The organism is Hymenobacter psychrophilus (genome assembly GCF_900107135.1).
In the GTDB taxonomy this organism is placed as follows: domain Bacteria; phylum Bacteroidota; class Bacteroidia; order Cytophagales; family Hymenobacteraceae; genus Hymenobacter; species Hymenobacter psychrophilus.
In genome coordinates this window covers 1-114,514 of sequence record NZ_FNOV01000012.1, presented here as the reverse complement: position 1 = coordinate 114,514, position 114,514 = coordinate 1, and the positions used below count along the sequence as shown (strand labels likewise).

Sequence of the window (114,514 nt, the reverse complement as noted above, 5' to 3'; positions counted from 1 at the left end):
GCTTATCTGCAAGCGTACTGAAGAACAGCGCGTTAAAGATTTCTTGGCCGATGTAAAATCGAAGAAAGGCACCGGTTATAATTGATTTTAGAACATAGTTGATAGGGCATAGAAAAGCCTGTTATCCAAGCAACGGATAACAGGCTTTTCTATGCCTTATCAACTGGTAACTATGCGCTATTTGGCCAGTTTTGCTTTCAAATTCTCGTCCAAAGCGGCCAGGAACTCTTCGGTGTAGAGGTAGTCGCGGCCGTGCTCCACTTTGTTGCCGTGGATGCAGACGGCCAGATCCTTGGTCATTTTGCCGCTTTCTACGGTTTCAATGCACACAGCTTCCAGGGTGTGGCAGAAATCAATCAGTTCCTGGTTGTTATCGAGCTTGCCGCGGAACTCCAGGCCGCGTGTCCAAGCGAAGATGCTGGCGATGGGGTTGGTGCTCGTGGGCTTGCCTTTTTGATGGTCGCGGTAATGGCGCGTTACGGTGCCGTGGGCGGCTTCGGCTTCCATCGTGTCGCCGTCGGGCGTTACCAGCACCGACGTCATCAAACCCAGCGAGCCGAAGCCCTGGGCCACCGTGTCGGACTGCACGTCGCCGTCGTAGTTTTTGCAGGCCCACACGAAGTTGCCGTGCCATTTCAGGGCCGAGGCCACCATGTCATCAATCAGCCGGTGCTCGTAGGTGATGCCGGCTTCCTGAAACTTGGCGGTATAATCCTGCTCGTAAATCTCCTGAAAGATGTCCTTGAAGCGGCCGTCGTACTTCTTGAGGATGGTATTTTTGGTGCTCAGGTACAGCGGCCAGCCTTTGCTCAGGGCCTGGTTGAAGCAGGCGTGGGCGAAGCCGCGGATGCTCTCGTCGGTGTTGTACATGGCCAACGCCACGCCGTCGCCCTTAAAGTTGTAGACCTCAAACGACTGCTCCTCGCCGCCGTCTTCGGGCGTGAAGGTCACGGTGAGCTTACCCTTGCCCTTGGTCACGAAATCGGTGGCCTTGTACTGGTCGCCGAACGCGTGGCGGCCGATGCAGATCGGGGCCGTCCAGTTGGGTACGAGTCGGGGCACGTTGCTCATTACAATCGGTTCGCGGAACACGGTGCCATCCAGAATATTGCGGATCGTGCCGTTCGGCGACTTCCACATCTGCTTGAGGCCGAACTCCACTACCCGCTCCTCGTCGGGCGTGATGGTAGCGCACTTGATGCCCACGCCATACTGCTTGATGGCGTTAGCGGCGTCGATGGTTACCTGGTCGTTGGTTTCGTCGCGGTACTCAATGCCCAAGTCGTAATACTTGATATCGAGCTCGAGGTACGGCGTAATCAACTTGTCCTTGATGAACTTCCAGATGATGCGCGTCATCTCGTCGCCGTCGAGCTCAACTACCGGATTGGCTACCTTAATTTTAGTCATGGGTTGGGGAAAGTGAAAGTGTACTGATGCGGCCTGCGCCGGCGGCAAGATAGTAAGCCCGCGCATGGCTGCCGCATCATAACCGGCTAAAGGCGGTGCAAGGTTTTGGCCGAGCTGCCTTCGGTTGCCAATTTGCCGGCTTTAAGCGTACTTTCAGTCCCCGCTGGGCTTGCCTGGCCTGCCCGCCGCTTCTCCTGATCCGCCCCGCATGCTTCCGCCCGATTCCACCCCGCCGCTACGCAAGCGCGACCACCTCGCCGACTCGGCCCTGGCCACTGCCCACCGCCTGCGGCCGCTGCTGGAACTGGTGGAGCACATCCGTCCGCACGTCGGCCACAACTCCGTGTTCAGCTCGCGCCGCGAGAAAATCCGCGAGCAGCTGGCCTTGGTGCAGGAGCAGTTGCGGGCCGAGCAGCCCCGGCATCAGGCGCTACGCGAGGCTTTCCGGCAGCTAAGCGAGTTCGTGCGCGAGGAAGCCCACGAAGTAAGCCGCGACGAGGTAAAGGAATCCGGCAAGCGCTTCGTGGCCGCCACGCTCAAAAACGCCCCCCAGCTACTGGCCGCTGCCAAACAAGCGGGGCTGCTGTCGTGAAGGGGATTAAAAAAGGCAGTCATCCTGAGCGCAGCGAAGGACCTATAGAGAATAGCTTTTCTATAGGTCCTTCGCTGCGCTCAGGATGACTGCCTTTTTTAATCTTCTTTACTCCTTAACTGCCCCCAGCCGCTGGCGGAGCACCTCGTACAGCATAATGCCGCTGGCCACCGACACGTTCAGGGAGCTAATCTGGCCGGCCATCGGGATGCGGAGCTTGTGGTCGGCGAGGCGCAGGTACTCGGGGCTGATGCCGTCTTCCTCGGAGCCCATCAGAATGGCTAGCGGGCCGGTCAAATCCACCGTTTCTGCTTCCAGGCTGGCGTCCGACTTCTCGGTACAGGCCACCACCTGCACGCCCGATTCGCGCAGGAACGTGAGGGTTTGCTTGAGGTTGTGCTCGCGGCAGACCGGAATCAGGTTGAGGGCGCCGGCCGAAGTTTTGAGCGCGTCGCCGTTGATCTGGGCCGCGCCGTGGCTGGGCACCACAATGGCGTGCACGCCCAAGCACTCGGCGTTCCGGGCAATCGAGCCAAAGTTACGCACGTCGGTAATCCGGTCGAGTACCAGCAGCAAGGGCGTTTTACCCTCCTCATACAGCCCGGCCAGAATGTTGTCCAGCGGCATGTAGTCGATGGGCGATACGAAAGCTACCGCGCCCTGGTGGTTCTTGCGGGTGATGTTGTCGAGCTTCTCCACCGGCACCATCGACACGGGCACGTTGGCCTCGCGGGCCAGGGCGTTGATGTCCTGGGTCATGGAGTTCTTGGTGGCGCGCAGCAGGAATATCTTGTCCAGCGTGCGGCCCGCACTCAGTGCCTCCAGAATCGGGCGTAACCCGAAAATCATGTCAATGCTGCGGTCCTGGGCCGGGCGGTGGGGGTAGCGGGGCTTGTCGGAGGAAGTGGAGGAAGACGGCCGGCGGCCCTCTTCGCGGTTGCTACCCTCCCGGTAGCTGCCTTCGTCGCGGCGACCTTCAGGACGCTCCTCGTCGCGGCGGCGCGGCTCACCGAACTGCTCGTCGGTGCGGCCGTCATCGGCGCGGCTGCGCTCGAAGCGGGGGGCTTCGTCGCGCCCCTGGTCCTCGCGCGGGTTGCGGCGGTTAGGCACGGGGCGGTTCTGCGAGTCGAAATATTGGCGGCGTTCAGTTAGCGGCCGGGCTGGGCGGTTCGTCCTTTTCTCCATTGCTCCACGGCGGCATACCAGAGATATTCATGCTCAGGACGGCGCACCAGTTCATAGTTGTCAGCCGCAAAGGTACTGGGTTTGGCGCGGAAGATAAACGTGCCCACCTGCGACTGGCCGCCACGGTACACCCACCGCTCCTCGTTGCCGTTGCGATATACGGTTTCGGGAGGCCCCAGCACCACGTACAGCATGCCGCGGTCGGTAAGCCAACCGGCTTTGTGAGCCGTAAAAAATTGGTTGGCCGTTATCACCCGGCCATAAAACATGCGAATCAGCTGGCGCGCCTGGTCCTGGTCGTCGTTGGCTACGCCGAGCCAGAAATAGTCAACCGCCTTTTTGGGGTCGGGGGCATCAAACAGCTTCTGCCGCTCCTGCGAAGTCGAAACGTAAATCAGCGGGGCAATCAGTTCGTCGGCCGAGGTGAGCTTGGGAAACTGATTTTCTTCTACCAGCAGCCCCAGTTGCGGCCCCCGGTTGCCCAGGCGCAGCAGGTACAGGCCCACGGGCAACCGCAACAGCTGGTCGGCGTTGAAGCGGGCCGAATCCTGAAGCCCCAGCGTGCGCGGCTGCTGGCCCAGAATGTTGGTAGACGCCATAGGTGGCGCCGCGGCCAGCGAGCTTAGCGGGTAGCGGTACACATTCAGGGTTTGGCCGGGGGCGTAGGCTGCCACGCCAAACACCTCCCGGGCCCGCACGTAGCGGCGCATCAGCGGCTGGCTCATTGAGTCGAGCAACACAAAGCTGCGGTTGAGGTTCTCCGGCGTCAGGCGCAGCCAGGCCGCGTCGCCGCTCAGTGCATCCTCGGCCGGCCCGATGGCCATGCTCAGGGCCTGCGTCCCTGCTAAGCGGCTCAGTGGCAGCGCAAAGTTGAGCAGGGCCGCGTCGCCGCTGGGTAGCTGCTGGCGGGTTGTCCGGCGCACAGTATCCTGCCAGCTGGGTTTGCGGGCATTGAAATCGGCCCAACCCATCACGTGCAGCGGAAACCCACGCCGCAGCGCATTCCGGTTTGGAAACCGCAGGTACACGCGCAGGCTGTCGCCCTCGCGGCGGGTATCCACTTCAATAGTAAGCCCTGGCCGGTACTGGCTGGCAAAGTCGCGGCGCGGGGCGGCCTGCAACGGCCCCGCAATAAGCAAAGTCAACAGCAGCAGTAGAAGGGAGGTCAGGTTTTTCATAAGCAGGATAAAATGGTAGCAGTTGACAATTTGCTTCTCTTTATATGAACGCAGCTGCAAGCTAATAGCTGTCAGCTAACAGCTAAAAAAAAGCCGGCCCCGTTCCCGGAGCCGGCTTCACCGCTCAAAAACCGTGCACTACTGGCGCGGAGTATAGTATTGCTGCAAGAGTCGAATGGCCCGCTCGGCCCGTTTTTGGTCGCCAATTTCCTCGGCGGCGCGCCCGATGCTGTTGAGCGTCATCAGGTAGGTGTTGAATTCCTGATCGAACAGGGCCTGGTTGTGGGTGCTGTAGTAAGCCAGGCCCCGCTCGGCGCGGTTGGTCATGGTATCCATAATTTCGTTGGCCCGCTGCTGCTCGCCCACCGCTATCAGCGCCGGAATGAACTGGGGTACATAATAATCGTAGGGAATGGCTTTATCGGGCATTACCTCGAACATTTTATTGAGCACCTGCCTGGCCCGCACTTTATCGCCCTGAATCAGCAGCGCGTCGGCTAAGCGCGAGAATTTGTCGCGGTAGTTGGCCGGGAAGCGCAGGTTGTTTTCGTCGTAGAAAATGCCGGGGTTGTCGAGGCCACGGTAAGCGAAGGTCTTCATCAGCTTCTCGTACATCAGGCCCGTTTCCACATAGCCCTCGTTGGCAGAGCCGTTTTTGGGGTCGTAGTTGGGGTCGCGGGCCGGCAGAATGCGGTAGGCCATGCCCTCCAGCTGGAAGTAGGGCTGCAGGCCCATAAAGTCGCGCGAGTCGACGGTACTCGAGAAGTATACCGGCCGCTTCCAGTTGTTGGTAGCCAGAATGTCCAGAATAACGAGACTTTTCTTCTCGATGGCACTCTTGCCCACGTTCCATTCCATCTGCGGTACCAGCTGCTTGCGCCGGTCGGCCGGCAAGAGGCCCGATTTGGCCACGGCCGCCGTATCGATGGGCAGGTAGAAGTTGCGTGAGGGAAAGGAAAGCAGGTTTTTGCCGTCGCCGTAGCTCACCTGCAGCAGGGGGCTATTAGCTGCCACGAGCTGCATAAACTGGCGGACATCCACGGCCGGCACGGCCGGGTTTTCGGCGTAGGGCAGGTAGTCGTTGGTGCCCTGCTTGTAGTCCTTGTTTTCCATCGAAATCGGCAGCGGCTCCGATTTATAGGAGCGGCGCTTCATCTGGTCGATGTACCAGTCGGTGTTCAGGTAGCTGAGTACGGCCACGCGCACATCGGTGCGGATGCCCTCCACCTCCTGGGCGTACCAAAGCGGGAAGGTGTCGTTGTCGCCGTTGGTGAACAGAATGGCGTTCGGGGCGCAGGAGTTCAGCAGGTTCTTGGCCGAATCGACCGACAGGTAACGGTCAGAGCGGTCGTGGTCGTCCCAGCCCTGGGTCACCATAATGCCCGGTACTACCAGGCCGGCCAGCGTCACCACGCCGGCGCGGGTGGTATCGGCCTTAAGCACGGATTGGAGCAGCTCGGCCAGGGCCAGCACACCCAGGCCAATCCAGATGGCGAAAGCAAAGGTGGCTCCCGCAAAGGTGTAGTCCCGCTCGCGGGGCTCGATGGGGGGCTGATTAAGGTAGAGCACGATGGCCAGGCCCGTGAACAGGAACAGCAGGCCCACGATAAAGGCGTTGCGGCCGTCGCGGCGGATGTGGAAAAACAGGCCCAACAGGCCCAGAATCAGCGGCAGGGCGAAGAAAGCGTTGCGGGCCGGGCTGTCGGCTACCCGGGCCGGCAGGCCATTGCCATCGGCGCTGCCCCACAGAATGCCCGACTGCTGCAGGTCGCCCTCGCGGCCCACGTAGTTCCACATAAAGTAGCGCCAGAACATGTGGCCCATCTGGTAGCGGAACAGGAAGGCCAGGTTCTGACCCATCGTCGGCTTCACGTCCTTCTGAATGCCGTCTACCCACTTCTGGTAGTTGTATACGTGCAGCGGATCGGGGCTGTAAATGCGCGGGAGCAGCATTTTATCCTCGGCGCGGTATTCCAGCACCGGGCGGTATTCGGCCACCACGTACTTGTCGCCCTGGCGCACGTAGCGCGGGGCGCCCTCGGTTTGGGCCGTCGGCTGGGCGTTGAGTTGGGGGCCGTAGAGCAGCGGCCGGTCGCCGTACTGCTCGCGCTTGAGGTAGCTCACAAACGAGAGCACGTCCTCGGGGTTGTTTTCGTTGATGGTGGGGTGGTAGGAGCTGCGGATGGGCACAATCAGGTAGCTCGAATAGCCGATCAGAATGAACACGAAGCCCAACATTACGGTGTTCAGCAGCCGGTTGCGGCGCTGGAACGACTGCCGGAATCCGAACCAGATCAGGCCCACGAACAGCAGTAGGAAAATTACAATGCCCCAGTTGAAGGGCAGGCCCACGGTGTTTACGAAGAACACCTCGAAGGCGCCCGCCAGCGTGGGCAGGCCCGGAATAATGCCGGCCAGAATCAAACCCACAATCACGCTGCTGATGGCCAGTGTGGCCACCCCGCCCCACATAGTAGGGTTCTGGGTGCGGCGGTAGTAATAAATGAAGCCCAGCGCCGGAATGGCCAGCAGGTTCAGCAAGTGAACCCCGATGCTCAAGCCGATAACGTAGGCAATGAGCACCAGCCAGCGGTCCGAATCAGACTCGTCGGCGCGGTTTTCCCACTTCAGCATCAGCCACACCACCGCCGCCGTACACAGCGACGACATGGCGTACACCTCGGCCTCTTCGGCATTGAACCAGAACGAGTCGGAGAAGGCGTAGGCCAGTGCACCTACGGCACCCGCCCCCATGATCAGCAACGTCTGCCCAAGCGTGGGCTCGAGTGCCCGGTCGTCGTGCGTGCCGGGGCGATGCATAACGAGCTTCTTGGCCAGCATGGTGATGATCCAGAATAGAAACAGCACCGTGAAGGAGGAACTAAGCGCCGACAGCGCGTTCACCAGTATCGACACCTTAGTTACGTCGCCGAAGCTGAGCATGGAAAACAGCCGGCCCAGCAGCAGGAAGGTGGGCGCGCCGGGTGGGTGGGGCACCAGCAGCTTGTAGGAGCAGGCAATGAACTCGCCGCAGTCCCAGAACGAAGCCGTGGGCTCCAGGGTCATCAGGAAAACGACGGTGGCCAGGGCAAATACCAGCCAGCCCACGAGGTTATTCAGGCTTTTGTAACTCCGCATATAGGTAGTGAGAGAGGGCCGCCGCTTGCACAAGGGCGGGGAAATCGGGAAAGCAGGTCAGCGAAAGTTCAAAAGTAGCCAATAAGTACCGAGCCGCATTCCCAAATCAACCAACGCCCGCACCAACTTCAACCAACTCCCGAAATCACCCCTTCGCAACCCCCAAACTCAACCCGCCCAAAAGCACAAAGCCCCCGCCGGTAGGGGCGAGGGCTCGGGTTAATTACGGATAGCCGTTGGCTTTTCGTTTGAGCATAAGCGGACAGCCTTGAAAATTAGTTCTGGAGTACCAGCCGCTTGGTCGAAACCACCTTTTCGTTCTGCAGCAGGCTGTAGAAGTACATGCCGGAGGGCAGGTCAGCCAGATTCAGGGCCATGCCACGGTCGGCGGCTTCGGGGCGTAGGGCCACGGTACGCACCTCGCGGCCGATAATGTTACTCAGGCGCAGCCGGTATTCGGTGCCAACCGCGAACTGACTCATTGAGAGCGTAACGAGGCCGTGAGCCGGATTAGGAGCCAGCGAAAAGGTTGGGGTCAGCATGCGGGCTGCCAGCGTAGGCACCCCGGCGGCCGGGTTCTGGCTTTTGGCCAGAGCGGGCGGCGCATAACTAGCAGCGGCCAGCAACGGCAATTGCCACAGAATCAGCAGCAGGAAAGTGAAAAACCGAGGAGTAAATTTCATGACATTCAGCGGAGCGTAGGGATGGAGCCGGACAATAAGACCCGGATAAAAGCTGTTTCAAGCAGCCAGAGCGGCAATTTGCAACTACCGTGCCCACCCGGTTGGCGGCTGGTAGTCAGGGTGCAGATACAGCTTGGAAGCCATTGGTTGCCCGTGGTTTAACGCCCCGGGCTTCAAGGTACGTAAATAGTTGGTTTATAGACTGCTGTCTGCGTAAAAAAAATAATTACTTTGGAACCTGCGCCAGAGCCGCAGGTAGTAGTAGTGTTTCATGCTAAACTACAGATACCGGATTTGCTTTAAGTCAAAATGGCGCATCTGCCCGCCGGTTTCCAGTGCCAGCCGGCCAGCTGCATCCACGCCTACGATGCGTCCGCGCAGCCGTTGGCCATCGGCTTCGTAGTCGTGTTCCTCCTCAAAACGGTACAGCACTGCCAAATAGTCGGTGCGTAGCTCGCGTATCCGGCCGGCGCGCAGCTGCAGGTACCGACGCTCTAAACTTTCGAGCAGGCGCTCGGCCAGCGTCAGCAGCGAGTACGTTCTACCCGTGAGCCGGCTCAGGGAGGTAGCAGTAGTTACCCCAAAATGCTGCTGATTAACGTTGAGGCCAATTCCGACGATGCTGTGCTGAATTTTTGGGCCGCTAAGCGTATTCTCAATGAGAATTCCGCCCAGCTTCTGTGAGCCATAATACAGGTCGTTGGGCCACTTTACCCGGAGCGCGGGCGTGGGGCCCAGCAGGGCACCTAGCCAGTCGTGCACGGCCAGGGCCACGGCCTGGCTGAGCAGGAACTGGTCGGCGGCGGGCAGAAAGGTTGGTTTCCAGACCACCGATAGCGTCAGGTTTTCACCGGGTGCGGCCTCCCACTGGTTGCCCCGCTGGCCCCGGCCGGCGGTCTGTTTGTCGGTAATCACGCAGCAGCCATCCGTGGCCCGGTTTTGGCCTGCTAGTAGTTGCGCTTCCGAGTTTGTGGAGCCGCATTCGGGCAGCCAGACAAGCTGTTGGCCCGTGAAGAGCGTTTGGGGGGAAGGTGCCGCCATCTGTTTTTCGTACTTTGTGCTAGTCAAACCTACCAAGACCCTATGAAAAGTACCTCAGTTCGACAGGATTCGGACAAGTTGGCAGAAGTTGTCGTTAGCGGCATGCAGGAGAAAAAGGCGTCCGATATCGTGGTGCTCAACCTCAAAGAACTTAAGAATGCCGTAGCCGATTACTTTGTTATCTGCTCGGCCTCTTCTGATACGCAGATCGAGGCCATTGCCCGCTCGGTGGAAGAAGAAGTGGAAAAGCTCACCGGCCAGAACCCCTGGCAGACGGAAGGCCGCACCAACCGCGAGTGGGTATTGCTCGACTACGTCGATGTAGTGGTGCACGTATTCCTGCGCGACCGGCGCAAGTTCTACGCGCTCGAGGAGCTGTGGGGCGACGCCGACATTACCCATGTGGAGGAAGAAGCCTCCGCCACGGCAAACTAAATGGCGGGTTGCAGTGTCATTAGGCTGGTAACGAATACGCGGTACTAAATAGGGAGATGACGTTCTATTGGTCTGCTTCTGCAGGCAGAACATCATCTCCCTACTTACAACCAGCTATTTGCTGCCGACCCCCAACCTGTACTCCATATTTACTTAGCAATTCATGTCTGATACGACGCCCAAAAAGAAAAAATCTCCCCTGCCCAACCCGGCCCCCAAGCCCGGTATGCAGTTGTGGGTCCTCTCAGGGTTGGTGGCGCTCATCCTCGGGATGGTCTATTTTTCCGGCGGCAGCCGGCTGGTAGAAATTAAGCAGCGCGATTTTGAGCAGATGCTTACGGCCGGCGACGTGTCGGAGGTATCGCTCGTCAACGACCGGGAAGTGCAGGTAAGCCTCAAGAAGGAGGCCCTGCAGAAGCCTGAGTATAGCAGACGCCTGAACACCCAGCGTAGCCCTCTGGCGCTGCCAGGGGCGGGCGTATCGGCCAACGGCCCGCAGTTTGCGTTCCGCGTGGTCGAAGGCAAAGTGTTTAAGGAAGACCTCGACAAGCTACAGGCGACGCTGCCCACCGACCGGCAGGTTGGCCTGAAGGTATCGGAGGAGCGGGGCTTTGGCGATTTCCTCGGCACCTGGGGGTTCATGATCCTGCTTTTCGTGGGCTTCTGGTTCCTGATGCGCCGCATGAGCGGAGCCGGCGGACCCGGTGGTCAGATTTTCAACATCGGCAAGAGCCGTGCTGCCCTGTTTGAGGGTGGCGACAAGGTGAAAATCACGTTCAAGGACGTGGCTGGTCTCGAAGAAGCCAAGGAGGAAGTAGAAGAGATTGTAGAGTTCCTCAAAAACCCTTCGAAGTTCACCGTGTTAGGCGGCAAAATTCCGAAAGGGGCGTTGCTGATTGGCCCTCCCGGTACCGGCAAAACATTGCTGGCCAAAGCCGTAGCCGGCGAAGCCGATGTGCCGTTCTTCTCGCTGTCGGGCTCCGATTTCGTAGAAATGTTCGTGGGCGTGGGTGCAGCCCGGGTGCGCGACCTGTTCAAACAGGCCAAGCTTAAGGCGCCCTGCATCATCTTCATTGATGAGATTGATGCTATTGGCCGCAGCCGCAGCCGCGGCAACACGCCCGGTGGCAACGATGAGCGCGAAAACACGCTCAACTCGCTGCTGGTAGAAATGGATGGCTTCGGTACCGATTCCGGCGTCATCATTCTGGCCGCTACCAACCGTCCCGACACGCTCGACGCGGCCCTGCTGCGTCCCGGCCGCTTCGACCGTCAGATCAGCATCGACAAGCCCGACATTAACGGGCGCACCCAGATTTTCAATGTTCACCTCAAGCCCCTAACGCTGGGCCCCGATGTGGACGACCGGAAGCTGGCGGCCATGACGCCTGGTTTTGCCGGCGCCGAAATTGCCAACGTCTGCAACGAAGCCGCCCTCATTGCCGCCCGCCGCGACAAGAAGATGGTGACCATGCAGGACTTCACCGATGCAGTTGACCGTGTGATTGGAGGCTTGGAGAAGAAAAATAAGATTATCAGCCCCGGTGAGAAGCGCATTGTGGCCTACCACGAGGCCGGCCACGCCGTAGCCGGCTGGTTTTTGGAGCACGCCGACCCGTTGGTAAAGGTGAGCATTGTGCCCCGCGGCGTGGCCGCACTAGGCTACGCGCAGTACCTGCCCCGCGAGCAGTTCCTTTATAACACTGAGCAGCTCATGGACGAAATGTGCATGACGCTGGGTGGCCGGGCTGCCGAGGAACTGGTATTCGGTAAGATTTCGACCGGTGCGTTGAGTGATCTGGAGCGCATTACGAAAGTGGCCTACAGCATCGTAACCATGTATGGCATGAACGAAAAGCTGGGCAACGTTTCGTTCTACGACTCGAAGAGCCAGAGTGATTACGGTTTCACCAAGCCCTACTCGGAGGCTACTTCGCAGATGATTGACGAGGAGGTTCGCACCATCATTGCCCAGGCTTATGTCCGGACCAAAGAGTTGCTGACCGAACGCCGCCACGAGTTGGAGGTAATTGCCAAGGAATTGCTGGAAAAGGAAGTGCTACTCCAGGACGACCTGCAACGCCTGGTGGGCCCGCGCCCCTACGACACCCAGACCAGCTACCAGGCCCACATGGCCGGTACCGACCGCTCGGAAACCCTAAGCGAGCGGAAGCAGGAACACCCACTGCCCTTGGATAACGACTTGCCCGATCTGAATCTGCCTGGCATAGACCAAGGCAACGAGGGGACCGGTAGTTCGCCCATGGAGCCCAGCGGCCCGGTTGTTACACCGATGTAGCGCTTGGCGCAATGCACTAACAGTTAATGAGCACAAAAAAAGAGCCCACCGTACGGTGGGCTCTTTTTTTGTGCTCATTAACTGTTAGTGCATCAGCTTTAGCTGGATCCTTTAACCCAAGGCAATAGTTGCTATTGAGCGAGGTTAAGGAATAGTTATTTCGCGGAAAACAATGGTATCGGTAGAGGCCGCGTTTAGGGATATTGCCCCAGCAGTTGGCCAGCTCACCGAAACAGATTGGTCGCCCGTAGGCTTGACCGGTAAGGATAGGTAAACCCAGCGTGTGGTCCCGCTTTTCTGGTTAGGCAATACTACCTCTTTGGCTATTTTCCCTCCTTGTGTATCGGTCCATCGGACTATGTCCCGCAACTCGGTGCCGTTACCTTCCCGCGCATCACTGGCAGATTTGGCTACTCCAAATCGGGCGATAATTTGTGGCGAATTCATGTAGCCTTTCATCCCTAATTGGAAAGGAACATTCTGGGGAACATAGACAGTTGACAGGTCCGGCTCTGGAGCGTTATCGGTGCAACTCGTCAATGTCAGGCCTGTTGTAGTGGCTAATAGGGCCCACGATAGCAAATGGGAGATTTTCATTGGTAAGAGTTTGATGAAGAACAGTAAAGATAACCAGGCAACTCCTGACGAATGAAAAAAGGCAGCAGTGTTTTATAAAGTACGGCAAAATACGTTGCCGGCAGTTTGCAAGCTTATCTATCGCTGCCATTAGCGCGTTCCTGCAAAAACTGCTGGAATGCGCTTAGTTTAGATGTTTTCTCGAAACCCTGACGGGCCAGGGCGGCCCGCACGCTGGGCAGCAGGTCCTGGAGCCAGTCATGGAAGTCGGCTTCGGTGGCCGGAAGATGATGGGGGGCCGGCGCAGTCGGTTGATGGTGGCTGACGGCGGGCACGTATTGCATGGCAGGGGTAAAGGTGGCTATGTGGGTGAATGCTGATGTTGGAAATACCAAAAGGGTGCCACTATGCCGTTGGGTCCGCTACTGTTCAGCTAAGTGCCCAGGCCTCATCTGCACTAATAGGTCCTGCTATTGCTACAGGCGGTAAGTGGGTAATTAAGCCGCGCCCGAATTTTATAAGATTCTATCTGTTTCGACAAGTGGAAAAAGTACTTATTCCCATAACGGGATGGTGGGAGAGCCTTACTCCCGCGGCGGGAAAAACCGGTTTTTCCCGCCAACCGAAACCCGCTTACCTTTGCTGCATGGCCGAAAGCTCCCGTGACTTTGTTCTAAGCCGTATTCGTGAGGCCCTGCGCGTGCCCGGCCCGGCCGCTGCGCCCCGGCCCGATTTTTCGGCCTCGTTGCACCCGCGCCCCGCTGCCGATGGCGACGACTTGGCAGTGGCCTTCGCCCAAAGTTTCGTGCGGGTGGGTGGCACGTTTTACTACTGCGAGTCGGTAGGGCACTTTTACGACCAGCTTTTCCTGTATAAGAAAGAGCAGCAATTGGAGCACCTATATGTGTGGGAGCCCGAACTGAAAAAGCTACTGCACGCCGGCGACTTGGTTTTTCAGGGTGATGAGGACGGTTTCCGAGAGCACGCCGACGCGAGCCTGACGAGTTGTGAGGCGCTGGTGGCCCGCACCGGCAGCATTCTGGTGTCGGGCGCTACCACCAGCGGGCGGCGACTGAGCATCTACCCCGACCAGCACCTGGTGCTGGCGCGCACCTCGCAGGTGGTGGCCGATATTGGCGACGCGCTGCAACTGATGCAGCAGAAATATGGCCCCGGCAAGCTGCCATCGATGATTTCCTTAACGTCAGGGCCAAGCCGTACGGCCGATATCGAAAAAACACTGGTGCTCGGGGCGCATGGCCCGCGCCGCCTCGCACTGTTTCTCCTGGATGACGCGCCCGCCCCAACTGCCTGATCTGGCCCTACCGCCCGGCCGCCGGGTGTACTTTGCCTCCGATTTCCACCTCGGCGCCCCCGACGCGGCTAGCTCGCGCGAGCGGGAGCGGCGCATCGTGCGCTGGCTCGACGAGGTGGCCCAGGATGCGGCCGCCATCTACCTGCTAGGCGACATTTTCGACTTCTGGTTTGAGTACCGCCACGCCATTCCCCGGGGCTTTACGCGCCTACAGGGCAAGCTGGCCGAACTGACCGACGCGGGCCTGCCGGTTACCTTCTTTACCGGCAACCACGATATGTGGATGTTCGACTACTTTACCAAGGAGCTGAATATCCTGGTGCTGCGCCACCCCGTCAGCCAGCGCATCGGCGGGCACCAGTTCCACATCGGCCACGGCGACGGGCTGGGGCCGGGCGACCACACCTACAAGCTGCTGAAACGGGTGTTTGCCTCGCCGGTGGCCCAGTGGCTGTTTGCGCGGCTGCATCCCAATTTCGGCATCGGGCTGGCCAACCGCTGGAGCCGCCACAGCCGCCTGCAAAACGGCCCGTCCGACGACCATTTCCTGGGCGACGACGAGTGGCTGCTGACGTACTGCCGCGAGGTGCAGCAGCAGTTTCCGCACGAGTACTATGTTTTCGGCCACCGCCACCTGCCCCTCGATGTGGAAGTGGCCCCCGGCAGCCGCTACGTCAACCTTGGCGAATGGGTCAATTATTGCACCTATGGCGTGTATGATGGCGAGCAACTGGCCTTATTGAGCTATGAGAAGTGAGAAGGTAGAGCTGAAAGGTGAGAAGTTGCTTTGTCATCTTGAGCGCAGCGAAGGACCTGTGCAGAAGCTAATCAGCCTTGTAAGCTGCCTGGTGCCCAAGGTCTTCGCTTCGTTCAGGATGACAGATGGGTTCTCCCGCTTCTTTCTTGTCTCGCTGCTCACTTCTCAGCTCTCACTTCTCGCCAGCGCCCAAACCACCGCGCCGCCGGCCGGCTCGGTGGCACCTGCGGCCCAGGCTGCCCCCGTGGTGCAGGTGCCGCCCGATACGGCTGGCCCAGCCCGCGGCTGGCAGCTGGTGCGTACGCTGATACTGCCCCAGCCGGGGGCAGCCTCGCTCGACCGGCGCGGTAATTTTTATGTAACCGACCGCCAGAACAACCTGCGCCAGTTTGGGCCCGACGGGCAGCCGCTGAACGTGTACGCCCCGCCACTGCCCGGCCATGTAATGCAGGTAGAAGCCTGGAATACGGCCAAAATTTTGGTTTTCTATGATGACCGCCAACAGGTGCTGCTGCTCGACCGGTTCCTGTCGCCCATCAGCGAGCTGCCGCTGCCCCAGCTGCTCGATGGGCAGGCCCGCGTGGTCACGCTGGCTCCCGACGACCGCTACTGGCTGTTCAACGAATCAGACCTGACGCTACGGCAGTTCGATGCTACGCAGAAGCGGTTTACCATCACCACGCCGCTTGATATTCTGATCGGCCGCTCCCGGCCCGACTTCCGGTTTCTGCGCGAGTATCAGAACAACCTGTACCTGGTAGATAGGGTGGGGGGCGTGTACGTATTCGACAACCTGGGCAATTTTCGCAAAAAACTGCCGCTGCCGGGCCTGAGCTACGTGGGCTTCCGGGGCGACGAGCTGTACTACCTGGGCCGGGCCGGTGAGTTGCGCTTTTTTCACTTGTACAACCTTACCGAGCGCGCCCTGCCGCTGCCGCTGGCCGACGTGCAGCAGGTGCTGCTGAGCGACCAGTACGCCTACCTGCTGACGGCGGCCGGCGTGCGGGTGTACAAAATACCGGGTAAATAGCTGCCCAGTGGGGAAGTGACTTGTGCAAGGTGGGTGGTTGTGGTCTGAAAGTAACTGCTTTGCACGAGTTTAAGCGGCTGGTGTTACCATAGGGTGGCTGATAGCTGAGGGGCAGAAACCGACGGTATTTCTGGTTATATTTGAAAGCTGCCCCTGCTCTGCCCTACCACAACCACTTCGCCTGTATGCCTACTGCTCCGCTCTACCGCGCCGGACGCTTTTTGCTGTTTGCGCTGTTGAGCGCGCCTTTTACCGGCCGGTTATGGGCCCAGGCGCCAGCCCGGCCTGCACCGCCGGCCACTCGGCTGGCCCCCAACCTGCGGCAAGCCGGCCCTAGCCCAAGCCTGTTGCGGGTAAGCGTAACCGACGAGGCCGCGTTCCGGCAATGGCTGGGCAACACCCGTCCTGACGCAGTGACCGAAGCGGAGCCGCGCCAACCCGGCCTGCTGCGGGTGCGTGGCCTCGACGCAGCTGCCCTGACCGAGTGCCCGCTGGTGAAATTCGTACAGGCTGCCGACCGACGGGCCCGGCCCGAACGGGAGCTGGGTGGGCTTGATTTCGGGGTGAACAAGATAACGACCGTGCACGCCCGCTACCCCACGCTCACGGGCCAGGGCCTTACGGTTTCGGTAAAAGAAAGCCCGCTGGACATAGCCGACCTCGACTTTAAGGGCCGGCTTCTGGAGCCCGACCCCCTGGCTTCGCTGCTCAACTCGCATTCTACCATCATGGCCACCATCATTGCGGGGGGGGGCAATACCTCGCCCGATGGCCGCGGCGTGGCCTGGCGCGCGCGCATCGCGCAATCGAGCTATGACAACCTGCTGCCCGACGACGGCGCGCTGCTCGCGGCCCGGGGCGTATCGGTACAAAACCACTCCTACGGGGTGGATGTGGAGAATTTCTACGGCCTCGAAGCCCGTGCCTACGACCAGCAGGCCCGTCAGTACCCCACGCTGCTGCACGTATTTTCGAGCGGCAACTCGGGGCAGCTGCCGGCACCGGCCGGTCCGTATGCCGGGCTCGACAGCTTGGCTAATCTCACCGGCGAGTTTAAAAATGCCAAAAATAGCTTTAGCGTGGGCGTTACCGATGCCTTTGGGCTGGTGAATCCGCGCAGTTCCCGCGGCCCGGCCGTCGATGGCCGCGTCAAGCCCGAACTGGTGGCGTACGGGGCCGGCGGCTCTTCCGATGCGGCGGCCTTGGTGTCGGGCATCAGCTTGCTGGTACAGCAGGCCCATCAGCAGCGGCGCGGCACTCTGCCCACCGCCGCGCTGGTGCGGGCTGCGCTACTCAACTCGGCCGATGATGTGGGCCGGCCTCAGGTAGATTTCGTGGCCGGCTACGGCCAGGCCGATGCGCTGGGGGCCGTGCAGACCGTGTTAGACAACCGGTTCGTGGAAGGCACGGCTACCACGGGCCAGGAGCGCGTGTTTCCGGTTACGGTGCCCGCCGGCGTACACCGCCTCAAAATCACGCTGACCTGGACCGACCCTGAAGCTGCCGCCGGCACTGCCGCGGCCCTTGTCAACGACCTCGACCTGACGCTGCGTCGGACTACTACCAACCAGCAGTGGCTGCCCTGGACGCTGAGCGCCTACCCGCACCGCGACTCGCTGAGGCTGCCCGCCCGCCGCCGCCCCAACCACCGCGACAATGCCGAGCAGATTACCGTCGATGTGCCCGCCGCCGGTACCTACGAGTTGCGGGTACGCGGCTTCGCCGTACCCCAGGGCCCCCAGGCATTCAGCGTGGCCTACGAGTTCGAAACGGGGCTTAGCTGGGTGGCGCCCACTAAAGCGCGGGGCCTGGATGCCGCCTCGGCCAGCCAGCTGCTGCGCTGGCAGTGGGCCGGGCCGGCAACATCGGCCCGGCTCGAATACAAGCCGGTGGGCCAGCCGGCCTGGACAGTGCTGAGCGCCAGCGTGAATCTGGCCGATAAGCTGTTTCGCTGGACAACGCCCGATGCCATCCGGCCCGGCCAACTACGGCTGGTAGCCGGAGCTACTACGGCCTTATCCGACACGTTTTTTGTGGCCCGGCCGTTGGCGCTGAACGTAGCCTATAGCTGCCCCGAAGAGGCGCTGCTGACCTGGCGACCGGTGCCGGGTGCCACGCAATACCAGGTCTACGCCCTCGGGGCTACCCATCTGGAGCCCCTGCACCGCCTCACCGATACTACGCTGCTGCTGACCACAGCCGAAATAAAAGCCCGCTACTTCGCCGTGGCGCCGGTGCTAAGCGGCCGCGTGGGGCCCCGCGGAGCTACCGAAGACGTGCTGCAGGAAGACCACGGCTGCTACGTGCGCTCTTTCACCCCACGCTTACTGGTCACCGATTCAGTCCGCTTTGATCTGACGCTGGGTTCGTTGTACCGGCTGCAGGCCGTAGCACTGGAGCGGCGGCAGCCCGACGGTAGCTTCCTCGAAATACTAAGCCTGAACCCCGTGCCCGGTCTGGCGCTGCAACTGGCCGACCCGACCGCTCCCGCCGGTTACTCGCAATACCGCGCCCGGCTCATGCTCAGCAGTGGGGCCGCCGTATTCAGCCAGCCCGAGCGGGTTTTCCGCGTCAGCGAAGCGCCGGCGGTGCTGGTGTACCCCGTACCGCTGGTAGCAGGCGAGCCGCTCCGGATTGTGCTGCCCCCCAACGAGGCGGCCGATGTGCGCCTATTCGATCTGACGGGCCGGTTGCTACGGGCCGAAGTAGCCGAAATAGGCGTTATCAAGCGCATTGCGACCAACACGCTGCGCCCCGGCACTTACCTGCTGCGCATCCGCCTGCACTCCGGCCCCGAAATTACCCGCCGCTTCACGGTGCTGTAGCATTTTTGGGGCTAGAAGCAGCTAACTGTTTCGAAGCACGCCGTAGGGGTGGGGCTTGTCCCCGCCCGCCGTTAGCGCCGCTTCAACGATTTCGTCCAACGGCGCGGATGGCGAGCGGGGGCAAGCCCCGCCCTACGGCGTTTCTGCGTCCCCGTTCTTCACCGCTTGGATCATCCCAAACAAAAACCGCCCCGGCTCAAACGAGTCGGGGCGGTGTAAAGTAGTCAGCTAATAGCTAACAGCTAACAGCTAACAGCTTAGTACACGTAGTTGAGAGCCGTTTGGTCGTTGGCATTGAAGGGGCGGTCGGCCGTAGAGCCGATGCAGGCCAGCATCCACGAGTTTGGGTCGGCGCCGGAGGGCGTGCCGGGAATGAGGATAGCCCCGATGGAGCTGGCGCCTTCGTTGGAGGCCGCCCCGCCGCAGCTATAGGCGCGGTTGAAGTAGTCGGTGTGGCGGAAACCGATACAGTGGCCCATCTCGTGGGCCATGATGGTAGCCACGTTGTTGATAGAGCGGGCCCCGATTACGCTCGGTGCCAGCTGGAAGCCGGGAGCGGGGTTACCATTGGAAGGGAAACCACCCGAGCGGCCGAGTACGCCCGGGCCCAGATCGGCCGAATACGTAATGGGCAGGTCGGCTGAGCCCGAGGTGATCCGGCGCATCGTAATGCGCAGACCCATTGCGTTGTAGCGGCGGATGGCTTCGTCGGCCGCCTGCACGTAGCCGTTCGGAAACTGGCTCGACACGCTCACCGTCAGCACCCGCGGCAGGCGGCTTACCAGGTTGGTGGTCCGGTACTGCTCGTCTTGGCCCACGCGCAGCAAATTCTGCTCGGGCTTGCTGGCCAGCATTTCGTTGGTGAGCAGAATGTCACCTTCCACTACTACCCCGCCATCTACCTTCTGGGCTCCGGTAGCTGTAAAACCAAGTGCTTTTACTTGGTTGATAGTCGTCTCCGATACCTCGTTCTTGACAGTTACATTGTCTTTTTCCTGGCACGACGAGAGGCTGAGCCCGGTGGCGGCCAACAGCGCCAGGGAAGCGAGTAAGTTGTTTTTCTTCATGGTGTTTGGTTGTAAGGGGTAGGATGGTAGAACAATGCGACAAACGTAGGCTTTTATTGATGATATTTCAATATACCATCGGTTTGATTGTCAAAATTATATACATTGGACTATGCCGATACATATTGTACAAAACGCCATAATCACCCTGGCAAATAGAATTAAAGGGGTTTATGTAGATTGGGTGAAGCGAAAAAAAAGTTCGATACTTTCCTTCCCAATGGCTGCTGCACTATCAATAGCAACTCCTGCGGGAGCCATAAGGGGTGCGCAAGGCCGAGTTAAGCTGCCCCGGCTATTTGGCTATCTTTGTCGATAACCCATTTCGTGCCGTTGGCTTAAATCTGCCTCGGACTGTACTATATATAAACCCCAAGCCGTGGCTTGTTCCTCTTGTTCTTCCGGCGGCGGCGGTTGCTCTACTAATTCTACTACTTCGGGCTGCGGCTCGAAGGGTAGCTGTAGCAGCGGCTGCACCCGCCTCAATGTATTCGACTGGCTCCAGGATCTGGACATGCCCAGCGACTTTAAAGAGTTCGATATTGTGGAAGTCCGCTTTAAAGGCGGCCGCAAAGACTTTTTCCGCAACCAGAGCCGCCTGCCCCTCATCACCGGCGACGCCGTGGTGGTGGAGGCCGCCGGCAGTGGCTGGCATCTGGGCCACGTGTCGCTGAAAGGTGAACTGGTGCGCCTGCAGATGAAAAAGAAAAAGGTGCCCCTCGACTCCAAGGACATCCGCCCCATTCTGCGGGTGGCCACCGACGACGATGCCGAGCGCTGGCAGGCCGTGCGCGACCTCGAAACGGGCACCATGTTCCGTGCCCGCGCCGTGGTCGAGGAGCTGCGCCTGCGCATGAAGCTCTCCGACGTGGAGTACCAGGCCGACCGCACCCGCGCCACGTTCTTCTATTCGGCCGATGACCGGGTGGACTTCCGCGACCTGATCCGGCGGCTGGCCGACGAGTTTCGGGTGCGGGTGGAGATGCGCCAGATTTCGCTGCGCCACGAGGCCGGCCGCCTCGGCGGCATCGGCAGCTGCGGCCGCGAGCTGTGCTGCTCCACCTGGCTTTCCGATTTCAAGAGCGTGAGCACCACCGCCGCCCGCTACCAGAACCTGAGCCTGAATCCGGCCAAGCTTTCGGGGCAGTGCGGCCGCCTCAAGTGCTGCCTCAACTACGAGCTCGATACCTACCTCGACGCCCTCAAGGACATTCCGCAGGTGCAGCGCCCGCTGCTCACGGCCAAAGGCGAGTACACGCTGCAGAAAACCGACATCTTCCGCCGCAAAATGTGGTTTGCCGTGCGCGGCGACAATAATTGGGTGGTGCTGCCGGTGGAGCGCGTGCGCGAGGTGCTGGAAATGAACAAGCGCGGCGAACAGCCCGATACCCTGCTCGTGCCGATGCGCGAAGAGGAGCGCGCCCCCGAGGTAACAGCCATTGTGGAAGGCTCGCTAGAACGCCTGGACGATAAAATATCGTCTTCGGCTTCCAAGCGGCCCAAACGCGGCAAAAAGCGGCCCTCCGACGAAGCGCCGGCCGCCACGGCCGCCCGCCCGCCGCGAGCCGCCCGCCCCGCCGAGCGCCCATCCCGTCCCGCCGCATCCGACGACTTGACCCCGGACGCTGCTCCGGCCAGCGGCCCCGGCCCGGCCGAAGGTGCCGCCGCGGCCGAGGAGCGCGCCCGGCCCCGCGGGGCCGCCGCTAAACCCCTGAACCGCCGCTCCGGCCGTGGCCGTGGCAACGAGGGCCGCAGTGGCGAAGGCCGCGGCGAAAACCGCCGCGGTGCGGGCCGCCCGGCCCCCGAAGGCGGCATTCCCGATGCCTCCCGGCCCGCCCGTGAAGGCGGGCGCCCACCCCGCAATGCTGGCTCTGAGGGTACCTCTGAGGGCGGCCGGCCCGAGGGTGGCGAAGGCCGCTCGGCCGAACGCCGGGGCCGCTCAGGCAGCCGCCGCACCGGCCGTTCGGCGGGCCGCGGGGGCAGCACCGACGGCGGTACTCCACCCTCTGCTGATTCCTGATGTTTAGCTTTTCTGACCCTATGCACTCTTTCCTGCGCGGATTTGTGGTTTTGGCCAGCGGGCTGCTGCTGACTGCCTGCGACCCGGCCGAGGTCTATGAAAAAAACCTCGACCTGACTTCACCGGCCGGCGACCCCTACGTGTGGGCCGTGCAGAACAAGCCCACGTTCGAGTTCGAAATCACCGACCCGGCCCCGCTCTACGACGTGTTTCTCAACGTCCGCAACACGGCCGACTACAGCTATTACAACCTCTACGCCCGCATGACGCTAACGGGCCCCGATGGCCGGGTTATCTCGCGCAAGCTGCACGATATGAACCTGATGGACCCTAAAACCGGCGAGCCCCTGGGCAACGGTAGCGGCGACATTTTCGACCACCGTATTCTGGCCCTGCCCAGCCAGGAGTTCAGCCAAACCGGCACTTACCGCATTCAGCTGGAACAGTACATGCGCCAGGACCAACTGCCCGGCATTATGGCCGTGGGCGTGCGCGTAGCCCGCCATGAAGCCGGGAAGTGATTAGTTGATTGCTAGCTACTCGTTGGTGGATAGCCTGCCAGCCGCGTACGCAGAGGCCCTTATTTCGCTCACATGCACAGCCGCAACAGCGGTGTATGTCAGCGAAATAAGGGCCTCTGCGTTGCGTACGCCGGATGATGAATTGCGTTTTTTAGCTAACAGCTCATATCCGCTCTACTTTCACGGCGTTTTGCCCTTTGCGGCCGTCAACGACCTCAAAGCTGACACGGTCGTTTTCGCGGATTTCGTGGACGAGGCCGGTCTGGTGAACGAAAATCTCCTGGTTATTCTCATCCTGCACGATGAAGCCGAAGCCCTTGGCTTCATTGAAAAATTTTACTGTTCCGGTTTTCATAAAGGTGGTAATTGGTTGAAGAGAAAGAAAGGCAAGAGGCTGTAGGGCAAAAGCAACGGGCAAGCGCGGTAAATCTACACGGTTTTTCAACGCAATAAAAAAACCTGGCCGCGGAACGTGGCCGCCGGGGCTACGTATGAAGCAGCAGTGCCACCTAAGCTCTCCCTGCTCATGTCCGACGACGCCCAGAAGCCCGATACCACGCCCGCAAACCCCGCCAACGCGCTGCCGCCCGAACTGCGCACGCCGGCCAATACGCCCGCCGAGCAGCCCGTTGCCAACGACGAGTTCAACCACGACCAAAATGAGGTGTCCGGCGCCAGCCGCGGCGAATTTGGCCGCCAGTCGGACCACGGCGCAACCCAGGGTGGCTACGGTAACGAGGCCAGCCGCGGCGCCGATACATATGCCGGCCCGCCGGTGCAGGCTCCGGCCACCTCGGGCTACGAGGGCGAGCGGGCCCAGACGGAAGAGGGTTTCCCCTCGACTGAAAACGGCAGCTTCGGTACTGTGGCCGTGGGCGCCGGGCACGATGCGCCCGGGTCGGCGGTGGGTCCGCAGTTTGGTAACGACAACGACGCACCCAACGGTAGCGGATCGGCCTACGCTCCGAACTATGGCACTTCCTCGCTCGGGGGCCCGCCAAACCCCGCGCCCGAACCCGACGAAAAGCACCGCAATCAGCACGAAGACTACACCCCCGGCCATCCCGAGGGCGGCCCCGCGGGCCAGCGCACCGGTCAGGCGCCCAGCAACACCAGCTACGGCCGCGACGAAGCAGACGCTACTGCCCCCACCCACGCCGACCGCAGCGGTTACGAGGCTGCCGGCTCGCCCGATTCGGAGGGTAGTGAGTCGCAGGGCTTTGGCACAAAGGGCGGTTCCTACAACGATGAGTACGATGATTCGGAGCCGGATACCGTTGCCGGCTCGCCGGCCAAGGGTGATTTCGACCGGCAGCAGGCAGCCCGCAACTACGGTCAGGCATCCGATGAGCGCACCAACGCTTCCGACTCGCCCGATTACGGCGCGACTCCTGGCCCCCCTAAGCAGTAACCAGCTAGTTGAAACGTCGGCCCGCCCTGGCTGCCCTAAGCAGGGGCACACGGCGGGCCGATTTTTTGTTGGCCCGCTCGCTGGTAACTGGCCGCCGAATCGGTTATCTTCCGGGGCTCCAATGCGCTATTTATGAAGAATTCCGGTTTGCGTTCTGCCTGGCTACTGCTGTTACTGGGCCTGGCTCAGCCCGGAACCGCCCAGCCCTCTGCCAGCCCCCCCGATTCGGTAGTTGGCGCCCCGGTTGTGCGCCCGTGGCTGACCCGGCCCGCTGTGCTGCGCGTGGCCGTGCCTGTGGTGCTGGTGGCAGCAGGCTACGCGAGCCGCAACGAGAATTTTCTGGACGAGATGAAGGAAGAGGTGCGGGAGGAAACCCGCGAGAACTTCCCGCATTTCCGCACCTCCCTCGACGACTATACCCGGCGCGTTCCGCTGGCGGCGGCTTATGGCCTGTTTGCCGTGGGCTTGAAGGGCGAGCGGGGCGTGGTGCCGTTTTCGGCGTGCTTCGGGCTTTCGCATGCCTTGAGCACGGGACTGGTTAGCAACCTCAAGCGCATCAGCCACACCCAGCGCCCCGATGTGGCCGCCGATTTCAGCTCCTTTCCTTCGGCCCATACGGCCGATGCCTTCCTGACGGCCACGCTGCTGCACGAGCAATTCGGGCGGGGCCGCCCCTGGCTGTCGGTGGCCGGCTACACCGTGGCCACGGCCACTGGGGCCATGCGCATGCTCAACGACCGGCACTGGCTGACCGATGTAGTGGCCGGCGCCAGCATCGGCTTTTTGTCGGCCGAAACTGTGTGGCGGCTCTACCCCGCCGTGGCCCGCCTGCTGCCCGGCCACCTGGGGCAGAAGCTGCTGCTGCTACCCACGTACGCCCCCGGCGGAACCGTTGGCGCAGTATTGGTGGTGCGGTGAACCGGGACGGTTGGCGTTCCGGCTATCTGTTTCTCCACAAATGGGTAAGGCAAATCCTGCCATCAGTGACCAAAGCACCCTCGCATCCCAGAATAGGTTCGCGAAGCCTGGATATGCTCCATTGTTCAAGGAAGGTGGGTGTAAGACTAATGCCATAAGTGTCTCGCTAAGCGCTTTGGTGGAAGTAAATAAATAGGATTTCAGAGCGGTGGGAGATTTGCAAAGTCATTACCCTATCTTGGGATAGCCTTTTATCATAATACAAGTTATACCCACCGTCCCGGGAAAGTGGTGGTTTTTGATGGCTGGTTAGGTAGCAGTGAGAAGTAGTACTTTACCGTTTCTTCCTTTCTCTATGAAGTGTATGATTACATGTTATATCAGTGTCCGAAACATGCTATGCTTAGTTGTATTCCTAGCTGGTTGCCGGGCAGAACGAGTAGCATTTCAGTTTCAGCCGGTAGGGTCCACGATACAACAGGATTCTGCGGTGCAACCCCAATCGGGTAATTCAGTTGTAACATACAAAGCGGAGAAGCCGGTTATTAATCCTTTGCTACGAAGGGCTGCCCAACGATACCGGCCAACGAGCCATATGAACGGACAGGGTGACTTAGTTAAAAGTATGGTTGTTCGCCTTCCTATTGTCAAGCTCAAACATCATCGAGATGTAGCCCAAAACAAAAAGTATTGGCAACCTACCGATGGACATGAACTTGACGCGCTCTTTCGTCTATTAGCCTTAATTGGTATCGTACTCCTGCTACTTTTTGTTCTAGGGCTAGCCATTGGTTCTGCTGGGCTAGCCATAACTGCGGGCATTCTAACAGGACTTATGTTGACTTTCTTTATTGTCACTGATACATTTAGCCCTTTGCTGAAGGGTGAATTTTTCTAAAAACCGTCCTGCCTAGTGGAAATCGGGGTATAAATGCGGTACAAGCCCTTTCACGTGCTGCAAACGACTGTGCATAGCCCATAAACTGGTTCGTAACATTTTCCAAACGGTCGTTTAGAAAACGTTATAAGCGCTATTTACAGCTGAGTCTTATCCCGCCGCGGCGGTGCTGCCTTATGTTTCGGGCTCAATTAGCCAAACCAAGAACGTCCTGGACTCGCTTTCTTAAGCGCGAGAACATTTATGGAGAGTGCGATTAGCGTATAAAAGGTACTTCCAAAGGCAGCGCAAGTAATTTCCGCCCCGCCAGAAACAGGCCAGCAGGTAAAGCCGGTCCATCACGCCATAGTCCTGCCTAATGTTAGCCGCTTGGTCTGATAGCACTGGATTTATGCCCACGCTAATCCTGTCTGGAAAAGAAGCAGGAAAGGCACGCTTGAAGAGGGGTAGGGAGTCGGGAGGCTATTTTACTAATATATAGGGCAATAGTTTGTCGAAGGTGGCTTCGTCGAGGATGCGGATTTTCCGCAGGTCGTCGGCTTGCTGGAACGGGCCGTGCTGCTGGCGGTAGGCTACCAGCACGCGGGCCAGGCGCTTGCCCAGGTACGGGTGGGCCTGTAGCACTTCGAAGGAAGCGGCATTCACATCGAGGCGGGCCGGGACGAAGCCGGGGGCCACGAAGGTGTATTTGCGTAGGCTGTCGATGAGGTCGGGGGCGTCGCGCAGGGCAAAAATTTCGGTTAACTGGTCTTCCTGCCGGAAGCCGCCCAGCCGCTGGCCGTACTCGACCACCCGCCGCGCGTAGCCCCGGCCGATGCCCCGGATCTGCATCAGTTGGGTGGTGTCGGCCGCGTTCAAATCGAAGGCCGCCAGGTTGCGGGGCTTGGCCACGAAGCCCGGCCGGGCCTCGAAGGGCTTGCGCTCGGGAAAGCGGCCGTCCTTGGCGAACGTGCGCGGCGCGCGGGCCGGCAGCAGCTCGGGCAGCCGGATATAGGGCGCGAGTCGGGCGTAGGTGGTGTCGGAGAGGCCATAAGCTTTGCGCAGCTGCTCCTTAGCCCGAAAGCCGCCCACCACCGTGCGGTACTTCACCAGCCGCTCGGCCAGCCAGGCCGGCAGCCCCCGCGCCTGCCAGTCGCGGGCCGAAAACGTGTTGGGGTCGAAGGGAGCCAGCGGCACCTGGGGCACCCGCTCGCGGGCCACGTAGGCGCGGCGGGGGTAGCGGCTGGAATAGCGGTTTTCGAAAGCGGGCCGGGCCGTACGGCGGGCGGCCAGCTCGGCGGCCCAGGCATCGAGGCGGCGCTGGTCGGGGGCCGGGTTGTAGATGGGCAATGCGGGGCGCAGCAGCGGCGGCAGGGCCAGCAGCAGCCCCAGCAGCGCCAGCAGCACCACCAGCCCCGAGGTTTCGCGCCGCGAAAAGCCGAAGTAGCGCCGCACTGCCCGGCGCAGCCCCGCCAGCGGCCCGGCCGAATGCTGGCGACTACGACGGGCAGGCGGCTGGGGCCTTGGGGCGGCGGAAGGCATAACGGATACGGCTTAGCACTGGATAAGTCGCTCAGTTTAAGTTGAATTCCGCACAAAGTCAACTGCCGCGTCAACTGTCGCCGCGCCGTGCCGCGAAACCGACTTTCGCGGTACACTTTTGCTGTCAGGCACTTGCTGGTCACTCCCGCATCTTCACCTCCACCTCGTAGCGGTAGCGGGGCGGGCCGCCCAGCGGAATGGCAAAGAAGGGTAGGGCCACATCGTACTGGTCGGTGACGTAGAAAACCAGGTCGTTGGGGGCTTTGGAGAGGGTAGTGAGCTGGAAATCGAGCGAGAGGCCGTGCTCCTTGGCCACTACGGGGTGGGTGCTGGCCGCCCAAACGTTATTGCCGCTCACGATGGCCGGGTGGCCGTTTTTGGCCACGCTGAAAATCTTGAGCTGCACGCCGCCGTCCACGTCGAAATTGCTCTGCCGGATGCTCACCACCCGGTCGTTGACGAAGGGGTAAAGGTGAGTTTTGGCCCCCACCACGGGCGTAAGCCGGAACGAGTATTCGTAGGTAAAGGCGTTGCCGCCTTCCACGGCAATATTCTCGGTAGGCGAAGAGCTCAGAAAGTAGCGGTACAGGTTGCCATCGTCGCCGCGCAGGCCCTGGGCAATCAGCTTGAACACGTAGCCGTCGAACTCGGGCGTCAGCTCGCCCGCCAGGGGATTGAGGGGACCGAAAGTATACCAGCGGTTGTCGTAGGTGGGCTCGGCCCCGAAATTTTTCTGGGCCAGCAGTGTACCGGCGCGGTACTGGCCTTTGGGGCTGGTGGCGCGGGCATCGGGGGCCGAGTGGGCGTTGGGGCCGCCGTAGAGGCTGAAGTTGGTGGTGGTGTTCCAGCCGCCTTTCGGTTCGTCGTGTTGGCCACCGCAGTCGGGGTCGAATACGCGAATATAGACCGGCTGGCGCCTTTCCTTGGGCACCAGAAAAAAGAAGGTCTGGGTGAAGTCGTCGTCGCCCCAGCTGGGGTCGGCCTGGGCCCCAAACGTCATCAGGAAGGGTACATTCTCGCCCGGATTGGGCGCCGCCTGGGCGCGGGCCCGGCCCGCCGGCAGCAGCAGGGCCGCCAGCAGCGGCAGAATAAGCAGAACGGAGCGCGGAAAGAGCAAAAGCATACGCCGAAAGTAGCGGCTGGCCGGCAATTTCCCGGTGGCTGGTACCCAAATTGGCCGCCGGACTTTGTCGAACCGGCCGGCTTCGCGTATCATTACGGTACAAATGTGCCCACCGCTGCTTGCTGCTATGTCCGCTTATCCGCTTACGACTACCGAATTTCTGGATGCCCTGACCGCCGAGGTAGAGCGGATACGCGAGGTGGCCAGCCGCCGTTTTCGGCCGCTGAGCAGCGAGCAGCTCAACCGGGGGCCGGGGCCGGGGCGCTGGAGCGTGGGCCAGTGCCTGGAGCACCTCAACCTGATTGGCGGCCTGTATCTGCCGGTCATCAGCCGCAAAATTCAGGCGGCCCAGCAGCGCGGCACCCGCCCCGCCGGCACCGTGAAGCACGGGTATTTCGGCCAGAAACTAACGGCGGCCATGCGCGTGCCGGCCACCGAAACCCCACTCAAATCGCCCCAGCAGTACGCGCCCAGCGGTTCGCGGCTGCCCGGCACGGTAGTGGAGGTGTTCACCCGCCAGCTCGACGAGCTGAGCAACCTGCTCAGCCAGGCCCGGCGCATCAACATGAACGCCATCCGCATTCCCAACCCGGTTGTTCTGCTGCTACGCCCGCCGCTGCCCGATGCCTTTGAGCTGCTGGTTGAGCACCTCAAGCGCCACCTGCTGCAGGCCGAGCGCGTACTCGACGGGCTGATAGGCGGGGAGTAGCCGCCACTCTACAAAGCAACGCCCTGCCAGAGGTTTCCGGCAGGGCGTTGCTTTGTAGAGTGGTTCGATTAATTAGACCCGAAAAAGTAGCTCAGGGAAAACTGGATTACACGGTTGTGCGACTTGCTATCTGGCTTGGCCCCGTCAGAATCCTTGGGTACCATGTTGTTCAGGCCCAGCGAGTAGCCGGCCTGCACCTGGAACGGACCCGTTTTGTAGCCCACGCCTCCGTTCACGCCAAAATCGGGCTGGTTGAAGTACTCCGCATCCGAGTTGGATTTGCTCTTGCTGGCAAACTTAACTTTGTAGCTCTCCGACTCGCTGATTGTGGTGCCGGACTGGCTGACCGTATACTTCTGCTTGATTTTACCGCCCAGGCCGAAGCCTATGTAAGGGCCGGCAAATACCTGAAAGCCTTCCGTGCCGCCGGTGGTGTACACCAGGTTTACGGGTAGCTCCAGGTAGTTGAGCCGGGCCGTAGTTTCGGTGACGTTGCTGAAGCCTGGCGAGCTTTCATCGACGGTAACCTTAGTGCCCTTCTGCGAAAACAGCAGCGACGGTTGCAGAGCCAGATTGCCGAAGGCGGCGTTTAACGTAATGCCCGCCTGCGGCGCAACCAGCAGTTTAGTATCCAGGTCCGCGTCGTCTATATCTTCAAATTTGAAGGAAATGTCGGCCAGATTGAGGCCGATGCGTGGGCCGATGGTTACCTGGGCCTGGGCTAAGGTGGTGCCACCCAGGGCCAGAACGGCGGCAAGGGCGATGATACGGGTTGAAGTGAGCATAGCGGTAAGGAGCTGAGAGGGTGAAATTCTGCTGGAGATTTCCGGCAGGGCGTTGCTTTGTAGAGTGGTTCGATTGATTAAGACCCGAAAAAGTAGCTTAGGGAAAACTGGATTACCCGGTTGCGAAGCTTACCATCCGGCTTGTCGCCGTTAGAATCCTTGGGTATCATGTTGCCTAAGCCCAGCGAGTAGCCGGCCTGCGCCTGGAACGGCCCAACCTTATAGCCAACGCCGCCATTTACCCCGAAATCAGGCTGGTTTAAGTAAAGGTCATCTGAGTTGTTTTTCTCCTTGCTGGCAAATTTGACGTTAACCGTTTCCGACCCGCTTTCCGTTACGCCTGCCTGGGTAACCGTATATTTAGCCTTGACCTTACCACCTACGCCAATCCCCACGTAGGGCCCGGCAAAAACCTGGAACCCTTCTGTACCACCGGTCGTGTACACCAGGTTCACGGGCAATTCCAGGTAACCAAGGCGGTAAGTAGCTTCCGTCTTAAAGCTATCTGCTCCATCGCGCTCCTCTTCAGTTACTTTAAATCCTTTCTGCGAAAACAGCAGCGAGGGCTGAATGGCCAGATTGCCAAACGCCGCGTTCAGCGTAATACCGGCCTGGGGCGCGGCAATTAGTTTAGGATCCAGCTCCAAGCCGGAGTTGTCTTCGTTCTTAATAGAAACATTGGCCAGGTTGAGGCCGATGCGCGGCCCTACGGTTACCTGGGCCTGCGCCCAAGTGGTGCCACCCAGGGCCAGAACGGCAGCAATAGCAATGATACGGGGTGCAGTGTGCATAACAGAAAAATTTAAGGAGGTGAAATTCTGCTTTAGCAATTTATCGGCCACATCTTCTCTTCTTTATCAAGACAGAAGCAAATAGTTCACTTATCTTCTAAATAATTTAAAAAACGCTGATAAACAGGCATATAAAAAATATATTCTTGCGCTTGATGTGAAATTTAGTCTCTTTCATCATCCTGGTTTTAGTAAGCTACCTTCCTGCTACGTTTCCGTCCTTCTATGCGCTCCTTCCTGCTTAGCCTGTTTGCCCTGCTGATGCTGCTGACCCCCGGTTCTTCGCAAACGACTCCGCCCGACCGGCCCGGCGGCGGGCCCAACGCCGCCACGTGGCTGAAAATCGACCAGCTATTAGCCAAGGGCCAGACGGCCTCGGCCGCCAAACTGCTGGAGCCGCTCTATCAGCAGGCCCGCCGCCGGCCCGAGGCCGCGCCCGAATACGTGCGGACCTTGCTTTATAAGCTGCGCCTGCTCGAAAACAAAGAGGAGGAAGCCGATTACAAAGGAATTAAACTGCTGGAAGCCGACCTGAAAACGGCGACTTTCCCGGCCCGGCCAGTGCTACACAGCCTGCTGGCCCAACTCTACGCCCGCTACTACCAGCAGCACCGCTACCAGCTGTACCGCCGCACCGCCGTGGCCGGCCCCGATACGGCCGACGCCAGCCGCGCCGACCTGCGCACCTGGGACGTTAGCCGCCTCGGGGCCGCGGTGGTCGACCATTACCGCGCCTCCACTACCGATGAGCCCCGGCGCCAGCAGCAGCTGGCCCTGGCCAGCCTGGGCTACCTCAGCCGCGGGGCCGATGCCAAGGGCCGCGCCCGCCGCCCCACGCTGTTCGATTTGCTGGCCGTCCGAGCCGTGGAGGGCCTCAGCAACGACGAGTTCTACATCACCCGGCCCGCCCAGCAGTTCCAGCTCACCGACCCGGCCCTGTTCGGCCCCGCCGCCGGGTTCGTGCGCCTGAATCTGAAGGCCCCGGCCGCCGACTCGCTCAACGGGCAGTTCCACGCGTTGCGGGTGTTGCAGCAGCAGCTGGCGTTTCGGTTGCGCGAGGCCGGCAACCGGGTGGCGCTGGTCGCGGCCGAGCTGCAGCGCCTAGATTTTCTGGCCCAGCACGCACCCACGCTGGCCGGCAACGTGCAGGTGGCAGCCCTGCAGCGGCTGGCCACCGAGTACGCTGACTTGCCGGTGGGAACTGAGTTTCTGGCCCGCCTAGCCGAGCTGTATAAGCCCAACGACCCGGTGCAGGCCATAGCTGCGGCCCGCACCGCCGAAAAGCGGTTTCCAAAATCGTACGGGGCACAACGGGCGCGGCGGGTGCGCGAGGAGCTGGAGCAGCCTCAGGTAGGTTTTGGGGCTGATGCAGTGGTGCTGCCCAACCAGCCCTGGCGGCTGAGCGGCGGGGCCACCAACGTGCGGGCGCTGCACGCCTGGGCCTACCGCCTCACGCTGGCCGAGTGGGAGCAGTACAACGACTACCAGCGGCGGCGCGAGGTGCCCTTTGCCAGGCGCTACGCCCGTGCCCTGGCCCAGGCCCCCGCCGCCACCTGGACTATAGCGGTGCCGCCAGCCAAAGAGCCCTATCGAAGCCAAGAAATAACCGCCGCCGGCCCCGCTTTGCCGCTGGGCCGCTATCTGCTCGTCGTCAGCAACCAAGCCACCGACCCCACCCGCAGCCGGGCCGGCGGGGCCACGAGCTACGCGGTGCTGGCCGTGAGCGAGCTGAGCGCCCTGACCGACTACGACGAGCAGGCCCGCCAAACCAACGTGCTGCTGCTGCACCGCCAAACCGGCGCCCTGCTGCCCGATGTGCGGGCGCTGCCCACCTACGCGCGCTACAATCAGCAAACCCGCCAGCTCACTTACCGCAAGGGCGCGGCGCTAACCCCGGATGCCGGGGCCGAGCTACACCTGCCGGCCGCCGGCAACGAGGCCCGGCAGCAAGGCGGCGAGTACCTCGATCAGGTGCTGCTGACCCGCGGCGCCGACACGCTCAAACTCGGGGGCCTCGGCGGCTACCACCCCGACTACCACGACGAAGGCCCTGGCCGGGCAACAAACCAAACGTTTCTGTACACCGACCGCGCTATCTACCGGCCCGGCCAGACCGTCTACTTCAAAGCCATTCTCACCCGCAGCAAAGAAGGCCAAACCCAATTGCGAACCAACGAGCGGGCCACCGTCCAGCTGCTCGATGTAAACGGCCAGCAGGTGCAGCAGCTGGAAACCATGGCTTCGGAGTTCGGCTCGCTGCATGGTTCCTTCGTGCTGCCGGTGGGGCTGCTCAATGGCCAGATGCGGCTCCAGACGGAACATGGCAGCGTGAGTTTTTCAGTGGAAGACTACAAGCGGCCCACGTTTACAGTCAGCTTCGAGCCCGTGGCCGGGCAGCCGGCGCTGGGCCAGTCCATCACGCTGCACGGCACGGCCGTGGCCTACGCCGGCCAGCCCGTTGATGGGGCCACGGTGCAGTACCGGGTAGTGCGGCGGGTGCTGCTGCCCTTTTTCGGCTATGATGGCGGCTACGGCGGGGGCTATATAGGCCGCGGGGCTCCTGAAACGGAAGTAGCGCAGGGCACCACCCAAACCGATGCAGAAGGCAAATTCAGCGTCCCATTCACGGCCCAGGCCGGCGAACCGGCCGCCGGGAGCCGCTGGCAGCCGGGCAGCGTGTTTGAGGTAACGGCCGATGTAACCGACGCGGCGGGCGAAACCCGCACCGGCCAGCAGTCGGTGCTGCTGGGGCCGCAGCCCCTGAGTTTGCGGCTGCAGGTGCCGGCGCTGCTCGACCGCCAAAAGCTGCCGCCGCTGCGCCTACTGGGGCTAAGCGGGGCCGGCCAGCCGCTGGCCGTGCGCGGTATCCTGCGCCTGTACACGCTGGCCCCCAAGCCCAGTCCGGCCGGGGTGCCGGAAAACATTCCCGACGCCGAGAACCAACAGGAGTTGGTGCCGACGCTGCTGCGGCAGCTTCCCTTTGATACCGAACAGCTTGCGCTAACCGACCTGGCGGCGGCTCTGGCGGCTTTGCCCACCGGCCGCTACGAGCTACTGGCGCAGGCCAGCACCGCCGATTCGGCGCAGACCCGGAGCCGCTTCACGCTCTACGACTCGCAAGCCAAGGTCATTCCGTACAGCACGCCCGATTGGTTTGTGAATTTGCAGGACAGCGTGCGGCCGGGCCAGGCGGCGGCCGTGCTACTGGGCAGCCGCCACGCCGAAACCAGGGTGCTGCTGGAGGTGGAAGCCCGCGGCCAGCTGCTGCGTAAGGAGTGGCTGACGCTGGCCGCCAACGAGCAGCGCCGCCTCCGTATCCCTGCCGAGGCAAGTGCCGGTAATTACCAGCTATACATCCACACCACCCAGGTGCGCGACAACCGCCTGTACCGCCACACGGCCACAGTGCAGGTGGCCGAGCCGCCCACGCCGCTGGTGCTCAGCGTGGCCACGTTCCGCGACAAGCTGCAGCCCGGCCAGCGCGAAACCTGGCGCATCACCATCAAACAAGCAAATGGCAACCCGGCCGATGCCGAGCTGCTGGCCACGCTCTACGACCAGTCGCTCGATGCCTTCCGGCCCCACGCCTTCACGCCGCTCACGCTGCCCGGCCGCTACTTCGCGGCCCGGTTCGGTTGGCAGGGCCAGTTTGAAAGGACGAATTCGCGGGTGCTATTTCTGGGTAACCTGAGCCCCAACCCGCCAGAAATTAACTACCCCGAGCTGAACACCTGGGGCCTGTTTGGAAACCGCTACGCCTACGCCGTAACCGTGCAGGGCAACACTGATAACCCGGCGGATTTGAAGGGCCTGGCATCAGCAGAAATGGCGGATGCCACGGCCGCGCCGCGAATTATGCTCCGGGGTGTCTCATCGGCCAAGCTTGGCGAAGCGGAAGCCGTGGGCGGCGGCGCTTCTGGTGCCGCTGCCCAACCCGACCTCTCGGCCGTGCAGGCCCGCACCGACTTCCGCGAAACGGCCTTCTGGCTGCCCGCGCTGCGCACCAATGCCCAGGGCGAAACCGTGCTCGAATTCCAGATGCCCGAGGCCGTAACGCGCTGGCAGCTGCTGGCCCTAGCCCACGACCGACAGCTGAATTCGGGTCTGTTGCGCCGCGAATTGGTAACGCAGAAGAAGCTGCAAATAACGGCCAACGCCCCGCGCTTCTTCCGCGAAGGCGACCAGCTCATCTTTCAGGCCAAGCTCAGCAACCTCACCGATGCGGCTCTGGCCGGTACCGCCCAGCTGTTTCTGCTTGATGCCCGCACCCAGCAGCCGCTGGAGGCCCGCTTGCTGCAAAGCCCCGCCCAGCTGCCGTTCAGCCTGGCCGCCAACCAAAGCCGGGCCCTCAGCTGGAGCCTTACCATTCCGGAAACCGCCGAGGGCCAGCTGCCTTTGGAGGCCGTAACCTATAAGGTGGTAGCGAAGGCAGGGTTGTCAGTTGTCAGTGAGCAGTTGTCAGGCAAGCAAAAACGCCAGCGTCGCAAAAACGGCCTGACAACTACCAACCAACAACCAATAACTATAGAAGATGGCGAGCAGAACACGCTGCCGATGCTGCCCAACCGGCTGCTGGTCACCGAAAGTCTGCCGCTGCCGATTGTGGGGCCGGCTACCCGGGAATTTGAGTTGCAGAAGCTCACCAGCACCACCTCAGCCACCCGGCGCAACTACTCGCTCACGCTGGAAATGACGCCCAACCCGGCCTGGTACGCCGTGCAGGCGCTGCCCTACCTCATGGAGTACCCCTACGAGTGCTCCGAGCAGGTGTTCAGCCGCCTCTACGCCAACTTGCTGGCAGCAAAGATTCTGACCAGTAATCCGGCGCTGAAAACCACGCTGGCCGAGTGGCAGCGCGCCGCCCGGGCCGGCGACAAAGTAGCCCTGAGCAGTAAGCTGGAGCAGAACCAGGAGCTGAAAAACCTGCTGCTCCAGGAAACGCCCTGGGTGCGCGACGCCCAGAATGAAACCGAGCGCATGCGCCGTCTGGCCGAGCTGTTCGACGAGCCCCGCCTAAAGGCCGAAACCGCCCGTGCCCTGGCCAAGCTCCGCCAGCAGCAGCTGCCCGACGGCGCGTTTCCGTGGTTTGAAAAGATGCCCGCCGACCGCTACATTACCCAGCTCATCGTGGCCGGCTTTGGCAAGCTGCAGCGCCTGGGCGCTTTCGATGCCATGAAAGACGAGCAGGCCCGGCCGCTGCTACAAAGCGCGCTGGCGTATCTGGATGGTGAACTGCAGCAGGATTACGCCCGTCTGCGCAAGCAGCCCAAGGTCGATTTGAAGGCCGATAACCTGAACGATGTGCAGATCCAGGGCCTGTACGCCCGCAGTTTCTGGCCGGCGCCGGCCGTGCCCAAGGTGGCTCAGGCGGCCCATAGTTACTATCAGCAGCAGGCCGCCACCTACTGGCCCGGCCGCACCCGCTACCTGCAGGCCCAGACTGCCCTGGCCCTGCACCGCGCTAAAAGCCAGTCGGCGGCCGCCAGTCTTATCATGACCGCGCTCAGCGAAAACGCCCTGCACAGCTCTGAGCTGGGTATATACTGGAAAGACGTGCGCGGCGGCTACTACTGGCGCGAGGCTCCCACCGAAACCCAGGCCACCCTCATCGAAGCCTTCGACGAAGTAGCCAACGACCAGCGGGCCGTGGACGAAATGAAGCTCTGGCTGCTCAAGCAGAAGCAGGTGCAGAACTGGCCCAGCACCCGCGCCACCGCCGACGCCTGTTACGCCCTGCTGCTGCGCGGCTCCGACTGGCTGAAACTCGCTGCCGAGCCGCTCACGGTAACGGTGGGCGGCCAGCCCGCCCAGCCCACGAGCCAGCAGGCCGGCACCGGCTACTACAAAATCACCTGGCCCGCCGCCGAAATAAAGCCTGCTCAGGGCCGCGTAACGGTGCGCAAGCCCGATGCCGGCGTGGCCTGGGGCGCGCTCTACTGGCAGTACTTCGAGCAGCTCGACAAAATTACGCCTGCCGCCACCGGCCTGAGCCTGGAGCGCCAGCTTTACCGCGAGCAGCGCACCGCCGCCGGCCCGGTGCTGGAGCCGCTCACGCCCGCCACCCCGCTACGGGTGGGCGACGTGCTGGTGGTGCGCCTGGTGCTGCGCGCCGACCGCGACCTGGAGTACGTGCACCTCAAGGACCAGCGCGCCGCTGGCCTGGAGCTCATTGGCCAGACCAGCGGTTACCGCTACCAGGGCGGCCTGGGCTACTACGAGAGCCCCCGCGACGCGGCCACCAACTTTTTCATCAGCTACTTTCCCAAGGGTACCCATACGTTCGAGTACCGGCTGCGGGCGGCGCAGGCAGGCAATTTCAGCGGCGGCCTCTCGCAGCTGCAATGCCTCTACGCCCCCGAGTTCACCACTCATTCGGCCGGTACCCGGGTGAGTATAGCGGAGCAGCGATAGGGCCGGTGGCGGACCGGGCTTTTCGCCGCATACGGCCTTATAAGCCTGATTATGACCTGAATTCGACGATTGGGGTTGAGTTTGGCTGCCCGAAGCCGTACCTTTGCCCTTCGTTTACTGAAGGAAAGAAAGGAAAAGTTGATGCGTAAATTACTTGTGCTACTCTCCGCGCTGCTGCTTTGCAACGCCCCCGCCTGGGCCCAGGACGATGCCAAAGCGGCCGCCACTATTACCCCCACCAGCCTGCCCGGCGAAGAAGAACTGTCGGCCCAGGAGCGCGCCGAGCGCGACTTTCTGATGCCCGTGCGCCGCAAGCGCGCCGCCGCCCTCGAGGCAGTAGAAGAGAAGGCCCGCGCCGCTGAAGCTGCCATCGAAGCCGCTAAGGCCGCTCAGGTTGTGGCCGCAAAAGCAGCTGCGCCCGAACCGATAGTTGCGCCGGTCGAAGAGCGCAAAGTTGTTGTCAAGCGTAAATCTGGCCGTAGCCGCCGCTAAATCCGGCCGATTTCCACCAAAATTAACGCGCCGCCCGACAATAGTTGAGCGGCGCGTTGCGCTTAAAGGGAAGCTGGCCGACTGCCTGGCCTATTCGGTGGGCGGCTCCGAGAAGGTGGGCGGCTCCTCTTCAACCAACTCTTCGGGCGGACCGGCAGTGCGGCCGTAGCGGGGCGTATGGGGCGTAGCTCGTTCTCCGGCATGTCCTAAAAACCAGCTATAGCCCAGTTGCAGAGCCACATGCGAACCCCGGTCGCGGAGCACAAAACCGCCCTCCTGCGGCGTGCCGTTGGCTGCCAGGTAGGTCAGCCGCTGGGTGCGCGACTCCACCAAGGACTGCATCCCCTGCGCGTAATCCAGACTGAGCAGCAGGTTGCGGTTGGGAGTGAGTGCGTAGCGCAAGCGCACGTTGCCGCTGAGCCGCCAAATGCTGCGGTGCTGTTGATGGCTGGTGTACACCACCACCGGCCGGCCCGGTGCGGGCTGGCGCTGGCCCGGGTTGAACTCGTTCAGCCGGTCGGTAGGGTAGGGGCGGGCCAGCCACGCCACTCCGGCTCCCAGTGCTGCATCCAGGCTGAAGCGGGAGCCGAAAGTCAGTAAATCGGATCGGCGTAGGGCCAAACCAGTGTGCAGCAGCGGCCCCGGTCCTATTCCCGAAGACCGACTGCCGTTATCTACCTTGTACTTAATGCCTGGCTGCAGTTCGGTAAGTCCCAGCATAGTTTCGAGCGCCCATTGCGGAGCGAGTGGCCAGGCCAGCCGCAATTCGCCCGTGAGCCCGAACGTGTTGTCGGCCCGAAATGCGCGGGGCGTACGGGCGGAACGCGCTATGGTCGTCAGCGAGAAAGCCGGCCCGGTGCTCAAACTCAGCTGGGGTCGTGCCTGGGCCCAGGCACCTGCCAACGGGAGTAGTCCAACCAGCAGGCCGCCGGCTATTCGGTACGGATAAAAAGCCATTGGCTGCGGTAATAAGAGCGGCAAGAAAACAGGCCCGGCATCGGGCACCTGCTCCTAACGACGCCCTTATTCTCCCAGTGTAATGCCCCAACAAAAAAGCCGGCCCTTGGGCTGGCTTTTCCACTGCCAGATCAACTGTTCAGGCTTCCTGGGGCATCAGGCGCACTACCAGCCCATCAATCCGTGGGTTGAGGCGGATCTGGCACGAGAGGCGGCTTCCCTGGGTCATAACGGGCAAGCTTTCGAGCATGGCCAACTCGTCGTCGGAGGGCTCGGGCAACTCAGGGCCGGCCAGCACCTCCACGTGGCAGGTGCCACAGAGGGCCATTCCGCCGCAGGTGGCCTGAATGTCGTAGCCATCTGCCTTCATGAGTTCCATCAAACTCAGCCCCATGTCGGTGGGGCCTACAATTTCGTGGCGGTGGCCGGGAGACTCCTCCACGTACACCCGTACTTCGTCGGTCATGCTATTGGGAGCTGTTAGCTGAAAGCTGTTAGCTGTTAGCTTTCCGTCGAACGAAAAAAGCTAACAGCTAACAGCTTTCAACTAATAGCTAATTAAAGAGTGGGTACCCCGTTCACCGTAGTGTACTTGAGGGTGTATTTTTTATCGGGGTAGATGTACTTGAAGGCACCCTGGCACATAAGGGCGGCCTCGTGAAAACCGCACAAAATCAGCTTCAGCTTGCCGGGGTAGGTGTTGATGTCGCCGATAGCATAGATGCCGGGCACGGAAGTCGAGTAGTCGACGGTGTTTACTTCCACCGCGTTATCGTCGATACCCAAGCCCCACTCGCCAATCGGGCCGAGCTTGGGCGTGAGGCCGAAAAGCGGAATAAACGAATCGACCTCGACCTGCTGGGCCTCGCCGCCGTTGGCCGTGATGGTCACGGAATTCAGGCGGCCGTTGCCGTGTACGTGCGTTACGTTGCTGCTGAGTACCAGATTCACCTTGCCGGCTTCGTGCAACTTCTGCACCTTCTCGGCCGAGTCGGCGGCCCCGCGGAACGTGGTGCCGCGGTGTACCAGGGTTACCTCCTTGGCCACATTGGCCAGAAAAATCGTCCAGTCGAGGGCCGAGTCGCCGCCGCCGGCAATTACGAGGCGTTGGTCGCGAAACGTTTCGGGGTCGCGCACCATATAATGCACGCCCTTGCCATTTTCAAAGTTGGTCAGGTCCTCGATGGCAGGCTTGCGGGGCTCAAACGAACCCAGGCCGCCGGCAATGGCCACGGCTTTGCAGGCAATCCGGGTGCCGTCGGTGGTCACGAGCTCAAACGAGCCATCATCGAGCTTACGGAACTCCTCTACCCGCTCGCCGAGCGTGAAGGTAGGGTGGAAGGGCTCGATCTGGCGCATCAGATTCTGCACTAGGTCGCCAGCCAAAATCTCGGGGAAGCCCGGAATATCGTAAATCGGCTTCTTTGGATAGATTTCCGACAGCTGCCCGCCCACCTGGGGCAGGGCATCAACTACGTGGCAGCGCAGCTTCAGCAGCCCGGCCTCAAACACGGCAAACAGCCCCACCGGGCCGGCCCCGATAATGCAGATATCGGTGGAAATGGAATTGGTCATGTATAAGCAACGAAAAACGGAACATCTGGCCCGTGGGGGCCGTCTGCTTAACAACCAAACTGGCCAAATCGTTGGCTAAAAAGCCAAAGCATAGTCGGCGCCGGGCGTTACGCGGGCGCAAAGATACGCAGCCCACCCGCCTAAAGTCTAGCCTGCTAGTAAGTATTGGCCCGTCGTCTGACCACGGTCCCGATTAGTTGCCCGTCATTAGGAGGGCCCCGGCCCTGCGGAAGCTGATTGTGGTCGATAATGACCAATAAAAAAGCCCCACAGCGTAATGCTGAGGGGCTCTCTAGTGGTCACGTAAGGAGTCGAACCTTAAACCTTCTGATTCGTAGTCAGATGCTCTATCCAGTTGAGCTACGCAACCCTTTTTACCGTTATGCGGATGCGTTTATCCGTTTTGGTTGTGCAAAGATAGCAGCTAAAATCCGGGAGGCGCAAACCGGGAGGCAAAAAAAGTGTATTGCCAGCCTGCAAACAGCTGAATGACAGCCGGATTTTTTTTATTCGGATGCGCTGCCCCGCTCCAAACTCCGTTTCAGAGCCCGGGTAAACACAAAATACAGCCCGAAAGCTGATACGGCCAGTAGTACCGCTACCAAGGCTTTGCCTGCTGTACCTGTATCGGGATTTTGGATGAGCAGCAGCACATCCTGGGCTTTGGTGCCGAGCCAGTAGAAGAACAGCGTGCGGGGCAGCATACCGATAACCGAAGCCGTCAGGAACTGCCGCTTCGGCACGCCCATCACCGTCAGGATAAACGTGATGAGGGCGAAGGGCAGCACCGGCGAGAGGCGCGTAAGCAGCACCAGCCGCCAGCTGTCGGCCCGCATTTCGCCCATTACGGCATGGGCCTTCGGAAACTGCTCCAGCAGCCGGATGAGCTTGCCCTTGTCGAGATTATGGGCGATGAGGTAGCCTCCGTAGGCGGCCAGCATATAGGTTAGCAGCATGCCCGGGAAGCCCGGCCAGCCAAAGAAAAAGGCCGTAACCAGCACCACCACTGTGGTGTGGGTAAGCGAGAGCGTCATGGTAATGGCTACCACCACAAAATAGAGCAGCATGAGGCCTGGGCTGGGGTCGCGCAGCCAGTGCTGGTTTTCGTGCAAAGTCCAGGTCAGCACACTGTCGCCGACGATGGGCATGACCGTGAGCAGAACCAGGGCGGTGAGCGTGGATTTGTTCTGGTGGAACAGGGTTTTCAGAAACGACATAAAGGGTAGACCAGGGGAGAAGGCGCCGAATTGGGGGAGCCGCCGGGCTTTGCTGAACGTAATAACTGCACTAAAGGCTGTCCGGCTTTGGCCTGGGGCCCGTAAAGGCCCCAAAAAGAGCCTGACGAAAGCCGCGTACCTTTGTTGTTCCATTTATACTTGCCACCCGTTACTAGCCTACTGATGAAATTCGCAACCAAAGCCATTCATGCCGGTGTGCATCCTGACCCCGCTACCGGGGCCATCATGACGCCGATTTACCAGACCTCGACCTACGTGCAGACCTCGCCCGGCCAGAACAAAGGCTACGAGTACTCGCGCACCCACAACCCCACCCGCACCCAGCTCCAGGACGCGCTGGCGGCCTTCGACAACGGCAAGCACGGCCTAGCTTTCGCCTCGGGCATGGCCGCCATCGACTGCGCCATTAAGCTGCTGCAGCCCGGCGACGAAGTTATTTGCACCGACGATTTGTACGGCGGCTCCTACCGCCTCTTCACAAAGGTGTACGCGCCCTACGGCATCAATTTCCACTTCGTGCCCATGCACGACATGACGGCCGTGGAAGCCGCCGTGACCGAGCGCACCAAAATGATTTGGGTGGAAACGCCCAGCAACCCGCTGCTCAACGTGATTGATATTGCCGCCGCCGCCGCCGTGGCCAAGAAAGCCGGGGCCCTACTGGTGGTCGATAATACCTTCTCGACGCCCTACCTGCAAAACCCGCTCGATTTGGGCGCCGATATCATCATCTACTCGCTCACCAAGTACATGGGCGGCCACTCCGACACGGTGATGGGCGCGCTGGTGCTAAAAGATGACGAGCTGAACGAGCGGCTGGCGTTCTACCAGAACTCCTGCGGCGGCACACCCGGCCCCCAGGACTGCTTCCTGGTGCTGCGCGGCCTCAAAACCCTGCACGTGCGCATGCAGCGCCACTGCGAAAACGGCCGCAAAGTAGCTGAGTACCTCAACGCCCACCCTAAGGTGGACAAGGTATTCTGGCCCGGCCTCGAAAGCCACCGCAACCACGCCGTAGCTGCCAAGCAAATGCGCGACTTCGGCGGTATGCTCTCGTTCGTGCTCAAGGGCGATAAGCAGGCCGACGCCATTGCGGTGCTCGAAAAGTTTGAACTCTTCACGTTGGCCGAAAGTTTGGGCGGCGTCGAGAGCCTTTCGGGTCATCCCGCCAGCATGACCCACGCCAGCATTCCGGCCGAGCAGCGCCGCAAATCGGGCCTGAGCGACTCGTTGATTCGCCTGAGCGTGGGTATCGAGGATGCCGAGGATTTGATTGCCGACCTCAAGCAGGCTATTGGCTAATGGGGCGGTCCGGGGTAAGCTTCTTACTAGCACTGCTGCTGACTGCGTTTACGGCGCCGGCGCAACAGCCGGAAGCTGCCCTAGTGCCTTTCGCGCGGGCCAATGTGGTGCTGGTACAGACCACAGCCCCATCGGATTCCGTGTTGCAAATCCTGCAGCACTACCTGACGGAGCGGGGCTTCCTGCTCGATACCGTAGATGCCGGGCAGGGGCTGCTGACCACCACTGTGGCCGTACCTGCGCGCACGTTGGCCCAGCAGATGAAAATCCGGGCCTGCCAAACGCCCGCTGGGTGGCGGCTGACCGCACTGTACACCATAGAGGGTCCTTTAAGCAGCGCCACCGGCTTTCCGGCGCAACACCTGGGGTTGGAAAGTGCTCCGAATAAAACGGCGTTCCGGGCGCTGGAAGACGTTGCCCGGGCCCTGCCGCGCAGCACGCTCCGTTACAGCCGGGCCAAAGTCCGGTTCGGTGCACTGACCAAGCTGGAAGACGCCTTGAAAATGCCCTGGTAAAAAATGCGACATTTAAGCGCAAAAAAAGCCGTCTGCTCAATCAGGAGCAGACGGCTTTTTTAGTGTCCAGTTACTGAGACGAAGGCCAATATTAGGCTTGGTTCTTCGCAGCCAGAACTTTTTCTAAAGGCGGCAAGCGCATATTTTACTTGCTGCCCGTTGCCGAGTTCGAGTCGAGGATTTTGAAAAGCTCGTTGAGCTTGGGCGTGAGGATGATTTCGGTGCGGCGGTTGAGGGCCTTGCTTTCGGCCGTGGTGTTGGGGGCCACGGGCACGTACTGCGAGCGGCCCGAAGCCGTCACGCGCTCCGGGGCCACGCCGCCGGTGGTAAGCAAGCGGGCAATTTCGGTGGCTCGCAGCACGCTCAGGTCCCAGTTATCGGTCATCGAGCCCACGGCCCGGCTGAAGGGTACGTTGTCAGTGTGGCCTTCCACTACCACGTTCACGTCGGGCTGCTGCTGGAGCACGGTGGCCAGCTGGCGCAGCGCATCCTGGCCCTTGGGGTCTACTTTGGTTGAGCCGGTTTTAAACAGCAGCTGCTCGGAAAGCGATACGTACACCTTGCCGTTGCGCATTTCTACCTGCAGTTCGGTGCCTTTGAAGCCGCGTAGGGCGTTGCTCACACTGGCTTTGAGGGCATCCACGGCGCGGTCCTTTTCGGCCAGCGCCTTCTGCAGCTCGCCCAGCTTGGCCTCGCGGGCCGTCAGGTCCTGGTTGAGGCGGTCGATGTCGGCGCGGCTTTTCTTGAGGCTCTGGTCCAGCTCACCCAACTCGGCCTCGCGGCGGGCCAGATCCTGGGCTACCTTGTTGTAGTCGGTGGTTTTATTGGCCAGCGTCCGGTCCGAGTTCTTCAGCAGCCGGTCGTAGCTGTCGGTGAGTTGCTCGTAGAGTTGGCGGGTGCGGGCCAGGTTGCGGCCGGTTTCGGTCGAGTCGTCGGTAAGGCGGCGGTTCTGCAGCCGCAGCCGGTTCAGTTCTTCAGAGGCCTTTTTTAGTTCGGCTACGCCCTGGCGGTTCTGGCGCTCGGCTTCGGTCTTGGCCTGCTCGGTGGCCGCCTGGCGGGCGCGCAGGTCGTCGTACTTTTTCGAAGCCACGCAGCCGGGCAGCGCCATCGAAGCCAGGAAAGCGCCCAGAACTAGGGCGGAAGGGGAGAAGTTCTTCACCGCAAAAAGGAGTAGATAGCTAAAAGAAAAAAATAACCAGCCCGCAGCCGGCTTCCGGCAAGATACAGCCCGCCGGCCGCATCCGCCCTGTACCGGCGCCGGGGCGTGGTTTGCCCCGGCGTTTCGCGCTTCTGGATTCCGCCGTAACTTGCACGCCCCAACCCGCGCCGGCCCGGCCGGCATGGGCCCGTACTTCCTGTTGAATCCACGCCTTTCTGTTTCGTATGTCGTCCTGGTTTAATCGCAAAGAAAAAGGCATTGTAACGCCCACCGACCAGAAAAAGGAAACCCCCGACGGCCTCTGGTACAAGTGCCCCGAGTGCAAAACGGTGGCCACCATGGTCGAGCATAAGCGTCTGCTCTCCACCTGCGGCAACTGCAGCTACCACGACCGGATTGAGGCCGCCGAGTACTTCAGCTTCCTCTTCGATGATGGCCAGTTTGAGGAGCTGGACGCCGACATGCACTCGGCCGACCCGCTGAACTTCGTCGATACCAAAGCCTACCCGCAGCGCTTGGTAGCCACCGAAAAAAGCACCGGCCTGCGCGACGCCGTGCGCACGGCCCACGGCCAGCTCGATGGTCTGGGCCTGGTGGTGGCAGCCATGGACTTTAAGTTTATTGGCGGCTCCATGGGCTCGGTGGTGGGCGAGAAGATTGCCCGCGCTATCGACTACGCCCGGGAACACCGCCTGCCCTTCCTCATGATTTCGCGCTCGGGCGGCGCCCGCATGATGGAGGCGGGCTTCTCGCTGATGCAGATGGCCAAAACCTCGGCCCGGCTGGCGCTGCTTTCCGAAGCCGGCCTGCCCTACATCTCGCTGCTCACCGACCCCACCACGGGCGGTGTAACGGCCTCGTTCGCCATGCTCGGCGACTTCAATATTGCCGAGCCCGGCGCGTTAATCGGCTTTGCCGGCCCGCGCGTTATTAAAGAAACCATCGGCAAAGACCTGCCAAAAGGCTTCCAGAGCGCCGAATTTGTGCTGGAGCACGGCTTCCTGGATTTTATTGTCGACCGTAAGGAGCTTAAGGCCCGGCTGCACATGCTGCTCTCGATGCTGCAGACCGATAAAGGTGCTGGCACTGAGACTGCCTGAGCAAGCTAGCCTGCGTTTAGCATCTCCGGCTTGATTTTCGGCAAGCTTTTTGGAAAGAAGCCCGCCAGATGCGCTGTAGGCGCTTCGGACGGGCTTCCGGCCTGTATGGCTACTCGGAACCCGTGCCTGGGTATAGATAAGCATCTATATTTGCCGAACTTTTTTTCTCAAACCTAGTAAGTACCTCTGACCAGGTAAACTGACTCTTTCTCTCACCATTCTGTTGAATTTTATGACTTCTCGCAATTCGCTTTACACCCTGCTGATGGCGCTGGTGATGTTCATGGCATCCTGTGCTACGTCCCAGCCCCGCAACCCCAATATTCCGGAAGCTGATACCAACGGCACGGGTCCCCGTAGCACGGGCATGAGCAAAACGGCCAAAGGTGGCCTGCTCGGCGCGGGTGGCGGCGCAATAGTAGGCGGTGTGCTGGGCCGTGTAATCGGTGGCAAAGGCGGCACGGCCGCTGGTGCTATCATTGGTGCTGCTGTGGGCGGCACGGGTGGTGCCCTCATCGGCCGCAAAATGGATAAGCAAGCCGAAGAACTGCAAAAGGATATGCAGAACGCCAAGGTTGAGCGCGTAGGCGAAGGCATCAAAATTACCTTCGACTCGGGCATCCTCTTCGACACTAACAAGAGCGACCTGCGCGCTGCTTCGATGACCGAAATCCAGAAGATGACCGAGACGTTGAAGAAGTACCCCGACACCAACATTCTGGTGGAAGGCCACACCGATGCTTCGGGTTCCGATGCTATTAACAATCCGCTTTCGCAGCGCCGGGCCCAGGCCGTGGCCAACTACACGATTGGCCAGGGCGTTGATGCCAGCCGCGTGAGCACCCAGGGCTACGGTTCGACCCAGCCCATTGCTGATAACACGACCGAAGCCGGAAAGCAGGCTAACCGTCGGGTTGAAATTGCCATCTTCGCCAACGAGAAGATGAAGAAGGCCGCCGAAAACGGTACGCTGTAACTAAAAGCCGGGCTTTCATTGCCTGCTTTGACAAAAAAGCCCCCTCGTTGAGGGGGCTTTTTTTGTTCCTGCCTTACAACCCCGATGCCACGGCCGGAAACTACTGTTGCAGCGCTGCTGTGCCCACCGAAAATTATGTCTTCAAATTCTGCTATCCATGGCGGTGTTGGCATGGTTCATTGCATTAAGAAAATCTGTCAGGCATCCGGAAAGCGGCCGGAACTCACCTTGAAGACAGTCAGGTACTACCAAGGCAGGGGTGCCCAAAAGTGCAATAGCTGCGGCCCGGCCTAACGGAAACTGCCAACCCAAGCATGACCGGGAACGTTAAAATATCTGTCATCAGTTTGGCGGCCTCTGGGCTGCGTGCCCCTTGTACAGGGCGAGCCGCAGTCCAGAGGCCGCCAAACCGAGCGTTTATCCCGTTCACTAAAAATTACCGACCATGAAAATGATCAGATGGACCTTTACGCTGCTGATTGCAGCTTTGATGATGAGTTGCTCGACTTACCGCAACGCCAACGATACGGGCAAAGGAGCCATTATCGGGGGTGGTAGCGGCGCGGCGGCCGGTGCAGTTATTGGTGGCGGCACAGGTGCCATTATTGGGGGTGCCGTAGGTGCTGGTGCTGGTGCGGTTATCGGCAACGAAAAGCAGAAGCGCAAGGACGAGCGTCGGCGCGTCAAGGAAGCCAACAACCAGAACCTGTAAGGGCGCCGCAACACGCGGCTTACAGGAGGCTGCTTTCAAAAACAGATTGTGCTTATTCCCAGGCCCATTCGCTACCAGCGAGTGGGCCCGGGCTATTTCTGGCAGGATGGTTGTTAAGCGGCCTCCGACCCGTCGCCAGTTGGCTGGCCCGGTTTTTCTTCACTTCTCTCTCTCTCTTTCCAATGACCAATCTTCGCTCCTTATTCGTGCTGCTGCTGGCCGTACTGCTGCTAGGTGGCAATTTCGCCGAGGCACAAACCACTAAAGAGAAAAAGCCTTGGAGCAAAACCGCTAAAGGCGGTATAATTGGCGGCTTGGGCGGAGCCGCCGGTGGGGCTATTCTGGGCCGCGTGATTGGCGGTAAGTCGGGCACAGCCAAGGGTGCTATCATCGGGGCCGCCGTGGGCGGGGCCGGGGGCGCGCTCATCGGACGCCGGATGGACAAACAGGCCGCCGAACTGCAGCGCGAAATGGCCGGTGCCACTGTCGAGCGGGTAGGCGAGGGCATCAAAATTACCTTCGACTCGGGATTACTGTTTGCCAAGAACTCGTCGAGTCTGACGGCTGCAGCCCAGAACAACATCCAGGAACTGGCCAAAACGCTCGTGAAGTACGGCGACACCAACGTGATTGTGGAAGGCCACACCGACACGAGCGGCTCCGACGCTGTAAACAACCCGCTTTCGCAGCGCCGGGCCCAAGCCGTGGCCAACTACACCCAACAGCAGGGCGTGGATGCTTCGCGCTTCACGGTAACGGGCTACGGCTCGAAACAGCCGGTAGCCGACAACTCGACCGAAAGCGGCCGGGTAGCTAACCGCCGGGTGGAAGTGGCTATTTTTGCCAACGAAAAGCTGAAGAAGGCCGCCGAGAAAGGCACTATTTAGGCACCGACTATCGTCTTTTGAAAAGCGGGAGCTTCCTTTCGGGGAGGCCCCCGCTTTTTTGTGGTCCGGCGGGTGCAACCTGCCACCCGGCCAGCCGGTACAACCGCGTATGCCCACAGCCTACACAGCTTCCGCCGCCGAGAAAACCCTGCAGAACTACGCGCAACTGCAACAGTTCTACCCGCCCCTGACGCTCGATAAGCCCCGCCGCTCGCCCATGCGCGAGCTGATTTCGACAGTTCTGTCGCACCGCACCACCCACGCCGATGAGGAACTGGCCTACGACCGGATGCTGGAAACCTTCGGCGACTGGGCCGGGGTGGAAGCGGCCCCGACCCAGGAGCTGGCCCACGCCATCCGCACCACCCGCTGGCCCGATACGCAGGCCCCACGCATTCAGGAAATTCTACGCCGCATAAAAGCCGAGCGGGGCGAGTTTGCGCTGGACTTCCTGGCCGAGTGGCCCACCGACAAGGCCATGAGTTGGCTGCACGACATGCCCGGTATCGGGCTGAAAACGGCTTCGCTGGTGCTGCTCTTCAACTTTCATAAGCCCGTGCTGCCCGTTGATACCCACGTGCACCGCATTGCCCAGCGCGTCGGGATGATTCCGCCCAAAGCCTCGGCCGACAAGGCCCACCAGCTGCTGCTGGCCCAGCTGCCGGCCGATGCGCTGGTGCTGCTCAACTTCCACAAGCACAACTACTGGCACGGCCAGAAAGTGTGCTTCTATGCCAAGCCCGACTGCGCCCGCTGCCCGCTCAAGGGTTTCTGCAACTACTACCTGGAACACCACGGCCCCGCCACACCCGAGGCCTTGGCTGCTACTCCCAATCAATGGAACCTGGCCTGGAGCGAATTAGCGCATTAAAGCTAAGGCAGGCGCTTCAGCCGGACGCTCAGTGAATCTACGAAAGGGCGTAAATAAGCCGGAATGCTCTTTTTATCGGTATCAATCAACCAATGACGCCGGACTCCACCCCGGGTTACCTCCACGTAATACCCACCCTGATCTGCCGCATCAGGGGCACCGATAACATTGGTTTGTTCCGTCAGCAGTTCCGAAGGGAATAAAGCCGGCAAATCTTTCACCTGCTCGTACTGAGCAGCACTGAGCTCTGTAAAGGAGCCGTTGACAGGGGCGCTGCTTCTCGGGTAGGCATCCGTCGTGTTTTCTGCCAGCCGCTTCATTTGGGAGTCTACCAGATAGACTTCCACGCATTTTTCGCCTTCACACTCGCCGAAAAAGCTGCCAAAGACGAGGGTTTGGTTTTCGTCACCTATGACCATGTTTTCATCCTTCTTACAAGCAGAGAGGGCGCAGATTGCCAGACAGATGGTTGCCAGGATGGGCTTGTGCATTTTGGAAGAGCTAAGATTGAAATGAGCGTCAAATTCAATAGCAAGATCCCCGCACGCAAAGGAAGGTTGCATGCACCACAGCAAAAGCTATGCGGTCCGTTCTACCTTTACTGCCATGCGTCTTGTTCGTCATCCGGTTCTGTGCAACTACTACGTTACCTACCGGTGCAACGCCAAGTGCTCGTTCTGTGATATTTGGGAGAAGCCTTCGCCTTATATTACCCTCGAAGACGTAACCCGGAACCTGCACGACCTGAAACGGCTGGGCGTGTCGGTGGTGGATTTTACGGGCGGTGAGCCGCTGCTGCACCGCCAGATCCATGAGTTTGTGGGGCTGGCCCACAACATGGGCTTTATCACGACGCTGACCACTAACTGTCTGCTCTATCCCAAATATGCCGAGCGGCTGCGGGGCAAGGTGGATATGCTGCATTTCTCGCTTGATTCGTCGGAGAAGGAAGTGCACGACCGGGGGCGTGGCGTGGCTTGCTTCGATTTCGTGCTCGAAAGCATTCGGGTGGCCCGCGAGCTGGGCGAGCGGCCCGACGTGCTGTTCACGGTGTTCCGCCAGAACCTGGCCGATCTGGAGCGCGTGTACGAGCAGATTACGCAGCCCAACGGGCTGGTTCTCATTCTCAACCCCGCCTTCGAGTATGGCGACGTGGAAACCGGCGAGCAGCTTACCCCCGAGGAGCTGGACTACCTCTCGGCCTTCGGCAAGCGCAAGGGCGTGTACCTCAACGAAGCTTTCATCCAGTTGCGGCGCGATGGGGGCAACCACGTAGCCGACCCGGTGTGCCGGGCCGCCAGCACCACGCTGGTCGTGTCGCCCTCCAACGAGCTGGTGCTGCCCTGCTACCACCTGGGCGAAAAAAAATTCCCCATTGAAGGCCGCCTGTTCGACCTCTATAACTCGGCCGAAGTGCAGCAGCTGGCCGCCCTCGAAGGCCGGCTGCCCGCCTGCGAAGGCTGCACCATCAATTGCTATATGCAGCCCAGCTTCGCCGTCGAAACCAGTAAATACTTCTGGAAGGCCCTGCCCAGTACCATTAAATATAACTGGGAGAAAGGTACCTGGAAGCGGATGCTGACGCGGTGAACTGATGATATGGTGAGCTGACGTTCCGGCAGTCCGGGGCTTCAGTGACGCCACATGTTTTAAGCTGAAGTCAACGTCAGCAAACGGCCCGTTACTCCCCTGGAGCCATAAAACTTCTAACTTCTAACTTCTCACCACCACATGCCTCTCATTCTGCCCGTTCAGGGAAAACACCCGCAGCTGGGCCCAGATTGTTTCGTAGCTGACAACGCGACTATTGTGGGCGATGTGATGCTGGGCCGCGCCTGCACCGTGTGGTTCGGGGCCGTAGTGCGCGGCGACGTGAACTCGATTGTCATCGGCGACCAGACCAACATCCAGGACGGGGCAGTGTTACACTGCACCTACCAGAAGGCAGCCACGGTGATAGGGGCGCGCGTAAGCATCGGCCACCGGGCCATTGTGCACGGCTGCACCGTGGAGGATGACGTGCTGATTGGCATGGGGGCTATTGTAATGGACCATGCCGTAGTGGGTGCCGGCTGCATCGTGGCGGCCGGGGCAGTGGTGCTGGAAAACATGCACTGCGAGCCGGGCTACCTGTACGCCGGCGTACCGGCCCGCCGGATTAAGCCCGTTACGGAGGTCCAGCGCGCCAACATCAGCCAGACGGCCGATAACTACGTGCTGTATGCCAGCTGGTTCCAGCCCGATACCACTCAGCCGGAAAACGAAGCTACCACCTGACTCCGGCGCTGCCAGCAGTACCAACCAAAAGCGCCTCCCCGGTCTGGGGAGGCGCTTTTGGTTGATTGAGGCGTAGGGCTAGCGCAGCCAGTGGCTACATATCTGGCATTGCGCCTACTTCGGCTTCCTGCTCCTCGCCGTTGAGCACCCGCAGCTGCACCAGCTCGACGGAGCGGCGTGAGCGTTTGAGTACCCGGAACTCGTAGTTGTCGAGCGTGGCCACGTCGCCTACTTCCGGAATGTTGCCGTAGAGCACGTTGAGCAGGCCACCCACGGTTTCGTAGTCGTCGCCCTCGGGCAGGGGGTAGGGCAGGTGCTCGTTGGCGTCGGGAATGGGCGTGGCGGTATTCACGCGGTAATCGGTTTCCGACACCTTTTCCACCACCGGTACCTCGTTGTCGTACTCGTCCTGGATTTCGCCTACCAGCTCCTCCATGATGTCTTCAATCGTGACGATGCCCGACACGCCGCCGAACTCGTCGCTGACGATGGCCATATGCATGTGCTTGCGCTGGAACTGGCGTAGCAGGCGGTTGATTTTCTTGGTTTCGGGCACGAAGTAGGCCGGGCGCATGGTTTTAGCCAGATCCAGCGGCTCGTGTCGCCGGATAATCTGGAGCAAATCCTTCACGTAGAGCACCCCCACAATGTTGTCGATGTTCTCTTCGTAGACCGGAATGCGCGAGAAGCCTTCATTATAGACCATTTCCAGCACTGCATCTTCGCTGGTGTTTACATCGATGGCCGAAATACGGGTGCGGGGCACCATAATCTGCTTCACCATGCGGTCGTTGAACTCGAACACATTTTCGAGTAGCTCGTGCTCCGACTCCTGAATTTCCCCGCTCTGCTTGCTCTGCCCGAGCAGCATACGCAGCTCTTCGCTGGTGTGCACCTCAGCCTCGTGCAACGACGCTACCCCGAAAACGCGCAGCACAATATTGGACATGCGGTCGAGTACCCAGATGAAGGGAAACGTAAGAAAGGCAAAGGCCCGCAGCGGAATGGCAATGGCCAGGCTGGTGGCTTCAGGCTTCTGAATGGCCAGTACCTTAGGCGCCTGCTCGCCGAGCACGATATGCAGTACGGTGATGAGCGAAAACGACGTGACAATGGCTATCTGATGCACGAGCGTGGGCGAAACCACGAGGCCGAGCTTGGCGATAATCGTCATGATAACCTCGGCCACTACACTTTCGCCAATCCAACCCAGGGCCAGCGAGGCCAGCGTAATGCCGAGCTGGCAGGCCGAGAGGTAGTGGTTCATCTCGTGCAGCATGCCCTGCAGCAGCTGCGCAATGCGGTTGCCACTCTGCGCTTTTAGCTCAATCTGGGAGAGCCGGACTTTGACGAAAGCAAATTCGGCGGCCACGAAAAATCCATTGGCGGCAACCAGCAGGATAGTCAGTAATATTTTTAAGCCCATAGGTGCGGATGGCAGGCTCAACCGGCCCGATCATCCTTTATACTGCGAAAGTACGACATTCGACCCAAGGGGTTGAGTTGAGCCGCGGAATGTCTTCCAACTCAAGCCGCCGCCGGGCCTGTACCCGGCTCCTGTGGGCCGGGCTAAACCTGGCCGCCGCCTACCTGTTGCCGTTTCTGCCGACCTTTGCAACCAGTTCCGCTTTACCCTCCGCTTTATCTGCCCATGATTCGTCATTTTCTGCTCTTACCGCTGCTGCTACTGGCGCTGCTTCTGCCCACAGGGCTGCGGGCGCAGGTGCTACAGCCCACAAAACTCACTGCCACCCTAAGCCAGCCCACGGCCAAAGTGGGCGAGCAGGTCGAGCTCATCATCAATGCCCGCATCGAAGCCACCTGGCACCTGTACGCCACCAACTTCGACCCCGACCTGGGGCCCACGGTGTTCAGCCTGCAGTTCACAAAAAGCCCGGCCTACGAGCTGGTCGGGCCGCCTAAATCGGTGGGCGAAACCAAGCACTACGACGACGTATTCAAGGGTGACGTAACGTACTTTGAGCGCACCGGCCAGATTCGGCAGCGCATTCGGGTGCTGCAGCCCGGCCCGTTGGTTGTTCGGGCCGAGGCCGAGTTCCAGAGCTGCACCGATGTCGACGGCCGCTGCATTCCGGGCGACGCCAGCCTGAGCTTCGGCCCGCTGCAGGTAACGGGTACCGCTGTCGCGCCGACGGCGGCGCCCCCCGCAGTCGCAACCACACCGGCCCCCAACCCACCGGGTACCGCCGTTGCACCGGCTGCCACCACTACCAGCCCGGCCCTCACCGACGACCCTGCTACCACTGTGGGCACTGCGGCAACTGCGGCCGGCAACGACACCCTGAACGTGACTGATGGCAGCGTTGCCGTGGTGGCGGCCGGGGCGGGCGCGCCAACGGCCAGCGGAGCCGCCGTGGCCGCCACTACGGCGGTCGAGTCGGCGGGCGGGCTATGGGGCTTTGCCTTCGCCGCGTTCATATTTGGCCTCGGCGCTTTGCTCACGCCCTGCGTGTTTCCGCTGATTCCGATGACGGTTTCGTTTTTTACCAGCGGCTCCGACAGCCGCCAGCGGGGTATCCTGAAGGCTGCCGTGTACGGGCTCAGCATCATCGTTATTTACGTGCTGATTGGCGTAGTAGTATCGGCGCTGCTGGGCGAAGACGGCCCCAACCTGATTGCCACGCACTGGCTGCCCAACCTGCTGTTTTTTGTGGTGTTCGTGGTATTCGGCCTCTCCTTTCTGGGGCTGTTCGAAATCACGCTGCCCCACAGTATGGTAAACAAGATTGATGCCCAGGCCGACAAGGGCGGCTGGGCAGGCGTGTTTTTCATGGCCCTGACCCTGGTGCTGGTGTCGTTTTCCTGCACCGGCCCCATTGTGGCCACTATTCTGGGCCTGGCGGCCCGGGGCGAGCGGGTGGCCCCGGTGGTAGGTATGCTGGGCTTCTCGCTGGCCTTCGCGCTGCCCTTCACCTTGTTTGCCATCTTCCCGGCCTGGCTGAAAAGCCTGCCCCGCTCGGGCGGCTGGCTGAACACGGTGAAAGTGACGCTGGGCTTCGTGGAGTTGATGCTGGCCCTCAAATTCCTGAGTATGGCCGATCTGGCCTACCACTGGAACCTGCTGCCGCGCGACATCTATCTGGTGCTCTGGATTGCCCTCTCGGGTATGTTGGGCCTGTACCTGCTGGGCCGCTTCAAACTCTCCCACGATTCCGAGCTGGCGCACCTGAGCGTGGGCCGGCTGCTGATGGCCGTACTGGCCTTTAGTTTCATGACCTACCTGGTGCCGGGCCTGTTTGGGGCGCCGTTGCCGCTGCTGGCCGGCTACCTGCCACCCCAAAGCCGCACCGACTTTATGGTGGCTACCGCAGGCTCGGCAACGACCGCCGCCGCTGATGCTGTGCCCGTAGCCGGCTGCGAGCCGCCCCGCTACGCCGAGTTTCTGGAGCTGCCCCACGGCCTGTCGGGCTACTTCGATCTGGAGCAGGCCCGCCGTTGCGCCCAGGCCCAGAACAAGCCCCTGTTCATCGACTTCACCGGCCATGCCTGCGTGAACTGCCGCAAAATGGAAGCCACCGTTTGGAGCGACCCGCAGGTGTTACGCCGCCTGCGCGAAGATTTTGTGGTAGTGGCCCTCTACGTCGACGACAAAACCGAACTGCCGGCCCAGGAAGTGTACACTTCTGCCCACGACGGCAAACAAAAAAGCACACTGGGCAAGAAAAACGCCGATCTGCAGATAACCGGCTTCAACATGAACGCCCAGCCCTACTACGTGCTGCTCGACCCCAACGCGCCCGCCAACCAGGCGGGGGTGCTGGCTCCGCCGATTGGCTACGAGCCCGATGCGGCCGCTTTCGTCCGTTTCCTGGATGCCGGTCTGGCCCGTTACCGCCAGCAGCAGGCCGGCCGCTAACCTGCAGGCCGCGGAAGGTCAAAATAAAAGCTCCCGGCTACGTGCCGGGAGCTTTTATTTTGAAATATCAAATGGATTTGCCGCTTAAATAGCTGACCTTTGCGCCCGGTTTTGGTACTCTGGTGCCAGTTTCGCGGAAAACAGGCTAGCTGAGTTGAAATATTATAACATGAAAAAAGAAGGCGGCACCCACCCAGATGCCGCCTCTCAATTCAGAACGTACCCACCCAGATACGTCCCGGTATTCCCATCCCCACTTTGTTCCACCAAGTCGTTGTTGCTGTAGAAGAAGGAGTCGAACCTTCACGAAGTAGTTAGTCGGCCGCCGGACCAATTTCTTCCAAATCTTCACCCCCGAGAGAGGAGGGCATGTCTGCCAGTTTCATCATTCTACAGTATTAAACTACCCCCACACCGATTGTGTTGGATTGCGACAAATGTAGAAAATATATCACTATGGTGGAATAAGTCAAGACGTTTTGGATAAAAATTTACACTATTTTTAAACAAAAAGCCGTTTGTTTAGAATATACATAATCAAAATTGAAAATAATGGCACGCAATTACGAACTTGACGACACTGATCGGAAGATCCTGGCTTTGCTTATCGACGACGCCAAAACCCCATATACCGAGATAGCCCGCAAGGTGCATGTTTCGGGTGGTACGGTGCATGTGCGCATGGCCCGCCTCGAGGAGTTGGGTATTGTGCAGGGCGCAACGCTCAAAATTGATTACCAGAAGCTGGGTTATGGGGTGCGAGCCTTTCTGGGCATCTATCTGCAGAAAAGCTCGGTGTATGAGGGCGTGGTGAAAGCCCTGCGCGAGATTCCGGAAGTCGTCAGCATTGATTTTACGACCGGCGCCTACGGCATTTTCGCCCGCCTGATTTGCCGCGACACCAACCACCTGCGCGAGGTATTGCACGAGCAGATTCAGCTAATCGATGGGATTGAGCGCACCGAAACGCTCATTTCGCTCGAAGAAGCCTTTAATCGGCCCATCCAGATGCAGGAAATTAAGGAAGACAACGACTAGCTACCAGTGGGCCCACTACTACCAGTGACAGGGCCCGGAGCTGGGGAATAGACAGCGAGTAAGCTAAAATAGTGTTTTAAAAAGAAAAACAGCCAATTAGTTGCCAATTTATTGTAGCTAATCTATATTTCGTAGCCAGTAACTAGCTCCTTATCCTGGCTGCTTATGAGAATTCGTTACGCTTTTCTCTTGCTGACCGTAGGTGCGGCGCGGCTGTGCCACGGCCAGAGCTTACCGGCAGTTTACCTCGACGACCAGAATCGGCCAACTGTACCCGATAGTGCCACGCACTATCGCGTGGTAGAGCGCCGGAATGAGTTGCTGGGCAGCCATGCCATGCGCGAGTTTTCGCTCGCGGGGGAATTGCTGCTTAAAGGCACGCTCACGTCCATCGACCCGCCGGTGCGCAACGGCCCCCTGACCTGGTACCATCCTGAGGGAAGCCGCGCTGCCCAGGTGCATTACCGGGATGATGAAGCCAATGGTCTGTATCTGGGTTGGTATGCGGATGGCCGCGTGAGTCAGCGTGGCGATTACGTAGGCGGCCAGCGGGTGGGGCGTTGGATATCGGTGCACCGCAACGGACAAAAGCGTTCGGAGGGACACTACAACGCCGGCCGGGCGGTAGGCGAGTGGCGCTACTACTACGACACGGGTGAGCTGAGCGCCATTGAGATGCCAGACCGCCAGGGCCGGCCACTGGCATTGGCCTTTTTCAATAAAGATGGCTCGCCCTACATGCAGCCCGTACAGGTGCGCAAAATGCCGCATTTCCCGGGCGGTGAGGCGGCGTTGCTCAGCTTCGTGGCGCGCACCACCACGTACCCACGCGAGGTGCGCCAAAAGGGTATTGTGGGCAATGTGCTGGTAACTTACACGGTGGGCGAAGATGGCCACGTGAGCCAGGTGAGGGTAGCACAAAGCCTCGCCGCCGAGGCCGACCGTGAGGCGCGGCGCGTGGTAGCTAGCTTGCCTCGCTTCGAGCCGGGCCGCGAATACAACCTGCCTACGGCCATGACCTTTACCATCCCTATCTATTTCGGGCCGGGCTTTTCGCTGCTTTCGGGCCTGAAGCCGTCCCAGACGCCACCTTCTGAAGCCCGCGCCGCCGCTCCCGAAGGCACTGACTAAGCAATGCAGTAGCGTGGCTGCCGCTTCCAGCGGCATACTACATAAAGATACCTCCGCTTCGCCGGGCCACTAGGGCCGGCAGAACGGAGGTATCCTCGCTTACTGCGGAGGGCTAAACTATGCCGTTACCTGAGCATCGAGCTTTTGAGCGAGTACGTGCTTGGGCACGGCACCTACCTGCTTGTCTACTACCTGCCCGTTTTTGAACACGAGCAGCGTAGGAATGCTGCGGATGCCGAATTTGGCCGAAGTCTGGGGGTTAGCATCTACGTCGACTTTACCGATAATGGCTTTGCCTTCGTACTCGCCGGCCAGTTCTTCTACCACTGGGCCTACCATGCGGCAAGGACCGCACCACTCGGCCCAGAAATCCACAAGCACAGGCTTGTCGGAGTTGATAATCTGGTCGAAGTTGGCGTCGGTAATTTCAATGGCTTTATGTCCCATGATGAATGTCAGTTTTGGGGTGAAAGTTAGTATGCGGCTATACGGGCCAACAGCCCGCAAGGTAGCAGATTGTGATTCAACAAGGCGCAGCCCGGAAAGTTCGATTGGGGCAAAGACGCCCTGAAGACTCCACGTGAGTCAGCTATAACTCCGCCAGCTGTGGCCCATTGGAGTGGTTCGCAAAAGGCATTTCAGGGCTTGAAGTGGAATAAAAGCCAAAAATTTATCTAACCCGAATTGTATATACTACTTCCGTCGGAGCCTTTACTGTGCACGGTACGTAAAAGGTGCTTTAGGCCGGTTTAACCTGTTTATAGAAGTTTGTTAATATAAAAAGGTCGGCATTAAATAGTGCTATTCCGGGGCGGGCTGATAGTTCGATAGAACTGATATTATATAACGGAAGCTGACTCAAGGCGTATAGAATAGGGTACAAGCTGCTTTCTTCTACCCATTATGAATTCAGATTCTATCGTTTCTTCCGCTGCAGATGAGCCGGACCGGGATGCCCGCCCCGAGCGGCTCGATACTGCTCCGCGCCAATCCGTGGTATTGCCCGTTATTGAGGAGCAGGTGCTGGTAGGGCGGGAGGTAGTGGAAAGTGGCCGCCTGCACATTCGTAAGACGGTGCAGCAGGTAGAGCAGCCGGTGCAGGTTACGCTGCAACATGATGAGGTGCAGGTTGAGCATGTGCCCATCAATCGGTTTGTGGCCGACGACGCGCCGCTACCCGGGAGCCGGCAAGAAGGCGATGTGCTGATTGTGCCCATTCTGCGCGAAGTAGTCGTGACGCGGGTGTTGGTTGTGGAGGAGCTTCGCATCAGCAAACGCGTGGTGGAAGAGCCGTTCATCAGCACCGTGCAGTTGCGCCAGGAGCATATTGAAGTGATGCGCAACTCAACTGACCCGGCAACGCCTGACACCTGACAATAAAACCTTTCTTTTCCAATACTTTATATCCTAATCCCATGAACCAGAATCCCATGAATCAGACCGTAGTAGGAATTTTCGATACCGCCGCTCACGCCAAGCAAGCTGCGCAGCAACTTAAAACCGCTGGTTTCTCGCTCGACGACGTAGATACCATCTCTCGGGACTCGAAAGACGGTAGCAACTATTATAACAGCACCAACACCACCACCGAAGCTGTAGGCGATGCTGCCGGCCGTACCAGCGACAGTATTGGCAACTTCTTCCATAATTTGTTCGGCAACGACGGCGACAATGCTAACCTGTATTCCCACGCGGCGCGCAACAGCAACTCGCTGGTAACAGTACATTGCAAAACGGCGGACCACGCGCACAAAGCTGCCGAAATCCTCGACCGCGCCGGCGCAATCGATGTTAACGAGAAGGCCGGGCAGACTGGCTACAAGGCTAATAATATGGCTTCTGGTTCGGCTGCCACTACTCAGACAGGCAACAACGAGGTGTCGGCCAAGGTAATCGAGGAAAACCTGCAGGTAGGCAAGCGCGTGGAGCAAACCGGTGGAGCCCGCCTGCGTAGCCGCATTGTGGAGCGTCCGGTGGAAGCTAACGTACGGCTGCGGGAAGAGCATGTGAATGTAGAGCGCACGGCCGTAAACCGTCCGGCTACTGAAGCCGACTTCAACGCCTTCAAAGAAGGTGAGGTGGAGGTAACCGAACGTACCGAGCGAGCCGTAGTAGGTAAAGAAGCCCGCGTAGTAGAAGAAGTAACGCTGGGTAAAGAAGTAACCGAGCGCGAAGAAACCATCCGCGACACGGTGCGCAAAACCGAAGTGGATGTTGAGCAGCTCGGTACCAAAGACGTGCGCAACGACAACCGTAAAAACAGCTAAGCCGCATTTTTGCAGCTCAGTTGTAAAAGCAACAGCCCTGTTCGGTTTATCCGGGTGGGGCTGTTGCTTTGCGGCTTATAGAACTACCAGTGCAACCACTGTTACCGTAATTGCAAGAAATTCAGCCTGACCAATTCAATCTGCTATAGCGGCGACTTATATCAACTGGCAGGCCTCAATTTCCATCTCGCGCATCTTGCGGATGAACTCCTTGGGCTCGATGCGGTAGCGGCGGGAGTAGGTATCGACGGCGAGGTGTTCGTGGGGCTCGGCGAACTTGATTTCGAGCTTTTTCGAGCCGGCCGCGCTTTCCACGGCTTCCATGAAACGGTCCATGAAGGGCTCGGTAATGGTGCGCAGGTCCAGCTGCACGCGCACGCCGTTGGCCAGCTTTTCGGCCACGTTGAAGAGGGGCTCCATGGTCATGATCTTAAACTCGAACTGGTCGGAGTCGCGGAAGCGCTGGGCGTACTTGCCCCGGATGAACATGGGCGGCACCTGCTCCTTGTCGTAGTTGCGGGGGTTGATGATGCTGGAAAACTTGGTGTAGTCGTCGCGGAATAGGGCCAGGTTGAGGCTCGAATCGTAGTCTTCAATGTTGAAGCTCACAAAGGGGTGACCCGATTTGGTGGTTTTGAACAGCACGTTGGAAATCAGCCCGGCCACCGTAATGTCGCGGTTCTTGTAGCTCTCAATCTTATCGAGCCCGCAGGTGCAGTAGGAGTCGATTTCGAGCTTGAAGTCGTCGAGCGGGTGCCCCGAGAGGTAGAAGCCGACCACTTCCTTTTCGCGGCGCAGCTTTTCGGTGGGGCTCCAGGGCTCCATGTCCTGAATTTTGGGCATCGGAATGGCCATCTCGCCGCCCCCGCCACCAAATAAACTTTGCTGGGCCGATTCCTTGGCTGCCTGGTGCTGCTGACCCACTTTCATGGCCTTCTCAATCAGGCTCTGGTCGTTGCCCGGGGCTTCCAGAAACTGGCGGCGGTGGTAGCGGTCGAACGAGTCGAAAGCGCCGGCCTGGGCCATGCTCTCGAAGGTTTTCTTGTTCACGGCCCGCAGGTTCACGCGGCGCGAGAAGTCGAAAATGTCGCCGTAGGGTCCGTTCTGGTCGCGCTCCTGCACGATTTCCTCCACGGCGGCCTCGCCCGCGCCCTTCACGGCGGCCATGCCGAAGCGAATCTGGCCCTGCTTGTTCACGTTGAACTTGAGGATGGATTCGTTGACGTCGGGCCCGAGCACGGCCACGTTTTGCTTGCGGGCTTCCTCGATAAAGAACGTCACCTTCTTGATGTCGCCCATGTTGTTGGTGAGCACTGCCGCCATGTACTCGGCCGGGTAGTGGGCCTTGAGGTAGCCGGTCTGGTAAGCTACCAGCGAGTAGGCAGCCGAGTGGGAGCGGTTGAAGCCGTAAGCCGCAAACTTCTCCATCACGTCGAACACCTCGTTGGCCTTTTTGGCCACGATACCGTGGAGCTTCTTGGCGCCCTCGCAGAATTTGTCCCGCTCCTGGGCCATCTTCTTCATGTCCTTCTTACCCATGGCCCGGCGCAGTAAATCGGCCCCGCCGAGCGAGTAGCCAGCCAGAATCTGGGCCGCCTGCATAATCTGCTCCTGGTACACCATAATGCCCTGCGAGTAGTTCAGGATGGGTTCCAGCAACTCGTGCGGGTAATCGACCACTTCGCGGCCGTGCTTGCGGTTGATGAAGTTGGGGATGAACTGCATCGGGCCCGGCCGGTACAGGGCGTTCATGGCAATCAGGTCCTCGATATTGGTGGGCTTGAGGTCCTTGAGGTACATGCGCATGCCCTCGCTCTCGAACTGGAACGTGCCGATGGTGTCGCCGCGCTGGTAGAGCTCGTAGGTTTTGAGGTCGTCAATCGGAATCTCGTCGATGTCGATTTTGACGCCGTGGTTTTTCTCAATCAGGTTGATGGCATCCACAATAATTGTGAGCGTCTTCAGGCCCAGAAAGTCCATTTTGAGCATCCCGGCACTCTCAATCACCTTGCCGTCGAACTGGGTGATGAGCAGCTCCGATTCCTTGGACGTGGAAACGGGGATGTACTTGGTGATGTCGTCGGGGGCGATGATGATGCCGGCGGCGTGGATGCCGGTGTTGCGCACCGAGCCTTCGAGCTGGGTAGCGAGGCGCAAAATGTGGCCCCGCAGGTTGTCGGGCGCGTCGTCGCGCCGAATCATGTCGAGCTCCTGGTTTTCGGCGAAAGCCTTGGTGAGCGTGGTGCCCACCTGGTCGGGCACCATTTTTACGAGGTCGTTGGCCAGGGCCAGGGGCAGATCCATGGCCCGCGACACATCCTTGATGCTCGATTTGGCGGCCATCGTACCAAAGGTGATGATCTGGGCCACCTGGGTCTTGCCGTACTTGCCCACCACGTAGTCGATAACCCGCTGGCGGTTCACGTCGTCGAAGTCGATGTCGATGTCGGGCATCGACACGCGCTCGGGGTTCAGGAAACGCTCGAACAGCAGCGAGTACTTAATGGGGTCGATGTTGGTGATGCCCACGCAGTAGGCCACGGCCGAGCCGGCGGCCGAGCCCCGGCCCGGCCCTATGGCCACGCCATTGTTGCGGCCGTGGTTGATGAAGTCCTGCGTGATGAGGAAGTAGCCGGCAAAGCCCATCGTTTCAATCACGCGCAGCTCGTAGTCCAGGCGCTCCTCAATTTCGGGGGTGCGGTCGGAGTAGCGGCGCTTTTCGCCTTCGAAAGCACCCTTGTAAGTGAGGTGGCGCAGGAAAGCATCGGCGTTGGCGTGCTCGGCCGGAATCGGGAAGTTGGGCAGCAGAATGTCACGCTGCAGCTTGGGCGGCGTGATTTTGTCCACGATTTCGTTCGTGTTGTCTACGCTTTCCGGCACGTCGGCGAACAGGGCGTTCATCTCCGCCTGGTTCTTGAAGTAGAACTGGTCGTTGGCGAAGCCGAAGCGCGACTTGGGCCGGGGGGCCTGGGCCTCCTCGTCGATGCGCTGGAGTTGGCGGCGCACGGTGGCATCCTGGCCGGCCAGGGGCCGCAGGTTGTCGAGGTGGTCGTAGAGGACCTTGTTGTCCTGGGAAATCAGCCGGAAATACTGGGTCTGGAAGTCGCCGACCGGGATGCTGTGCTCCTCGCCCGTGTTCACGCAGAGCAGAATATCGTGGGGCGCAAAGTCTGTCTGGTCGACGTAGTGCGAGTCGTTGGTGCAGATGACCTTGACGTTGTACTTGCGGGCCAGCCCGAGCAGCACCTGGTTCACGTCTTCCTGGCTTTTGCCGGTGCCGTCGAAGTTCATCAGCCCGTGGCGCTGAATCTCGATGTAATAATCGTCCTCGAACACGTCGAGCCACCACTTGAGTAGCTCCTCGGCCTTGGCCTCGCTCTGGAACAATATTGCCTGGGGCAGCTCGGCGCCGATGCAGCAGCTGGTGGCAATCAAGCCCTTGTGGTACTTGAGTAGCAGCTCCCTATCAATGCGCGGAAACTTGCTATACACGCCCTCAATGAAGCTCATCGAGCAGAGCTTGCTCAGGTTGTGGTAGCCGTCCTGGTCCTTGGCCAGCAGCAGCTGGTGGTAGCGCTTGTCCCGCTCGCCCTTTTCGCGGCTGAAGGCCTTTTTGTGGCGGTCTTCCACCATGTAGAACTCGCAGCCCACGATGGGCTTGACGTTGTATTTATTGGCCTCGGCCACAAAGTTGAACGCCCCGAACATGTTGCCGTGGTCGGTGAGGGCCACGGCCGGCATCCCATCGGCCTGGGCCTTCTTCATTAGGCCTGAAATGGAGGCCTGACCATCGAGCAGCGAATATTGGGTGTGCGAGTGAAGGTGCGAGAAAACGGGCATAGACAAGCCGCCAAACACCGTCAGGGCGCGAGGCGTAAGGTAAAGTTACCCACGATTAAGCGGCAAAGGAAAGTTGGAAAAGCAGAGCTTTTTGCGTAGCTAAACAAGTTTCGCCAGAAAGGCGGCTGGGTTTATTCAGATGCCCTCGGCCGGGGCCACTACTGAGTCCATTACCTCGGCGGCCGGCGCGGGGGTGGCGGGTTCCGGGGCCACTTCCCGGGCTGAATCCAGCTGCTCCGAATCAACTTGAATCGTATCGGGCTGAATGTCGAACAGGGTAGGAGCGGCGGCTTCCAGGTTCTCGTCGCCGATGTCGGAACGGTCTTCGCGAGCCGGGCGGCTTGTTTCCGTAGGACCGGCCACCGGACGCGCGTAGTGCTGCACCGCCCAGCCGCCTGCCCCGATACCGCCCAGCAGCACCAGTACCAGCGCCACCCGGGGCCACTGCAGCTGCCACGGTGTTGCGGCCACCGGGCGTGGGGCAATCGGGCCGCTTGCCCGCACCCGTGCCGACTGCGCCGACGAGGCCGGAGCGGTTGTTAGGAGCGTGGCCGCCGCAGGGGCCGTTGCCGGGGCCGAAGTGGACCGGGACTGCAGCTGCGCTACCTGGTGGCCCAGCTGCTGCATTCGGGCTTCCAGTTCCCGGTTGCGGACTTTGGCTTCCTGGCGCGAGGAGGCAATGGCGGCGGCCAGCGCGTTTTTCTCCTGGGTTTCGGCTGCTAACCGGGCTTGCAGGGCGGCCACCTCGGCGGCGGCCGACGGGGTAGCAGCCAGTTGCTGCCGGAGCTGGGCAATGCTTTGCTCGCGGACGGTTTCGCGGGCCTCCATTTGCAGGCGCTGCTGCTCCAGTTCGGCGAATAACTGCTGCCGGAGCTGCTCCAGCCGCTGCTGCTCGGCTGCCGTGTCGGCGGGGGAGGTAGTAGGCGGCGCATCTGCGCCGTAGGGTGGGTCGGCGGGTACATCGGCGGCCCCGAGCCAGTTCCATACCTGCCGGGCTTTCTGTTCCCAGAAGCCTGTGGGCTGGTCTTCAGTTTCCTCTTCCTCATCGGTCAGGCTGGCAGCCCAGGTATGCAGCACTGCTTCCGAAAACGGCAGCGTCAGGGGTAACGCTCGTAGCTGCCGCGGCAGGGCTTCGAGCGTTGTGGCCGGCCAGCCGTCAGGGACAGTTGGGGTAGCGGCCGGATGTTGGTCAACAACAAGTCCCGCAATGGCCGTAGCGAGCACCAAGGGCAGCTCCGGCCAGGTACTCAGCCAGGTTGCCAGCGCTGTTTGCTGCTCCTGGGCCGTAGTGGTGGGTGCCTTGGTGGCTGGTTGCAGCACCACCACCTGGCCCGGCAGCACGGCCACGGCGGGCAGCACCTCCGTTTCCGAAACCGCCAGATTCGCCAGTAGCAGTCCGGTGATGCCGGCGGCTTCCAGCGCGTCGCCGAGGTCTGCAAACCAAGTGGCGGCAGCGGTGTCGGGAAAAGGGGCGAAGGTGAGGCGGTGAAGCATAGAAGATAAAACGGCGGCCGGAACGGTAAAAGTACGCGCCGTAGCGCCGGGCGTTCTATCACTACTGCAGCAGCTGCCGAGTGCGTCCGGCAGCAGCTTACTTTTCCGCTTTGGCGTTGAGGGCCTGCAGCAGCTCCTGAGCTTCTTCCCCCGATTCTTTCTGCAGTTTTGCCTGCTGCAGGGCCGCCTGCGCCGCCGCCCGGGCGGGTGCCTGGCGCCGGGCCTGCAGCAGCAGCTTGGCGTGCAGCAACAGGTTCGCATAGTTGTGCTCCTGCTTCAGCAGCATCGGCATCACCTCCAGCGCCGCCGCCACGGCCTGCTGCTGCTGCTGCGGTCCTTGCTCTTTAGCGAAGTAGTACACATACGTAGCCGTTTTACTTAGCGTGTATTTGTCGGGCGCGGGCAGTTGGCTGTAGCGGCGCGTGGCCCGGGCATAGCGCGCCCAGTCGCGGCGACTTTCCAGAAAGTTGATAGTAGCAAGGCTGTTAGCGCGGGCGGTATCGGCGAAGCTGACTTTGATTAGATGCCGGAGTTGCTGCAAATCCAGATCGTCAGCCTTCTGTCCCGCGTCAAATGCCTGCCGCATCAGAATACGGTCAGCTTTGCGCTGCCGCGCTTCGGCAGGAAACCACGGCGTAAAATCGACTTGGTGAGCCAGGAAATACCTGTCGGTCTGCGGGGTAGAGTATTCAAAAACGTAACGCATATTTTGTTCGTTCCTCAGCTGCGCGGCCGATTGCGTGGCCAGGTACTCGGCCACCACTTGCGCCTGGGTAGTCTGCCTGCGAGTAGGGAAATTCAGCGCGCGGGAGTAGCGGTATAGCAAGTCAGGAGTGCGGCTGCCCAACATATATTGCTGTTGCAGGCTATAAAACGCCGTTTGGGGCGCAAACGCTGCCCGGGCGTCGGCCACAAAATCAGCCGCTGATTTAGCCCCACCGCTGCGATGTAGTGGGTTGCCCGCGGCATCGAGGTAGAGATAAGTCGGAAAGGAGGCAATATCGTAGCGGCGGGTGAAGGCCGTATCCACCTCAATGTTGACCTTGAACGCTACGAAAGTGTCGTTGTAATAGGCCGCAACCGTAGGGTCCCGAAAAGTGCTGCTTTCCATTTCCTTGCAGAAATGGCAGCCGGGCGCATAAGCGTACACGAAGATGGGCCGCTGCGTTTGCCGGGCCTTTGTCAGCGCGGCCTCCCACGAGGCTGGCTCGAAGGCTAAGCTGGCGGTTTGAGCCCGGGCCATGAGGGTAATCAGGCATAGCAGCCCCAGCGTAATCATCCGTTTCATAATCAAGATACTGAAGCCGCCGTTGCCAGCCGCTGGGGAAAGTAAATAACGGTCGTAAGATAGCCGATTTCCCGAACGAAACCTGCCAAAACGGCCGCCTGGGCACCCCGGCCCGAAGTGTGCCGTACAACGGGCCTATGGCTCCTTCTGATTCCTTTTTTGCTAAAAAGCCCCGCCCCGACGGCAAGCCCGCCCTTTCGGTGCGCGAGCGGTTTTCGGCCCTCAAAAACCTGCCGGCCTTTCTGCGCCTCATTTGGCAGACCAGCCCGGTGCTGACGCTGGGCAACGTGGGCCTGCGCCTGCTGCGGGCGGCCCTTCCGGTCGCCATGCTCTACGTGGCCCAGCTCATCCTCGACGCCATCATCGGCCTGAGTAAGCAGCCGGCTGACGCCCGCGAGCTGACGCCCGTGCTCACGCTGGTAGCCCTGGAGTTCGGCCTGGCCATCCTCTCCGACGCGCTGGGCCGCGGCGTGGCCCTGCTCGACTCGCTGCTCGGCGACCTGTTCGCCAACCAGACCTCCATCCGGCTGATGGAACACGCCGCCGAGCTGGATCTGGACCAGTTCGAGGACAGCACCTTCTACGACAAGCTGGAGCGGGCCCGCCGGCAGACGCTGTCGCGTACCGTACTCATGTCGCAGGTGCTCAGCCAGGCCCAGGATGCCATTACGATGGGTTTTCTGGCCGTGGGACTGGTCGCGTTCAACCCCTGGCTGCTGGTGCTGCTGCTGGTGGCCGTGGTGCCGGCGTTTCTGGGCGAGTCGCACTTCAACGAGCGCAGCTACTCGCTGGTGCACGGCTGGACGCCCGAGCGCCGCGAGCTGGACTACCTGCGCCAGACCGGCGCTTCCGATGATACGGCCAAGGAGGTGAAAATCTTTGGCCTCTCCACTTTTCTGACGGACCGGTTCCGCACACTGTCCGACGATTTTTATGCCAAGAACAAGGCGCTGGTGGTGAAGCGGGCCGGCTGGGGCACGTTCTTCGCGGCGGTGGGCGCGGCCGGCTACTACGCGGCCTATGTGTACATTATTATGCAAGCCGTGGCTGGGGTGGTCAGTATTGGCCAGCTCACATTTCTGGCCGGCTCGTTTGCCCGCATGCGGGGCCTGCTCGAAGGGATATTGAGCCGCTTCAGCGCGGTGGCCGAAGGGGCGCTGTACCTGCAGGACTTCTTCGACTTCTTCCGGCTGCAGCCCCGCATCCGCCGCGACGAGAGCCAGCCGGTGCGGCCTTTTCCCAACCCGATTCGCGAAGGCTTCGTGTTTGAAAACGTGGGTTTCCAGTACCGCAACGCCGAGAAGTGGGCCCTGCGGCACCTCAACTTTCACCTGAAGGCCGGCGAAAAGCTGGCGCTGGTGGGCGAGAACGGGGCCGGCAAAACCACGATGGTCAAGTTGCTCTCGCGCCTCTACGACCCCACCGAGGGCCGCATTCTGCTCGATGGCTACGACCTGCGCGAGTACGACCCGCGGGAGCTGCGCCAGGAAATCGGCGTCATTTTCCAGGACTTTGTGCGCTTCCAGCTGCCGGCCGGCCAGAACCTGGCCGTGGGCCGCATCGAGCAGCAGCACAACCGCCCCCGCATCGAGCAGGCCGCCGCTCAAAGCCTCGCCGACTCGGTTATTGCCAAACTGCCCGCTGGCTACGACCAGATGATTGGCCGCCGCTTCAACGGTGGCGTGGATTTGAGCGGGGGCGAGTGGCAGAAGATTGCCCTCGGCCGCGCCTACATGCGCGACGCCCAGCTGCTGATTCTCGACGAGCCCACCGCCGCCCTCGACGCCCGCGCCGAGTACGAGGTATTCCAGCGCTTCAACGACCTGACGCGGGGCAAAACGGCCGTCCTCATCAGCCACCGCTTCAGCACCGTACGCATGGCCGACCGCATTCTGGTTATCGAAAATGGCCAGTTCGTGGAAATCGGCAGCCACGAGGAATTGCTGGCCAAAGGCGGCCGCTACGCCGAGCTGTTCAAGCTCCAGGCCGCCGGGTATCGGTAGCGGGTTAGCGAAACCGGGAAATGTAGCTAAGTTGCGTGAAGCGTACCACCGGTGGTATGCTTGCCGAAAATGAGGATACGCCGAGTTTCGGCAACCGGGATGTTAGCGGTCAGCTTAAAAGGCGATATCACAGACAGAACAAATGACATTTTTATATACAGCAAGAGGCACATACGACAAGACTTATGACGAAGATGGAATGTCGTGGGACAAATATATTGAGTGGTCTAAATTGACACATTTGACAGAACTTGTTTCGCTTGACGGAATGCTAAATGAGATTTTAGTTGAGCCAGATTATGATAATGCAGACGATTGGAATTTTATTTACGTAGTAGAACAATATCTAACAGGCTTTTTTGTGACACTTGACTTTGTATTCAAACGACTGCAAGCAAAAGATAAATTTAACCTTTTAACGGTTGTATTAGAGCCAGACCAAGACTGTAAGAACATAAATATTGACGATTATGAATTTGTTGGTTATGACTTGTTAGACCAAGATTTCAGCATTAGTGCTTTGACAAATTGTGGAGGTTTTGACGAGACATTTTTGCCGACTGACCTAAACGATAAAGGACTAATTGACGACTATATAAAAGCTTATGATATCAAGAAACGACTTTTAGAAAACAACCCAGATGAACATCACGCAGACACAAATGTGATTGCAGTTTGGCGACACAAAACAATTGGACGATGAAAGAAAACTAAATTGACATAAAAAGCCGATCCGCTAACATCGTATTGGCAATAGTGGGGCTGACAGTTGTAAATTCAACATTTGTAATTCTATTGGGCATTTGTACAAATGTTGGGCTGACGTTTTTCAAATGCCCCACCATCGCCAATACCTAAACCGTTAATGGCGAAATAAGCGCGTCACGCCTTCTGCAAATGAAACTGCTTCGAAATAGCCTCCATTCAGTTCCCAATAATCCCTCGTAACGCGCCTGTTGCTACCAGTCATGCCCGCCACTCCTCAGCCATTCACTGCCGCCGACTTGCCCCACCTGCGCCATTGCCTGCAACTGGCCGAAGAAGCCCTACTAGCCGGCGACGAGCCGTTTGGCTCGGTGCTGGTGGGTGGCGATGGTCAGGTGCTGGCCACGGCCCGCAACCGGGTGAACGAGCTGAATAACCTGGCCCACCCCGAGGTGGAGCTGGTGCGTTGGGCCGGCGAAAACCTGTCGGAAGAGGAGCGGCGGGCGGCTACGCTCTACACCAGCGGCGAGCATTGCCCCATGTGCGCGGCCGCCCACGGCTGGCTGGGTCTGGGGCCGATTGTATACCTGAGCTCGGCCCGGCAGCTGCAGCAGTGGCTGCAGGAAGCCGGTGCTCCGGCCGCACCCATCAACTTCCTACCGGTGCAGGAGCTGATTAAAGAGGTGGAGGTGCGCGGACCGGGCAGTGGCGAACTGCTGGAGCAGATCAAGAAGTTGCAGCTACGCTACCATACCCGCCGCAACGAGTAGATGCCCGGGCCGTGGGCAGCCACTGGGGCCGCTTACGGTCGGTAAGATGAAAGCAGGGAAATAATTCTCTTTAAGTCTGACTTTCAATTTGATAAACACAAGCTATTTCGTAGTTTAGGAAGTACGACTCACCGGCTTTCTCTGTGCTTATGAACTGGACGACTACTTTGCTGGCTGGTGCCAGTTTGCTATTATCGGGCTGCCTGTTGTCGCAGGAGGCCCGCGTCGAATCTGACTATAGTTACGCCGGCCAGTTCCGGCGCTACCGCACCTACGAGTTTGTCAGCGGCGAAGGCCTCAATGCTGATAGCAGCCGGTTGGGTGAGGCCGTGCGCGACGCCATTCGCTCCCGCCTGAAGGTGCAGGGCTACCATCTGGCCCGCCGCCGGCCCGATCTGCTGATCAGTTTCCGGCTTTTTGAAGGCGATATGCGCTTCCGCGGATATCAGCAGGAGGATTTCACCAAGTGGGTGAAAAACGGTTATACGGAGGACGAAAACACGCCCAAAGATGCCCGCAAAGGCTACCAGCCAGTGCGGCTGCTGCTTTCGGAAGGTACGCTGCTCGTTACGCTCATCGACAACCGCTCGAACCGGGCCATCTGGAACGGCTATGCCTCGGGCGTGAGTGTGCCGCCCGGCCCGCGGGGTGAGGTGGTGTTGCGCCGCTCGGTACGCTCTATTTTCGATCAGTACCACGTGTTTACGGCCGGCTACCTAAACGGCCAGAGCCCGGCCGGCTCCGACGAGGACTAAGCCCTACGGCCCTGGCCGTCGAACCAAAGCCCCCCCTTCACGGTTTAGGGCTCAGCTTAGGCCCCTGTAGCAATTCAGGGCTTGAATAGCAGAAGAAGGCGGTTGCCTCCGACCACCGGGTCGGAGCAATAACGCTACCTTCGTGGCAGTCCGCCAACCGGCGGCTGGCCAAATTCACCCCTGTAGCAGAGTAGCTCTGCTGCTGTTCCACAGCATCAAAGCCACATGACAACAAAGCCCCTCCGGTTTACCAACGTTCAGCGTTCCACGTTTTTTGCCACGGTTCGTGAGCGGGCCGACGCCTATTTTCGCGACAACCAGCTCTCGCGCCACGCCAACGGCGCCATGTGGGCCAAAACCATCTTCTTCCTGTCGGCCTTCGTGCTCACCTACGGGCTGATCGTCTCCAACCAGTTCAGCGTGCCCGTTATGGCCGGGCTGGCGGCAGTGCTCGGGGCCATCTGCGCCTTTATCGGTTTCAATGTGTGCCACGATGCGCTGCACGGCTCGTTTTCGGCCAACAAGCGCGTGAACAAGGGGCTGGGACTGATCTTCAACCTGATTGGCGCTAGCCCCTACGTGTGGAACATTACCCACAACGTGGTGCACCACACCTACACCAACATTGCCGGCCACGACGAAGACATTGAGGTAGCGCCCGGTCTGGTGCGGCTCGACGCAACTGAGCCAGTGCGCCGGATTCAGCGGTATCAGCACTGGTACGCATTTTTGCTCTACGGGCTGGCTTCGCTCTCGTGGGTGCTGCGCAAGGATTATAAAAAGTTCTTCCAGCCGAAAATCGGGCAGCAGGTGGCCAACCATCCGCGTCGCGAGTATTTCAACCTGTTCTTTTACAAAGCCGTTTACTACGTGTTGTTTATTGTGGTGCCACTGGTGGTGCTCGATATTACGTGGTGGCAGTGGGCGTTGGGCTTTGTGCTGATGCACTTCGTGGAAGGCCTAACGCTGGGCCTCGTGTTTCAGCTGGCCCATGTGGTAGAGGGCACGGCTTTCCCGCTACCCGACGAGCAGAACGACATGCGCGAGGCCTGGGCCGTGCACCAGCTGCGCACTACGGCCAACTTCTCGCCCGACAGCTGGCTGGCCAGCTTCTTGTGCGGCGGCCTCAACCGCCAGATTGAGCATCACCTGTTCCCCAAGGTCTGCCACATCCATTACCCGGCTTTGGCCCGCATCGTGCGCGAAACGGCCCATGAGTTCGACCTGCCTTACCTGGAAAACCCCACGTTTGTGGGCGCACTGCAGTCGCACCGGCGGGTGTTGCGGCAATTGGGGGCCGAGGCTTGGGCTACGGCGCATCAACCTTCGCGGCCGCAGGTAGCAGCGTAGTCCGGCTGGCGTGGCCGAGGCGCATGGGCCGCAACTGGAAGCCGGATTTCCGCTCTGCCCAATAAAAAGTACCTTCGGCCCGGTTTTGGCCCGGCGGGGCCAACAGAACCTTTCTGCGCCCCTTTATGAAGATGACTTTTTCCCGGCGCTGGGTCGCCGGGCTGCTGGCGGGTACCGCCGGCCTGTTGGCTGCTGGCTGCACCGCACCGCGGGCTATTGTGAGCACGGGTAAAGTAACGCCCCGGGGCGAGTTTCGGGTAGGGGGCAACCTTGCTTTCAACGTGCCCACCGAAACCATTAGTAAGGCGGGCTCCACGCTCAAATCGGCCGCCCGCGACCTGGCCACCAAGGCCGCCACCGACACGGTGCGCTACAACCAGACCGTTGAGAAGCTGCAAGTGGCCGCCATTGCTTTCGCCCTCGACCCGGTGCGGCCCTCGTCGGACTTGTACCTGCGCTACGGCGTTATCGAGCGGCTCGATGTGGGCTATAAGTATGCTTTCGGCTCGCACATATTCGATGCCATGTACCAGTTTCTGGGGCCGGTGGGTACGGTAGAAAACCCAGGCACCCGCCAGGCCGGCGTCACCTACGCCAGCATCGGCCTGCAGTACGCTACCCAGCGCACCAAGCTGCCCAGTATTCCCTTTTTCGACGATATAAACGCACTGCTGGGTTTCCGGGCCTCGCGCCACGACCTGATTGTGCCGCTGGTGTTCAGCCAGTCGTTGGGTGCGGAGGAGGAAATCGGGGCCATTTCCTACGGGGTGGTGTACGCCCATACTTTCCTGCGCTACGGCCTGACGCCGGGCAGCCTGTTCAACGGGCCGGGCAGCGGCTTCGTGACGGGTAAGGTGCCTGAGCTACCCACGGTTCGGCAGAATTTTGGCTCGTATGGGGTGTTCTTCAACGCCAAGCTTGGTTACCGCTACGCCTACGTCATCCCGGCGCTGTCGGTCTACTACCAGAACTATGGCGAATACCAGCTGCTCAACAACAAAACGGCCAAGCTCAGCGGCGTAACGTTCATTCCGAGCCTGGGTGTGCAGTTCCGCATTCCCGGCTCCTCGCGGCGGTAAACGGTAATTTTAAGTCAGGATAACGTTATTCAGTCAGCGCTTCAGCCGATGAAAATTCTGTACGGAGTGCCCGGCGAGGGGCTGGGGCACGCTACCCGCAGCAAGGTGGTTATCGGGCATTTGCTCAGACAGGGCCACGAGGTGCGGGTGGTGAGCAGCGCGCGGGCCTATCAGCTGCTGGCCGCCGCCTTTCCGGGTGGGCAGGTGCACGAGATAAAGGGCTTCCATCTGGCCTATAAGAACATTACCGTGTCGAAGTCGCGCACGGCGGCCCTCACGCTGCGCTCGGCCCCGGAGAACCTGCGGGTCAACTTCGGTAAGTACCGCGAGCTGCTACGCGACTTCGAGCCCGAAGTGGTGATTTCCGACTTTGAGTCGTTCAGCTATTTCTATGCTCAATGGAAGGACCTGCCGGTTATCAGCATTGATAATATGCAGATAATCAGCCGGGCAACGCTGGATGTGGCTGTGCCGGCCGCCGAGCGGGGCAACCTGGCGCTGGCCCGCCGCATTGTGCAGGCCAAGCTGCCCCGGAGCCACCATTACCTGATTAGCACGTTTTTCCGGCTGCCGCTCTGTAAGGAGCGCACCACGCTGGTACCGCCCATTCTGCGGCCCGAAGTGCTGGCGCTTGCCCCCACCCGCGGAAGCCACGTACTGGTGTACCAGTCGGCTACCACGCAGCAGAACCTGGTGGCCCAACTGCAGCAGCTGCCGAACCAGGAATTTCGGGTGTACGGCTTCAACCGCGAGGAAAGCCACGGCAACGTGCAGCTACGGGCCTTCAGCGAGGCCGGTTTCCTGGCCGATCTGGCCAGCGCCCGGGCCGTGGTTACCAACGGCGGTTTCTCGCTCATCAGCGAGGCCGTGTACCTGCGCAAGCCCATCTGCGCAATGCCCATTCCGGCGCAGTTCGAGCAGTTTCTCAATGCGGCTCAGGTCGAGAAGCTTGGCTACGGCCGGCACTTTGCCAGCCTCACCCCCGACAACCTCAAGGCCTTTCTCTACGACTTACCGGCCTTCGAGGCCACCCTGCAGGCCTACGAGCAGCGCGGCAACGAAGCGCTGTTTGCGGTGCTGGAAGAGGTGCTGGCGAGTAGCAGAACGATGTAGGGGCGGGGCTTGTATCCGCGCCTATATCGTTCTGTCTGCCAGGCTCTTCAACTGCTCCCTCACCTCTGCCAACCGGGCCTGTTTGGCGGCTTCGCGGCGGGCAGTGGCAGCGGGCGTCCAGTAATAGTGGCTGCTCAGGAAGCGTATCTGCAGTTCCAGCCAGGCCGTTTCGTCGGGCATGAGGCCGCGGGTACTCAACTCCTCGAACAGCGTCTGGCTGACGGGCCAGAAGTCGGCGGGGCGGCCAAGGTAGTCGAGGTCGGCGTCGCAGAGGATTTGGGCCAGGTGTGAGTCGCCGGGGCACTGGGGCATTTGGGTGGCCATGATAAGCTGGCAAATCAGCCCGACCTGCGCTGCGGAGTAGCCGAAGCCGGGCAGCACCCGCCGGGCCAGGGCGCAGCTGGCGGCTTCGTGGCCCTGGTAGGTGGTCAGGAAGCCCGCGTCGTGATAAAGCGCCGCCGTGCGCAGCAGGGCCAGCTCTTCGGCATCGGTAACGCCTTCGGCCCGGGCCAGCGACTCGGCCTGCTGTACTACATCGAGCGTGTGGTGCAGGCCGTGGTAGCGCAGCGTAGGGGAGAGGTGCCGGCGCAGCTGGTCGAGCACGTAGGTTTCGGCGCGGAGGCAATCCATTTGGGTTTGAGCTGTTAGCTTTTAGCTGATAGCCGTTAGCTGGCCGGGAATAGGTGGCCGCTTTCGGCCTGAAAGGTAAGGAGTTGGTTTGAAGCGTTGGCTATTTAGGGCTTTGCGTGGGTTGTTCTTTGTAGTTTGCCCGCCGCAAGCTGTAATTTGCCGCTATCAGCTAAAAGCTATTAGCTTAACCAAAAAATGACCTTTCTCGCCCGCTGGCAGCAACTATTAGGGATTCGGCCGGAAGAAGGCCGCTCGGTAGGGCTGTTCTTTCTGCATAACTTCCTGCTCGGCATCGGCACCATTCTGGTGTACGTGGCGGCCAACGTTATTCTGCTCGAAAATCATCCTGAAACCAGCCTGCCGCTGGCCTACGGGGCTTCGGCCCTGGCCATGCTGGGGGCCGGGCAGGTGTACGCGCACTACGAGCACCACCTGGGCCTGCAACGCGTAGCCGTGCGGGTGCTGCTGGCGGTAATTGTGCTGATGGCCGTGCTGGGGGTGCTGGTGGCGTTCGGCGAGTCGGTGGCGGCGGCGGTGGCTATTATGGCCGGCTACCGGGTTATCTATCTGCTCACCAACCTCGAATTCTGGGGCGTGTCGGCGGTGGTATTTGATGTGCGGCAGGGGCGGCGGCTGTTCAGCGTTATCAGCTCGGGCGATATGCCGGCCAAGGCCCTGGGGGCCGTGCTGGCCATATTAGTACACCACCATGCCGAGCTGTTGTGGCTGCTGCTGCTGGCCTTTTTCGCCTACGTGGGGGCACTGTTGGTCGTGCGGGCCACCGGCCGCAGCCACCTCGTGGAAGTACGCTCGACGGCCCGCGCCGTTCGTTCCGAAGTCGTGGCTGCGCCCCTGCGGCGCTGGCTGGGCAGCAGCCGGCTGGTGGGTACCATGTGCCTGAGCATGCTGCTGCTGGCCGCTGTTACCACGGGCATCGAGTACGCTTTTTTTATCAACGTAAAAGAGCGGTTCCACGATCAGGCGCTGGTGATGCGCTACGTGGGCACGGTGCTGGCCCTGACTTACCTGGTGGCCATGCTGCTGAAACTGGGGGTCACTGGCCGGGCCCTCGACTGGCTGGGGCCGCGGCGGGTGCTGCTGGCGCTGCCCCTGGTGCTGCTGGCGGGCTTTGCCTTGTTCGGTCTGAGCGGTAAGCTGGGCAGCTCGGGGCTGCTATTGTACCTGTGCGGGCTATTTCTGGTGCAGGAAGTGCTGCGGCGGGCTTTTTTCGACCCGGTATTCCTGGTGCTGTTCCAGCCGCTGCCCGCTGCCGAGCGGCTGCAGGCCCACACGCTGGCCAAGGGCGTATACGAGCCGCTGGGCCTGGGCCTGGGTGCCCTGCTGCTGCTGGGCCTGCCAACGGCCCTGGGCTGGCAGATTGGCTGGATGCTGGTGCTCACGGTGGGCGCCGGCCTGCTGCTCTACCGCACCTACGGCCATTACCTGGCCGAGCTACACCACGCCGTAGGCCGCCGGTTCAGTGCCGCTCCCGATGCATCGGCGCCCACAACGGCCGGCAGTAATGCCGCCGAAGCCACTACCGATGAAACCCGGATTCCGCTAGGTGTTCGGCCGGCTGCAGTGGCAACTGAGGCCGAAGTAGCGGCCCTGGTGGCGGCGCTGGCCGACAAAAAGACCCGGGCCGCTGCCACCAGGCAGCTGTTGGCCCTCGGCAGTACCGCCCTGCCCACGCTGTGCCGCACGCTGCAGGCCGACTCGGCCGAAGAAGCGGTTGTGCGACGAGCCGCCTACCTGTGCGGGCAGCTGCCAACGCCCGAGAGCCGCCGGGCGCTGGTGCAGTTGGCCCAACAGCCCGCCCTGACCCGCCGCGAAGCCGCCCTGCGGGCCCTGCGCTACCACGCCCCCCACCCGGCCGATGCCCCCGTTTTTCGGGAGTTGCTGGAGCAGGATCTGCAGTTGGCCCGCGAGCTGCTGCACAGCCAGGCAAGGCTGGCGGCCGGCCCGCTGCATCTGGCCCTCGACTATGAGCTGAAGCGGGTGGAGCAGCGGCTATTCGGGCTGCTGCAGCAACTCTACCCGCCCCAGTCCATCCGCGACGCCCAGCGCCACGTGGCCCACGCGGCCCGCGAGCGGCAGGCCAACGCCCTCGAAATTCTCGACAACCTCATCGACCGGCCTACCTACCAAGGCCTGCAAACCCTGCTCGAAGTGGGCTCGCCAGCGGCCAAAGCGGCCCGCTTCGACCGCCTGCTGCCTACTGCTCCGGCATCTGCGTTGCTGTCGGAAAATATGGTGGAGCGCGGCGAAAGTATCTTTACCGACTGGACCGTAAGCCTGGCCCTGCGTCAGCTGCCGCCCGCTCGCACCCGCTTCGCATTGCTGCGGCCGCACTTGGCCTCAGCCAGCCCGCTAGTGCTCGAAAGTGCCCTGGCCGCGCTAATAATCTGGGCCAAAAACCGCCCTGCTGCCTACCATGCGGCCCTCACCGAAAACCCTGCCCTAGCCGACCTGCTCATGAACCACGCCGCCACTGCCGCCCACGTTTCTGCTGCCGACCGGGTGGCCGTGCTGCAGCGTACTGCTCTTTTTGCGGCCACGCCGGCCAATGTGCTCAGCGCCATCGTGCCCATCATGCAGGAGGTGTCGCTGGCGGCCGGCCAGCAGATTTTTGCCCAGGGCGATTTGGGTACGTCGCTGTTTATCGTGCATGAGGGCGAAGTCGGCATCTTCACCGGGGACCGTCAGCTGGCTGCTTTTGGCCCGGGCGACTTCTTCGGCGAGCTGGCCCTGCTCGATGCCGAGCCCCGCTCTGCCGCGGCCCGCGCTTTGGCGCCCACGCTGGCCTTCCGCCTCGACCAGGAAGATTTCTACGACGTGATGGAAGAACGCCCCGAAGTGCTCCGTAACATCCTGCGCGTGCTCTGCCAGCGCCTGAGAAGGCAGAATGAGGCGTAGCGGTGAGATGGTGAGTTGATGTTCGATCAGCCTAGCGGCGCAGGTAGCGCAATCAGTACTGACCGAACATCAACTCACCATTTCACCGCTACGCTACTACCTCGTAAATCATTACCGGCTCGGACTTATTCTTAAGGGCAACTTCCTGCAGCGGCCGACACTGGAAAGACTCTTTCAGCTGCTCGTAGATGGCCTCAGTGACCACAATCTGGCCGGGCTGGGCGGCGGCCTGCAGGCGCTGGCTCACGTTCACGTTGTCGCCGATAACCGTGTAGTCGAGGCGCTTGAGCGAGGCCGAGCCGATATTGCCCGACACCATCTCGCCGGTGTTGATGCCGATGCTGACCAGCGGCTGGTAGGGGCGGCCGTCGGGTAGTGTGTCGTGGTTGGCCTGCACGGCGGCGCGGGCGGCCAGGGCGGCATCTACGGCCCTATCCAGGTGGTATTCGTTGCGGAAGACGGCCATTACGGCATCGCCCATAAACTTGTCGATGTAGCCGCCCTGGGCAATAATCTCCTTCACCATCTGGTCGAAGTAGCGGTTGAGCATCATCACGATATCGGTGGGCGGCAACACTTCCGAGAGCGAAGTAAAGCCGCAGATATCGATAAACACTACGGTGGCCTGCACCGTTTCGGAGGCCATGAGCGTGTTCTTGAACTCGGGCCGGCCCACGAAGTTGAGCACGGTTTCATCCACGTACATGCGCAGGATGTTGTTTTCCTGGATGGCCCGCAACGTCTGGCGCAGCTGCTGCACGTGGCGGGCAGCCTTGTCTACGGTCAGCTCTAGGTCCTGAAAATCCACGGGCTTGGTCACGAAATCGAACGCCCCGCGGTTCATGGCCGTGCGGATGTTGTGCATGTCGCCGTAGGCCGATATCATCACGGTTTTGATGACCGGATTGACTTCCGGCAGGCGGCTGAGCAGCTCCAACCCGTCCATCACCGGCATATTAATGTCGGAGAGGATGATGTCGAAATCGGTTTGCTCGCCTAGCGTATCGAGGGCCTGCTGGCCGTTGTGGGCAAACACAAACTCGTACACATTTTCCCGGATTTTGCGCCGGAATTTCTGCTTGATGAGCAGCTCCAGGTCGGCCTCGTCATCAACTACCAGAATCTTCGTTTTCATTATGAGGGGGCGTCGTCGTTGGCGGCAAGTTGCAGTAATTTCTGCTTGAGAGCGACAAAATCGACGGGTTTTGTTAGAAAGTCGCTGGCTCCCAGTTCTAGGGCCTGCCGGCGGCTGTCCTCGTCGGCGTAGGCCGTCAGCATCATCACCTGGGGGGGCGCGGGCGGGGGGGGAGCGGGGTATTCCTGCCGGATGCGGCCCAGCAGCTCCAGCCCACTCATACCGGGCATATTGATGTCGGACAGAATCAGCACCACTTCTGAGGCGTGCTGGTGCAGGTAGTCGAGCGCCTCCTCGCCCGAGTGGGCAAACGCAAACCGCAGCTGCCCGCCCCGAATTTCGCGTCGGAACCGCTGTTCAAACAGCGCCCGCACATCCAGCTCATCATCCACTACCAAAATATTCATACAAGTAAAGGTATAGCAGTTGTCAGCTGTTTAGTGAGTCGTTGCTTGTTCTTTACTACTAACGGTCGATGGCCCGCTAGCAGCTAAAAAAAATCAGCCGGGCAGCTCGATAATGAATTCGGTTCCCTGTCCTTCCTCGGTTTGCAGGCTGAGCGTACCGTTGTGGCCCTTGGTGATGATGTCGTAGCTGAGCGACAGGCCCAGGCCCGTGCCCTCGCCGGCGGGCTTGGTGGTGAAAAAGGGCTGAAAGATTTTCTGGCGCACCGCCGCCGGGATGCCCGTGCCGTTGTCGCGCACCCTTATTTCTACCGCGCCCGACGCACGGTGCAGCGTGCTTACCTCCACGGTAGGCGTGTAACCGGGCTCCCCAAGCTCCTTGCGCTTTTGCACGGCGTAAAAAGCGTTGGTGAACAGGTTGAGCAGCACCCGTCCCAGGTCCTGGGGCACCACGTCAACGCTTTTTAGGTCGGGGTCGAAGAAGGTGGTAAGCGTGGCGTTGAAGGATTTATTTTTGGCGCGCAGGCCGTGGTAGGCCAGGCGCAGATATTCGTCGGCGAGCTGGTTGAGGTTGGTGGGGGCCCGCTCGCCGGAGCTGGCGCGGCTGTGTTCGAGCATGCCGCGCACGATGCTGGCCGCCCGCTGCCCGTGGTGCGTAATCTTGGTCAGGTTCTGCTCCAGATCGGTCAGCAGCTCCGCTTCCAGTTCGGTATCTGCTACTACTCCCTTCTGGTGCTCCTCGCGTAGCTCGCCCAGCAGTTCGGCACTCACGTCGGCGAAGTTGGTGACGAAGTTGAGCGGGTTCTGGATTTCGTGGGCAATGCCGGCCGTCAGCTCGCCCAGGCTGGCCATCTTCTCGCTCTGAATAAGCTGGCTCTGCGTGGCCTTCAGCTGCTGTAACGTGGTGCGCAGCTCCTCCGTCTGCCGGTTGAGCGAAGCCGTGCGCTCCTCAACCAACTGTTCCAATTCCTGATTGCGGAATTTGATCCGGGCTTCCAGTTCGCGCTCCAACTGCTCCTGCTGCAGTATGCGCTGCTGTTTGTACGCCACCAGTGTGCCCACCACCAGCCAGGCGATGCTGAAAAACCAGTATACATCCGCGGGCTTTCCGTAGTCTATCAGGCTGCTGAGGGTATCTCCGGCGGTTATCGGCAGCGTGTAAAGGGCGAGTTTGGCCAGCGCCTGAAGCGCGAATGGAGCCAGGGCTACCAGTAGGGTGCGGGCCGGCCGTAAAGCCCGCATCCGGATCAGGACCACGCCGGCCAGCAGCACCATTAGTCCCACGTAAACCGCATCAAGCAGCCAGTGAACATCCGTATCCCAGCGGCTGCCAACGGTTTCCAGTACCACAAGCAGCGGTACGGCCAGCACCCAGAGGTACTTCAGCAGCCAGTTGAGCCGCGGTGCCCGCTCGGGTAGCTCCAGAAAATGCCGTAGCGCCAGGAAAATGAACAGCGAGACAAGGATGCTGGGTATCGGCGGGAAAATGATCAACTTCATAAGCGAGCACTAGAGGGCTAAGGTGGGAGGCTTATGAAATGAAGCAATTATAAAGGGGGCACCAGCAACTGCGAAAATCAGCCGGGCAGCTCGATAATAAATTCGGTGCCCTGTCCTTCCTCAGTTTGCAGGCTGAGCGTGCCGTTGTGGCCCTTGGTGATGATGTCGTAGCTGAGCGACAGGCCCAGGCCCGTGCCCTCGCCGGCGGGCTTGGTGGTGAAAAAGGGCTGAAAGATTTTCTGGCGCACCGCCGCCGGAATGCCCGTGCCGTTGTCGCGCACCCTTATTTCTACCGCGCCCGACGCACGGTGCAGCGTGCTTACCTCCACGGTAGGCGTGTAACCGGGCTCCCCAAGCTCCTTGCGCTTTTGCACGGCGTAAAAAGCGTTGGTGAACAGGTTGAGCAGCACCCGTCCCAGGTCCTGGGGCACCACGTCAACGCTTTTTAGGTCGGGGTCGAAGAAGGTGGTAAGCGTGGCGTTGAAGGATTTATTTTTGGCACGCAGTCCGTGGTAAGCTAGGCGCAGATATTCGTCGGCGAGCTGGTTGAGGTTGGTGGGGGCCCGCTCGCCGGAGCTGGCGCGGCTGTGTTCGAGCATGCCGCGCACGATGCTGGCCGCCCGCTGCCCGTGGTGCGTAATCTTGGTCAGGTTCTGACGCAGATCGGTCAACAGCTCGGTTTCCAGCCCCAGGTCGCGCGTGGGGCGCTGCTGCTCTTCTTCCAGCTCGTGGAGCAGCTCGGTGCTCACATCGGCGAAGTTGGTAACGAAGTTGAGCGGGTTCTGAATTTCGTGGGCAATACCGGCCGTCAGTTCGCCCAGGCTAGCCATTTTCTCGCTCTGAATAAGCTGGGCCTGCGTAATGCGCAGCTCCTCCAGCGTTTCGCGCAGCTCCTCCGTCTGCCGGGTGAGCGAGGCCGTACGCTCGGCCACCATTTGCTCCAGGGCAGCGTTCTGGGCCTCTATGCGCTGCTTTTCGAGGGCGGCGGCCTCGCGCTCCAGTCGTTCCTTCTCTGCCTGCTTCTTGTGGCTGCGGGCAATAAAGATGAAGACAAATAGCCACAGCCAACTGAACCCTTCCGCCGACTGAAACCCATCTTTGTAGAAGCGCACGGTGTTCGGCAGGAACACGAACATAAACATCTCGATGATGGCAAAGACCGTCAGGGGTAAAAACCCCAGCAGCAGCGTGCGGGCCGGGCGGTAGTCGCGCACCTTCAGCAGCACGGCGGCCGTAGCGAGAAGGACCAGCAGTACATAGAAATCGTCGGCCTCCGGGCGCATAACGCGGAAGCCCAGCAGCGCCAGGTAGTACACCGCGCCCAGCATCCAGAACCGGAAGTAAAACCTATTCCATCCAGGAAACCGGTCTTTCAGGTTAACAAAACGACTCACCCCCCGCACCAGCCAAATGCTGAGCAGCACCATCACCACTACGCCGGTGTTGGCGCTAGCTACCTGCTTACCGATTGTGCTGGCATTAGGGCCAAACTTATAAGCAGATTTGGTGGTATCGACTGAAATTGTGGCGCTGTTGCTGTCGTTCCGGACGATAGAAATATCGTTGTCGGAAAGCCTGCTACGAATGCGGATAGTGTCGGGGGGCAGGGCCATAGAACGCAGGTTGAGGGACGCGTCAGGGAGTGGACGGAGCCGGCGCGCTGGCGGCCTGGGTGCTGAACAGCTTCGGCAAGGGCAGCGTGAATACCAGCACAGGATTTTCGGGAATGGCCTCGGCCGCCTTGTTACGGCCGTTTTTCGTGGCCGGTCGTTCGAGCAGGCCGGCAGCTTCGCCTAGGCGGGCCACCAGCGTAGGGAGCGGTAGATGCATGGTAAAAACCCGCTGCTCGCGCCGTTTGGGCGGTGTAGAAGCGGGTTTGGTTTCAGCTGGACTGGGGCGGACCGTCTGCTGAGCCCGCACGGCGGGGGCGCTGAGCAACAGTCCGGAAAACAGTACCAGAAGCACGCGAACGACCGGCATAGAGAATAGCAGCGGAAAGGGTGTAAAGATGCGACGATAAATGGATTTCACCACCTTACGTCGCCAAAAGTTGAGCAAGCGCGCCTCTTGCTAAGCTGAGGGCGGCAGCGGCTCGGGTAGCGAGGTTTCCAAAGAAACGCTGCAGAGCAAGATGCTTTTCGGGCGGCCAGGGTTGCCTTCGGGGCCGGAGTATCTATCTTGGGCCAACCATGACCTACTCCGCTCTTTGCCGAGCCGCCACAGTTGTTGCCACTGTTGCCGCCATCGGTTTGCTGCCTGCCTGCGCCCCCCGCCCGGTTGCCTCCGGCTCCGTGGCCGCCGTGGCTCCCACCAATCAATTCGCCCTCGACAGCACTCTGCGCCGCATTGCCACCCTGCAGGACGAGCGCCGCACTGCCGCGCTGCTGCCTTACCTGAACCACCCCGAAACCCGCTACCGCCAAGCCGCCGCCGAGGCCTTGGCCTCGGTGCAGGACAAGGCCGCCACGCCGCGCCTGCTACTGCTGCTACAGGAAGACGAGGCGCCGCGGGTGCGCCAACTGGCCGCCTACGCCTTAGGCCAAGCCGCCGACTCGACCGCCGAAACCGGCCTGATGCAGCAGCTGCCCCACGAAACCGATGCCGCCACCCGGCGCTACGTGCTCGAAGCGCTGGGCCGCTGCACCAGCCGCGCCGGGCTGGCCGGCCTCACCAAGCTGCCGCCCGCCCTGGCCACCGATACAGCCGCGCTCAGCGGGCAGGCCTGGGGCCTGTACCGCGCCGGGCTGCGGGGCCTCACCTCGGAGGCGGCCGTGGCCCGGTTGGTGCAGCTGCTGGCGGCCGAAAACCCCACCAGCGCCCGGCTGGCTGCCGCCAATGCCCTGGCCCGTACCCGCGGCCTCAACCTGGCCCCCTACGCTGCCGCCCTCGCCGCCGCCGCCCGCACCGACCGGCACTACGCCGTGCGCGCGGGCGTGGCCCAGGCCCTGGCCAAAGCCGCTACCGATGCCAGCGTGCCCGCCAGCCTGGCCGCGCTGGCCCGCCGCGACCCCGACTACCGGGTGCGCCTGAGCGCGCTGCGGGCCATGTCGGCCGCCATGTATGCTCCGGTGAAAGAGGCTGCCTGGGCCGCGCTGACCGATGAAAATGCCCAGGTAGCCCTTACGGCGGCCGAGTTTTTCCTGGCCCACGCAACCAGCGAGCCCGGTCCGGTGCTGCTCGAAAAAGCGCAGGCCTTGCCCGAGTGGCGGGTGCGGGCCACCCTGCTGGCCGCCGCCCTGCGCCAGCCCGGCCCCGGCCGCGAAGCCATCCGCCGGGCCGTGCAGGAGCGCTATTCGGCCTCCCCTGATGCCTATGAAAAGGGTTACCTGTTGAAAGCGCTGGGGGAAGATCCGGCGGCTTTCGACTTTGTGCGCGAGGCCACCTTTGCGCCGGGCCGCTCGTTGGTGGTGGGTACCTACGGAATGGAGGCGCTGGTAGCCCAGCGCCGGCTGCCCGACTTTCCGGCCGGCCGCCAACCCGATTTCGCGCTGGTGCTGCGCCAGGGCGTGCTCGGCGGCGACGTAGCTCAGTTGGGCCTGGCCGCCGAAGCCATCCGCGACCCGAAGCTGAACCTGCGCCGCCTGCTGCCCAACACCGATTTCCTGGTAGCGGCCCGCCGCAAGCTGGTGCTGCCCCGCGACCTGGAAGCCTGGCAGTCGTTGCAGCAGACCATCGACTACCTGCGCGGCGCCACGCCTACGCCGGTGCCGGTGGCGCGGGCCGCCAGCCACCCCATTCCGTGGGATGTGGTGATGGCGCTGCCGGCCGTTCCGCGGGCCATCGTGCGCACCAGCAAGGGAAACGTGGTGCTACGCCTGCTCGTGAACGAGGCGCCCGGCTCCGTGGCCAGCTTCGTGCAGCTTATTCGGGCGGGTTTTTATGATGGCAAGAATTTCCACCGGGTGGTGCCCAACTTCGTGGCCCAGGGTGGCTGCCCCCGCGGCGACGGTTGGGGTAGCACCGACTATAACCTGCGCTCCGAGTTTGCCGACTTGCACTACGGCGAAGGAGCAGTGGGCCTGGCTTCGGCCGGCAAAGACACCGAAAGCTGCCAGTGGTTCATCACCCACGCCCCCACGCCTCACCTCGACGGCCGTTATACCATCTTCGCCCAGGTAATTGAAGGTATGGATGTAGTAAGTCGCCTCGAAATCGGTGACCGGATTGATAAGGTAGAACTGCAGTAACCATTAGGTTCATTCCGGCCTTTGCCAGTCGGCCACCGGAGTTGCGTGGTGGCCATGTCAGGCAGATGAGTCGTCCTGTTGCGCTTGTATTATTTGGTCTGCCTTTCTCTACTCTTACACCATGTTTTATGCTGAAAGTACTTTTATTGGGAATTAGCCTGCTGGGGCTTACGGCAACGGCCCGGGCCCAGAGTATCGACATCAAGCGCGAGTTTCCGCAGCGCAAGCTCCTCGACTGGAAGCCTGGCATGCGTTTTCAGATGCCCGCCAAAGACGGCGGTATATTTTCTGAATGCCAGTTTATGGCGCTCAAAGGTTCCACCTTCAAGGGCACCGACCTCTACGGCAACTCACCCGAGGATAAAAAGCTGGCGGGCACCAATTTTACTTTTGTGGGCCTTCAGCCGTTCCAGGATAAAGGGTACGACAACCAAAACAGCGGTTACGAGAAGGTAGCCGTAGTGTTCAAGGCCGCCGACGGCAAGCAGTATGCCCACATCATCGGCAGCACAATGGCCGAGGTGAAAGCCAACGGCGACATGGTTGGGGCTCCTTGCCTGATATACCTCGATGATTTTGAGAAGGCCCGCAAACTGCTGGTGGGGCGCACGGCCTACGTGCTCCGCTCCTATATCAGCCAAGCCTCCACCCGCGATGATGTGCAGTACCTGCCCAAGTTCGTTCCCGTTAAGTTTACCAAGGTGGAGATGGGAAATGGCCCCAAACCCATCCGGCTCACGTTCGAATACGTGGGCGTGACTCCGCGCCAGGTGCAGACGCAGGACTACGTGCTGAGCGGCACCAACGGCCACCTGAACTACATGGGCGGTAAGCCGCTGGAAGACCAGTTCGAGCAGTCGTTCAGCTTCACCGACCCCCGCAGCCAAAACAGCCAGACCAAGGACTCGAACTGGAAGGCAATTCAGCAGGGCACGCTGGTGAAGGGGATGAGCACGAAGGAAGTGGAGCAGATAATGGGTAAGCCCCGCAGCCGCACCGAAAGCCTCGAAGATGCCGGCCGGTTCACCGCCTGGTTCTATTCCCGCTTTCAGGGCAAGCAATGGGAGCTGCTCTTTATCAATGACAAGCTGGAGAAATACGTGAACTACCAGGAATGAGAGAGAAGCTGTTTATAAAGTCGGTCATGGTTACGAAACTGTCATGCTGAGCTTGTCGAAGCATCTTTACCGCTTCGTTGGCTGACTGCGACGAAGCGGTAGAGATGCTTCGACAAGCTCAGCATGACCGCCTTTTGACTTTGTAAACAGCTTCAGCATAAGCTGCTAGCCAACAGCTAGTAGCTTATAGCTTGCTTTTAAGATTGAGAGGAGTCAACCTGCCTTTACGCACCTAGGAGTTAATAATAAGACAAAACCCCGCTCCGGCAACTGCCGGGGCGGGGTTTCGTTTAGTCAGCTAACAGCCTACTTATCGTCGCGGCCGTGGGCCTGGGCGGGAGGCGTAGTGGCTTCTACGGCCGAAAACTCCTCCAGAATTTTGTAGGTATGCGAGGCGCCTTTGGGCACTACCCATGAGTTACCGGGCTCCAGAATTACCTTCTGGCCCTCCAGGTGCAGCTCGGCGCGGCCCTTGAGTACGTAGCCAACGGTTTCGTAGGCGCTGGCCGAAGCCTCCTTGGGCTCCCCGGGCTGCTCGTTTTCCCACATCCGCATGGATACGTGCACGCCGGAAGCCAAATATTTTTCGCCGTCCGGACCTTTGGGCGAGTGTTGCGAATCTACTTTAGTGATGGTGGTATCAGCCATGATATGCTTAGATAAAAGTGAAAAAAATCAGGTTACTTCCCCGCTAACGCAGCCCGCGGCTCCGGGGTTGTTGCCCGAGCCAACGGCTCCGGGGCCCAAACCTTCGGCCCCGGTCAGTGGTTACTTCCCGCCCGAACTCCACCGCTGCCCTGTGGCCGGTGTTTCGCCTTCAACTCCCTGCATGGCTTCCTCTGATTCTGATTTTCTCGACCAGCTTGCCCGGGCTCATCAGGCAACGGCGGCCCCGCTGCCCGCCGCGGGCTTCTGCCGGCTGGCCGACCAATTGCTGGAGTTGCTGTTTCCGGAGCGTGCCCCGCGTTCCTTACCCAACGCCGACGCGCTGGCGGCCACGCTGCGCCTGCTCCAGGACGACTTGGCCGACCTGCTGCTGGCCGTAGCCGCCCCCGCTGAAGCCGCCCAGCTCGCGGCGGCATCCATGGCCGCGCTGCCGGCCCTGCGCGAAACCCTGCTGCTCGACGCCGCTGCCATCGTGGCCGCCGACCCGGCCGCCCAGGGCCTGGCCGAGGTGGTAAGCACGTATCCGGGCTTCTATGCCACGGCGATGCACCGGTTTGCCCACGGCCTGCACCGGCGCGGGGTGCCGCGGGTGCCGCGCCTGCTCAGCGAGTACGCCCACCAGCGCACTGGCATCGACATTCATCCCGGCGCCAGCATCGGCCCCTCGTTCTGCATCGACCATGGCACCGGTCTGGTTATTGGCGAAACCTGCGTTATTGGGGCCCGGGTGAAGATTTTCCAGGGCGTTACACTCGGGGCCCTGAGCGTGGGCAAACATCTGCAGGGCATCAAGCGCCACCCTACCATCGAAGACGACGTAGTAATTTATGCCGGGGCTACCATTCTGGGCGGCAGCACCACCGTTGGCCGCCACAGCATCATCGGCGGCAACGTCTGGCTCACCGAGAGCGTGCCCTCGCACTCACGCGTCTACCACAAAGCCCACATCCACGTCACCCGCACCGAAGATCCGGCCGGGGACATCATGTTTTCTATTTGAAGAGCTAGAAGTTAGAAGCTGGAATTGAACATCATACAGACCAACAAATTCAACTTCTGCTTCTGACTTCTGGCTTGTAACTCCTAATTTCTAAAAAATGAAAGCCAATACCATTCTCGATACCATCGGCAACACGCCGCTACTGCGCCTCAACCGCCTGTTCGCCGACCGGCCCGATGTAGAAGTGTGGATGAAGCTGGAACGGGCCAACCCCGGCGGCAGCATCAAAGACCGCATTGCGCTAAGCATGATTGAGGAAGCCGAAAAGAACGGCACCCTGACGCCTGACAGCGTTATCATCGAGCCTACTTCGGGCAACACCGGCGTGGGCCTGGCCATGGTAGGAGCCGTGAAAGGCTACAAAGTCACGCTCGTGATGCCCGAGAGCATGAGCATCGAGCGTCGCCGCCTGATGGCCGCCTACGGGGCCAACCTGGAACTCACGCCCCGCGAAAAAGGCATGAAGGGCGCCATTGAGCGGGCCCAGGAACTGGTGCAGGCCGACCCCAACGCCTGGATGCCGGGGCAGTTCGACAACCCGGCCAACATCAAGGCCCACGTCGAGCACACGGCCCGCGAAATCCTGGCCGACGCGCCCGAGGGCTTCGAGTACTACATCACCGGCGTGGGCACCGGCGGCCACCTGACCGGCGTGGCCGAGGTGCTCAAGCCGAAATTCCCGGATCTGAAAGTATTCGCCGTCGAGCCCGAGCTGTCGCCCGTTATCAGCGGTGGTGCGCCGGGCCCGCACCCCATTCAGGGCGTAGGGGCGGGCTTCATCCCCGAAAACCTGCACACCAGCCTGCTCGACGGTACGGTGCTCGTCAGCCAGCAGGCCGCGGCCGACATGGCCCGCCGGGCCGCCCGCGAGGAAGGCATCTTCATCGGCATCTCCTCCGGTGCTTCGCTGGCCGCCGTGGCCCAGAAGCTGCCCGATATGCCCCAGAACAGCCGCGTGCTCACCTTTTGTTACGACACCGGCGAGCGGTACCTATCGGTAGAGGGCTTGTTCGCCTGATTTCATAGCCTGAAAGGTATAAAATCCGATATACCCAAAAGCAAAAAGGCCACCTCAGTTGAGGTGGCCTTTTTAGTTATGCACGAGAGCCGCAATTCAAGAAAACTGCGCCGATCCGTGGTCCGTGGAGAATATCGGAGTCGAACCGATGACCTCTTGCATGCCATGCAAGCGCTCTAGCCAACTGAGCTAATCCCCCGGGGTAGTACGCGTTTCGCCGGTTGCGAAACGGGAGTGGAGAATATCGGAGTCGAACCGATGACCTCTTGCATGCCATGCAAGCGCTCTAGCCAACTGAGCTAATCCCCCTCGTGGTACTGAACCAAGCCGCCGAATGCGTTTTGGTGAGGCAAAAGTACGCCGCCTTTTCGAATCTGCAAGCCGGGGAGTAAAAAAAAACGGGCTGGCGATGCCGCCAGCCCGTTTTCAGAAAGCTAAGTACTTCGCTTAGTTGAAGATGTAGCGAAGGCCAACCTGCATGTAGTAAGTAGAAGCTACGCCCAGGTTATTGCGGAACGTCTCTTTTACCAAGCCGCCGCGGTCGAGCTGCAGGCGGAACGTAGGCTGGGTGGTACCGTTGGCCGCCAACGCGTTCTGGTTGGTCGGCACCAGTACCGAGGTAGCGTTGGTCTGCTTGATGATGCCCCAGTCGTTGTTGAGCAGGTTACCCAGGTTGAAGACGTCGAGGCTAAGCTGCAGCGTGTTGCGCTTCTTGCCCAAATCAACAAACAGGTCCTGCAGAATTTTCACGTCGAACTGGTTGCGCCAAGGCAGCAGGGCGCCGTTGCGCTCGGCATACTGGCCGCGGTGCTTGCTCAGGTACTTGTCCTGATCGACATAAGCGAAGAACAGGTCACTCTGTTGCTTTGCATCAAACGTAACAGCAGATGCGCCCGAACCTACGGTCTGGGGTACGAACGTGATTTCCGACGCGTCGCGCGGGATGTAGATCAGGTCGGCATTGGCTCCGTCGCGGTTGAAGTCGCCGGCGTACAGGTACGAGAAGCGGCCCTGCTGGCTGCCTTCGTAGAATACCGACACCGTAGTGGCCAGGTGACCGATGTACTCTTTCTTGTACGAAAGCGAAGCAATCAGGCGGTCGGGCACTACGTAGCTGGCGTAGCTAAGCGACAGGTTGTTGGCACCGTTCACGGTCGGTGTCTGCTGCCAGGCCGAGAGGGGCTGGTCGCCGCCACCGTCGTAGAGGTTACGCGCTGCCGAGCGGGTGTAGCCCACCGAAGCGTAAATGCCGCTGGCGAACTGGCGCTCCAGCTTGGCCGTCAGCGACCAGTAGTAGCCTTTGCTGGCGTTGTCGAGTACGATGGCATTGAAGGCGCCGCCACCGGCAGCACCGTTCGCTACGGCCTGTCCTGCCCCGTTGATGGGGTTGATAAACTTCAGGTTGTTGGCCGAAGGATAAATCAGACGGTTGTCGGGGTAGTTGCGAACGTTCAGGTTAGTTCCCTCTACAATATTGGCATTGCGGAATACCGCCGTATTCAGGTCTTTGTTGTAGATACCTTCCAACGAACCAACCAGCCCACCGGGCAACTGCACGTCCATAGCCAGGCTGGATTTCCAGGTCTGGGGGAAACGGAAGTCTTCGGATACCGCCGAAATTACGTTCGGGATAACCGTACCGGCCACCGGCACGGTTTCGGGGCGATAGAAGCCGGGGCTTTCGTTGAAGCCGCGGTAGCCGCCGGGCAGCTGGCTGGTGTAGGCACCGGTCGTAGCGTTCTGAGCAACAATAGCGTCGCCCGAGAAAGTACGCGTCACCTGCAGCAAACCGGCGTCGCCGGCCTGGCTCACGATCCACACGTAAGGTACGCGGCCCGTGAAGATGCCGGTACCACCGCGCAGCTGCACCGTGCGGTCGCCCTGTACATCCCAGTTGAAGCCAATACGAGGCGAGAGCAGGATGCTGGACTTCGGCAGGTTGGATACGTCGATCTTTTCGCCACCGGCGAACGTCAGGGGCTGGATGAGGGGGTGCGACTGCAGCTTCTCGGGGTAGGTTACGTAATCGGCACGCAGGCCGAAGAGCACCCGGAAGTTGTCGGCGAAGGAGTATTCATCCTGGGCGTAGGCCGAGTACTGACCGAATTTGAATGTTGGGAAAGCCTGCTCGAAGTTTGGCGCCAGCGAGTACGTGTAGGCGAAGTCGGTGGGCCGGGCAGCGAACAGCTGAGCCGGCGTGGAGGCCGGATTGCTGGATATCTGGAAATCTTCGAACGTGTTGAAGCGGTAGTAGCTGGCGGCAAAGCGCTGGAAACCGTTTTTGGTGATGCTATAATCACCCTGGAAGCCCAACGTAATGTTGTGGCGGCCCCGCAGCCACGAGAAGTCGTCGCGCACCGAGTAGATTTCCACATCGCGCAGGTTGCCTAGCGAGAAGGGCTCGTAACCGAAAGACGTGAACGGAGTGCCGTCCTTCAGGATGTCGACGAACGGGAACAATTGGCTGTCGGAGCTACGCGGGTCGTTCTGCTTGGTGTAGGTTGCGCGCAACGTGTTGGTCATGCTCGAACCAATAGTCGAGTTCAGCTCGGCCGCGCCGGAGTAGAAGTTCGACTCCTGGAAGTAACCCGCGTTGCGGAAAGGCAGCGCGTTCAGGTCGGTCCGGCCCGTGCCGAAAGGGAAGTTGGTCAGCGGGCTGGACGAGCCGCTCGGGAAGGAAGGAGATTTGCCTTCCGTCTGGCTGTAGCGCACGTTGAAACGGTTGCGCGAGTTGATGTTCCAGTCGAGGCGCGCCAGGTACTTGGTGCGGGGGCTGGTGAATTCATAGCCCTGGTAGCCGCCCGTTGAGTAGCCAAACCGCTCGCTCAGGTAGTTGCTGATGCCATCTAGCTCGGGGCCGGTTGGCCGCACGATGTTAGTTGTGCCCTGGCCGAAGGGGGTTTCGGTGCTGCTAACGCGGCGGGTCTGGCCGGGCGTGCGGTTCTCCTCAATTTCGGCGTTGGCAAAGAAGAAGAGCTTGTCCTTGATGATGGGGCCACCCAGCCGGAAACCGTACTGGTAGAAGCGCGAGTCCTGCAGGTCGAATTTCTCGCCGCCTACGTTGTTGCCAATAAAGCTCTGGTTGCGGTAATAGGAGTAAGCCGAGCCGCTGAAATCGTTGGTACCCGAGCGGGTTACGGCGTTGATGGCCGCACCGATAAAGCCGGCCTGACGTACGTCGTAAGGCGTTACGCTGACAACCAACTGGTCGATGGCGTCGAGCGAGAGGGGCGAGCCGCCGGCTGGCAGGTTGCCCCCGATGCCGAAGTTGTTGTTGAAGTCGGAGCCGTCAACCGTGAAGTTGTTCTGCCGGTTGTTGCCGCCACCAATAGAGGGGCCATTAGGGCCACTGTTGGCCTGGGGCGTAAGACGGGTGAAGTCGTTGAGGCTACGCGAAATGGAGGGCAGGCGCTCAATTTGCTCGCGCTGCACGGCCGTAACCGAGCCCTGCTGATCGGAGTTGATCAGCGAGTTGCGCTTACCCGCTACTACTACTTCGCCCAGCTGCGTGCTGGTTTCGCTCAGGTTCACGTCGAGACGGAAGCTCTGTCCCAGCGTTAGGAACAGGTTTTCCCGCGTTACATCCTGGTAGCCCACAAACGTAATCCGAACCGTGTAGGGCCCGCCTACGCGCATGCCCTGGATGCTGAAGCGGCCGTCCGAATTGGTGGGGGCCACGTACTGCGTGTTGGTAGGCGTGTGCACAGCAATTACCGTAGCGCCGGGAAGTCCCTCGCCGGTTTTGTCGGTAACGATACCGCTCATTGCCGAAGTGGAAACCTGTGCCCAGCTCAAGTGCGCCGACACGAGTGCCATCGGAACCAGCGCTACTGAAGCGTAAAGGTGGCGTCTCATAGAAGAGGGGAATGGGTGAAAAAGGGGCTTTTGAAAAAAGTAAAAAGCTTCCGCAAAGGTAAGGCCCAGGGGGCCGACGCATGTTACGGTAGTGTGATGATTGCCTTGTTCATGCCTGTTGCCGGGGCGGATGAAGATAGCACCGGTAGCTTACTGGCCGCAAAGGTAACTGGTTGATTTCATAACCTGGGCCTTACTGCCTTAATAAATCGGCTCAGGTAATAATCCGTTTCCAGCGCATTCTCGATAACGCCCAACGAGCTGGAGGCGTGGATAAACTGCACACTCTCAGGCGTGGCCACTGTCACCATTCCCACATGGGTGATGGTGTTACTGCCCGGCGAGGCCCCAAAAAATACCAAATCGCCCGGCTGCAACTCCTGGGGCTTCACGGGCAGCCCCCATCCGGCCTGCTCGTTGCTCGAGCGGGGAATGTTGACGTTAATGGCCGCAAACGACTCCTGCAGCAGCCCCGAGCAGTCCATGCCCAGGCGGGTGGTGCCACCGTACTTATAGGGTACACCCTGGTAGGAGCGGGCCGTTTCAATTACCTCGGCAATGGGCCGCGACACGTTGGCGGCAATAGGGGAGGCGCCGGGCCGCCGTGAGGTCATTTTGGTGCTGCCGGCGGCCGTTTTAGTTTTGGTTTTCACCGTAACCGGGGCCCGGCCCCGGCCGCGGGCCCGTGCGGCGGCCTTTATGCGCGCCATGTCGCGGGCCGAATGGTAACGGCCGTTGTTATAGTTTACCTTGCCGGCGTTGCAGCCCGGCAGCGCGCTCAGCGCCAGTAGCACTAAAACCGGAAGTGTCCATTGCCGCCACCAGGCCGAATAACTTACCTTCGTACTGTATTCCTGCATTGGGGCAAAGATACGCGCCCTCCTCACTTTATCTCGCTCGCCCATGAACTTCCAGGTGCTGACTCCGGCCTTAGTGGCTCATTTAGAAGAAATTGTCGGGCCCGCCTATGTGCTTACGGCCCAGCGCACTGAGGCCGCCGAGTACGCCGGCTACGGCCGCGACCATACCGAAGACCTGCATTACGCCCCCGAGGTGGTGGTAAAGCCCGCTAACGCCGAGCAGGTAAGCGAAATTGTGCGCCTTTGCCACGAGCACCACCTTCCGGTAACGGCCCGCGGGGCGGGCACGGGCCTGAGCGGCGGGGCGTTGCCGCTGCACCAGGGCCTGGTGCTAAGCACCGAGCGGCTCAACAAAATCATCGAAATTGATGAGCGAAATCTGCAGGCCACTATCGAGCCGGGGGTGATCAACGAGGTGTTTCAGCGGGCGGTGCAGGAAGTGGGCTTGTTCTATCCGCCTGACCCGGCCAGCAAGGGCAGCTGCTTTTTGGGCGGCAACCTGGCCCACAGCAGCGGCGGCCCCAAAGCCGTGAAGTACGGCACCACCCGCGACTACGTGCTCAACCTGCAGGTGGTGCTGCCCACCGGCGACATCATCTGGACGGCCGCCAATACGCTCAAAAATTCTACTGGCTACAACCTCACCCAACTTATGGTGGGCTCCGAGGGCACGCTGGGCATCATCACCAAAGCGGTGTTCCGGCTGCTGCCCTACCCCAAGCACAATATCCTGATGCTGGTGCCCTTCCGCCAAGAGGCCGAGGCGGCCGAAGCCGTAGCGGCAGTATTTCGGGCCGGCATCATCCCGTCGGGCATGGAGTTTATGGAGCGCGAGGCCATTGCCTGGTCCAGCGACTACCTGCAAATCCCGCTCACGCTGCCCGAGGATATCACCGCCCACCTGCTCATCGAGCTCGACGGCCAGGATCTCGACCAACTGTATAAAGAAGCAGATCAGGTGTACGCGGTGCTGGAGCGCTACGAGGTAGGCGAGATTCTGCTGGCCGACAATGCCACCCAGAAAGACGAACTCTGGAAGATTCGGCGCAACATCGGCAACGCCGTGCGCTACAACTCGGTGTACAAGGAGGAGGACACCGTAGTGCCCCGCGCCGAACTGGCTACGCTGCTGAAAGGCGTGAAGGAAATCGGCCGCCGCTACGGTTTCAAGAGCGTCTGCTACGGCCACGCCGGCGACGGCAACCTGCACGTCAACATCATTCGGGGCGACCTCGACGACGAGATGTGGAACGTGGGCCTGCGCCAGCCCATCACCGAAATCTTTGAGCTCTGCGTGAAGCTGGGCGGCACTATATCGGGCGAGCACGGCATCGGGCTGGTGCAGAAGGGCTACATCGGCATCGCCCTCAAAGAGGCCAACCTACACCTGATGCGCGGCATCAAACAGGTATTTGACCCCCATGGCATTATGAACCCCGGGAAAATCTGGACCACAGATTAGCAAGGATTGTCACGGATTTAGCTTCGCTGTTCTTCGGTTCACGGATTTTGTAGCGGGTCCCTTCGTCAGCGTTAAGCCAGCTTATGCGGTAAAACGAAGCAGCCACCTCAACTGAGGTGGCTGCTTCGTTTTCAATCGTTCACAAAACCCGTGATTTATTGCTTGTTCTTCAGTTCGTCTTCGCCGCCATAAGGCGTGCCTTCCTTGATGCTGCCGCTTAGGCCGCCCGGCTGCGACTGGCCAGCCTGCTGCTGCGCCTGGGCAACGGGGCTGGCTCCGGCCGTGCCAGGAGCGCCAAGTGAATCCTGGGATAGTGCTTCGGGCTTGCCTTGCTGGTATTCGCCGGCAATTTCGTTGGCCCGGCTGATGTACTGTTGCTTGGCCTCCTCGTGCGACATGCCTTTGCACTTGCTCCAGGCATCCCACTGGCCCTGCGAGAGCCCGCCGGGGCCGCTGGGGTTATCAGGCGTGTCGTCGCCCACTTCGTCGCGCTTGGCATCGTGGTCGCCGTCGGTGGCCTGCTTATAAAGGCCGTAGAGTTCGGTCATGTGGGCGGCAGCCATTTCGCCGGGCAGTTGGTCGATACGCGAGGTGGCGGCTTCAAAATCTTGCTGGAGACTCATCGTAAGTTGGGTTGAAATGTGTCGGTAGTGGGAGGGGAGAATACGTGGGGTTTACTGACGGAGGCAGGCTTAGGTTACGAGAATGGGCGGACTCTTCCGAGCTGACCGTATGTGGCGCTACTGAACTTTCGCGCGGTAGCTCTCCTGCCTAAAACAGTGTGGCCCAATGCCGGCCCCAATGCCTCTGGGAATAATAAAAGCTAACGGCGGCCAGCTAAAAGCTACCAGCTGACTACTTCGTTCGTACTTTTGCCAGCCATATGTGTGGAATCTCCGGAGTATTCGCTTTTACTGAGGCTGGCCGTAGTGCGCTGGCCGCCCTGCATGCCTCAACCGACGCCATCGTGAGCCGGGGGCCCGACTCGCAGGGACATTTCATCTACGCCGGCTGCGGCCTGGGCTTTCGGCGCCTGGCCATTCTCGATTTGTCGGCCGATGGCAACCAGCCCATGACCGACGACTCGGGCCGCTACACGATTGCCTTCAACGGGGAAATTTTCAACTTCCGGGAGTTGCGTCAGCAGCTGGTGCAAAAGGGTCATGCCTTTCATTCTCAGACCGATACGGAAGTAATTCTGCACCTGTACATGGCCGAAGGGCGCAGCTTTCTGAAGAAGCTCAATGGCTTTTTCGCCTTCGCCATCTACGATAAGGAGGAAGATTCGCTGTTTGTGGCCCGCGACCGGATGGGCGAAAAGCCGCTGCTCGTGTACCGCGACGAGGACAAGCTGCTGTTCGCCTCCGAAATGAAGTCGCTGCTGGCGCTGGGTATTCCGCGTAAGCTCGACTACACTTCGTTGAACCAGTATCTGCAGCTCAACTACATTCCGGGCCCGGCCACCATTTTCAAGGGCGTGAAAAAAGTACTGCCCGGCCATTACCTGTTCGTGAAAGGCAAAAAGGTGGTGCGCAAGCAGTGGTACAAAATTCCTTACGACCCCAAAAAGGTTGAGAAAAACAAGCTGACCTACGAGCAGCAGCAGGCCAAGCTGGTCGACCTGCTCGACGACGCCACCGCCCGCCGCCTCGTGGCCGATGTACCCATCGGCGCCTTCCTGAGTGGCGGCATCGACTCGTCGGTTGTTGTGGCCCTAGCTACCCGCCACACGCCCCACCTGAACACGTTCAGCATCGGCTTCGCCGACGAGCCCTTTTTCGATGAAACCAAGTATGCCAAGTTGGTAGCCGAGCGATACAAAACCAACCACACGGTTTTCTCGCTCCGCAACCAGGACCTCTACGACCACATCTTCGATGTGCTCAACTACCTCGACGAGCCTTTCGCCGACTCCTCCGCTCTGGCCGTCTACATCCTCAGTAAGCGTACCCGCGAGAAGGCCACCGTAGCGCTGAGTGGCGACGGCGCCGACGAGCTGTTTGGCGGCTACAACAAGCACATGGGCGAGTTTCAGGTGCGGCGGGGCGGCTTCAAGGCCGAAGCCGTGGCCGGCCTTGATCTGCTCTGGAACGCGTTGCCCAAGTCGCGCAATTCCTATTTTGGCAATAAAGTGCGGCAGTTTCAGCGCTTCTCGCGCGGCATGCTTAGCGGCCCCAAGAACCGGTACTGGGACTGGGCTTCGTTTGCCTCGGAGGATGACGCCCGCCAACTGCTGAGCCGTGCCGCGCGCCGTAAAGTCGGTAACAAGCTGAACGAGCGCCGCCGCCGCGACCTGCTGGAAGACCTGCACGCCGATGGTGACCTAAACGAAGTGTTGCTCACCGACACGCGCATGGTGCTGCCCTACGACATGCTGGCCAAAGTGGACATGATGAGCATGGCCAACTCGCTGGAAGTGCGCCCGCCCTTCCTCGACCCCAACGTGGTGCGCTTCGCCTTCTCGCTGCCCGTGAGCAGCAAGATCGACGCCGGCATGAAGAAGAAAATCGTGCAGGACGCCTTCCGGCCCATGCTGCCCGAAGAACTGTACAAGCGCCCTAAAAAGGGCTTCGAGGTGCCGCTGCTCAAGTGGTTTCGCGGTGAACTGCGCCCGCTCATCGAAGACGACCTGCTCTCCGACGGCTTTATCGAGGCGCAGGGAGTTTTTGACGTAGCCGCGGTGCAGCAGCTCAAAAAGCAGCTGTTCTCCAGCAACCCCGGCGATGTGCACGCCCGCATCTGGGCCCTCATCGTGTTTCAGTGGTGGTGGAAGAAATGGATGATCTGAATTTGAGCTGTTAGCTGATGACTGTTAGCTATTAGCTTTCAGGGTGCTGGCTGCGGCTAACGCAGCGGATCGAAGTAAATGTCAAAAGCTAATAGCTAACAGCCATCAGCTAACAGCTCAAAAAAATGCTTTCTATCATTATTCCGGCTTACAATGAGGGCGCAACCATAGCGCGGGTGCTGGACCAGATCCGGGCCGTGGAACTGGTGGGCGGTTTTGGTAAGGAAGTGATTGTGGTAGACGACTGCTCAGCCGACGATACGGCCACCGTCGTGCAGCGCTACGCAGCCGAGCATCCGGAACTGCCACTGAGCTACCATCGCCATACCGTTAATCAAGGCAAAGGTGCTGCACTGCACACGGGCATCCGAGCAGCCACCGGCGAATTCATCATTATTCAGGATGCCGATCTAGAGTACGACCCCCACGAATACAACGTATTGCTGGCCCCCATACTGCGCGGGGTAGCCGATGTGGTATACGGCTCGCGCTTTATCGGTGGCAAGCCCCACCGCATCCTGTTTTTCTGGCACAGCATCGGCAACAAGTGGCTTACTACGCTGTGCAACGCCTGCGCCAACCTCAACCTCACCGATATGGAAACCTGCTACAAGCTCTTCCGTCGCGAGTTGGTGCAGGGCCTGCAGCTGGAAGAAAAGCGCTTTGGTTTCGAACCGGAAGTAACCCTGAAAATGGCCCGCGTGCCCGGTGTACGCATCTACGAAGTGGGCATCAGCTACTACGGCCGCACCTACGCCGAGGGCAAGAAAATCGGCTGGCGCGACGGTTTTCGGGCCATTTACTGCATTGTAAAGTATGGCTTACTGCAATAGCGTAACTTTGCGCCCCTAGAAGAAAAATTTCGCTCAACCGAACGTTACTATATGAAAATTGCAGTTGTAGGCACTGGCTACGTGGGCCTGGTAACGGGTACTTGCTTTGCCGAAGTAGGCATCGAGGTTACGTGCATCGATATTGACCAGCGTAAAATCGACAACCTGCGTCAGGGTATTCTGCCCATCTATGAGCCGGGCTTGGAGGAAATGGTAACCCGTAACGTGGATGCGGGCCGGTTACACTTCAGCACCGATCTGGGGGCAGCCATCAAGGATTGCGACGTGGCCTTTATTGCGGTGGGCACCCCGCCCGGCGAAGATGGCTCGGCCGACCTGAAGTACGTGCTGGCCGTGGCTCGTGGTATTGGCGAGAACATGAACTCCTACGGCGTTATCGTAACCAAGAGCACCGTGCCGGTAGGTACGGCTGCAAAAGTACGCCACGAGATTGAGCAGGCGCTGGAAAAGCGTGGGGCCGACATTGAGTTCGATGTGGCCTCCAATCCGGAGTTTTTAAAAGAAGGTGCCGCCATCGACGACTTCCTCAAGCCCGACCGCATTGTGGTGGGCGTGGCCTCCGAGCGGGCCGAGGACGTAATGAGCCGCCTTTACAAGCCCTTCCTGCTCAATGGTCACCCGATTATCTTCATGGATATCCCGTCGGCCGAGATGACGAAATACGCCGCTAACTCAATGCTGGCCACCAAAATTTCGTTCATGAACGACATTGCCAACCTGTGCGAAATCATGGGGGCCGACGTGAACATGGTACGCCGCGGTATCGGCTCCGATGCCCGCATTGGTCCGAAGTTCATCTATCCCGGCATTGGTTACGGCGGCTCGTGCTTCCCCAAGGATGTGAAGGCGCTCATCAAAACAGCCCAGGAAAACGGCTACCAGATGCAGGTGTTGCAGGCCGTGGAGAGCGTGAACGAAGGCCAGAAGGAAGTGCTGTTCAACAAAGTGAAGAAACATTTCGGTGGGGAGCTGAAGGGCAAGAAAATGGCCGTCTGGGGCCTCTCGTTCAAGCCCAAGACCGACGATATGCGTGAGGCTCCCTCATTGGTCATCATCGAGAAGTTGCTGGCCGAAGGTTGCACGGTATCGGCCTACGACCCAGTGGCAGTAGCGGAGGCCAAGCATTCGCTCGGTGACCGGATTACCTATGCCGGCGACCAGATGGAAGCCCTGCTGGACGCCGACGCCCTGCTCATCGTAACGGAGTGGCCCGAGTTCCGGGTACCCAACTTCTCGGTAGTAAGCCGGCTGATGAAGCAGAAGGTTATCTTCGATGGCCGCAACATTTACGACAAGCAGGAGCTCGAGCAGGCTGGTTTTGCCTACCACTGCATCGGCGTCCGGACCGGCCACCAGGAGCCCGCCTAGATTTTCTGGCGGTATCCCTGTTGCTACCTGCTCTTACTTTACAACTTCTCTGTATGTCTGATAAAAAACGCGTATTAATCACTGGTGGGGCCGGTTTTCTGGGCTCTCACCTCTGCGACCGGTTCATGGCTGAAGGCTACCATGTCATTGCCATGGACAACCTCATTACCGGCGACCTGGCCAACATCGAGCACCTGTTCGGCAAAGAAGATTTTGAATTCCACCACGCCGATGTGAGCAAGTTCGTGTTCGTGCCCGGCAAGCTGGACTACATCCTGCACTTCGCCTCACCAGCCTCGCCCATCGACTACCTCAAAATTCCGATTCAAACGCTGAAAGTCGGCTCGCTGGGCACCCACAATCTGCTGGGTTTGGCCCGGGTAAAAGGCGCCCGCATGCTGATTGCGAGCACTTCCGAAGTGTACGGCGACCCCGAAATCCACCCGCAGGTGGAGGAGTACTTCGGCAACGTGAATCCGGTAGGTCCCCGCGGCTGCTACGACGAGGCTAAGCGCTTCCAGGAGGCTATTACCATGGCCTACCACAACCACCACGGTCTGGAAACCCGCATCGTGCGCATTTTCAACACCTATGGCCCGCGCATGCGCCTCAACGACGGCCGGGTGCTGCCCGCGTTCTTGAGCCAGGCGTTGCGCGGCGAAAACCTGACCGTATTCGGCGACGGCTCGCAGACCCGCTCGTTCTGCTATGTCGATGATCTGGTGGAAGGCATCTACCGGTTGCTGTTGAGCGACTACGCGCTGCCCGTCAACATTGGCAACCCCGACGAAATCAGCATCAAGGAGTTCGGCGAGGAAATTGCCAATCTGATGAATGTGGAGTTCCAGCCTACCTTCCAGGAGCTGCCCCAGAACGACCCCATGAAGCGCAAGCCCGACATTACGAAGGCCCGCGAAATCCTGGGCTGGGAGCCCAAGGTTGACCGGGCCGAGGGCCTGCGCCGCACGCTGGAGTATTTCAAGGAGCACGTGAATGAGGTAATGGCCGGTAAGGTCGATAACACGCCGCGGAGCTTCTAGGTAAGCTGAGCGAGTATCCCGGAGCCTGACTCCGGTCCATAGAACGGCTACTAACGGGCATGTTCAACGGACCGGAGCCCGGCTCCGGGGTACTCGTTTTCAGGGAGTTGCCAGCATGCTCGATTTCTTTGCAGAAGCGCTATCTTGAACCGTAATAAACGGCGGTGGCTATGGCACGGGTAAAGATGGAACTAGGTTCGGGTATTGCCGGCCTCAGCGGGCGCATTGGCAACCTGGTGTTTCGCATCGGTGCCGACGGCACCACCTACGCCCAGCAGGCCCCGAGCAGCAGGAAGCGGCCGGGCTCGGCCGCGCAGCAGCAGCACCGGAAGCGGTTTGGTGCGGCCGCCGCCTATGGCCGCACGCAACAGGCTAGTGCCGAAGGCCGGGCCTACTACCAGCCGTTCGTGGCGGCTGGCCGCTTTGCCAGCGTGTACCGGGTCGCCTTGGCCGATTACCTCAAGCCGCCGCAGTTGCGGGCAGTGGAAGCGGGTGGCTACCATGGCCAGGCAAAAGCACGCCTGCGCATTCAGGCCTGCAACCCCTGCGGCGTAGCAGCAGTTTGGGTGAGCGGACTCAATGCCACCGGGCAAGTATTGGAAGAGGGTTTGGCCGCGCCGGAGGAGGCCGACTGGTGGGTCTACCAAACAACGCACTCGCACCCGGCTGCCCGACAACTGCAGGTTGCGGCCCAGGACCGGCCGGGCAATACTGCAGAAATAGTCGTTGACCTGGAATAGTACCACTATTGAGGGCTGCAGAACTAAGATGAAATTTGCCTAAAAGCCTGTAGCGACCCTGTAGCCAGCATGAGCGCACCCTGGCGCTAAGGGGGGGGAGTCAGGAGGGAAATATACTATTGACCGGGGGCGACCGGCTAATTGCGACGAATTAAGAAGGGCCAGAAAAAAGCCGGCCGCGCCGCATTTTGAGAATGAAGCTGTTTAGAAAGTATGCCGCATTATATGCCGCATTAATTAAAACGTCATGCTTCGACAGGCGGACGCCAGATGGAGCATGACGGCCTTTTTGACTTTCTAAACAGCCTCAACGGCTTGCTGCCAATGAAGCACTATCTTTACCGGGCCCGGCCGTGGAGCCGGAAAATAATCTACCGCCGGCGCTATGGCTGAATTTTCCAATCCGCACCTGATTGAGTTTCCGAAGCTGGGAGAGCCGGGCATTGGCTACATCTCCGTTACCGAGCAGAGCCAGTTAGTACCATTTGCGGTGCAACGCATCTTCTGGACTTATTACACGCCCGAAAGCATCGTGCGGGGCCGCCACGCGCATCATCGCACCGAGCAGGTTCTCATTGCCGCCGCCGGCCGCATTACGGTAACCACCGAACTAGCCGACGGCACTATTGAGTTGTTCCGGCTCGAAGACCCACACGTGGGGCTATATGTGCCGCCGCAGGCCTGGCATACCATGCAGTATTCACACTCGGCGGTGCAGTTGGTATTCGCCTCAGTGCCGTACCAGGAGGCTGATTACATCCGGACGTACGAAGACTTCAAGCGAATATGGGCCCCACAGGCGTAGTTTCCGCCGAAGCCGGTTGGATAGAGGCCCGGGCTGATATGCTAATCCGGCATTCGCCTACTCACTTTCTGCGCCATTTGCCCCCAGAGCCTCAGCAAGAGCGCTATGGCACCGGCGCGGCGACTCGTTTCGGGCTTGGAGTGGGAGAGGAGGTGTTTACAGCTGCCGATGGCCGCAGCCAGTGGCTGGTACAACATCTGCCTTGGGACACAGCGTTTTTCGGTACCGACACCTATCGATTGTTTACGGGCCTATTCGGAAACGAAACCTCGCTGCCCGAACTGGCCCTGGCAGCTCAGGAGTTACACGTTAGGCTAGCCGCTCGCGGCCCGTACTATGCGTTTAGTGTGGTGCCAGCCGAAGACATTGCGTTGCTGCAGGCCCTAACGGCCGGCGGCTGGCGGCTTATAGAAACCCGCCTGAACTTTTACTGCCCGGTAGCCGAAGCCACATTACCTGCCCCCGCGCCCGTACGCCCGGCCCGACCAGAAGAGGCGGCCTATATTGGTTGTATTTCCGCCACGGCCCGCAACATATACGACCGGTTTCACGCTGACCCCTGGTTTGGTGAAGCCCGGGCCGATGCACTCCTGGCCCGTTATGCCGAAGCCGCTACCGAAGGTTCGTACGCCGATGTCGTGCTGGTGCCCGACGAGCCGGGGTTGCCCGTCGATTCGTTTCTGGCGATAGCCGATATGCCGGCCGAAGCTGAAGTACCGGGTAGTGGCTCCTCGCGGGTGCTGCTCACGGCCGTAGGCCCGGCTAACCGCGGCTGGCACCTACGGCTGGTGGCTGAAACCGTGCGCCGGGCTGCTACACTGGGAGTGCCTCAAGTGCTGATGACTACGCAGGCTACCAACGGAGCCGTGTTTCGTACCTGCGAGAAGCTAGGCTTCCGGCTGGGCAGTACGAGCCACGTGCTGGCTTGTAGCGGGAATTAGTAGCTTTGAATATTGCTGGGCAATGGTGGCCAATACTAATGCTCCATCAGGGTCTATTGCGCATTTGCTAATCGCAGACTGAGGTGCAACCTTGCCTGAATCAACCCCATGTCAGTGGCACGAATGCGAAGGATGTTTCGCCTTGTGAGGCCTACCATCACTATAAAAACAAGCTGTTTCTGAGATGCAAGTTCCGTTTCTTTCTTTCCAGCCGCAGCACGAGCCCGTGCGCGAAGAAATTATGGCTGCCGTGGGCCGCGTATACGATTCGTACTGGTATGTGCTGGGTGAGGAGGTGAAAAAGTTTGAACAGGCGTACAGTGAGTTCAACCAGGTAGCCCACACGGTGGGCGTAGCTAACGGCCTCGACGCGCTGGTGCTGGCACTGCGGGTGCTGGATATTGGCCCCGGCGACGAAGTAATTGTGCCCTCCAATACCTACATTGCTACCTGGCTGGCTGTCACGCAAGTGGGCGCAACGCCGGTGCCCGTGGAGCCCAACCCTGTCACCAGCAACCTCGACCCGGCCCGCATTGGCGCTGCTCTCACGCCCCGCACCCGAGCCATCATGCCGGTGCACCTCTACGGGCAGGCCTGCGAGATGGGAACGATAATGGCGCTGGCTACGGAGCATAATCTGCACGTGGTGGAAGATAATGCCCAGTCGCAGGGCGCTGCCTTCGATGGGCAGCTCACCGGCAGCTTCGGCGCGGTGAGCGGTACGAGTTTCTACCCCGGCAAAAACCTGGGGGCCCTGGGCGACGCCGGGGCCGTGACCACCAATGACGCTGCCCTCGACCAGAAAGTGCGGGTGCTGCGTAACTACGGCTCGCAGCAGAAATACTACAACGAAGTGGTAGGCTACAACTCGCGCCTCGACGAGCTGCAAGCGGCCGTGCTGGACGTGAAGCTGCGTCATCTGCCCGAGTGGACGCGCCAGCGCCAGCAGGTAGCCGCCTGGTACGACCAGCACCTGGCCGACATCCCCGACCTGCGCTTGCCGGTGGTGGCCGCCGGAGCCACCCACGTCTACCACCTCTACGTGGTGCACACCCCGGAGCGGGAGTCATTGCAGCGGCACCTCACGGCTCAGGGCATTGGTACGATGATCCATTATCCCGTGCCGCCGCACCGCCAGCAAGCCTACGCCACCCTACAGCTGCCGGCGGGCAGCTTCCCCATTGCCGAGGAGCTGGCGGCGAGCTGCCTGAGCCTGCCCATGTATCCCGGCATGAGCGAGGAGCAGGTAGGTACTGTGGCAGCAGGCATCCGGAGCTTTTTTGCAGCGAGTAGCTTGTAATTTAGCATCTCACTACTCCTTACCGATTACCCGACACTGAAAATGCCTAAGCTATCTATTATCGTTCCGTGCTATTATAACGAGGATAATATTCCGGTAACAGTGGGCGAGTTGGTGGCTAATGAAGCCAACTTCCCACCGGAGGTGAAGTTTGAGTACGTGTTCGTAAATGATGGCTCGGGTGATGATACACTCGGGGCCCTGCAGCGGGCCCAGGCGCGGTATCCTGGCCGGGTGCGCATCGTGGATCTGGCCGGCAACGTGGGTTCCTACAACGCCATCGTGGCCGGCATGGCCCAGGCTACTGGCGACTGTATGGTCATCATCACGGCCGATATGCAGGACCCGCCCGTGCTGATGGTGCAGATGTACGCCTACTGGCAGCAAGGCTTCAAACTCATCATCGGTAACCGCCAGGACCGCGAAGAAACCGGTTTGCAGCAGTTCTTCGCCCGCGCCTTCCACGTGCTGATGAAAAAAATCGCGCTGCCCAATATTCCGGATGGGGGCTTTGATTTCGTGTTTTTCGACCGTCAGGTAGCCGAGCATATTACCGGTATGCAGGAGCGCAATAGCAACCTGTTCTACCTGATGGTCTGGCTGGGCTATCCTTACGTGAACATCCCGTACGTGCGCCGCAAGCGCGAAATCGGCAAGTCGCGCTGGACACTTAAGAAGAAAGCCAAGCTGTTCATTGATTCCATTCTGGCCTTTTCCTTCTTTCCTATCCGGGCCATCTCGGTGATGGGCCTGGTGCTGGGGCTGGCGGCCTTTTCTTACGGCCTGTATATTATTGGCCTGCGGCTGTTCGGCAGCGAGGAGCCGGAGGGCTGGTCGGCGTTGATGGTGGTGCTTTTATTTGTGTCGGCTTTCCAGATGACGGCTCTGGGCATCATCGGTGAGTACGTCTGGCGTGGCCTTGATGCCGCCCGGCAGCGGCCGCTGTACGTGGTGAAAGAGGTGTATCCTTCGATAACTCGTGACGATGAAGCTGGGCAGGGATATGGAAACAGTTAAGGCATTTTTCATACAAGGGTTAAAGTCGGTCGGTCGGCAGCTTGTACAATTAAGTAGCAAGCCCGCGACAGAATGGCTGATGCTCTTTGTGTGTCTGCTTCCTTTCGTGCTTATCAGTGTCTTCAACCACCCGACCGACGATGACTTTCTAGACGCGGTGCTGGCTCGCCAGCAGGGCTTTTGGAAAAGTATGGGGTTCTATTACCAGCACTGGACAGGCCGTTACACCAGTTCTTTTCTGTACGGCTTGGTCTACAAATCTGCTACGCTGGATTCTTGGTTGCTGGCCCTGCGCCTAGCCCCGGTAATACTATTGATCAGCCTGACAGGGGCGGGATATTTCGCTATCGGCGGGCTAGGTCTTCCTATATCAGCATCTATGAAATGGCGTTTTGCTCTGTATGGAGTGCTGCTGTACCTCTGTGGTATCCCACTTGTGGCTTCCGCGCTTTATTGGTTTAATGGAGCTGCCGTATATACTTCGGGCCTGATATTAGGCTTGCTGCTGGCTGGTCTGATTGGCCGGTGTATTCACGCGACAAGCTCAGCCGATCGAGTAATCTGGGGGATTTTGGCCGCCATCAACGGAGCCCTGCTGGTGGGTACCAACGAACTGATGATCGTGGTGACCTTAATCGTGGTGACCGTCTGGTTGCTGGGTACGACCGGCCCTAAAAAGCATTGGCCCCTTGTAGTGCTTATTGCCGCTAGTATTGGAGCAATAATCACAGTTGCCGCCCCGGGTAATTTTGCGCGGGCTGATACAGTGCTTCGGACTATGCCCTTATGGTATCAGATAGGAAGGACAGGGGCCAAGAGTATCTACTTGACTATTTCTCATATAGCAGATTGGGGAAGTAATGGCCTATTGTTGTCAGCCACGGTTCTGTTTGTTTGGTGGGTACGTCCTCGGTACCCGTCTGCTTATACGGGTAAGTGGCTCCGTGGCGCTGCCGTCGGGGGGATGGTGATGGTGATAATGGCAATGCCTACGCTTTGGATAACCAATGATGTGCCTGCCCGGGTATGGAACGTAGTGTATTTGCTTTTTTTGCTGTGCTGGTTCGCAGGTGTGCTCGCGGCTATCAGCAGGCGGCCGCTGCCGGCAAGCTGGCGAGTAACAGGCCGTAATGGCCGCCGCCTAAGGGTTTTATGGTTGGTTCTGATAGTGTTAGGGTATAATAATGCAGTGCATAGTGCGTATATAGATGTAGCTTTTAAGGCCCAGCGATACAACCGGGCACAGGATCAGCGCTATGCGTTACTACAACAGCTTCAGCGTATGGGCCGACACGACGTGGAAGTGCAGGCTCTCTTGCCTCATGAGTACCAGTACCCGGGCACCATTTTTCTACATGAATTAGAGCTTTTCCCCAACGACATTGCCAACGAGGGCATGGCTGCTTATTTTGGCCTCGATAGTGTGCGTATAAAGTCCTTACCAGCGCGTATCAGACGGCATATGCGGGAGTAAGCTCTATATCTTTAAAATTCCAGCCAGTCATTTAGGTGGCTTATTGCTTCTTCTGTCGCTTTAACAATGCGCTATTTGCTCCGCAGCCCAGCCTGTCTAGCATCCACTTCAATTGTCTCTTGTATTAAAACGCAGAAACACATGTTTACGTCTCTTCATCAGCGTCACCAGCCCGGTTCGTTCAATTAGGTGGTCTAGGTAAGCCGGACACAATTGGGACATGGTTTGAAGTTGCGTTTCGAAGTGGTTGGGCGATTGGTAATTGAGGGCGGAATGCCGGCGTTCGGCGTTATAGTAGGCGATGTGAGGGCTGATTTCGAGCTTGGCATCGGCCAGCCCAGGAAAGCTGCCGCCGTCGAGCAGTTCCGCTTTGAAGCGACTCCAAAACGATTCGGCGTGGGCGTTGTCGTAGCAGTTGCCGCGCCGGCTCATGCTTTGCAGGGTGCCCTGTTGCGCAATCAAGTCTTTGAAGTGAGTAGCTGTGTACTGGCTGCCTTGGTCGGAGTGGACGATGAGACCGGCCGGCGGCTGCCGCACGGCCAGGGCACGGCGCAGTACCTCACTAACTAGGTCTTCGGGCATGGTCTCGCGCACGTCCCAGCCGACGATTTTGCGCGAGCAGCGGTCCAGCCAGACGGCCAGGTAGAGCCAGCCGCCGCCCTGGCGGGGAAGGTAGGTGATGTCGCCCACCCACACCCGGTTCGGAGCAATGGGGGCCGGCTGGCCCAGCAAGCGGTTAGGCGCGGCGCGCACGGCCGGGCCCGACTCGGTGGTGCGGGCCGCCGCGAACGAGTGCGGCTGCTGGGCCCGTAGGACGTGGGCCTTGAGCACGCGGCGGATACGCCAGCGGCCTACGCAGTGGCCCTGGGCCTGCACTTCGGCGTGCAGCTGGCAGGTGCCGTAGCGCTGGCTGTGATGGACAAATGCCGCGCGCACGGCCACTTGCTAGGCCGGCTCGACGGGCGACCGTTGCCGGCGGCGTTGCCAGGCGTAGTAGGCGGCCGGGGCCACGCGCAGCACCTGACAGAGCTGGCTCACGGGCACCTGGTCGGCCCGCTGGGCAATGTAATCGTAGGTGCTCACGGAGTCGGCTGGCCGAAGATGACCAAGCCTTTTTTAACTATCGAGCTCCTGCGCCAGCCACTCATTCGCGGCGCGCAGGGCGCGCACCCCGGGTCGCGGGCCACTTCCACACTGCCCACCTCGGCCACTACCTGGGCTTACTGCCAGCAGTAGAGCAGCTTGGGGCTGATGCTCAGTTGCCGGGCCGCCGCTTGGGTACTGCGGCTCCCGCCGGCCAGACGCAAGGCCTCGGCCTTAAACGCTTCGCCGTATTTACGCCATTTTTCGGGCGACGTCCCGCTAGATTTTACTGCCATAACAGAAGAAATATACGTCCTTCTTCTGTCCACCTTGCCTAGACCACCTGACTCTCGGCTTCGACCAGTAGCTTGTCGCAGTCGGCCGCGGTGGTCAGTGCACTTACGGTGTAAGCCATGGGGAAAGAGGCGGAAGATGAATCATATCCCCTGAACGGCACCGATTTAGCCGTTATTGTTGCGCTTACTTCCGGAAGCCAATTATTTATTCGGCAGCAGTTTAGCGGTTGCTAGAATAGCCACGTAGTAGGGTGCGGGGCTTGTCCCCGCTCGCCGCTGCAACGGACTGTTTAGGGACTTGAGCGCCCACTTAATGGCTGCGTTCAATGGCGGGCGGCGGCGGTGAGCCCCGCACCCTACTACGTTTTCGCAAACCTTCGCGACTAGTATAACCCCACCAGCATTCCTTCCAGCGCAACGCACTCCGCCGCCAGCAGCCGGATGCGCAGTTCCAGCAGCTGCCGCTCCGCCGTGGCCTCGGGTTGCAGCGCATCGCCGGCGACGGTAGCCCATTCCCGCAACAGCTGTCTTCGCCGCGTCGCGGCCGCTCCGACACCAGGTGCCAGCATCGGCTCCCAAGCAGCAGCCAGCCCCCGCCAGCGTTGCGCCAGTTCCACCTGGTTTTCCCGCTGAACCAGCCGCGCTTGCCGGTTGACCAGCTGCCAGCGGCATTCCGCCAGCCGTCATAGCAAGGGTTTTGCCGCCGGTGGGGCAAAGGCCAGCCCGTCGGTGGCAGCTGGCACCGTGGCCGAGCTTGGCGGCGGCAGCCGCGCCGCCAACTCGCGTAGTAGCCGGCCGGTTTTGGCTCCCAACTGCCGTCGCCCCGGCTCCACGCGCGCCACCTGCCCCCGCGAAACGTTCAGGTATGCTACAAGCTGCTCCTGTGATAAGCCCAGGTACTCGCGTACGGCGGCGGCTAAGGTAGCGGAGGGAATGGCTTTCTGTGGCATTGTGCCGTGCAAACGAGCCGACGGCTTTTTGTAGCATTCCGGAATGAAAATTTTTTGAATGCTACAAAAAGCAGGCTTGTTGAGTTGGTTGGTCTATCCTTACTGCTTTTTTAAGAGGAAGGATAGAATGACTGCTCAGTATTGTGATAAATAGACTTTTGAGGGGTTGTGAGTGAGAGCAAGCGTAATGCTAAACCTCAAATTGTTCTTTGTCACCGTAGTGCCAATGAGGTAAAGGAGCAATCAAGTAAACGGTGTTGTCTATGTACGGCTTACTCCCGCTTGACACCATAGTCAGTAGCGATTACTGTAATGTCTAGTATCTTTGCACTTACGCTCAGCTTCACTGGCTGGCATTTCCCGCGTGAAATCGAATAGTATGAGTTCTGGAGTTATCCGCCGTTCGTTAGACAGTATCCGCTACTACCTGACCAAACCCCAGAAAAGGAAGACAGTCTGGCTCACGTTGCTGACCCTTTTTGCTTCGTTTATTGATGTGGTTGGCCTAGCTTCATTGGTGCCCGTGATGATAGTGGCTGCGGAGCCGGGAGCAATAGGTAAGAGTAAGTATTTCGGGCCTATATACCGAGGCCTGGGATTCGAATCGGAACCACGTTTTTTGCTTTCCCTCATGGGAGCATTGCTCATCTTTTTCCTTGTCAAAAATTTGTTTTCTGTCTGGGTGAATTACGTACAAGTGCGTTTTACTACCGAAGTGGCCGTCAGTATAGTCAAAACGCAGCTTAATAAATACCTGCATTTACCCTTTTGGCATTTTAACGACTCTGGCTCAGCTAGCTTAATTAATGGTGCCCTTAACGTACCACAAGTCTACGTGAATGGAGTAATGCGCCCACTACTGGTCTTTTTATCGGAATCAGTAATCGTTTTGGTCATTCTTTTCGGAATTCTATTTTATAAACCTTTACTACTAGGATTGCTGATTTTGGTAATGGCTCCCACGGCCTTGCTCACTTACCGATTACTTCGCTCGCGCGCTCAACAGATTGGAGACCGGGTTAACCAGTTGCGTCCAATTTCCTATAGCATTATAGGTGACTTGTTTACCGGATTTGCGGAACTCAAGCTCGCCGGCAAGCAACAGCGCTTCCGCGACCGATTGGTTGACAATCAAACGGAAGTAATGGAGCTAGAGGCACAAGGTTACGTGTATTCTTTGCTTCCCGTCCGGATAATTGAGATGGTAGCTATTATCGGGGTACTTACTATCTTTCTCTACGCCGTTTTCATCCCGAGTTCATCGGGCAACCTGATAGCACTAGTAGGGCTATTTGCGGCCGCCGCTTACCGGTTGATGCCCTCAATAAACCGGATGCTAACCTCGCTGGTGCAAATCAAGCAGAGCCAGTTCACGATTGAAAACCTGGCAGCGTACCGGGAAGATAAATACAAAGAGGAGCCACACCCGGAGCAGTTACCGCTGGCGTTCACCCAAAATATTGTGTTCAACCAGCTGGCTTTTACCTTCCCCGGCGAAGCTAGGCCGACACTTCAGGACATAAGCTTAACGATCAAAAAAGGCGAAAAGATTGGTTTTGTAGGTAGCTCCGGCTCCGGTAAGACCACGCTTATGAATATACTGCTCCGTTTCTACACCGAACAAGAGGGCAATATTCTGATTGACGGGCAACCGCTAACTCCGAAAAACCTAAGTGGTTGGCATCGTCTTATCGGTTACGTAAAGCAGGATACTTTTTTGATGGAGGCATCTATCGCGGATAACATTTCTTTAGGCGACACTGAAGTGGACGCAGAAAGGATGCGGTATGCCATTGAGCAGGCTTCGCTGGCTGGTTTTGTCAACAGTTTGCCCAACGGCTTGGCTACCCATATTGGCGAACGGGGTTCCAAACTCTCAGGAGGGCAACGCCAGCGAGTTGGTATTGCCCGCGCTCTGTATAAACGAACCGAAGTGCTGGTGCTGGATGAAGCCACCAGCGCGCTCGATTCGGAGACAGAACGGGAGGTGAGTGAAGCAATCCGCAAACTCGCCACTACCGATATGACCATTCTCATCATCGCGCACCGTATCACTACGCTACGCGAATGCGATAGAATTTACGAACTAAGCGAAGGGAAGATAGTGGCCCAGCACACGTACGAGAACTTGTTGCAGAAAGCGATTTGAATCAGTACGAAGCGCCCTGAGTTACCGAATCATACAAGCCTTGTCTTCAACTAATATGACCATCAACGTCACGAAAGCCTACTTGCCACCATTGGCAGAATACTCCGCTTATCTGGAAGGAATCTGGGAGCGGGGCTGGTTGACCAACAATGGCCCGCTAGTGCAGCAACTGGAAATGGAGTTGAGCAACCACCTCGATGGAAGCTTAGTGCAGTTTACGGGTAACGGCACCGTTGCTCTACAGGTAGCCATAAAAGCCTTGGACCTGAGTGGGGAAATAATTACGACTCCCTTCTCCTACGTTGCAACTACCACCGCTATTCTGTGGGAAAACTGTACACCTATATTTGTCGATATAGAGGACCACATGTTCTGTATAGATGCTGAAAAAATAGAGGCTGCCATTACGCCTCGCACCACCGGCATCTTGGCAACCCACGTGTACGGCTATCCTTGCGACGTACTGGCCATTGAGGAAATTGCCCGGCGGCACAATCTGAAAGTGATTTACGACGGAGCGCATGCCTTTGGTGTACGGGTACATGGCCGCTCCCTGCTTAGCTACGGTGATTTAAGCACCTGTAGCTTTCACGCCACTAAGCTCTTCCATACGGTTGAGGGTGGGGCCATCGTCATGAACGACGCGGAGCTCGCCCGTAAAGTCGGACTCTACAAGTCGTTCGGCCACGTAGGCGACGAATATTTCACGCTTGGCATCAACGGTAAAAATTCGGAGTTTCATGCTGCAATGGGCCTCTGCAATCTGCCCCGCATTCCTGAGTTCATTGCAGCTCGCCGAGAGTTATCGGCTGCTTACAAGAGTGGCTTGAGCGGTATCACCCTCCAATTTCCAGAGTCAACAGATGAAAGTCTGGAATACAATCATGCGTATTTCCCAGTAATCTTCGAAAGTGAGGAGCAGATGTTTCGGGTGAAAGATGGGCTAGCCTCAAACGAGATAAACACCCGACGTTACTTTTTTCCTTCCCTGAATAAGTTGCCGTACCATATCGGAGCTGACTGTCCCATATCGGAGGATATTTCCCAACGGGTTCTGTGTTTGCCTTTTTATCAGCAACTTGCCCATGAGGATGTGCGGCGCATCTGCCAGTTGATACGCGAACTACTGGCTTAATAGCAGCAGCAATGTTGCAAGCTTAACTTAGGCCCGCAACAGGTCCACCTCTAGCACGCAGCTGCCGCCTATCATAGTAGCACTCTGGCCTGCTCTCCCTTACTCTAACATGTCCTCTCCTCTGACTATCGCAGCTACAGCCTCGTCCGCTCGTACTCTTGCCATCATGCAGCCCTACCTTTTTCCGTACCTGGGCTACTTTCAGTTGATGGTTGCGGCAGATCGTTTCGTGATTTACGACGATGTGCAGTATATTAAGGGTGGTTGGATAAACCGAAACCGACTACTCGTGAATGGGCAGCCTCTGCTGTTTACCATTCCTCTCGACGCGCCCAGTCCTAACCGTAACATCTGTGCTATTGAACTGAGTGATAAAGGTCCATGGCGCGCCAAGTTGCTCCAGACCATTGCCCAAAGCTACCGTCGTGCCCCCCAGTTTGAGCCGGTATATGCCCTTATCGAACGGGTTTTCACAGCTCAGGAAGCCCGGACAATCACCGATCTGGTGCGTGTGAGCTTTACGGAACTCATTGCTTACCTCTGCCTGTCGGTCGAACTGGTACCTACTTCGACTCATTATGGTAATCAGCACCTGCGCGCGCAGGAGCGGGTACTTGACATCTGCCGCATGGAGGGTGCTACGGAATACGTGAATGCCCAGGGTGGCCGGGAGTTGTATGACCATGATACTTTTGCTGCCCATGAATTAGGGCTGAATTTTCTGCAACCCGAGCTTCGGCCATATAAGCAATTGGGTAAAGGTGCGTTCGTGCCCGGCCTCTCCATGATCGACGTGCTGATGAATAATTCGGTGGCCCAAACCAATGAGTTACTGCACTCTTATCAACTTTTGAAGTAACCTGCTACCCCGCATGACTAGCCCGGTATCTGTTTCTCCTATTGGAGGCTTCTTTGAGTTAGAGCTTCCTGCTGGCCCGGCTCGCCCTCATGCCCGGGCATGGGCTGCTCTGGCCAGTGGCCGGGCCTGCCTAGCCGTGCTATTGGAGGAACTGCACCCAACCCAAGTGTGGCTGCCCTTTTATATCTGCGACTCGGTGCTACATGCGCTGGCGGCGGCTGGAGTTGCTTATCAGTTTTATGCGCTGACAGAAGAGCTGGAGCTTGCGCAGCTGCCAGAGTTAGCGCCGGACGAATGCCTGCTTTATGTCAACTACTTCGGTTTGAAGGGGAGCTACGCCGAAACGCTGGTCCACCGCTACGGAGCACAATTGCTCCTTGATTTAACACAGGCATTTTTTGAGCAACCGGCTTCCGGAGTCTGGGGCTTCAACTCGGCCCGCAAGTTTTTTGGGGTTCCCGACGGTGCCTTCCTTTACGCTCCGGCCCAGCGCCCCCCGTTAGTAGTGCCCCCAAATCGGGCGATTAGCCTGACGCATCTAGTAGAGCGAAAGATGGGACGGCAGACGGCTGCTTATCAGGCCTACAGCCAGTACGAAGAAGATTTGAGCTATGCGCCCAGTGGCATTTCCGACGTTAGCCATAGCATGCTTTCCTGGCTGAACTATGAGAAAATCGCCCGACAGCGGCAGGCTAATTTTCGCCAATATCAGTTGCTACTGGCTCCCCTGCTTCATAGTGGTGTAGCCTACGAATGGCTACCGCTACAAGATGGCAGCGTACCGTTTTGCTACCCGTTGCGCCTAGCCCAGCCAATGCCAAACCGTCAGCCATTGTTTGAACAGTGTATCTTTGTGCCTTGGCTGTGGCCCGAAATGCGCCAACGTCCGGGCAATTTTGCCTTGGAAAAGTCGTTTGTGGATGGAGCACTAGCCCTGCCTCTCGACCACCGCTACGGTCCGACTGACATCAGACGGGTAGCCAAAGCCTTAGTTGCCATGTTGGCTTGAACGTCCTACTACTCAGCTTTAAAAATTTGAGCCAATCATATTTAAGAATATAGTTTAAACAAATGTGGTTTTTAATGTTTTAGATCGAAAAATTTTAATACAATGAAATGATAGCTTGTAAATGTATTATAATTAAAATAGTAAGATAATTTTGAAAGCGCATAGGCCCTAAGAAAATATAAATACTCTTGAAGTTTCTGTAACGAAGATAGATAACGGTCATATATTTTCTGTTCTCTCACTGTCAATTTGCCCCAATCTCATGGAATTTCGAATAGACTTCAGACCCTTTCGATTAGAGGACGCCCAGTTTATAAATGACCTGCGCCAACTCGAAAATATGGAAAGTATGTTGGTAGGTAATAAAAGGCCAGTGGCCTTTGAACGCGATGTAAAATGGGTGCAGGACGTGATGATGAACGATTCTCAAACATCTATATACTTTGCTATAATTGAGAGCGGCAAAGATGAGATTGTAGGTTACACATCTATCTCAGAGATTGACTATCGAAACGGTACTTGCTTTTGGAGTGGTATTAAGCTCG

General features: G+C 59.8%; 98 protein-coding genes and 3 tRNA genes (1 of these 101 cut by a window edge). 58 read left to right on the top strand and 43 right to left on the bottom strand.

Annotated features, from left to right (window positions below):
• Positions 1–85, top strand: partial view of a mannose-1-phosphate guanylyltransferase gene (locus BLW21_RS17215; protein WP_092742438.1) — the 3' end only. It extends 1,043 nt beyond the left edge of the window; only the last 85 of its 1,128 coding nucleotides appear in the window; the start codon falls outside the window, past its left edge; the stop codon is at positions 83–85.
• A gap of 92 nt (positions 86–177) precedes the next feature.
• On the opposite strand, the gene BLW21_RS17210 is transcribed toward BLW21_RS17215, so the two are convergent.
• A complete protein-coding gene (locus BLW21_RS17210; RefSeq protein ID WP_092742436.1) occupies positions 178–1,410 on the bottom strand; it encodes an isocitrate dehydrogenase (NADP(+)) in 1,233 nt (410 codons plus the stop codon).
• A 208-nt stretch (positions 1,411–1,618) separates the two neighbouring features.
• Here BLW21_RS17210 and BLW21_RS17205 point away from each other — a divergent pair, with 208 nt between their 5' ends.
• Entirely contained in the window at positions 1,619–2,002 is a 384-nt protein-coding gene (locus tag BLW21_RS17205) for a hypothetical protein (protein ID WP_092742433.1), read from the top strand.
• 108 nt (positions 2,003–2,110) lie between these two features.
• On the opposite strand, the gene rlmB is transcribed toward BLW21_RS17205, so the two are convergent.
• From rlmB to BLW21_RS17180, 5 genes are all read right to left on the bottom strand, one after another.
• The gene (gene rlmB / locus BLW21_RS17200; protein WP_317040244.1) at positions 2,111–3,187 is read right to left on the bottom strand and encodes a 23S rRNA (guanosine(2251)-2'-O)-methyltransferase RlmB; all 1,077 of its coding nucleotides are present in this window, start codon (positions 3,185–3,187) and stop codon (positions 2,111–2,113) included.
• Positions 3,151–4,365: a GWxTD domain-containing protein gene (locus BLW21_RS17195; RefSeq protein WP_139255282.1), complete on the bottom strand. Its 1,215-nt coding sequence runs from the start codon at positions 4,363–4,365 to the stop codon at positions 3,151–3,153. The genes rlmB and BLW21_RS17195 overlap by 37 nt, the downstream gene beginning before the upstream one ends.
• A gap of 138 nt (positions 4,366–4,503) precedes the next feature.
• Entirely contained in the window at positions 4,504–7,503 is a 3,000-nt protein-coding gene (locus tag BLW21_RS17190) for a glycosyltransferase family 117 protein (RefSeq protein WP_092742428.1), read from the bottom strand.
• A 275-nt stretch (positions 7,504–7,778) separates the two neighbouring features.
• A complete protein-coding gene (locus BLW21_RS17185; RefSeq protein ID WP_092742404.1) occupies positions 7,779–8,186 on the bottom strand; it encodes a T9SS type A sorting domain-containing protein in 408 nt (135 codons plus the stop codon).
• 279 nt (positions 8,187–8,465) lie between these two features.
• Complete coding sequence (locus BLW21_RS17180) at positions 8,466–9,227, bottom strand: biotin--[acetyl-CoA-carboxylase] ligase (RefSeq protein ID WP_175471025.1); 762 nt, start codon at positions 9,225–9,227, stop codon at positions 8,466–8,468.
• Positions 9,228–9,269: 42 nt separating this feature from the next.
• Here BLW21_RS17180 and rsfS point away from each other — a divergent pair, with 42 nt between their 5' ends.
• Together rsfS and ftsH are read left to right on the top strand one after the other, a co-directional pair.
• Positions 9,270–9,662, top strand: coding sequence for a ribosome silencing factor (gene rsfS / locus BLW21_RS17175; protein WP_092742399.1), 393 nt, complete (start codon positions 9,270–9,272; stop codon positions 9,660–9,662).
• Between the two features lie 163 nt (positions 9,663–9,825).
• Complete coding sequence (gene ftsH, locus BLW21_RS17170) at positions 9,826–11,961, top strand: ATP-dependent zinc metalloprotease FtsH (RefSeq protein ID WP_092742396.1); 2,136 nt, start codon at positions 9,826–9,828, stop codon at positions 11,959–11,961.
• Between the two features lie 144 nt (positions 11,962–12,105).
• Here the strand turns inward: ftsH and BLW21_RS21270 are convergent, their stop codons facing one another.
• Positions 12,106–12,558 (bottom strand): hypothetical protein, encoded by a 453-nt coding sequence (locus tag BLW21_RS21270; RefSeq protein WP_139255281.1) that lies wholly within the window; start codon positions 12,556–12,558, stop codon positions 12,106–12,108.
• A 113-nt stretch (positions 12,559–12,671) separates the two neighbouring features.
• Positions 12,672–12,881, bottom strand: a complete 210-nt coding sequence (locus tag BLW21_RS17165; RefSeq protein ID WP_092742393.1) for a hypothetical protein — start codon at positions 12,879–12,881, stop codon at positions 12,672–12,674.
• A 302-nt stretch (positions 12,882–13,183) separates the two neighbouring features.
• Between BLW21_RS17165 and BLW21_RS17160 the strand changes: the two genes are divergently transcribed.
• From BLW21_RS17160 to BLW21_RS17145, 4 genes are all read left to right on the top strand, one after another.
• The gene (locus BLW21_RS17160; protein WP_092742390.1) at positions 13,184–13,852 is read left to right on the top strand and encodes a LutC/YkgG family protein; all 669 of its coding nucleotides are present in this window, start codon (positions 13,184–13,186) and stop codon (positions 13,850–13,852) included.
• A complete protein-coding gene (locus BLW21_RS17155; protein WP_092742387.1) occupies positions 13,827–14,609 on the top strand; it encodes a UDP-2,3-diacylglucosamine diphosphatase in 783 nt (260 codons plus the stop codon). Before BLW21_RS17160 ends, BLW21_RS17155 begins: the two co-directional genes overlap by 26 nt.
• Positions 14,610–14,727: 118 nt before the next feature.
• Positions 14,728–15,639, top strand: a complete 912-nt coding sequence (locus tag BLW21_RS17150; protein WP_092742367.1) for a hypothetical protein — start codon at positions 14,728–14,730, stop codon at positions 15,637–15,639.
• Between the two features lie 140 nt (positions 15,640–15,779).
• Positions 15,780–18,464, top strand: coding sequence for a S8 family serine peptidase (locus BLW21_RS17145; RefSeq protein ID WP_092742364.1), 2,685 nt, complete (start codon positions 15,780–15,782; stop codon positions 18,462–18,464).
• A 257-nt stretch (positions 18,465–18,721) separates the two neighbouring features.
• Here the strand turns inward: BLW21_RS17145 and BLW21_RS17140 are convergent, their stop codons facing one another.
• Positions 18,722–19,531 (bottom strand): M57 family metalloprotease, encoded by an 810-nt coding sequence (locus BLW21_RS17140; protein ID WP_092742356.1) that lies wholly within the window; start codon positions 19,529–19,531, stop codon positions 18,722–18,724.
• 379 nt (positions 19,532–19,910) lie between these two features.
• Between BLW21_RS17140 and BLW21_RS17135 the strand changes: the two genes are divergently transcribed.
• Together BLW21_RS17135 and BLW21_RS17130 are read left to right on the top strand one after the other, a co-directional pair.
• Positions 19,911–21,551, top strand: coding sequence for a PSP1 domain-containing protein (locus BLW21_RS17135; protein ID WP_317040243.1), 1,641 nt, complete (start codon positions 19,911–19,913; stop codon positions 21,549–21,551).
• Positions 21,552–21,571: 20 nt separating this feature from the next.
• Entirely contained in the window at positions 21,572–22,072 is a 501-nt protein-coding gene (locus BLW21_RS17130) for a gliding motility lipoprotein GldH (protein ID WP_245711945.1), read from the top strand.
• Positions 22,073–22,235: 163 nt separating this feature from the next.
• Here BLW21_RS17130 and BLW21_RS17125 read toward each other — a convergent pair whose 3' ends face one another.
• The gene (locus BLW21_RS17125) at positions 22,236–22,427 is read right to left on the bottom strand and encodes a cold-shock protein (RefSeq protein ID WP_092742354.1); all 192 of its coding nucleotides are present in this window, start codon (positions 22,425–22,427) and stop codon (positions 22,236–22,238) included.
• A gap of 171 nt (positions 22,428–22,598) precedes the next feature.
• On the opposite strand from BLW21_RS17125, the gene BLW21_RS17120 reads away from it, so the two are divergent.
• The 3 genes from BLW21_RS17120 to BLW21_RS17110 all read left to right on the top strand — a co-directional run bounded on the left by BLW21_RS17120 (position 22,599) and on the right by BLW21_RS17110 (position 25,299).
• Complete coding sequence (locus BLW21_RS17120) at positions 22,599–23,483, top strand: hypothetical protein (RefSeq protein ID WP_092742351.1); 885 nt, start codon at positions 22,599–22,601, stop codon at positions 23,481–23,483.
• A gap of 132 nt (positions 23,484–23,615) precedes the next feature.
• Complete coding sequence (locus tag BLW21_RS17115; protein ID WP_092742348.1) at positions 23,616–24,401, top strand: phosphatase PAP2 family protein; 786 nt, start codon at positions 23,616–23,618, stop codon at positions 24,399–24,401.
• A gap of 625 nt (positions 24,402–25,026) precedes the next feature.
• Positions 25,027–25,299, top strand: a complete 273-nt coding sequence (locus BLW21_RS17110; RefSeq protein WP_139255279.1) for a hypothetical protein — start codon at positions 25,027–25,029, stop codon at positions 25,297–25,299.
• A 462-nt stretch (positions 25,300–25,761) separates the two neighbouring features.
• Here the strand turns inward: BLW21_RS17110 and BLW21_RS17105 are convergent, their stop codons facing one another.
• Positions 25,762–26,820, bottom strand: coding sequence for a ComEA family DNA-binding protein (locus BLW21_RS17105; protein ID WP_139255277.1), 1,059 nt, complete (start codon positions 26,818–26,820; stop codon positions 25,762–25,764).
• A 139-nt stretch (positions 26,821–26,959) separates the two neighbouring features.
• Complete coding sequence (locus BLW21_RS17100; RefSeq protein ID WP_139255276.1) at positions 26,960–27,943, bottom strand: hypothetical protein; 984 nt, start codon at positions 27,941–27,943, stop codon at positions 26,960–26,962.
• Between the two features lie 127 nt (positions 27,944–28,070).
• On the opposite strand from BLW21_RS17100, the gene BLW21_RS17095 reads away from it, so the two are divergent.
• Complete coding sequence (locus BLW21_RS17095) at positions 28,071–28,652, top strand: DinB family protein (protein WP_175471024.1); 582 nt, start codon at positions 28,071–28,073, stop codon at positions 28,650–28,652.
• A gap of 68 nt (positions 28,653–28,720) precedes the next feature.
• Here the strand turns inward: BLW21_RS17095 and BLW21_RS17090 are convergent, their stop codons facing one another.
• Both BLW21_RS17090 and BLW21_RS17085 read right to left on the bottom strand, forming a co-directional pair.
• Entirely contained in the window at positions 28,721–29,437 is a 717-nt protein-coding gene (locus BLW21_RS17090; RefSeq protein ID WP_092742333.1) for a porin family protein, read from the bottom strand.
• Positions 29,438–29,514: 77 nt separating this feature from the next.
• Positions 29,515–30,279: a porin family protein gene (locus BLW21_RS17085; RefSeq protein WP_139255274.1), complete on the bottom strand. Its 765-nt coding sequence runs from the start codon at positions 30,277–30,279 to the stop codon at positions 29,515–29,517.
• A gap of 174 nt (positions 30,280–30,453) precedes the next feature.
• Here BLW21_RS17085 and BLW21_RS17080 point away from each other — a divergent pair, with 174 nt between their 5' ends.
• Positions 30,454–36,639 (top strand): alpha-2-macroglobulin family protein, encoded by a 6,186-nt coding sequence (locus tag BLW21_RS17080; RefSeq protein WP_092742328.1) that lies wholly within the window; start codon positions 30,454–30,456, stop codon positions 36,637–36,639.
• 141 nt (positions 36,640–36,780) lie between these two features.
• Positions 36,781–37,131: a hypothetical protein gene (locus BLW21_RS17075; protein WP_092742325.1), complete on the top strand. Its 351-nt coding sequence runs from the start codon at positions 36,781–36,783 to the stop codon at positions 37,129–37,131.
• 90 nt (positions 37,132–37,221) lie between these two features.
• On the opposite strand, the gene BLW21_RS17070 is transcribed toward BLW21_RS17075, so the two are convergent.
• The 5 genes from BLW21_RS17070 to BLW21_RS17050 form a co-directional block, all read right to left on the bottom strand.
• The gene (locus tag BLW21_RS17070) at positions 37,222–38,088 is read right to left on the bottom strand and encodes a hypothetical protein (protein ID WP_092742322.1); all 867 of its coding nucleotides are present in this window, start codon (positions 38,086–38,088) and stop codon (positions 37,222–37,224) included.
• A gap of 139 nt (positions 38,089–38,227) precedes the next feature.
• Positions 38,228–38,554: a 2Fe-2S iron-sulfur cluster-binding protein gene (locus tag BLW21_RS17065; RefSeq protein ID WP_092742319.1), complete on the bottom strand. Its 327-nt coding sequence runs from the start codon at positions 38,552–38,554 to the stop codon at positions 38,228–38,230.
• 92 nt (positions 38,555–38,646) lie between these two features.
• Entirely contained in the window at positions 38,647–39,663 is a 1,017-nt protein-coding gene (locus tag BLW21_RS17060) for an NAD(P)/FAD-dependent oxidoreductase (protein ID WP_092742316.1), read from the bottom strand.
• Positions 39,664–39,959: 296 nt separating this feature from the next.
• Positions 39,960–40,033, bottom strand: a tRNA-Arg gene (locus tag BLW21_RS17055).
• Between the two features lie 136 nt (positions 40,034–40,169).
• Positions 40,170–40,880, bottom strand: a complete 711-nt coding sequence (locus BLW21_RS17050) for a TVP38/TMEM64 family protein (protein ID WP_175471023.1) — start codon at positions 40,878–40,880, stop codon at positions 40,170–40,172.
• A 183-nt stretch (positions 40,881–41,063) separates the two neighbouring features.
• Here BLW21_RS17050 and BLW21_RS17045 point away from each other — a divergent pair, with 183 nt between their 5' ends.
• Both BLW21_RS17045 and BLW21_RS17040 read left to right on the top strand, forming a co-directional pair.
• Positions 41,064–42,203, top strand: coding sequence for a cystathionine gamma-synthase (locus BLW21_RS17045; RefSeq protein WP_092742310.1), 1,140 nt, complete (start codon positions 41,064–41,066; stop codon positions 42,201–42,203).
• A 140-nt stretch (positions 42,204–42,343) separates the two neighbouring features.
• Positions 42,344–42,718 carry a hypothetical protein gene (locus tag BLW21_RS17040; RefSeq protein WP_139255273.1) on the top strand — a complete coding sequence of 125 codons (375 nt, stop codon included), beginning with the start codon at positions 42,344–42,346 and terminating at the stop codon, positions 42,716–42,718.
• A gap of 145 nt (positions 42,719–42,863) precedes the next feature.
• On the opposite strand, the gene BLW21_RS17035 is transcribed toward BLW21_RS17040, so the two are convergent.
• Positions 42,864–43,877, bottom strand: a complete 1,014-nt coding sequence (locus tag BLW21_RS17035; protein WP_245711944.1) for an OmpA/MotB family protein — start codon at positions 43,875–43,877, stop codon at positions 42,864–42,866.
• A 224-nt stretch (positions 43,878–44,101) separates the two neighbouring features.
• Between BLW21_RS17035 and accD the strand changes: the two genes are divergently transcribed.
• The 5 genes from accD to BLW21_RS17010 all read left to right on the top strand — a co-directional run bounded on the left by accD (position 44,102) and on the right by BLW21_RS17010 (position 48,423).
• Positions 44,102–44,977, top strand: a complete 876-nt coding sequence (gene accD, locus BLW21_RS17030; protein ID WP_092742304.1) for an acetyl-CoA carboxylase, carboxyltransferase subunit beta — start codon at positions 44,102–44,104, stop codon at positions 44,975–44,977.
• A gap of 232 nt (positions 44,978–45,209) precedes the next feature.
• On the top strand, positions 45,210–45,953 hold the full coding sequence (locus BLW21_RS17025; protein ID WP_245711943.1) for a YiaD family glycine zipper/OmpA-like lipoprotein: 744 nt from the start codon (positions 45,210–45,212) through the stop codon (positions 45,951–45,953).
• Between the two features lie 451 nt (positions 45,954–46,404).
• Complete coding sequence (locus BLW21_RS17020) at positions 46,405–46,665, top strand: YMGG-like glycine zipper-containing protein (protein WP_217633886.1); 261 nt, start codon at positions 46,405–46,407, stop codon at positions 46,663–46,665.
• 182 nt (positions 46,666–46,847) lie between these two features.
• On the top strand, positions 46,848–47,552 hold the full coding sequence (locus BLW21_RS17015) for a YiaD family glycine zipper/OmpA-like lipoprotein (protein WP_092742298.1): 705 nt from the start codon (positions 46,848–46,850) through the stop codon (positions 47,550–47,552).
• Between the two features lie 109 nt (positions 47,553–47,661).
• Entirely contained in the window at positions 47,662–48,423 is a 762-nt protein-coding gene (locus BLW21_RS17010) for an endonuclease III domain-containing protein (protein WP_092742296.1), read from the top strand.
• Between the two features lie 2 nt (positions 48,424–48,425).
• Here the strand turns inward: BLW21_RS17010 and BLW21_RS17005 are convergent, their stop codons facing one another.
• The gene (locus BLW21_RS17005) at positions 48,426–48,986 is read right to left on the bottom strand and encodes a hypothetical protein (protein ID WP_092742293.1); all 561 of its coding nucleotides are present in this window, start codon (positions 48,984–48,986) and stop codon (positions 48,426–48,428) included.
• Positions 48,987–49,029: 43 nt separating this feature from the next.
• On the opposite strand from BLW21_RS17005, the gene BLW21_RS17000 reads away from it, so the two are divergent.
• Both BLW21_RS17000 and BLW21_RS16995 read left to right on the top strand, forming a co-directional pair.
• On the top strand, positions 49,030–50,013 hold the full coding sequence (locus BLW21_RS17000) for a radical SAM protein (RefSeq protein ID WP_092742291.1): 984 nt from the start codon (positions 49,030–49,032) through the stop codon (positions 50,011–50,013).
• Between the two features lie 141 nt (positions 50,014–50,154).
• Entirely contained in the window at positions 50,155–50,700 is a 546-nt protein-coding gene (locus BLW21_RS16995) for a gamma carbonic anhydrase family protein (protein WP_092742288.1), read from the top strand.
• 94 nt (positions 50,701–50,794) lie between these two features.
• On the opposite strand, the gene BLW21_RS16990 is transcribed toward BLW21_RS16995, so the two are convergent.
• Positions 50,795–52,126 (bottom strand): hemolysin family protein, encoded by a 1,332-nt coding sequence (locus BLW21_RS16990; protein ID WP_175471022.1) that lies wholly within the window; start codon positions 52,124–52,126, stop codon positions 50,795–50,797.
• Positions 52,127–52,351: 225 nt separating this feature from the next.
• Between BLW21_RS16990 and BLW21_RS16985 the strand changes: the two genes are divergently transcribed.
• From BLW21_RS16985 to BLW21_RS16975, 3 genes are all read left to right on the top strand, one after another.
• The gene (locus BLW21_RS16985) at positions 52,352–54,577 is read left to right on the top strand and encodes a protein-disulfide reductase DsbD family protein (RefSeq protein WP_092742285.1); all 2,226 of its coding nucleotides are present in this window, start codon (positions 52,352–52,354) and stop codon (positions 54,575–54,577) included.
• Positions 54,578–55,129: 552 nt separating this feature from the next.
• Positions 55,130–55,615 carry an AsnC family transcriptional regulator gene (locus BLW21_RS16980; RefSeq protein WP_092742282.1) on the top strand — a complete coding sequence of 162 codons (486 nt, stop codon included), beginning with the start codon at positions 55,130–55,132 and terminating at the stop codon, positions 55,613–55,615.
• 165 nt (positions 55,616–55,780) lie between these two features.
• The gene (locus BLW21_RS16975) at positions 55,781–56,746 is read left to right on the top strand and encodes a TonB family protein (RefSeq protein ID WP_092742278.1); all 966 of its coding nucleotides are present in this window, start codon (positions 55,781–55,783) and stop codon (positions 56,744–56,746) included.
• A 117-nt stretch (positions 56,747–56,863) separates the two neighbouring features.
• Here BLW21_RS16975 and trxA read toward each other — a convergent pair whose 3' ends face one another.
• Positions 56,864–57,193 carry a thioredoxin gene (gene trxA, locus BLW21_RS16970; RefSeq protein WP_092742274.1) on the bottom strand — a complete coding sequence of 110 codons (330 nt, stop codon included), beginning with the start codon at positions 57,191–57,193 and terminating at the stop codon, positions 56,864–56,866.
• Positions 57,194–57,649: 456 nt separating this feature from the next.
• Between trxA and BLW21_RS16965 the strand changes: the two genes are divergently transcribed.
• Together BLW21_RS16965 and BLW21_RS16960 are read left to right on the top strand one after the other, a co-directional pair.
• On the top strand, positions 57,650–58,120 hold the full coding sequence (locus BLW21_RS16965) for a DUF2382 domain-containing protein (RefSeq protein ID WP_092742271.1): 471 nt from the start codon (positions 57,650–57,652) through the stop codon (positions 58,118–58,120).
• A gap of 41 nt (positions 58,121–58,161) precedes the next feature.
• Positions 58,162–59,013, top strand: a complete 852-nt coding sequence (locus tag BLW21_RS16960) for a YsnF/AvaK domain-containing protein (RefSeq protein ID WP_245711942.1) — start codon at positions 58,162–58,164, stop codon at positions 59,011–59,013.
• 156 nt (positions 59,014–59,169) lie between these two features.
• Here BLW21_RS16960 and dnaE read toward each other — a convergent pair whose 3' ends face one another.
• The 3 genes from dnaE to BLW21_RS16945 all read right to left on the bottom strand — a co-directional run bounded on the left by dnaE (position 59,170) and on the right by BLW21_RS16945 (position 65,635).
• Positions 59,170–62,853, bottom strand: a complete 3,684-nt coding sequence (gene dnaE / locus BLW21_RS16955; protein ID WP_092742621.1) for a DNA polymerase III subunit alpha — start codon at positions 62,851–62,853, stop codon at positions 59,170–59,172.
• 135 nt (positions 62,854–62,988) lie between these two features.
• Positions 62,989–64,347 carry a bZIP transcription factor gene (locus BLW21_RS16950; RefSeq protein ID WP_092742268.1) on the bottom strand — a complete coding sequence of 453 codons (1,359 nt, stop codon included), beginning with the start codon at positions 64,345–64,347 and terminating at the stop codon, positions 62,989–62,991.
• Positions 64,348–64,444: 97 nt separating this feature from the next.
• The gene (locus BLW21_RS16945; protein ID WP_139255272.1) at positions 64,445–65,635 is read right to left on the bottom strand and encodes a thioredoxin family protein; all 1,191 of its coding nucleotides are present in this window, start codon (positions 65,633–65,635) and stop codon (positions 64,445–64,447) included.
• A gap of 137 nt (positions 65,636–65,772) precedes the next feature.
• Between BLW21_RS16945 and BLW21_RS16940 the strand changes: the two genes are divergently transcribed.
• The 7 genes from BLW21_RS16940 to BLW21_RS16910 all read left to right on the top strand — a co-directional run bounded on the left by BLW21_RS16940 (position 65,773) and on the right by BLW21_RS16910 (position 73,410).
• A complete protein-coding gene (locus BLW21_RS16940) occupies positions 65,773–67,638 on the top strand; it encodes an ABC transporter ATP-binding protein (RefSeq protein WP_092742262.1) in 1,866 nt (621 codons plus the stop codon).
• Between the two features lie 142 nt (positions 67,639–67,780).
• The gene (locus BLW21_RS16935; protein WP_092742259.1) at positions 67,781–68,341 is read left to right on the top strand and encodes a hypothetical protein; all 561 of its coding nucleotides are present in this window, start codon (positions 67,781–67,783) and stop codon (positions 68,339–68,341) included.
• A gap of 265 nt (positions 68,342–68,606) precedes the next feature.
• Complete coding sequence (locus BLW21_RS16930; RefSeq protein WP_092742256.1) at positions 68,607–69,113, top strand: nucleoside deaminase; 507 nt, start codon at positions 68,607–68,609, stop codon at positions 69,111–69,113.
• Positions 69,114–69,262: 149 nt separating this feature from the next.
• Positions 69,263–69,868, top strand: a complete 606-nt coding sequence (locus BLW21_RS16925) for a DUF4136 domain-containing protein (RefSeq protein ID WP_092742253.1) — start codon at positions 69,263–69,265, stop codon at positions 69,866–69,868.
• A 225-nt stretch (positions 69,869–70,093) separates the two neighbouring features.
• Positions 70,094–71,218, top strand: coding sequence for a fatty acid desaturase family protein (locus BLW21_RS16920; protein ID WP_092742250.1), 1,125 nt, complete (start codon positions 70,094–70,096; stop codon positions 71,216–71,218).
• Between the two features lie 125 nt (positions 71,219–71,343).
• Positions 71,344–72,297, top strand: coding sequence for a hypothetical protein (locus BLW21_RS16915; protein WP_092742247.1), 954 nt, complete (start codon positions 71,344–71,346; stop codon positions 72,295–72,297).
• Between the two features lie 48 nt (positions 72,298–72,345).
• Positions 72,346–73,410 (top strand): MJ1255/VC2487 family glycosyltransferase, encoded by a 1,065-nt coding sequence (locus BLW21_RS16910; protein ID WP_092742244.1) that lies wholly within the window; start codon positions 72,346–72,348, stop codon positions 73,408–73,410.
• 21 nt (positions 73,411–73,431) lie between these two features.
• On the opposite strand, the gene BLW21_RS16905 is transcribed toward BLW21_RS16910, so the two are convergent.
• The gene (locus BLW21_RS16905; protein ID WP_092742240.1) at positions 73,432–74,040 is read right to left on the bottom strand and encodes an HD domain-containing protein; all 609 of its coding nucleotides are present in this window, start codon (positions 74,038–74,040) and stop codon (positions 73,432–73,434) included.
• A gap of 195 nt (positions 74,041–74,235) precedes the next feature.
• Between BLW21_RS16905 and BLW21_RS22095 the strand changes: the two genes are divergently transcribed.
• Positions 74,236–76,956: a cyclic nucleotide-binding domain-containing protein gene (locus BLW21_RS22095; protein ID WP_092742237.1), complete on the top strand. Its 2,721-nt coding sequence runs from the start codon at positions 74,236–74,238 to the stop codon at positions 76,954–76,956.
• Between the two features lie 88 nt (positions 76,957–77,044).
• Here the strand turns inward: BLW21_RS22095 and BLW21_RS16895 are convergent, their stop codons facing one another.
• The 5 genes from BLW21_RS16895 to BLW21_RS21265 all read right to left on the bottom strand — a co-directional run bounded on the left by BLW21_RS16895 (position 77,045) and on the right by BLW21_RS21265 (position 81,825).
• Positions 77,045–78,091: an adenylate/guanylate cyclase domain-containing protein gene (locus tag BLW21_RS16895; protein ID WP_092742234.1), complete on the bottom strand. Its 1,047-nt coding sequence runs from the start codon at positions 78,089–78,091 to the stop codon at positions 77,045–77,047.
• Positions 78,091–78,498: a response regulator gene (locus BLW21_RS16890; RefSeq protein WP_092742231.1), complete on the bottom strand. Its 408-nt coding sequence runs from the start codon at positions 78,496–78,498 to the stop codon at positions 78,091–78,093. Before BLW21_RS16890 ends, BLW21_RS16895 begins: the two co-directional genes overlap by 1 nt.
• Positions 78,499–78,591: 93 nt before the next feature.
• Complete coding sequence (locus tag BLW21_RS16885; RefSeq protein WP_092742229.1) at positions 78,592–79,995, bottom strand: sensor histidine kinase; 1,404 nt, start codon at positions 79,993–79,995, stop codon at positions 78,592–78,594.
• Between the two features lie 77 nt (positions 79,996–80,072).
• Positions 80,073–81,608 (bottom strand): ATP-binding protein, encoded by a 1,536-nt coding sequence (locus BLW21_RS16880; protein WP_245711941.1) that lies wholly within the window; start codon positions 81,606–81,608, stop codon positions 80,073–80,075.
• A gap of 22 nt (positions 81,609–81,630) precedes the next feature.
• Entirely contained in the window at positions 81,631–81,825 is a 195-nt protein-coding gene (locus BLW21_RS21265; protein ID WP_139255271.1) for a hypothetical protein, read from the bottom strand.
• 359 nt (positions 81,826–82,184) lie between these two features.
• Here BLW21_RS21265 and BLW21_RS16870 point away from each other — a divergent pair, with 359 nt between their 5' ends.
• Together BLW21_RS16870 and BLW21_RS16865 are read left to right on the top strand one after the other, a co-directional pair.
• Positions 82,185–84,182, top strand: coding sequence for a peptidylprolyl isomerase (locus tag BLW21_RS16870; protein ID WP_092742223.1), 1,998 nt, complete (start codon positions 82,185–82,187; stop codon positions 84,180–84,182).
• 128 nt (positions 84,183–84,310) lie between these two features.
• On the top strand, positions 84,311–85,300 hold the full coding sequence (locus tag BLW21_RS16865; RefSeq protein WP_092742220.1) for a hypothetical protein: 990 nt from the start codon (positions 84,311–84,313) through the stop codon (positions 85,298–85,300).
• A 306-nt stretch (positions 85,301–85,606) separates the two neighbouring features.
• Here the strand turns inward: BLW21_RS16865 and BLW21_RS16860 are convergent, their stop codons facing one another.
• Entirely contained in the window at positions 85,607–85,948 is a 342-nt protein-coding gene (locus tag BLW21_RS16860) for a cupin domain-containing protein (protein WP_092742217.1), read from the bottom strand.
• A gap of 181 nt (positions 85,949–86,129) precedes the next feature.
• Between BLW21_RS16860 and BLW21_RS16855 the strand changes: the two genes are divergently transcribed.
• Both BLW21_RS16855 and cysK read left to right on the top strand, forming a co-directional pair.
• Positions 86,130–86,966, top strand: coding sequence for a serine O-acetyltransferase (locus tag BLW21_RS16855; RefSeq protein ID WP_092742214.1), 837 nt, complete (start codon positions 86,130–86,132; stop codon positions 86,964–86,966).
• A 97-nt stretch (positions 86,967–87,063) separates the two neighbouring features.
• A complete protein-coding gene (gene cysK / locus BLW21_RS16850; RefSeq protein ID WP_092742211.1) occupies positions 87,064–87,984 on the top strand; it encodes a cysteine synthase A in 921 nt (306 codons plus the stop codon).
• Positions 87,985–88,109: 125 nt separating this feature from the next.
• On the opposite strand, the gene BLW21_RS16845 is transcribed toward cysK, so the two are convergent.
• From BLW21_RS16845 to BLW21_RS16830, 4 genes are all read right to left on the bottom strand, one after another.
• A tRNA-Ala gene (locus tag BLW21_RS16845) sits at positions 88,110–88,183 on the bottom strand.
• Between the two features lie 36 nt (positions 88,184–88,219).
• Positions 88,220–88,293, bottom strand: a tRNA-Ala gene (locus BLW21_RS16840).
• 138 nt (positions 88,294–88,431) lie between these two features.
• Positions 88,432–91,839, bottom strand: a complete 3,408-nt coding sequence (locus BLW21_RS16835; RefSeq protein ID WP_092742207.1) for a TonB-dependent receptor — start codon at positions 91,837–91,839, stop codon at positions 88,432–88,434.
• Between the two features lie 179 nt (positions 91,840–92,018).
• A complete protein-coding gene (locus tag BLW21_RS16830) occupies positions 92,019–92,633 on the bottom strand; it encodes a C40 family peptidase (RefSeq protein WP_245711940.1) in 615 nt (204 codons plus the stop codon).
• Positions 92,634–92,742: 109 nt separating this feature from the next.
• Between BLW21_RS16830 and BLW21_RS16825 the strand changes: the two genes are divergently transcribed.
• Positions 92,743–94,161 (top strand): FAD-binding oxidoreductase, encoded by a 1,419-nt coding sequence (locus tag BLW21_RS16825; protein ID WP_092742204.1) that lies wholly within the window; start codon positions 92,743–92,745, stop codon positions 94,159–94,161.
• 155 nt (positions 94,162–94,316) lie between these two features.
• On the opposite strand, the gene BLW21_RS16820 is transcribed toward BLW21_RS16825, so the two are convergent.
• On the bottom strand, positions 94,317–94,784 hold the full coding sequence (locus tag BLW21_RS16820; RefSeq protein WP_092742201.1) for an acyl-CoA-binding protein: 468 nt from the start codon (positions 94,782–94,784) through the stop codon (positions 94,317–94,319).
• A 260-nt stretch (positions 94,785–95,044) separates the two neighbouring features.
• Between BLW21_RS16820 and asnB the strand changes: the two genes are divergently transcribed.
• The 10 genes from asnB (at position 95,045) to BLW21_RS16770 (ending at position 106,488) form a co-directional block, all read left to right on the top strand.
• A complete protein-coding gene (gene asnB / locus BLW21_RS16815; protein ID WP_092742198.1) occupies positions 95,045–96,949 on the top strand; it encodes an asparagine synthase (glutamine-hydrolyzing) in 1,905 nt (634 codons plus the stop codon).
• Positions 96,950–97,074: 125 nt separating this feature from the next.
• Positions 97,075–97,782 (top strand): glycosyltransferase family 2 protein, encoded by a 708-nt coding sequence (locus tag BLW21_RS16810; RefSeq protein ID WP_092742195.1) that lies wholly within the window; start codon positions 97,075–97,077, stop codon positions 97,780–97,782.
• Positions 97,783–97,833: 51 nt separating this feature from the next.
• Positions 97,834–99,171, top strand: a complete 1,338-nt coding sequence (locus BLW21_RS16805; RefSeq protein ID WP_092742192.1) for a UDP-glucose dehydrogenase family protein — start codon at positions 97,834–97,836, stop codon at positions 99,169–99,171.
• 53 nt (positions 99,172–99,224) lie between these two features.
• A complete protein-coding gene (locus BLW21_RS16800) occupies positions 99,225–100,211 on the top strand; it encodes a UDP-glucuronic acid decarboxylase family protein (protein ID WP_092742190.1) in 987 nt (328 codons plus the stop codon).
• Between the two features lie 170 nt (positions 100,212–100,381).
• A complete protein-coding gene (locus tag BLW21_RS16795; RefSeq protein WP_092742187.1) occupies positions 100,382–100,951 on the top strand; it encodes a hypothetical protein in 570 nt (189 codons plus the stop codon).
• Positions 100,952–101,336: 385 nt separating this feature from the next.
• A complete protein-coding gene (locus tag BLW21_RS16790) occupies positions 101,337–101,756 on the top strand; it encodes a sugar 3,4-ketoisomerase (protein WP_092742184.1) in 420 nt (139 codons plus the stop codon).
• Positions 101,757–101,833: 77 nt separating this feature from the next.
• Positions 101,834–102,697: a GNAT family protein gene (locus BLW21_RS16785; protein WP_139255270.1), complete on the top strand. Its 864-nt coding sequence runs from the start codon at positions 101,834–101,836 to the stop codon at positions 102,695–102,697.
• Positions 102,698–102,881: 184 nt separating this feature from the next.
• Entirely contained in the window at positions 102,882–103,997 is a 1,116-nt protein-coding gene (locus tag BLW21_RS16780) for a DegT/DnrJ/EryC1/StrS family aminotransferase (protein ID WP_092742178.1), read from the top strand.
• A gap of 42 nt (positions 103,998–104,039) precedes the next feature.
• Positions 104,040–105,014 (top strand): glycosyltransferase family 2 protein, encoded by a 975-nt coding sequence (locus tag BLW21_RS16775; RefSeq protein WP_092742175.1) that lies wholly within the window; start codon positions 104,040–104,042, stop codon positions 105,012–105,014.
• Positions 104,983–106,488 (top strand): DUF6056 family protein, encoded by a 1,506-nt coding sequence (locus BLW21_RS16770; protein WP_092742172.1) that lies wholly within the window; start codon positions 104,983–104,985, stop codon positions 106,486–106,488. Before BLW21_RS16775 ends, BLW21_RS16770 begins: the two co-directional genes overlap by 32 nt.
• A gap of 108 nt (positions 106,489–106,596) precedes the next feature.
• Here the strand turns inward: BLW21_RS16770 and BLW21_RS16765 are convergent, their stop codons facing one another.
• The 5 genes from BLW21_RS16765 to BLW21_RS16760 form a co-directional block, all read right to left on the bottom strand.
• Positions 106,597–107,424 carry an IS3 family transposase gene (locus tag BLW21_RS16765; protein ID WP_175471021.1) on the bottom strand — a complete coding sequence of 276 codons (828 nt, stop codon included), beginning with the start codon at positions 107,422–107,424 and terminating at the stop codon, positions 106,597–106,599.
• 9 nt (positions 107,425–107,433) lie between these two features.
• Positions 107,434–107,571, bottom strand: a complete 138-nt coding sequence (locus BLW21_RS21600) for a hypothetical protein (RefSeq protein WP_175471020.1) — start codon at positions 107,569–107,571, stop codon at positions 107,434–107,436.
• A 137-nt stretch (positions 107,572–107,708) separates the two neighbouring features.
• Positions 107,709–107,867 (bottom strand): transposase, encoded by a 159-nt coding sequence (locus BLW21_RS21260; RefSeq protein WP_139255268.1) that lies wholly within the window; start codon positions 107,865–107,867, stop codon positions 107,709–107,711.
• A gap of 383 nt (positions 107,868–108,250) precedes the next feature.
• The gene (locus BLW21_RS21595) at positions 108,251–108,388 is read right to left on the bottom strand and encodes a hypothetical protein (protein WP_175471019.1); all 138 of its coding nucleotides are present in this window, start codon (positions 108,386–108,388) and stop codon (positions 108,251–108,253) included.
• Positions 108,389–108,550: 162 nt separating this feature from the next.
• Complete coding sequence (locus tag BLW21_RS16760) at positions 108,551–108,817, bottom strand: helix-turn-helix domain-containing protein (protein ID WP_092742166.1); 267 nt, start codon at positions 108,815–108,817, stop codon at positions 108,551–108,553.
• 379 nt (positions 108,818–109,196) lie between these two features.
• Here BLW21_RS16760 and BLW21_RS16755 point away from each other — a divergent pair, with 379 nt between their 5' ends.
• From BLW21_RS16755 to BLW21_RS21755, 5 genes are all read left to right on the top strand, one after another.
• Entirely contained in the window at positions 109,197–110,966 is a 1,770-nt protein-coding gene (locus tag BLW21_RS16755) for an ABC transporter ATP-binding protein (RefSeq protein ID WP_092742163.1), read from the top strand.
• A gap of 55 nt (positions 110,967–111,021) precedes the next feature.
• Complete coding sequence (locus BLW21_RS16750; protein WP_092742160.1) at positions 111,022–112,101, top strand: DegT/DnrJ/EryC1/StrS family aminotransferase; 1,080 nt, start codon at positions 111,022–111,024, stop codon at positions 112,099–112,101.
• Between the two features lie 109 nt (positions 112,102–112,210).
• Complete coding sequence (locus BLW21_RS16745; protein WP_217633885.1) at positions 112,211–112,960, top strand: WbqC family protein; 750 nt, start codon at positions 112,211–112,213, stop codon at positions 112,958–112,960.
• A gap of 142 nt (positions 112,961–113,102) precedes the next feature.
• Positions 113,103–113,969: a hypothetical protein gene (locus tag BLW21_RS16740; protein WP_092742154.1), complete on the top strand. Its 867-nt coding sequence runs from the start codon at positions 113,103–113,105 to the stop codon at positions 113,967–113,969.
• Positions 113,970–114,231: 262 nt separating this feature from the next.
• A partial coding sequence (locus BLW21_RS21755) for a GNAT family N-acetyltransferase (protein ID WP_217633884.1) occupies positions 114,232–114,514 on the top strand: 283 nt, incomplete at its 3' end.

Excerpts from the sequence above, each read along its gene's own strand:
- BLW21_RS17210 (WP_092742436.1), bottom strand. The coding sequence starts at position 1,410 with ATGACTAAAATTAAGGTAGCCAATCCGGTAGTTGAGCTCGACGGCGAC.
- BLW21_RS17205 (WP_092742433.1), top strand. The coding sequence starts at position 1,619 with ATGCTTCCGCCCGATTCCACCCCGCCGCTACGCAAGCGCGACCACCTC.
- rlmB (WP_317040244.1), bottom strand. The coding sequence starts at position 3,187 with ATGGAGAAAAGGACGAACCGCCCAGCCCGGCCGCTAACTGAACGCCGC.
- BLW21_RS17195 (WP_139255282.1), bottom strand. The coding sequence starts at position 4,365 with ATGAAAAACCTGACCTCCCTTCTACTGCTGCTGTTGACTTTGCTTATT.
- BLW21_RS17190 (WP_092742428.1), bottom strand. The coding sequence starts at position 7,503 with ATGCGGAGTTACAAAAGCCTGAATAACCTCGTGGGCTGGCTGGTATTT.
- BLW21_RS17185 (WP_092742404.1), bottom strand. The coding sequence starts at position 8,186 with ATGAAATTTACTCCTCGGTTTTTCACTTTCCTGCTGCTGATTCTGTGG.
- BLW21_RS17180 (WP_175471025.1), bottom strand. The coding sequence starts at position 9,227 with ATGGCGGCACCTTCCCCCCAAACGCTCTTCACGGGCCAACAGCTTGTC.
- rsfS (WP_092742399.1), top strand. The coding sequence starts at position 9,270 with ATGAAAAGTACCTCAGTTCGACAGGATTCGGACAAGTTGGCAGAAGTT.
- ftsH (WP_092742396.1), top strand. The coding sequence starts at position 9,826 with ATGTCTGATACGACGCCCAAAAAGAAAAAATCTCCCCTGCCCAACCCG.
- BLW21_RS21270 (WP_139255281.1), bottom strand. The coding sequence starts at position 12,558 with ATGAAAATCTCCCATTTGCTATCGTGGGCCCTATTAGCCACTACAACA.
- BLW21_RS17165 (WP_092742393.1), bottom strand. The coding sequence starts at position 12,881 with ATGCAATACGTGCCCGCCGTCAGCCACCATCAACCGACTGCGCCGGCC.
- BLW21_RS17160 (WP_092742390.1), top strand. The coding sequence starts at position 13,184 with ATGGCCGAAAGCTCCCGTGACTTTGTTCTAAGCCGTATTCGTGAGGCC.
- BLW21_RS17155 (WP_092742387.1), top strand. The coding sequence starts at position 13,827 with ATGACGCGCCCGCCCCAACTGCCTGATCTGGCCCTACCGCCCGGCCGC.
- BLW21_RS17150 (WP_092742367.1), top strand. The coding sequence starts at position 14,728 with ATGACAGATGGGTTCTCCCGCTTCTTTCTTGTCTCGCTGCTCACTTCT.
- BLW21_RS17140 (WP_092742356.1), bottom strand. The coding sequence starts at position 19,531 with ATGAAGAAAAACAACTTACTCGCTTCCCTGGCGCTGTTGGCCGCCACC.
- BLW21_RS17130 (WP_245711945.1), top strand. The coding sequence starts at position 21,572 with ATGCACTCTTTCCTGCGCGGATTTGTGGTTTTGGCCAGCGGGCTGCTG.
- BLW21_RS17125 (WP_092742354.1), bottom strand. The coding sequence starts at position 22,427 with ATGAAAACCGGAACAGTAAAATTTTTCAATGAAGCCAAGGGCTTCGGC.
- BLW21_RS17120 (WP_092742351.1), top strand. The coding sequence starts at position 22,599 with ATGTCCGACGACGCCCAGAAGCCCGATACCACGCCCGCAAACCCCGCC.
- BLW21_RS17115 (WP_092742348.1), top strand. The coding sequence starts at position 23,616 with ATGAAGAATTCCGGTTTGCGTTCTGCCTGGCTACTGCTGTTACTGGGC.
- BLW21_RS17110 (WP_139255279.1), top strand. The coding sequence starts at position 25,027 with ATGGTTGTTCGCCTTCCTATTGTCAAGCTCAAACATCATCGAGATGTA.
- BLW21_RS17105 (WP_139255277.1), bottom strand. The coding sequence starts at position 26,820 with ATGCCTTCCGCCGCCCCAAGGCCCCAGCCGCCTGCCCGTCGTAGTCGC.
- BLW21_RS17100 (WP_139255276.1), bottom strand. The coding sequence starts at position 27,943 with ATGCTTTTGCTCTTTCCGCGCTCCGTTCTGCTTATTCTGCCGCTGCTG.
- BLW21_RS17095 (WP_175471024.1), top strand. The coding sequence starts at position 28,071 with ATGTCCGCTTATCCGCTTACGACTACCGAATTTCTGGATGCCCTGACC.
- BLW21_RS17090 (WP_092742333.1), bottom strand. The coding sequence starts at position 29,437 with ATGCTCACTTCAACCCGTATCATCGCCCTTGCCGCCGTTCTGGCCCTG.
- BLW21_RS17080 (WP_092742328.1), top strand. The coding sequence starts at position 30,454 with ATGCGCTCCTTCCTGCTTAGCCTGTTTGCCCTGCTGATGCTGCTGACC.
- BLW21_RS17075 (WP_092742325.1), top strand. The coding sequence starts at position 36,781 with ATGCGTAAATTACTTGTGCTACTCTCCGCGCTGCTGCTTTGCAACGCC.
- BLW21_RS17070 (WP_092742322.1), bottom strand. The coding sequence starts at position 38,088 with ATGGCTTTTTATCCGTACCGAATAGCCGGCGGCCTGCTGGTTGGACTA.
- BLW21_RS17065 (WP_092742319.1), bottom strand. The coding sequence starts at position 38,554 with ATGACCGACGAAGTACGGGTGTACGTGGAGGAGTCTCCCGGCCACCGC.
- BLW21_RS17060 (WP_092742316.1), bottom strand. The coding sequence starts at position 39,663 with ATGACCAATTCCATTTCCACCGATATCTGCATTATCGGGGCCGGCCCG.
- BLW21_RS17050 (WP_175471023.1), bottom strand. The coding sequence starts at position 40,880 with ATGTCGTTTCTGAAAACCCTGTTCCACCAGAACAAATCCACGCTCACC.
- BLW21_RS17045 (WP_092742310.1), top strand. The coding sequence starts at position 41,064 with ATGAAATTCGCAACCAAAGCCATTCATGCCGGTGTGCATCCTGACCCC.
- accD (WP_092742304.1), top strand. The coding sequence starts at position 44,102 with ATGTCGTCCTGGTTTAATCGCAAAGAAAAAGGCATTGTAACGCCCACC.
- BLW21_RS17025 (WP_245711943.1), top strand. The coding sequence starts at position 45,210 with ATGACTTCTCGCAATTCGCTTTACACCCTGCTGATGGCGCTGGTGATG.
- BLW21_RS17020 (WP_217633886.1), top strand. The coding sequence starts at position 46,405 with ATGATCAGATGGACCTTTACGCTGCTGATTGCAGCTTTGATGATGAGT.
- BLW21_RS17015 (WP_092742298.1), top strand. The coding sequence starts at position 46,848 with ATGACCAATCTTCGCTCCTTATTCGTGCTGCTGCTGGCCGTACTGCTG.
- BLW21_RS17010 (WP_092742296.1), top strand. The coding sequence starts at position 47,662 with ATGCCCACAGCCTACACAGCTTCCGCCGCCGAGAAAACCCTGCAGAAC.
- BLW21_RS17005 (WP_092742293.1), bottom strand. The coding sequence starts at position 48,986 with ATGCAACCTTCCTTTGCGTGCGGGGATCTTGCTATTGAATTTGACGCT.
- BLW21_RS17000 (WP_092742291.1), top strand. The coding sequence starts at position 49,030 with ATGCGTCTTGTTCGTCATCCGGTTCTGTGCAACTACTACGTTACCTAC.
- BLW21_RS16995 (WP_092742288.1), top strand. The coding sequence starts at position 50,155 with ATGCCTCTCATTCTGCCCGTTCAGGGAAAACACCCGCAGCTGGGCCCA.
- BLW21_RS16990 (WP_175471022.1), bottom strand. The coding sequence starts at position 52,126 with ATGGGCTTAAAAATATTACTGACTATCCTGCTGGTTGCCGCCAATGGA.
- BLW21_RS16985 (WP_092742285.1), top strand. The coding sequence starts at position 52,352 with ATGATTCGTCATTTTCTGCTCTTACCGCTGCTGCTACTGGCGCTGCTT.
- BLW21_RS16980 (WP_092742282.1), top strand. The coding sequence starts at position 55,130 with ATGGCACGCAATTACGAACTTGACGACACTGATCGGAAGATCCTGGCT.
- BLW21_RS16975 (WP_092742278.1), top strand. The coding sequence starts at position 55,781 with ATGAGAATTCGTTACGCTTTTCTCTTGCTGACCGTAGGTGCGGCGCGG.
- trxA (WP_092742274.1), bottom strand. The coding sequence starts at position 57,193 with ATGGGACATAAAGCCATTGAAATTACCGACGCCAACTTCGACCAGATT.
- BLW21_RS16965 (WP_092742271.1), top strand. The coding sequence starts at position 57,650 with ATGAATTCAGATTCTATCGTTTCTTCCGCTGCAGATGAGCCGGACCGG.
- BLW21_RS16960 (WP_245711942.1), top strand. The coding sequence starts at position 58,162 with ATGAACCAGAATCCCATGAATCAGACCGTAGTAGGAATTTTCGATACC.
- dnaE (WP_092742621.1), bottom strand. The coding sequence starts at position 62,853 with ATGCCCGTTTTCTCGCACCTTCACTCGCACACCCAATATTCGCTGCTC.
- BLW21_RS16950 (WP_092742268.1), bottom strand. The coding sequence starts at position 64,347 with ATGCTTCACCGCCTCACCTTCGCCCCTTTTCCCGACACCGCTGCCGCC.
- BLW21_RS16945 (WP_139255272.1), bottom strand. The coding sequence starts at position 65,635 with ATGAAACGGATGATTACGCTGGGGCTGCTATGCCTGATTACCCTCATG.
- BLW21_RS16940 (WP_092742262.1), top strand. The coding sequence starts at position 65,773 with ATGGCTCCTTCTGATTCCTTTTTTGCTAAAAAGCCCCGCCCCGACGGC.
- BLW21_RS16935 (WP_092742259.1), top strand. The coding sequence starts at position 67,781 with ATGACATTTTTATATACAGCAAGAGGCACATACGACAAGACTTATGAC.
- BLW21_RS16930 (WP_092742256.1), top strand. The coding sequence starts at position 68,607 with ATGCCCGCCACTCCTCAGCCATTCACTGCCGCCGACTTGCCCCACCTG.
- BLW21_RS16925 (WP_092742253.1), top strand. The coding sequence starts at position 69,263 with ATGAACTGGACGACTACTTTGCTGGCTGGTGCCAGTTTGCTATTATCG.
- BLW21_RS16920 (WP_092742250.1), top strand. The coding sequence starts at position 70,094 with ATGACAACAAAGCCCCTCCGGTTTACCAACGTTCAGCGTTCCACGTTT.
- BLW21_RS16915 (WP_092742247.1), top strand. The coding sequence starts at position 71,344 with ATGAAGATGACTTTTTCCCGGCGCTGGGTCGCCGGGCTGCTGGCGGGT.
- BLW21_RS16910 (WP_092742244.1), top strand. The coding sequence starts at position 72,346 with ATGAAAATTCTGTACGGAGTGCCCGGCGAGGGGCTGGGGCACGCTACC.
- BLW21_RS16905 (WP_092742240.1), bottom strand. The coding sequence starts at position 74,040 with ATGGATTGCCTCCGCGCCGAAACCTACGTGCTCGACCAGCTGCGCCGG.
- BLW21_RS22095 (WP_092742237.1), top strand. The coding sequence starts at position 74,236 with ATGACCTTTCTCGCCCGCTGGCAGCAACTATTAGGGATTCGGCCGGAA.
- BLW21_RS16895 (WP_092742234.1), bottom strand. The coding sequence starts at position 78,091 with ATGAAAACGAAGATTCTGGTAGTTGATGACGAGGCCGACCTGGAGCTG.
- BLW21_RS16890 (WP_092742231.1), bottom strand. The coding sequence starts at position 78,498 with ATGAATATTTTGGTAGTGGATGATGAGCTGGATGTGCGGGCGCTGTTT.
- BLW21_RS16885 (WP_092742229.1), bottom strand. The coding sequence starts at position 79,995 with ATGAAGTTGATCATTTTCCCGCCGATACCCAGCATCCTTGTCTCGCTG.
- BLW21_RS16880 (WP_245711941.1), bottom strand. The coding sequence starts at position 81,608 with ATGGCCCTGCCCCCCGACACTATCCGCATTCGTAGCAGGCTTTCCGAC.
- BLW21_RS21265 (WP_139255271.1), bottom strand. The coding sequence starts at position 81,825 with ATGCATCTACCGCTCCCTACGCTGGTGGCCCGCCTAGGCGAAGCTGCC.
- BLW21_RS16870 (WP_092742223.1), top strand. The coding sequence starts at position 82,185 with ATGACCTACTCCGCTCTTTGCCGAGCCGCCACAGTTGTTGCCACTGTT.
- BLW21_RS16865 (WP_092742220.1), top strand. The coding sequence starts at position 84,311 with ATGCTGAAAGTACTTTTATTGGGAATTAGCCTGCTGGGGCTTACGGCA.
- BLW21_RS16860 (WP_092742217.1), bottom strand. The coding sequence starts at position 85,948 with ATGGCTGATACCACCATCACTAAAGTAGATTCGCAACACTCGCCCAAA.
- BLW21_RS16855 (WP_092742214.1), top strand. The coding sequence starts at position 86,130 with ATGGCTTCCTCTGATTCTGATTTTCTCGACCAGCTTGCCCGGGCTCAT.
- cysK (WP_092742211.1), top strand. The coding sequence starts at position 87,064 with ATGAAAGCCAATACCATTCTCGATACCATCGGCAACACGCCGCTACTG.
- BLW21_RS16835 (WP_092742207.1), bottom strand. The coding sequence starts at position 91,839 with ATGAGACGCCACCTTTACGCTTCAGTAGCGCTGGTTCCGATGGCACTC.
- BLW21_RS16825 (WP_092742204.1), top strand. The coding sequence starts at position 92,743 with ATGAACTTCCAGGTGCTGACTCCGGCCTTAGTGGCTCATTTAGAAGAA.
- BLW21_RS16820 (WP_092742201.1), bottom strand. The coding sequence starts at position 94,784 with ATGAGTCTCCAGCAAGATTTTGAAGCCGCCACCTCGCGTATCGACCAA.
- asnB (WP_092742198.1), top strand. The coding sequence starts at position 95,045 with ATGTGTGGAATCTCCGGAGTATTCGCTTTTACTGAGGCTGGCCGTAGT.
- BLW21_RS16810 (WP_092742195.1), top strand. The coding sequence starts at position 97,075 with ATGCTTTCTATCATTATTCCGGCTTACAATGAGGGCGCAACCATAGCG.
- BLW21_RS16805 (WP_092742192.1), top strand. The coding sequence starts at position 97,834 with ATGAAAATTGCAGTTGTAGGCACTGGCTACGTGGGCCTGGTAACGGGT.
- BLW21_RS16800 (WP_092742190.1), top strand. The coding sequence starts at position 99,225 with ATGTCTGATAAAAAACGCGTATTAATCACTGGTGGGGCCGGTTTTCTG.
- BLW21_RS16795 (WP_092742187.1), top strand. The coding sequence starts at position 100,382 with ATGGCACGGGTAAAGATGGAACTAGGTTCGGGTATTGCCGGCCTCAGC.
- BLW21_RS16790 (WP_092742184.1), top strand. The coding sequence starts at position 101,337 with ATGGCTGAATTTTCCAATCCGCACCTGATTGAGTTTCCGAAGCTGGGA.
- BLW21_RS16780 (WP_092742178.1), top strand. The coding sequence starts at position 102,882 with ATGCAAGTTCCGTTTCTTTCTTTCCAGCCGCAGCACGAGCCCGTGCGC.
- BLW21_RS16775 (WP_092742175.1), top strand. The coding sequence starts at position 104,040 with ATGCCTAAGCTATCTATTATCGTTCCGTGCTATTATAACGAGGATAAT.
- BLW21_RS16770 (WP_092742172.1), top strand. The coding sequence starts at position 104,983 with ATGAAGCTGGGCAGGGATATGGAAACAGTTAAGGCATTTTTCATACAA.
- BLW21_RS21260 (WP_139255268.1), bottom strand. The coding sequence starts at position 107,867 with ATGGCAGTAAAATCTAGCGGGACGTCGCCCGAAAAATGGCGTAAATAC.
- BLW21_RS16760 (WP_092742166.1), bottom strand. The coding sequence starts at position 108,817 with ATGCCACAGAAAGCCATTCCCTCCGCTACCTTAGCCGCCGCCGTACGC.
- BLW21_RS16755 (WP_092742163.1), top strand. The coding sequence starts at position 109,197 with ATGAGTTCTGGAGTTATCCGCCGTTCGTTAGACAGTATCCGCTACTAC.
- BLW21_RS16750 (WP_092742160.1), top strand. The coding sequence starts at position 111,022 with ATGACCATCAACGTCACGAAAGCCTACTTGCCACCATTGGCAGAATAC.
- BLW21_RS16745 (WP_217633885.1), top strand. The coding sequence starts at position 112,211 with ATGTCCTCTCCTCTGACTATCGCAGCTACAGCCTCGTCCGCTCGTACT.